Annotated in this window: 90 protein-coding genes and 1 pseudogene (1 of these 91 only partly in view); 44 read left to right on the top strand and 47 right to left on the bottom strand. The window is 60.8% G+C overall.

Annotation, left to right across the window (positions count from 1 at the left end; translation table 11 throughout):
* Positions 1-618, bottom strand: the start of a protein-coding gene (locus tag P3T25_RS10240; RefSeq protein WP_266238735.1) for a DUF1479 domain-containing protein. It extends 627 nt beyond the left edge of the window; only the first 618 of its 1,245 coding nucleotides appear in the window; the start codon lies at positions 616-618; its stop codon lies off the left edge, out of view.
* Between the two features lie 94 nt (positions 619-712).
* Between P3T25_RS10240 and P3T25_RS10245 the strand changes: the two genes are divergently transcribed.
* The 6 genes from P3T25_RS10245 (at position 713) to P3T25_RS10270 (ending at position 4,658) form a co-directional block, all read left to right on the top strand.
* Complete coding sequence (locus P3T25_RS10245; RefSeq protein ID WP_266238734.1) at positions 713-1,699, top strand: helix-turn-helix domain-containing protein; 987 nt, start codon at positions 713-715, stop codon at positions 1,697-1,699.
* Between the two features lie 243 nt (positions 1,700-1,942).
* Positions 1,943-2,206 carry a hypothetical protein gene (locus P3T25_RS10250; protein WP_429358033.1) on the top strand — a complete coding sequence of 88 codons (264 nt, stop codon included), beginning with the start codon at positions 1,943-1,945 and terminating at the stop codon, positions 2,204-2,206.
* 391 nt (positions 2,207-2,597) lie between these two features.
* The gene (locus P3T25_RS10255; protein ID WP_154560225.1) at positions 2,598-3,044 is read left to right on the top strand and encodes an Ohr family peroxiredoxin; all 447 of its coding nucleotides are present in this window, start codon (positions 2,598-2,600) and stop codon (positions 3,042-3,044) included.
* A gap of 111 nt (positions 3,045-3,155) precedes the next feature.
* Positions 3,156-3,602 (top strand): OsmC family protein, encoded by a 447-nt coding sequence (locus P3T25_RS10260; RefSeq protein WP_154560224.1) that lies wholly within the window; start codon positions 3,156-3,158, stop codon positions 3,600-3,602.
* 71 nt (positions 3,603-3,673) lie between these two features.
* Positions 3,674-3,946, top strand: a complete 273-nt coding sequence (locus P3T25_RS10265) for a hypothetical protein (RefSeq protein ID WP_266238732.1) — start codon at positions 3,674-3,676, stop codon at positions 3,944-3,946.
* Between the two features lie 250 nt (positions 3,947-4,196).
* The gene (locus P3T25_RS10270; RefSeq protein ID WP_154560222.1) at positions 4,197-4,658 is read left to right on the top strand and encodes a MarR family winged helix-turn-helix transcriptional regulator; all 462 of its coding nucleotides are present in this window, start codon (positions 4,197-4,199) and stop codon (positions 4,656-4,658) included.
* A gap of 83 nt (positions 4,659-4,741) precedes the next feature.
* On the opposite strand, the gene P3T25_RS10275 is transcribed toward P3T25_RS10270, so the two are convergent.
* Together P3T25_RS10275 and P3T25_RS10280 are read right to left on the bottom strand one after the other, a co-directional pair.
* Positions 4,742-5,437 (bottom strand): phosphatase PAP2 family protein, encoded by a 696-nt coding sequence (locus P3T25_RS10275; RefSeq protein ID WP_154560221.1) that lies wholly within the window; start codon positions 5,435-5,437, stop codon positions 4,742-4,744.
* Between the two features lie 268 nt (positions 5,438-5,705).
* Complete coding sequence (locus P3T25_RS10280) at positions 5,706-6,830, bottom strand: branched-chain amino acid ABC transporter substrate-binding protein (protein WP_266238807.1); 1,125 nt, start codon at positions 6,828-6,830, stop codon at positions 5,706-5,708.
* 306 nt (positions 6,831-7,136) lie between these two features.
* Here P3T25_RS10280 and P3T25_RS10285 point away from each other — a divergent pair, with 306 nt between their 5' ends.
* From P3T25_RS10285 to P3T25_RS10295, 3 genes are all read left to right on the top strand, one after another.
* Positions 7,137-8,216 carry a GlxA family transcriptional regulator gene (locus P3T25_RS10285; RefSeq protein WP_266238731.1) on the top strand — a complete coding sequence of 360 codons (1,080 nt, stop codon included), beginning with the start codon at positions 7,137-7,139 and terminating at the stop codon, positions 8,214-8,216.
* A 168-nt stretch (positions 8,217-8,384) separates the two neighbouring features.
* Positions 8,385-9,635 carry a D-amino acid dehydrogenase gene (locus P3T25_RS10290; protein WP_429358034.1) on the top strand — a complete coding sequence of 417 codons (1,251 nt, stop codon included), beginning with the start codon at positions 8,385-8,387 and terminating at the stop codon, positions 9,633-9,635.
* Between the two features lie 59 nt (positions 9,636-9,694).
* Positions 9,695-10,687, top strand: coding sequence for an asparaginase (locus tag P3T25_RS10295; protein ID WP_154560218.1), 993 nt, complete (start codon positions 9,695-9,697; stop codon positions 10,685-10,687).
* 217 nt (positions 10,688-10,904) lie between these two features.
* Here P3T25_RS10295 and P3T25_RS10300 read toward each other — a convergent pair whose 3' ends face one another.
* The gene (locus tag P3T25_RS10300) at positions 10,905-11,207 is read right to left on the bottom strand and encodes a hypothetical protein (protein WP_171926517.1); all 303 of its coding nucleotides are present in this window, start codon (positions 11,205-11,207) and stop codon (positions 10,905-10,907) included.
* A gap of 724 nt (positions 11,208-11,931) precedes the next feature.
* Here P3T25_RS10300 and P3T25_RS10305 point away from each other — a divergent pair.
* On the top strand, positions 11,932-12,507 hold the full coding sequence (locus P3T25_RS10305; RefSeq protein ID WP_171926518.1) for an isochorismatase family cysteine hydrolase: 576 nt from the start codon (positions 11,932-11,934) through the stop codon (positions 12,505-12,507).
* Positions 12,508-12,529: 22 nt separating this feature from the next.
* Here P3T25_RS10305 and P3T25_RS10310 read toward each other — a convergent pair whose 3' ends face one another.
* From P3T25_RS10310 to P3T25_RS10320, 3 genes are all read right to left on the bottom strand, one after another.
* The gene (locus P3T25_RS10310) at positions 12,530-13,018 is read right to left on the bottom strand and encodes an SRPBCC family protein (protein WP_154560215.1); all 489 of its coding nucleotides are present in this window, start codon (positions 13,016-13,018) and stop codon (positions 12,530-12,532) included.
* 192 nt (positions 13,019-13,210) lie between these two features.
* On the bottom strand, positions 13,211-14,332 hold the full coding sequence (locus tag P3T25_RS10315) for a sensor histidine kinase (RefSeq protein WP_171926519.1): 1,122 nt from the start codon (positions 14,330-14,332) through the stop codon (positions 13,211-13,213).
* A gap of 116 nt (positions 14,333-14,448) precedes the next feature.
* Complete coding sequence (locus tag P3T25_RS10320; protein ID WP_266238728.1) at positions 14,449-15,426, bottom strand: alpha/beta fold hydrolase; 978 nt, start codon at positions 15,424-15,426, stop codon at positions 14,449-14,451.
* Between the two features lie 209 nt (positions 15,427-15,635).
* On the opposite strand from P3T25_RS10320, the gene P3T25_RS10325 reads away from it, so the two are divergent.
* The 3 genes from P3T25_RS10325 to P3T25_RS10335 are packed head-to-tail and all read left to right on the top strand — an operon-like array spanning position 15,636 to position 19,349.
* Positions 15,636-16,007 carry a DUF805 domain-containing protein gene (locus tag P3T25_RS10325; protein ID WP_266238727.1) on the top strand — a complete coding sequence of 124 codons (372 nt, stop codon included), beginning with the start codon at positions 15,636-15,638 and terminating at the stop codon, positions 16,005-16,007.
* A 7-nt stretch (positions 16,008-16,014) separates the two neighbouring features.
* Positions 16,015-18,252, top strand: a complete 2,238-nt coding sequence (locus P3T25_RS10330) for an FAD-binding protein (RefSeq protein WP_266238726.1) — start codon at positions 16,015-16,017, stop codon at positions 18,250-18,252.
* Entirely contained in the window at positions 18,249-19,349 is a 1,101-nt protein-coding gene (locus P3T25_RS10335; RefSeq protein WP_233464839.1) for a hypothetical protein, read from the top strand. Before P3T25_RS10330 ends, P3T25_RS10335 begins: the two co-directional genes overlap by 4 nt.
* Before the next feature lie 84 nt (positions 19,350-19,433).
* On the opposite strand, the gene P3T25_RS10340 is transcribed toward P3T25_RS10335, so the two are convergent.
* Positions 19,434-19,907 carry a VOC family protein gene (locus P3T25_RS10340; RefSeq protein ID WP_429358035.1) on the bottom strand — a complete coding sequence of 158 codons (474 nt, stop codon included), beginning with the start codon at positions 19,905-19,907 and terminating at the stop codon, positions 19,434-19,436.
* 124 nt (positions 19,908-20,031) lie between these two features.
* Positions 20,032-20,916: a LysR family transcriptional regulator gene (locus tag P3T25_RS10345; RefSeq protein ID WP_171927976.1), complete on the bottom strand. Its 885-nt coding sequence runs from the start codon at positions 20,914-20,916 to the stop codon at positions 20,032-20,034.
* A gap of 78 nt (positions 20,917-20,994) precedes the next feature.
* Here P3T25_RS10345 and P3T25_RS10350 point away from each other — a divergent pair, with 78 nt between their 5' ends.
* Positions 20,995-22,296 carry an aspartate aminotransferase family protein gene (locus P3T25_RS10350; RefSeq protein WP_171927972.1) on the top strand — a complete coding sequence of 434 codons (1,302 nt, stop codon included), beginning with the start codon at positions 20,995-20,997 and terminating at the stop codon, positions 22,294-22,296.
* 58 nt (positions 22,297-22,354) lie between these two features.
* Here P3T25_RS10350 and P3T25_RS10355 read toward each other — a convergent pair whose 3' ends face one another.
* Positions 22,355-23,236 carry a LysR family transcriptional regulator gene (locus P3T25_RS10355; RefSeq protein WP_154560208.1) on the bottom strand — a complete coding sequence of 294 codons (882 nt, stop codon included), beginning with the start codon at positions 23,234-23,236 and terminating at the stop codon, positions 22,355-22,357.
* Positions 23,237-23,437: 201 nt separating this feature from the next.
* Here P3T25_RS10355 and P3T25_RS10360 point away from each other — a divergent pair, with 201 nt between their 5' ends.
* Together P3T25_RS10360 and P3T25_RS10365 are read left to right on the top strand one after the other, a co-directional pair.
* Positions 23,438-24,679 carry an MFS transporter gene (locus P3T25_RS10360; RefSeq protein WP_233464838.1) on the top strand — a complete coding sequence of 414 codons (1,242 nt, stop codon included), beginning with the start codon at positions 23,438-23,440 and terminating at the stop codon, positions 24,677-24,679.
* A 51-nt stretch (positions 24,680-24,730) separates the two neighbouring features.
* Positions 24,731-25,936, top strand: coding sequence for a M20 aminoacylase family protein (locus tag P3T25_RS10365; protein ID WP_372342697.1), 1,206 nt, complete (start codon positions 24,731-24,733; stop codon positions 25,934-25,936).
* An 812-nt stretch (positions 25,937-26,748) separates the two neighbouring features.
* Here P3T25_RS10365 and P3T25_RS10370 read toward each other — a convergent pair.
* A complete protein-coding gene (locus P3T25_RS10370) occupies positions 26,749-27,846 on the bottom strand; it encodes a lactonase family protein (RefSeq protein ID WP_154560205.1) in 1,098 nt (365 codons plus the stop codon).
* 152 nt (positions 27,847-27,998) lie between these two features.
* Positions 27,999-29,555 (bottom strand): methyl-accepting chemotaxis protein, encoded by a 1,557-nt coding sequence (locus P3T25_RS10375; protein WP_429358036.1) that lies wholly within the window; start codon positions 29,553-29,555, stop codon positions 27,999-28,001.
* 420 nt (positions 29,556-29,975) lie between these two features.
* On the opposite strand from P3T25_RS10375, the gene P3T25_RS10380 reads away from it, so the two are divergent.
* The 5 genes from P3T25_RS10380 to P3T25_RS10400 all read left to right on the top strand — a co-directional run bounded on the left by P3T25_RS10380 (position 29,976) and on the right by P3T25_RS10400 (position 35,076).
* Positions 29,976-30,584 carry a TetR/AcrR family transcriptional regulator gene (locus P3T25_RS10380; RefSeq protein ID WP_171927970.1) on the top strand — a complete coding sequence of 203 codons (609 nt, stop codon included), beginning with the start codon at positions 29,976-29,978 and terminating at the stop codon, positions 30,582-30,584.
* A 116-nt stretch (positions 30,585-30,700) separates the two neighbouring features.
* Positions 30,701-31,510 (top strand): oxidoreductase, encoded by an 810-nt coding sequence (locus P3T25_RS10385; RefSeq protein WP_171927969.1) that lies wholly within the window; start codon positions 30,701-30,703, stop codon positions 31,508-31,510.
* A gap of 94 nt (positions 31,511-31,604) precedes the next feature.
* Positions 31,605-32,606, top strand: a complete 1,002-nt coding sequence (locus P3T25_RS10390) for an NADP-dependent oxidoreductase (protein WP_171927968.1) — start codon at positions 31,605-31,607, stop codon at positions 32,604-32,606.
* A 163-nt stretch (positions 32,607-32,769) separates the two neighbouring features.
* A complete protein-coding gene (locus P3T25_RS10395) occupies positions 32,770-34,071 on the top strand; it encodes a UDP-N-acetylglucosamine 1-carboxyvinyltransferase (protein ID WP_171927967.1) in 1,302 nt (433 codons plus the stop codon).
* A 45-nt stretch (positions 34,072-34,116) separates the two neighbouring features.
* On the top strand, positions 34,117-35,076 hold the full coding sequence (locus P3T25_RS10400) for an alpha/beta fold hydrolase (RefSeq protein ID WP_233464837.1): 960 nt from the start codon (positions 34,117-34,119) through the stop codon (positions 35,074-35,076).
* Between the two features lie 71 nt (positions 35,077-35,147).
* Here P3T25_RS10400 and P3T25_RS10405 read toward each other — a convergent pair whose 3' ends face one another.
* Both P3T25_RS10405 and P3T25_RS10410 read right to left on the bottom strand, forming a co-directional pair.
* Positions 35,148-36,389, bottom strand: a complete 1,242-nt coding sequence (locus P3T25_RS10405) for an NAD(P)/FAD-dependent oxidoreductase (protein ID WP_171927965.1) — start codon at positions 36,387-36,389, stop codon at positions 35,148-35,150.
* Between the two features lie 64 nt (positions 36,390-36,453).
* Positions 36,454-37,242 (bottom strand): ABC transporter substrate-binding protein, encoded by a 789-nt coding sequence (locus tag P3T25_RS10410; protein ID WP_154560199.1) that lies wholly within the window; start codon positions 37,240-37,242, stop codon positions 36,454-36,456.
* Between the two features lie 240 nt (positions 37,243-37,482).
* On the opposite strand from P3T25_RS10410, the gene P3T25_RS10415 reads away from it, so the two are divergent.
* The 4 genes from P3T25_RS10415 (at position 37,483) to P3T25_RS10430 (ending at position 41,489) form a co-directional block, all read left to right on the top strand.
* Positions 37,483-38,454 (top strand): ornithine cyclodeaminase family protein, encoded by a 972-nt coding sequence (locus P3T25_RS10415; protein WP_171927964.1) that lies wholly within the window; start codon positions 37,483-37,485, stop codon positions 38,452-38,454.
* Positions 38,455-38,598: 144 nt separating this feature from the next.
* Positions 38,599-39,243 (top strand): helix-turn-helix transcriptional regulator, encoded by a 645-nt coding sequence (locus P3T25_RS10420; protein WP_054038287.1) that lies wholly within the window; start codon positions 38,599-38,601, stop codon positions 39,241-39,243.
* A gap of 270 nt (positions 39,244-39,513) precedes the next feature.
* Positions 39,514-40,917 (top strand): GGDEF domain-containing protein, encoded by a 1,404-nt coding sequence (locus P3T25_RS10425; protein WP_171927963.1) that lies wholly within the window; start codon positions 39,514-39,516, stop codon positions 40,915-40,917.
* 125 nt (positions 40,918-41,042) lie between these two features.
* A complete protein-coding gene (locus P3T25_RS10430) occupies positions 41,043-41,489 on the top strand; it encodes an SRPBCC family protein (protein ID WP_154560196.1) in 447 nt (148 codons plus the stop codon).
* Between the two features lie 10 nt (positions 41,490-41,499).
* Here the strand turns inward: P3T25_RS10430 and P3T25_RS10435 are convergent, their stop codons facing one another.
* From P3T25_RS10435 to P3T25_RS10475, 9 genes are all read right to left on the bottom strand, one after another.
* A complete protein-coding gene (locus P3T25_RS10435; RefSeq protein ID WP_171927962.1) occupies positions 41,500-42,120 on the bottom strand; it encodes an ANTAR domain-containing response regulator in 621 nt (206 codons plus the stop codon).
* Positions 42,117-43,292 carry a transporter substrate-binding domain-containing protein gene (locus P3T25_RS10440; RefSeq protein ID WP_171927961.1) on the bottom strand — a complete coding sequence of 392 codons (1,176 nt, stop codon included), beginning with the start codon at positions 43,290-43,292 and terminating at the stop codon, positions 42,117-42,119. Before P3T25_RS10440 ends, P3T25_RS10435 begins: the two co-directional genes overlap by 4 nt.
* A gap of 32 nt (positions 43,293-43,324) precedes the next feature.
* A complete protein-coding gene (locus tag P3T25_RS10445) occupies positions 43,325-44,626 on the bottom strand; it encodes an amidase (RefSeq protein WP_171927960.1) in 1,302 nt (433 codons plus the stop codon).
* A gap of 35 nt (positions 44,627-44,661) precedes the next feature.
* Positions 44,662-45,369, bottom strand: coding sequence for an ABC transporter ATP-binding protein (locus P3T25_RS10450; protein ID WP_154560192.1), 708 nt, complete (start codon positions 45,367-45,369; stop codon positions 44,662-44,664).
* On the bottom strand, positions 45,366-47,228 hold the full coding sequence (locus tag P3T25_RS10455) for a branched-chain amino acid ABC transporter ATP-binding protein/permease (protein WP_266238723.1): 1,863 nt from the start codon (positions 47,226-47,228) through the stop codon (positions 45,366-45,368). Before P3T25_RS10455 ends, P3T25_RS10450 begins: the two co-directional genes overlap by 4 nt.
* Positions 47,221-48,054, bottom strand: a complete 834-nt coding sequence (locus P3T25_RS10460; RefSeq protein ID WP_097394188.1) for a branched-chain amino acid ABC transporter permease — start codon at positions 48,052-48,054, stop codon at positions 47,221-47,223. The genes P3T25_RS10455 and P3T25_RS10460 overlap by 8 nt, the downstream gene beginning before the upstream one ends.
* An 86-nt stretch (positions 48,055-48,140) precedes the next feature.
* Positions 48,141-49,307 (bottom strand): substrate-binding protein, encoded by a 1,167-nt coding sequence (locus P3T25_RS10465; RefSeq protein WP_266238722.1) that lies wholly within the window; start codon positions 49,305-49,307, stop codon positions 48,141-48,143.
* Positions 49,308-49,372: 65 nt separating this feature from the next.
* Positions 49,373-50,269: a nitrilase family protein gene (locus P3T25_RS10470; RefSeq protein ID WP_154560189.1), complete on the bottom strand. Its 897-nt coding sequence runs from the start codon at positions 50,267-50,269 to the stop codon at positions 49,373-49,375.
* Positions 50,270-50,630: 361 nt separating this feature from the next.
* A complete protein-coding gene (locus tag P3T25_RS10475; protein WP_266238721.1) occupies positions 50,631-51,170 on the bottom strand; it encodes a carboxymuconolactone decarboxylase family protein in 540 nt (179 codons plus the stop codon).
* Positions 51,171-51,418: 248 nt separating this feature from the next.
* Between P3T25_RS10475 and P3T25_RS10480 the strand changes: the two genes are divergently transcribed.
* A complete protein-coding gene (locus P3T25_RS10480) occupies positions 51,419-52,378 on the top strand; it encodes an AraC family transcriptional regulator (RefSeq protein ID WP_154560187.1) in 960 nt (319 codons plus the stop codon).
* 181 nt (positions 52,379-52,559) lie between these two features.
* On the opposite strand, the gene P3T25_RS10485 is transcribed toward P3T25_RS10480, so the two are convergent.
* The 4 genes from P3T25_RS10485 to P3T25_RS10500 all read right to left on the bottom strand — a co-directional run bounded on the left by P3T25_RS10485 (position 52,560) and on the right by P3T25_RS10500 (position 56,207).
* The gene (locus P3T25_RS10485; protein WP_429358037.1) at positions 52,560-53,492 is read right to left on the bottom strand and encodes an aldo/keto reductase; all 933 of its coding nucleotides are present in this window, start codon (positions 53,490-53,492) and stop codon (positions 52,560-52,562) included.
* Between the two features lie 92 nt (positions 53,493-53,584).
* The gene (locus P3T25_RS10490; RefSeq protein ID WP_266238719.1) at positions 53,585-54,451 is read right to left on the bottom strand and encodes an NmrA family NAD(P)-binding protein; all 867 of its coding nucleotides are present in this window, start codon (positions 54,449-54,451) and stop codon (positions 53,585-53,587) included.
* A 56-nt stretch (positions 54,452-54,507) separates the two neighbouring features.
* A complete protein-coding gene (locus P3T25_RS10495) occupies positions 54,508-55,821 on the bottom strand; it encodes a serine hydrolase domain-containing protein (RefSeq protein ID WP_266238718.1) in 1,314 nt (437 codons plus the stop codon).
* Positions 55,822-55,871: 50 nt separating this feature from the next.
* Positions 55,872-56,207: a DUF4148 domain-containing protein gene (locus tag P3T25_RS10500; protein ID WP_154560183.1), complete on the bottom strand. Its 336-nt coding sequence runs from the start codon at positions 56,205-56,207 to the stop codon at positions 55,872-55,874.
* Positions 56,208-56,367: 160 nt separating this feature from the next.
* On the opposite strand from P3T25_RS10500, the gene P3T25_RS10505 reads away from it, so the two are divergent.
* Positions 56,368-57,282, top strand: a complete 915-nt coding sequence (locus tag P3T25_RS10505; protein WP_154560182.1) for a LysR family transcriptional regulator — start codon at positions 56,368-56,370, stop codon at positions 57,280-57,282.
* A gap of 33 nt (positions 57,283-57,315) precedes the next feature.
* Here P3T25_RS10505 and P3T25_RS10510 read toward each other — a convergent pair whose 3' ends face one another.
* The 8 genes from P3T25_RS10510 to P3T25_RS10545 all read right to left on the bottom strand — a co-directional run bounded on the left by P3T25_RS10510 (position 57,316) and on the right by P3T25_RS10545 (position 65,759).
* Positions 57,316-58,614 carry an L-fuconate dehydratase gene (locus tag P3T25_RS10510; protein WP_429358038.1) on the bottom strand — a complete coding sequence of 433 codons (1,299 nt, stop codon included), beginning with the start codon at positions 58,612-58,614 and terminating at the stop codon, positions 57,316-57,318.
* A gap of 166 nt (positions 58,615-58,780) precedes the next feature.
* Entirely contained in the window at positions 58,781-59,722 is a 942-nt protein-coding gene (locus tag P3T25_RS10515) for an ABC transporter substrate-binding protein (RefSeq protein WP_171927973.1), read from the bottom strand.
* Positions 59,723-59,820: 98 nt separating this feature from the next.
* The gene (locus P3T25_RS10520; protein WP_171927951.1) at positions 59,821-60,846 is read right to left on the bottom strand and encodes an ABC transporter permease; all 1,026 of its coding nucleotides are present in this window, start codon (positions 60,844-60,846) and stop codon (positions 59,821-59,823) included.
* Between the two features lie 24 nt (positions 60,847-60,870).
* Complete coding sequence (locus P3T25_RS10525) at positions 60,871-62,382, bottom strand: sugar ABC transporter ATP-binding protein (RefSeq protein WP_266238716.1); 1,512 nt, start codon at positions 62,380-62,382, stop codon at positions 60,871-60,873.
* A 266-nt stretch (positions 62,383-62,648) separates the two neighbouring features.
* The gene (locus P3T25_RS10530) at positions 62,649-63,614 is read right to left on the bottom strand and encodes a LysR family transcriptional regulator (protein ID WP_266238715.1); all 966 of its coding nucleotides are present in this window, start codon (positions 63,612-63,614) and stop codon (positions 62,649-62,651) included.
* Positions 63,615-63,850: 236 nt separating this feature from the next.
* Positions 63,851-64,492: a DsbA family oxidoreductase gene (locus tag P3T25_RS10535; protein WP_266238714.1), complete on the bottom strand. Its 642-nt coding sequence runs from the start codon at positions 64,490-64,492 to the stop codon at positions 63,851-63,853.
* A 143-nt stretch (positions 64,493-64,635) separates the two neighbouring features.
* Positions 64,636-65,118: a cupin domain-containing protein gene (locus P3T25_RS10540; RefSeq protein ID WP_154560175.1), complete on the bottom strand. Its 483-nt coding sequence runs from the start codon at positions 65,116-65,118 to the stop codon at positions 64,636-64,638.
* A gap of 131 nt (positions 65,119-65,249) precedes the next feature.
* A complete protein-coding gene (locus P3T25_RS10545; RefSeq protein ID WP_154560174.1) occupies positions 65,250-65,759 on the bottom strand; it encodes a DUF1993 domain-containing protein in 510 nt (169 codons plus the stop codon).
* 284 nt (positions 65,760-66,043) lie between these two features.
* Between P3T25_RS10545 and P3T25_RS10550 the strand changes: the two genes are divergently transcribed.
* From P3T25_RS10550 to P3T25_RS10560, 3 genes are all read left to right on the top strand, one after another.
* Positions 66,044-67,333 carry an NAD(P)/FAD-dependent oxidoreductase gene (locus tag P3T25_RS10550; RefSeq protein ID WP_171927950.1) on the top strand — a complete coding sequence of 430 codons (1,290 nt, stop codon included), beginning with the start codon at positions 66,044-66,046 and terminating at the stop codon, positions 67,331-67,333.
* 15 nt (positions 67,334-67,348) lie between these two features.
* Positions 67,349-67,906: a helix-turn-helix domain-containing protein gene (locus P3T25_RS10555; RefSeq protein WP_097394205.1), complete on the top strand. Its 558-nt coding sequence runs from the start codon at positions 67,349-67,351 to the stop codon at positions 67,904-67,906.
* 176 nt (positions 67,907-68,082) lie between these two features.
* Positions 68,083-69,429, top strand: coding sequence for a glutamine synthetase family protein (locus P3T25_RS10560; RefSeq protein WP_266238713.1), 1,347 nt, complete (start codon positions 68,083-68,085; stop codon positions 69,427-69,429).
* Positions 69,430-69,437: 8 nt separating this feature from the next.
* On the opposite strand, the gene P3T25_RS10565 is transcribed toward P3T25_RS10560, so the two are convergent.
* Both P3T25_RS10565 and P3T25_RS10570 read right to left on the bottom strand, forming a co-directional pair.
* Positions 69,438-70,298, bottom strand: coding sequence for a class I SAM-dependent methyltransferase (locus P3T25_RS10565; RefSeq protein ID WP_266238712.1), 861 nt, complete (start codon positions 70,296-70,298; stop codon positions 69,438-69,440).
* A gap of 113 nt (positions 70,299-70,411) precedes the next feature.
* Complete coding sequence (locus P3T25_RS10570; RefSeq protein ID WP_266238711.1) at positions 70,412-71,191, bottom strand: SDR family NAD(P)-dependent oxidoreductase; 780 nt, start codon at positions 71,189-71,191, stop codon at positions 70,412-70,414.
* A gap of 158 nt (positions 71,192-71,349) precedes the next feature.
* Here P3T25_RS10570 and P3T25_RS10575 point away from each other — a divergent pair, with 158 nt between their 5' ends.
* The gene (locus P3T25_RS10575) at positions 71,350-72,243 is read left to right on the top strand and encodes an AraC family transcriptional regulator (protein WP_266238710.1); all 894 of its coding nucleotides are present in this window, start codon (positions 71,350-71,352) and stop codon (positions 72,241-72,243) included.
* Between the two features lie 17 nt (positions 72,244-72,260).
* Here the strand turns inward: P3T25_RS10575 and P3T25_RS10580 are convergent, their stop codons facing one another.
* The 7 genes from P3T25_RS10580 to P3T25_RS10610 all read right to left on the bottom strand — a co-directional run bounded on the left by P3T25_RS10580 (position 72,261) and on the right by P3T25_RS10610 (position 80,091).
* Positions 72,261-73,163: a metal-dependent hydrolase gene (locus P3T25_RS10580; RefSeq protein WP_266238709.1), complete on the bottom strand. Its 903-nt coding sequence runs from the start codon at positions 73,161-73,163 to the stop codon at positions 72,261-72,263.
* Between the two features lie 28 nt (positions 73,164-73,191).
* The gene (locus tag P3T25_RS10585) at positions 73,192-74,991 is read right to left on the bottom strand and encodes an SDR family oxidoreductase (RefSeq protein WP_429358039.1); all 1,800 of its coding nucleotides are present in this window, start codon (positions 74,989-74,991) and stop codon (positions 73,192-73,194) included.
* 11 nt (positions 74,992-75,002) lie between these two features.
* Positions 75,003-75,875, bottom strand: coding sequence for a M24 family metallopeptidase (locus P3T25_RS10590; RefSeq protein ID WP_266238707.1), 873 nt, complete (start codon positions 75,873-75,875; stop codon positions 75,003-75,005).
* Positions 75,876-76,213: 338 nt separating this feature from the next.
* Complete coding sequence (locus P3T25_RS10595; RefSeq protein WP_266238706.1) at positions 76,214-78,004, bottom strand: chloride channel protein; 1,791 nt, start codon at positions 78,002-78,004, stop codon at positions 76,214-76,216.
* 6 nt (positions 78,005-78,010) lie between these two features.
* The gene (locus tag P3T25_RS10600) at positions 78,011-78,424 is read right to left on the bottom strand and encodes a MarR family winged helix-turn-helix transcriptional regulator (RefSeq protein ID WP_154560163.1); all 414 of its coding nucleotides are present in this window, start codon (positions 78,422-78,424) and stop codon (positions 78,011-78,013) included.
* A gap of 95 nt (positions 78,425-78,519) precedes the next feature.
* Positions 78,520-79,683, bottom strand: a complete 1,164-nt coding sequence (locus tag P3T25_RS10605; RefSeq protein ID WP_154560162.1) for an HPP family protein — start codon at positions 79,681-79,683, stop codon at positions 78,520-78,522.
* 198 nt (positions 79,684-79,881) lie between these two features.
* Positions 79,882-80,091 carry an SDR family NAD(P)-dependent oxidoreductase gene (locus P3T25_RS10610; RefSeq protein WP_302272789.1) on the bottom strand — a complete coding sequence of 70 codons (210 nt, stop codon included), beginning with the start codon at positions 80,089-80,091 and terminating at the stop codon, positions 79,882-79,884.
* A gap of 191 nt (positions 80,092-80,282) precedes the next feature.
* Between P3T25_RS10610 and P3T25_RS10615 the strand changes: the two genes are divergently transcribed.
* The 6 genes from P3T25_RS10615 to P3T25_RS10640 all read left to right on the top strand — a co-directional run bounded on the left by P3T25_RS10615 (position 80,283) and on the right by P3T25_RS10640 (position 85,808).
* Positions 80,283-81,137 carry a helix-turn-helix transcriptional regulator gene (locus P3T25_RS10615; RefSeq protein ID WP_266238704.1) on the top strand — a complete coding sequence of 285 codons (855 nt, stop codon included), beginning with the start codon at positions 80,283-80,285 and terminating at the stop codon, positions 81,135-81,137.
* A gap of 548 nt (positions 81,138-81,685) precedes the next feature.
* Positions 81,686-83,071 (top strand): hypothetical protein, encoded by a 1,386-nt coding sequence (locus P3T25_RS10620; RefSeq protein WP_429358040.1) that lies wholly within the window; start codon positions 81,686-81,688, stop codon positions 83,069-83,071.
* Between the two features lie 322 nt (positions 83,072-83,393).
* Complete coding sequence (locus P3T25_RS10625; protein WP_154567344.1) at positions 83,394-84,107, top strand: hypothetical protein; 714 nt, start codon at positions 83,394-83,396, stop codon at positions 84,105-84,107.
* A gap of 191 nt (positions 84,108-84,298) precedes the next feature.
* Positions 84,299-84,619 (top strand): pyrimidine/purine nucleoside phosphorylase, encoded by a 321-nt coding sequence (locus P3T25_RS10630; protein ID WP_154567343.1) that lies wholly within the window; start codon positions 84,299-84,301, stop codon positions 84,617-84,619.
* A 114-nt stretch (positions 84,620-84,733) separates the two neighbouring features.
* Complete coding sequence (locus P3T25_RS10635; RefSeq protein WP_429358041.1) at positions 84,734-85,291, top strand: sugar O-acetyltransferase; 558 nt, start codon at positions 84,734-84,736, stop codon at positions 85,289-85,291.
* A gap of 142 nt (positions 85,292-85,433) precedes the next feature.
* Complete coding sequence (locus P3T25_RS10640) at positions 85,434-85,808, top strand: VOC family protein (RefSeq protein ID WP_154567341.1); 375 nt, start codon at positions 85,434-85,436, stop codon at positions 85,806-85,808.
* Between the two features lie 158 nt (positions 85,809-85,966).
* Here the strand turns inward: P3T25_RS10640 and P3T25_RS10645 are convergent, their stop codons facing one another.
* On the bottom strand, positions 85,967-87,124 hold the full coding sequence (locus P3T25_RS10645; protein WP_429358042.1) for a pyridoxal phosphate-dependent aminotransferase: 1,158 nt from the start codon (positions 87,122-87,124) through the stop codon (positions 85,967-85,969).
* 287 nt (positions 87,125-87,411) lie between these two features.
* On the opposite strand from P3T25_RS10645, the gene P3T25_RS10650 reads away from it, so the two are divergent.
* On the top strand, positions 87,412-87,726 hold the full coding sequence (locus tag P3T25_RS10650; RefSeq protein WP_154567340.1) for a DUF3303 domain-containing protein: 315 nt from the start codon (positions 87,412-87,414) through the stop codon (positions 87,724-87,726).
* Between the two features lie 192 nt (positions 87,727-87,918).
* Positions 87,919-88,719, top strand: a complete 801-nt coding sequence (locus P3T25_RS10655; RefSeq protein ID WP_154567339.1) for a PhzF family phenazine biosynthesis protein — start codon at positions 87,919-87,921, stop codon at positions 88,717-88,719.
* Positions 88,720-88,801: 82 nt separating this feature from the next.
* On the opposite strand, the gene P3T25_RS10660 is transcribed toward P3T25_RS10655, so the two are convergent.
* Positions 88,802-89,686, bottom strand: coding sequence for a LysR family transcriptional regulator (locus P3T25_RS10660; protein WP_266238701.1), 885 nt, complete (start codon positions 89,684-89,686; stop codon positions 88,802-88,804).
* Between the two features lie 151 nt (positions 89,687-89,837).
* Between P3T25_RS10660 and P3T25_RS10665 the strand changes: the two genes are divergently transcribed.
* The 5 genes and pseudogenes from P3T25_RS10665 (at position 89,838) to P3T25_RS10685 (ending at position 92,984) form a co-directional block, all read left to right on the top strand.
* A complete protein-coding gene (locus P3T25_RS10665; RefSeq protein ID WP_166618372.1) occupies positions 89,838-90,869 on the top strand; it encodes an NAD(P)H-quinone oxidoreductase in 1,032 nt (343 codons plus the stop codon).
* 205 nt (positions 90,870-91,074) lie between these two features.
* Positions 91,075-91,644 carry a GNAT family N-acetyltransferase gene (locus tag P3T25_RS10670; protein WP_429358043.1) on the top strand — a complete coding sequence of 190 codons (570 nt, stop codon included), beginning with the start codon at positions 91,075-91,077 and terminating at the stop codon, positions 91,642-91,644.
* A gap of 104 nt (positions 91,645-91,748) precedes the next feature.
* Positions 91,749-92,009, top strand: a complete 261-nt coding sequence (locus P3T25_RS10675) for a hypothetical protein (RefSeq protein ID WP_154567336.1) — start codon at positions 91,749-91,751, stop codon at positions 92,007-92,009.
* An 84-nt stretch (positions 92,010-92,093) separates the two neighbouring features.
* Positions 92,094-92,210, top strand: a pseudogene (locus P3T25_RS10680) (IS5/IS1182 family transposase); the annotation flags it as partial.
* Between the two features lie 186 nt (positions 92,211-92,396).
* Positions 92,397-92,984, top strand: coding sequence for a GNAT family N-acetyltransferase (locus P3T25_RS10685; protein ID WP_266238698.1), 588 nt, complete (start codon positions 92,397-92,399; stop codon positions 92,982-92,984).
* Positions 92,985-93,178: 194 nt separating this feature from the next.
* On the opposite strand, the gene P3T25_RS10690 is transcribed toward P3T25_RS10685, so the two are convergent.
* On the bottom strand, positions 93,179-93,539 hold a 361-nt coding region (locus tag P3T25_RS10690), incomplete at its 5' end, for a transposase (protein ID WP_429358044.1).

Genomic DNA, 93,539 nt, shown 5'->3' on the forward strand with positions numbered 1-93,539 from the left:
GCGCTCGACCGACCCGCCGTCGCAATGCGCCGACAGGCCAAGCGACGCAGAGCCTGGCGGCCGACGACGCAGACGATCGGCATAGACAGGCACGCGCTCCGGATCGAAGTGCACCTGGCCGCCGCTCTCATTGCGCCACAGCCGGTTCAGGAACACACGTGCCTCGGTCAGCGACGCCGACTGACGGGCCAGCACTTGCGGCTTCGACCAGTACACCCCATAGATCTGCGGTTTGCTGGACGCGAGCTGGCCAAAGTATTTGTCTTCAGCGCGGTTTTCCAGGTGCTTGTCGAGATTATTGCGCTCGACATAGTTGGCAATATCCTCGTCCCAGCTCTGCACCAGCGCACGGGGGAAGACATTACGGATCACGCATGCGCCACGCGCCTTGACGACCGCGATCTGGTCCGCAGCGACGCGTTGTTCGGTGATGTCGGAAAACTGAATCTCGGGGATGACGTCTTCTCCACGATCCCGCTGTGTAGCAATTCGCTTCGCCTCGCTGCTGATCGCCTCTTCGACTTCGGCAAAGACCTGCCGGTAGTTCGGCAACGCCGCGCGCAGCTCCTTTTTCGCTTGCCGGATTGCGCTCGGCAAATCGTCGATTTTCAACGCCATGACTGTCTCCGTAGGGATTTGATATGCCCCGAGGATATGACGCGCATGCGTGGCTTGGTGATACTATTCAGGCAATCTTTTTGCGTATTCGGCCATGAAACCAGCCTATGAGCATGTCGACTTCGGTGGGGACTGTTCGGTGCGGGTTTACCATCGGCGGCTCCCGCGCATTCCGTTCGAGTGGCATCACCATCCGGAGTACGAGTTAACGCTGACGATGAACAGTCATGGCAAGCGCTACATCGGCGACTCTGTCAACGAATACGAGGCTGAGGATCTGGTCCTCGTGCCGCCGGATCTTCCGCACACCTGGGCGTCGAATCGTTCAGTCGATCCATCCTCGCCACAGGTCGCCATCGTCATCTGGTTCGACGGCGATTGGGCGCGGCGTATGGCGGATTGTTGCCCCGAATACGAGCCGCTGCGCAAGCTGTTACGCAGGGCCGCGTGTGGGCTGGCCTTCGAGCCGCCTGCCGGCAAATGGATGCGCGAGCGCCTGGAACCATTGCTATCGAGCGTGGCGCGCGACCGCCTTGGCGCCGCCCTCGACATTATGTGCACGCTTGCCGACGCGCCGGGCCAGCCGCTCGCCTCGCCGAGTGCTTTCAACGAGGCGACCACCGGCCCGTCTGGCCACGAGCCCGAACGGATCAACCGGGTCCTTTCGATGATTGACGCGCACTTTGCCGAACCGTTGCGACTGTCAGAGCTCTGCGCCGCCGCCAGCCTGTCGGAACGCTCGCTCACGCGTTATTTTGTTCAGCATATTGGTGAGAGCGTCGGCCGGTATATCACCCGGGTTCGCATTGGTCACGCGTGCCGAATGCTGGTTGACACCTCCCTGCCGGTAGCCGTCATCGCTGCTCGTTCGGGCTTCGCGAACGTCGCCAATTTCAATCGACAGTTCAGGGCCGCAAAGCAAACGACGCCGGCCGAATATCGACGGCAATTCGCGGCTGCGGGTTCTCCGGATAAGGACGCAGCCGCTCGCTTGACCGAACGGTCTCCGTCACTTCAAAAGAAGCGCAAATTAGCGGGCGAGCGAAACGACGAAGAGATTGCTGGCCAGTACCGCGCCTGATCCCGGCAGATAGCAATCTGCGCCCCGTTTCCGCCCTTCGATGTCGTTCGGCGAGCAACATCGCGAACGTTACCCCGCACCGAACACTGTGTTAACTTTTATCAAATAAGCCACTGTCTGGGGAAACTTCGTCAACGACATCGCAGTATTCCCGTTTAGGAAGGATCGGCGAATCACCCGCCGTGCATCGTCACTGCGGCGACAGGCCAAGTGCATTCATGGAATTCTATTTTGGAGTACGGTATGAAATATCCTCTCTTGGCAACGTTGATCGCGAGCTTGGGAATTGGCCTATCCGGCGTGGCCAATGCCGTCAACGTAGACGTCAATATCGGCATGCCTGCCCCTGTAGTGGTCGCCCAGGCACCGGTTGTCATTGGCTGGTATGGGGACAGATATTACGACGGTCATCGCTACTGGGAGCGCCAGGAATGGGAAGACCATCACCACCACCATGGTGATCATGACCACTGCCCTCCGGGACACGCTAAAAAGGGCGAGTGCTAACTGCATCGCATCGCAACCGAACTGCTGACGTCGCGCGAACGGCTGCAGCAGTTGTCCGCACATCTGGCTGAACAAACCACCCAAATCGTGCGCAATGTGGCCAGTCGCCTTCGGCCGGCCGCACTGAATTTCGGCCTCGCCTCCGCGCTGGAATGGCTCGCGGGGGATTTCACCCGCCACACTCACATTCCTTGTCACTTCAATGTCACGGGCAGCCGGGCGCTCCTCCGGCTGCTATCGCAGGATATTTGTTCGCCCTATTAAAACATCGTATGCGATTAAATCTTTTGCGATTGACATCCATCGGCGCTTCCCCCATCATGCATCGCATGCGATTACATCGCATGCGATTTAAAGCAGCTTGACACCCTTATCCACAAAGGAATCCATCATGACCAAGATCGACCAAGTCCTTCACTCTGGCAACAGCCACGCCACGATCAATCGAGACCCCAATGTCCAGCGCGGTGAGCTCGGCGTCCTCGACCTCAAACTGTCAGCGCCCGATGGTGAAAGCCGCGAGTTCGTCGCCACCGAGCTGCACCCGAGAGCAGAACAGTTGTTTTCGGGCGCTTGGTCGGCCTGTTACATCAGCGCGTTCGAGATTGCGGCCTCGCTGAAGAAGGTCACGCTGCCGTCCGACTATTCCGTGGACATCCAGGTCAGCATTGGGTCGGTCGGTGCCGGTCATTGCCTCGGCGCCCAGTTCACCATCCGCGCGCCGGGTCTGGCGACGGAAGTCGTCGAGACAATCGCGCACCTGGCCCATCAGATCTGCCCGTACTCGAAGGCTGTACACGGCAACATCGAGGTCGGCCTGAATGTCGTCACCGCGTGATCGGATCAGGCATACGCACCTCGCTAATCTTCGCCCATTATTAATCGCATGCGATTATATCGCATACACTTTAAATACGCATAACACCCCTTACTCACGAAGGAATGCATCATGGAAAAGATCGAAAAAGTCCTCGCCTCAGGCAACAGCCACGCCACGGTCAATCGCGACCCCAATCTCCAGCGCGGCGAGTTTGGCGTCTTCGACCTCAAGCTGACAGCGCCTGGCCTTGAAAACCTCGAGTTCATCGCCACCGAGCCGCACCCGAGAGCCGAACAGTTGTTTGCGGGTGCATGGTCGGCCTGTTACACCACCGTGTTCGGGATTGCGGCCCAGTTGAAGAAGGTCACGCTGCCGTCCGACTATTCCGTGGACATCCAGATAAACATTGGGCAAACCGGTGCCGCGTGGTTCCTCGGCGCCGAGTTCACCATTCGCGTGCCGGGTCTGGAAACGGAAGTCGTCGAGGCGATCGCGCGCCTCGCCCATCAGATCTGCCCGTACTCGAAGTCCGTGCACGGCAACATCGAGATCGGCATGAACATCGTCACGGCGTAATCCGCCCAGGCACGTGCATCTCGTTGACGCACGTGCCTTTCACCGAACATCTTTTTTAGGGAATTCCCATCATGAAGACCAAGCTCATCGTTGCACTGCTCATCGCCTTTTCGGCGTCCGCCGCCGCACCCGCGTTCGCCAGCGGCTATGGACCGGCCCCGTTCTACAAGCCCTCGGTTGGCGCACCGGCGTCGCAAAGCGGTCAGAGCGTGCGAACCGTCGCTGCCGAACGCGACGACGTCACTGGCTCGCAAGAGGCATATGGCGGAGTAGTCGCCGGACTCTCCCAGGCGGGCAGCCATGCCGCCGTGACGCCGCGCGGCAACCTGTTCGCACATCACTAGATCGTGCATTCCTCTGTCGCTGGGCCGTCGCGCATCGTCGTTGCTCCTGCGCGGCGGCCACAGCGGCAGGGAGGGCGCCGCCGCAAGACCTCTACGATGCGAAAGAGCTGGGCCCGGTGAAATTGACCACCGGCTGCACGCTGTACGGCAGCGGTCCAACTTTCACTACATTGCGATATAATCGCATGCGATATATGTCACTTCGTACGTCTTGTGAAACATCAGGCTCTACTAGCCAAAGAGGATACAGATGAAATCCACAGATCAACTGGCACCCGCAAATCCCATGCTCTCCGACTATCTGTGCTTTGCGATCTACTCCGCGAACCTGGCGTTCGGCAAGGCATACAAGCCGATACTCGAGGAGCTTGGGCTCACTTACACGCAATACATCACGATCATTGCGCTGTGGGAGACAGACAATCAGACCGTCAGCGGACTGGGCGAGAAGCTGTTTCTCGAATCCAACACGCTTACGCCGATCCTGAAGAAGCTTGAGGTGATGGGTTATCTGGAAAGGCAGCGCGACCCCGAAGACGAGCGTCAGGTGCGGATCTGCCTGACGAAAAGCGGTCGACGCTTGCGCGAAAAAGCCCTGAAAATGGACCTCGTCGAGGCGACGGGCCTCGCGCCCGACGAGTTCGCGAAGATGCAAAAGGCGATCGTGACGTTGCGGAGCAATCTTATCAAGTCAGTCCAGGACGGCGAATGAGCGCTTGGCGGTCGTAATGCCGCTATCCTATTCGGGCCTTCACGCATCGTAGGCCAGGGGGCGATAGTGTCAGTCTCGCGCAATCACAGCCATTTCAAAGCCGACTGCCCGAGAACGAGTAGTTCGTCAAACTGGGTTATCAGTTCAAAACACAAAACAAACAGCAACGCATAAGAGGGCCCGGGAAATCTGTGCATCCATCGCAGGATCGGCACTGCAAAACGTGTTCTAACGGCGTCCCGAGTCATTATCCAGGTCATGATCATTCCGATTGCCGCCCCCGCGAGTATGTCGGTCGGATAGTGCCAGCCGAGATAAACGCGCGGCAGGCATATGAAGACCGCGGTGTACAGAAGTGCGAACACGCCGACGCCGCGCCAGACGAGAAAAATCCCAGTCGCGACCGCCATCCACAGCATCGCGTGGTCACTCGGAAAGGAACTCCACGTTGGCAGCACGGCCACTCCCGGACCACCTGATGGAAAATGCAAGTGCAGCTCGGGGTTATAGATAGGCCGTATCCGGAATGGTAAATAATGGCCAAAAAGCCTGAAAATTGTGAGCGCAAGAAGGCAGCTCGCGATCGTTGCGACGACCATTTCACGCTCCCATCCACCACGCTGAGTGGGTTTGAACCATATCCACCACAATAAGGGTATGAGCACGAACCCCTTGAATGTATATAGGCCCGCGATGACTCTTATCGCGTGGTTCAAGATGGTGGAACTCAAAGCAACGTGCGTCAGGAAAGTTTGGATTGCTGTGTCGAAAACGTCCATTCGGCAACTTCTCCCGATCTTTACTTATAAGAAAATGTTTAATTAGCGGAAGCCGGCGTGGACTTCTTGGAAATCTGGAACGCGTTAAGTGTGCCACCCAATACGAAAGAGATGAAACTTCACAAAATAAAGGGCCCGGGACAATCGTAGAGGGCCGGCTAAGGATCGGCTTCATCGCGCAGTGGGCGCATTGCGCCGCGTGGCGCGGCCACCAGCTTTGCGAACGTCAGACTTTAAACGCTCGGCAAAGCACCCCCCGCAAATCCGCTTATTGCTCGACAACGCCGAGCAGCGCCTGCTTGCCTCCAACGTATTTGTAGAGCGAAATCACGCCGTGCTTCAGATCGCCCTTCGCATCGAATTGCGTTTCTCCGAGCACCCCCTGATGATCGGTCGCAGGCATTGCAGCAAGGATTTTTGCAGGCTCGGTTGATTGCGCGCGCTTCATCGCATCAATGATGACACCCACCGCGTCGTACGCAAACGGTGAGTTCAGAACCGGGGCGTAACCGAAGCGCTTCTTGTAGCGCTCGACGAACGCCGGCCCACCGGTCATCTTCAGCAGCGGCGCGCCGGCGATCGAGCAAATTACGTTGTCGGCCGCATCGCCCGCGAGTTTCGCGAGATCGTCGGCACACAAGCCATCGCCGGCCAGCACTTTCATCGTCATGCCCAACTGCTTCGCCTGTTTCGCGAACGGACCGCCCGTGCCATCGAGGCCGCCATACATGATCGCGTCCGGCTTTTCGCCCTTGATCTTTGTGAGAATCGCGCGGAAATCGACGGCCTTGTCAGTGCTCGCGTCATGCGAGAGCACCGTAATGCCGTTGGCTTTCGCCTGCTTTTCGAATTCGACAGCAAGACCCTGGCCGTATGCAGTCGAGTCGTCGACGATGGCGACTGTTTTGACTTTCAGCGTTTTCGCTGCATAGTCGGCGAGCGTCGGCCCTTGCTGGGCATCGGTCGCGACCACGCGATACGCGGTCTTGAAGCCCTGCTGCGTATAGGCGGGATTCGTCGCTGATGGTGACACCTGCGCGATGCCTGCATCGCTGTAGATCTTCGATGCCGGAATCGTCGAGCCGGACTGCATGTGGCCGACCACCGCGACGACCTTGTCATCCACCAGCTTCTGTGCGACCTGGGTGGCCTGACGCGGGTCACCCGCATCGTCCTGCGCATCGAAGACCAGCGTCACCTTCTTTCCGCCGATCACGAGGCCCGTCTGGTTGATCTCCTCGATCGCGAGCCGGGCGCCGTTCTCGGTGTCCTTGCCGAGATACGAGGCCGGCCCCGTCACGGGTGCGGCCTCGCCGATCTTCACCACCTCGTCGGCACGGGCGACGCCCACTGCAGCGGCCGCCGATGCTCCCAGAATGCAAACGGTCGCCATACCGCGACCCAAGACTGTGCTTGTGCTCATGCTTCACCCGAAAAGAAGTTGTAATGGTCGGAACGGACGGTAACGGCTGCCCGCCGATCGGAAACACGCGGCCTGTGGACGGTGTGCCTGCCTTCGCCGGATCGTTCGCACCCCAACAGTGCGGCGTCGTTCGTTAGCGGGTTTGAATTTATGCAGCCAGAAAGCCCCGGGATTGCATTGATCTGCCGGAAAATAGAAGAATTGCGGCAGGGCCGCCTCGGACTGATTCGCCGGGCGTCGCCGTATAATCTGGGCGATCCGCCCTCGAGTTCGCGCATGACGACTGCCGACAATTCCAGTCAAGTGACCAAGACTGCTCACCAACTGGTCGAACAACTGGACGCGCTACCGCGCACGCTTCAGGCGCGCCCGAGCCGTTCAGGCGCCGAGCTGAGCGTCGGCATCCTGTTGTGGCCGCGCTTTCCAATGCTTTCGCTGGGCGGTCTGTGTGATGCGCTGCGTCACGCAGCGGACCGCGGCGATCAGAGCCGTCAGCTACGCTGCCTGTGGAACATCGTCGGCGCCGAGGGCGAATCGGTTGAAGCGAGCTGCGGCATTCCGGTGCAGGCGCAGTCCTCGTTTCCAGACGTCACGCAATTCGACTATCTCGTCGTGATCGGCGGTCTGCTTCCCCATCTCGATCAAGTCGACCGGCGCTACTGGGACTATCTGAAACAGGCTGCCGACGCGGGCGTTCCGCTCATCGGCATGTGCACTGGCAGCTTCGTTCTGGCGCGCGCGGGCTTGATGGAAGACCATGTTGCCTGCGTGCACAGCTTTCACCTCGACGATTACCGGCGTATGTTCCCCGCGCTGCGCGTCGTGACCCACGCCGATTACCTGATCGACGGCACGCGCATTACCTGCGCGGGCGGCATTTCCGTAGTGGAGATGGCCGCGCGCCTGATCAGCCTGCACTGCGGACCGGACCGTGCGTCAAAAGTGATCCATCAGATGACGGTTAGCCGCCAGGGCGGCTCCTCGTTCGTCGAGCGGCGCGCGGCGCTCGGCTACCTGTCGGTGGAGGATGCAACCGTGCGCCACGCGGTGCTGCTGATGGAAGAGAACCTCGAAGCGCCGTTGAACATCGTGGTCATCGCGAAGATGATCGGCACCAGTGTGCGCAATCTCGAGCGCGCGTTTGCGACCGAGATGAACACATCGCCAAACGAGTTTTACCGGCGGATGCGACTACGCTACGCACGCTGGATGCTGGTCAATACAACACGCAAGATCACCGATATCGCCTACGAATGCGGCTTCGCGGACTCCGCGCATTTCATCCGCGTGTTTCGCGAGGCGTATGGCGTAACGCCCGGCAAGCTGCGCGCATCGCGAGGCGCGGCCGCCGCCTGATCCATCCCGCCGCCCTTCTACCCGCAAGCCTGTCGCGATTCTTCTACTTTCCGGCAGATCAATGCAATTCGGCGCATCGATAGCGCCGTACAGTTCGGTCAATGGGCTGACGACGCACCCGCGGCACACGGCCTCCCTGCAAACACACGAAAAAGCGAGTGCAGCCGTATGCAGATATTGATCCTCGGTGCGGGCGTCATTGGCTTGTCGAGCGCGTATTACCTGAGCCGCGCCGGCCACGACGTAACGGTCGCGGACCGGCATCCGGACGTAGCGAGCGAGACCAGTTCAGGCAACGGCGGCCAGCTATCGTATAGCTATGTCGCGCCGCTCGCCGGCCCCGGTGTCGTCTCGAAGCTGCCGCGCTGGCTCACGCGCGGGGATTCACCGGTGCGCTTCCGCCCGAAGCTGAGCACCGAACAGTGGCGCTGGTGCGTCGAATTCCTGTCGGCATGCACGCGCGAACGAAGCGAATTCACGACACGCAAACTGCTGTCGCTGTCGTTCCTGAGCCGGACGCTAATCCATGAACTGATCGCCGCCGAACCGGCGCTCGACTTCGACTTCGTCCGGTCGGGCAAGCTCGTGCTGCATCGTGACGCGAGCGAGACGCAGAGCGCGGTCAAGCTGCTTGAATTCCAGCGCACGCTCGGCTGCGAACAAAAGGCGCTGAGCGCCGACGCGTGCGTCGAACTCGAACCGACGCTCGCGCATCTGCGGCCCTTTCTCGCGGGCGGAATCCATACGCCGAGCGAAGACACGGCCGATTGCGAACGCTTCTGCAAGAGCCTCGAAGCGTTGCTGCGCGCTCGCGGCGTGCAGTTCCTGATGAACACATCGATCGATTGCCTGAGGCCTGGAGCAAGCGGTAGCGTCGAAGCCTGGAGCGACGGTGCGCCGCTCGCGGCAGACCATGTCGTCGTCGCGTTAGGCTCGGCTGCAGCACGACTACTGAAGCCGGTCGGCATCCGTGTGCCGATCTATCCGCTCAAAGGCTACAGCCTGACGTTCGATCTGCAACCACAGACGGCCGCGCCCCAAGTGAGCATTACCGACTTTAGCCGCAAAGTGGTTTATGCCCGGCTCGGCGAGCGGCTGCGCGTTGCGGGCATTGCCGATATCGACGGCTATTCGCTCGAACCCGATCCCACACGTCTCGCGACGCTGCGGGCGGAGGCGGCCGCAATGTACCCCGACGTCGCCAGATCTTCCGCGGGTAGTGAATGGATCGGGTTGCGTCCGGCGACGCCACGCGGCACGCCGATCGTCGGACCGACGCGCTACCGCAATCTGTGGCTCAACGTCGGGCATGGCGCGCTCGGTTTCACGCTTGCGACGGGTTCGGCGGCGCTGCTGGCGCAGTGGCTGGCAAGCAGCAACGGCCAGGAACTGCGCAGCGCATTCGCCCTTTCGCATTGACGCCGCAAGGCGATGCACTGCGTGACGCCGCTCCCCCTCCAGAACATCATCGACCTCGCATGACAGAAAAGGCCAACATCATCGTTATCGGTACAGGCGGCACCATTGCCGGCCAAGGCAAAGCCGCCATCAACACGTCCGCCTACCTGTGCTCTGTGCTCGGCATCGATGAGATTCTCCGCACGATTCCACATGCGTCTGCGCTGGCGAATTTGCGCGCGGAGCAGTTGTTGCAAACCGGCTCCGAGAATTTCAACAACGAACATCTGCTTGCAATCGGCAGGCGCGTTTCCAGATTGCTCGCGCAGGATGACGTTGATGGCGTTGTGATCACGCACGGTACCGATACGATCGAGGAAACTGCGTACTTTCTGCATCTCACGCTCAAGAGCGCAAAGCCCGTAGTCGTGGTCGGCTCGATGCGGCCGCCGTCTGCAATGAGTTCTGACGCGGCGTTGAATCTTTACGATGCAATTGCGGTGGCTGCGCATCCATCCTCGCGTGGCATCGGCACGCTGGTCGTTGCCAACGACGAGATCCACACTGCCCGGGACGTCGTAAAGAGCAACAGCGTCAAGCTCGAGGCGTTCCGTTCGCCGTACGGCGCGCTTGGCCATGTGATCGAAGGCCAGCCGCGCTACTATCGTCGCCCATGGCGTGCCCATACGCTCGACACGCCGTGGTCGATCGATACGCTCGGGGCATTGCCCAAAGTAGACATCGTCTATGCGTACGGCGCGCTCGCCCCCGACGCAGTGAACGCAATCGCCTCGCGCGCGCGAGGGCTGATCTATGTGGGCACCGGCAACGGCAACGTCGCCGAGCATCTCATCGAGCCGCTGCGCGACGCTGCCCGGCGCGGGGTTCATGTGGTGCGCGCATCGCGCACCGGCAATGGAATCGTGTTACGCAATGGCGCACAGCCCGACGACGAATACGGCTGGCTCACCGTCGAAGATCAGATCCCCCCAAAAGCCCGCATCCTTCTGACGCTGGCGCTCACACAAGCGGACGACATGCAAGCGTTGCAAGTCGCCTTCGAGCGCTACTGAAGCGCATCCTCCGATTGCGCGACAGCCGAGTAACCCAAGGAGATCGTCACCGCGGGCGCTGTCGGCATATTTTCAAATTGACGTCAACGAAGTAGCACGTTGAAAGGACGGCAATTTCCGAACGAAAACTTTCCGCGCCTTACCGATGGCCGAGATGAGACGGGAATCCACCCCTTACCAGGCATTTGGAAGTGTTGTCATCGCTTACTCTAAATGCTCAACTCGTAAGGAGGTCAAACATCATGAGCATACAAAGTGTAAGTGGTTCACAAACCAGCACGAGCCTGCTTTCTGTCGGCGCCACTCGCCGCTCGGCCGGCGGCGGCTGCGAATCGGGGTCGTCCTCGTCGTCTTCGTCGACCAGTTCGACGGACTCGAATCCGCTGTTGTCGGCACTCGAGGCGGCGTTGTCGGCCCTTGGAATTGGCAGCACGTCATCGACCACCGCTACGTCGGGTACGTCGAGTACGACGGCTTCTTCGAGTTCGGCCAGCACCGCAGCCTCTTCCACCTCTTCCACAAGCGACTCGTCGTCAACGAACTCGATTTCCGGAGCGCTGCAGGCCTTTCTCGGGGCGTTGTTTCAGGCACTGGGGTCGCTTCAGCAAACGGGCAACGGTGATGGCTCCACGTCTAATAGCACGAGCGGCTCGACGAACTCGATCGCGACTTCTTCCTATGGGGATATTGGCGGGGCGCTGAATGCGCTCGCCCAGGAACTCGGGTCCGGCAGTACGACGAGTTCAGGTACCGCGTCCAGTACCTCGGATGCAAGCAGCGATTCTTCTTCGTCTTCTTCTCAGGCGTCGACACTGCAGACGGATTTTCAGTCCCTGTTGAGCTCACTTGGCGATAGCAACTCGGGCACGTCGTTGCAGTCGTTTGTGCAGACACTCGCGGATAATCTCAAGGGACATCCGCATATGCAAACGGTTGGGAGCCTGGTGTCGACTACGGCTTAAAGTAACGAAAGTACGAGCGGTCTTTTGTCCTTCCTGATGACACGATCAGGAAGGACGAACGCCGGAGCGTCGTTTAATGAACGCTTTCGTTTCCGGTGCGAGGATGGATCCCGGAGTAGCGACATGAAGTAATATTCCCACGGCAGCAAAGCATCGTTTTGACAATGGATGCTTCGCTGCGTTCGACGGTCTCTGGTTGTGAATATGAACCGCGTGTCGAAGTAAAGGAGAAATGTAAATGGAGACAGTCGCATTGGCAGCAGCTATTGGGCGGCGTCAGTCATGAGTTCACAGATTCCGCCGATCGTGCCTGCGCAAACCGCGCTCGTCGTCATGCATTATCAGACCGACATTCTCGAGCTCTTTCCATCGGTCGCGCCGGCCTTGCTCGCCAATACGCGCAAGCTATGCGACGCAGCGCGGGCCAAAGGCGTCAGCGTCTATTTCGCCAACCTCCGGTTCAGTCCGGGCTATCCGGAAGTCAGCCCATTGAACAAGAATGGGCAGGGAATCAGGCAACTTGGCCTCTTCGTCGACGACCGGCCCTCGCCGGAGTTAGGCCAGCAGGCGAGTGAATCGGTCATCATCGCGCATCGCGCCAGCGTGTTCTTCGGCACCGATCTGCAGGCACGACTTTTCGCACAAGGTGTCGATTCGCTGATTATGGTCGGCATTGCGTCGACGGGTGTCGTGTTGTCGTCGGTGGCATATGCGAGCGACGCGGACTTCCGCCTGTACACGGTCAAGGATTGCTGTTACGACCCGGATCAGGTGGTGCATGAACATCTATTCTCCACCGCGTTCGATTCGCGCACCACGGTGCTGTCGCTCGCGGATGCGTTGCTGCTGCTCGCCTAGACGTTCGACGTCCGCGCCGGCTTCATCCGTGCTCGATGCCAAGCAGCCGCGCGTCCAGCCGACGCGCCAGCGCCGCGCCGCCTTCGCGCATCACTGCATCGTGGTTCCATTGGAAAACCGGGCGCAACACCGGCGCCAATGCATTCATCCATGCGCGAGTCGTACGCACGCACCAGTCGTAGCGGACTACGGTAAGGTTGCGTCCGTCGGTTGAAAAGCTCCACCGGCCGGCGCCTTCGACGTCGCCACTGGCCTCCCCCTCCAGCGCGACCAACGGGTCGACGCGCGTCACCCGCATATCGAACACGAGGCGATAGGGCAGCCGGCCTTTCCACGTATAGCGTTGTACGACGCCCACGCCCTGATCGGAACCGGCCTCTAGCTGGTCCACGCGCTCAACGTTATTCCACCACTCGGGCCAGCGCGCCGAATCGTGGATTGCCGCCCAAACTTCCTGCACTGGCGCGTCGATGCGCCAAATGGTGGAAAAGCGGTATTCAGCCGTCCGCAAGCTGCCTCCGTTCTTAGCATTCTTCTGGAGATTTTGTCAGATGCTCACTGCACTTGCCATCACCGGCGAAACGGCACCGCGTTACCCCACCTCGATATCTCATCGAGCCGTCCGCAACAAACCGCAGGACAGCCGAAGGCAGCCGGTCAGTGCATACGAGCCGACGGCCGATCGGCGGAACCATGACGAACGCTATTGAAGACGCGGCAGGCGCACAGCGAACGCGGTTTCTGCCTCGTCGGACCGCGCCTCGATCTCGCCGCCATGGGCCTTGGCAATCTCGCGCGCGATATACAGTCCGAGCCCCAGGTTGCCATCGGCGTTATATGAGTCTTCATGATGCAGGCCACGCTGGAGCGGGTCGAAGATCCGATGCAGCGTCGTTTGATCGATGACAGGTCCCTGGTTTCTCACCTCGAAACGAACGTTCCGCTCTTCGCCGATCACGACTACTCGCACGGGCGCGTCTGGCGCGCCGTATTTGATCGCATTCAACACCAGATTGCCGAGCAACTGCTGCAGACGGCGGCCGTCCCAAACACCCCGACAGTCCCCTTCCACCGCCAGATCGATCTGACGGTCCGGGTGCGCTGCCCGCAACTGGTCGAGTTCGTCGGCAAGCAGTTTCTCCAGGTCGGCATCAGTCGGCGCGATATTGATCCCTAAACCCAGCCGGGTTCGATTGAAATCGAGCATATCGTTCAGAAGCGCCTGCATGCGAGCGCCGCTTCTGATCAAACGGGATGCCGCTACGGATACCTGCTCCCCAGCGTTCAGTGCCGCCAGATATTGGGCCGTCATCAGGATGGTCTGGAGTGGGCTGCGCATGTCGTGCCCAAGCATGCCAAGCAAAAGATTGCGAGCCTGATCGACTTGCGCGCTGAAATACCCGACCGATTCGGCAAGCGCCTGATCGATGGCCTCGTTGAACCGGATGACATCATCCGGATGTGGCGCTTCGGGCTGACATTCGTCCATCCAGAGGCGCAGGACACTGGCGCGCAAGGCGCGGTACTCTGCAGCCAACTGGTTAATGTCGAACCCGCCTCGCGCCCGCAGAAGGGCGTGCGTCTGCGCACCGGTCTCTGGCGCCCCGATCAGTATGGGAGCCCGCCCCATCGACTTTTCGGCTTGCGCTTCCCGGGTCTGGGCCGTCGACAGATCCTTCGCGACGGCTTGCAGAATCTGTTGCGCGTGGTCTCGCAGGGCGAGCGATTTCATGTCCACGGCTGCCGGCAACAGAGTAGCGGCGAACGTCTCCCATTGCACCAGAATCGTTTCCATGTCGCGCAGGATGAAGTCAGCCAATCGCATGTTTGCCCTCAAAGAAGCAGAAAAAGACAGTATGGCGCATTCGCTGAACTTATATTGCGCACAAGTAGCTGCTTTGATTCTATCCGGTCCCTAAATTGCGTGACATAGGGGGCAACCTATAGGCGGACGAGGAAGCCCTCAAGCGCCCGATTGAACGCTGCATTGTCTTCGACATGAGGTATATGCCCAATTCCCGGCAGCACGTTCATGCGTGCGTCAGGCAACAGTCGTGACAGGCGTAATCCGTCGCTAAGGGGCGTTACGCCATCGGTCGTCCCCCAGATCACCTCGACCGGCATGCTCAGTGACGCGTAGTCCGACGAGCGACTGCTTCTGCTAAGCCCTGGATCATTGACGAATGCATCCAGCCAGTATCCGTACGCCTGCGTTGTTCCAACCACAGAAAGCGGTCGCCGATAGACGGCAATCCGGTCAGCCGTCAGCGCGTCATGACGCGAGGTGAATTTCCGCAGAAACCATCCGGTTAGCCACGGATTGGTCGCCGTTGCGGCGATCACAGGCCGCGCCACGACCGGTAGCTCAATCAGGCTGCCGAGCAACCCGCGTTCTGCAGGCGGCGGATCGATAGAGAGCGCAACGTCCACCAATACCGCCGCTTTAAATCGGCTGGGTTCGGCCATCAATGCTTCGACCGTGGCTCGCCCGCCGAACGAATGGCCAACGAGAATCACCCGCGAAAGCTTCAGCGTGTCGAGCATCCCGAGAATGCGCAAGGCTTGGTGGCCTGTGTCGTACGTGTTGTCCGCAGGCCGGCTGGAGTACCCAAAAGGCGGCAAATCCACCGCGATGCAGTGGTAGCCGGCTTGAGCGAGATAGTCCATGGTCGGAAGCCATGTCGAGCTCCAGGCGCCCACGCCTGAAATGAAGACGATCGGCTGTCCACTAGCGGGGCCGCGCTCCTGTATCAGCATGTCCACGTCCGCCGCACGGACGAAGCGCGATCCGGCCGGCGCCGCGCTGCGTGCGACGTCCCGCTCGCGGTTATGGGCGATCAGATCCGCGCCGCCTAATACGGCAACCAGCGCGATGATCGGCACAGCAACCAGTGCGACCGCGACTTTATAAAGTTTCATGGCGTTTCACGCATTCTTTTTATGCTTGATGGGTTCGGCGGCACACTTATTCTGCCCGATGATTATGTACAGTTATGCTCAGCCAATTTTCTCAAGATTGAGATCGACCGATAATATCAAGTCCGCTTAAACTTGCGCACCGAGGCTTGAAACGTTTTGATAGCTTCAGGAATCACCAATTGACTTCCGGGAATAGGCAAAAATAAAAAATGCTATTAACCACCCTCACCCCCGCTTTCTTTTTGAGCCGCGGTCGTATTACCCGCAGCGAATGGCTGACCCGGATCATCATTGCCGCATTGGTATGCGCCGCCTTCGGCAGTCTTGCCGGTTCCTGGTTTGGCGAGATCGGTGCGGCCGTCTTCGCGATCGTTTTTCTCTGGAGCGCGGTTGCGCTCTCCACCCAGCGCCTGCACGACACCGGACGGTGCGGATGGTCGTTGCTGACCGCCATCGTTCCGGTGTTCGGGCCGATCTGGGTGCTGATCCACGTGCTGCGCCGCGGCGTCGATCACGAGAACCGCTTTGGCCCCGATCCGGCAACTCGCGCGGATTACCTCAAAGTCAACATCGGGGAGTGACACAAACATGGCAACAGTCAACGACGTCACTCAGCTAAACCGGATTCCCGTATTTTCAATCGCTACGCCCACCTCCACGCAGGAAGTCGTCGAGGCGCTCACCCAGACCAATCTGCCGGTGTCGGTAGGCGGCGGCCACTTCAGCATGGGCGGACACACCGCGAGTCCTGGCACCCTGCATCTGGACATGCGCAAGATGAACCGTGTACTCCGGTTCGAACCGCACACGTCGGTGATTCGCGTGCAGGCCGGTATCCGCTGGTGCGATATCCAGCGGTTTATCGATCCGCACGGCCTGTCGGTCAAGATCATGCAGACCTACGCGAACTTTACCGTGGGCGGTGCGCTGTCGGTGAACGCCCACGGACGATACATGGGATTGGGGCCGGTCGTGCTGTCGGTACGGGCGATTACGCTCGTGCTCGCCAACGGCGAAGTAGTCAACGCCACTCCCACCGAGAACACCCCGTTGTTCAACGCGGCGATTGGCGGATATGGCGGCGTAGGCATCATCACTGAAGCGGAGCTCGACCTTGTGCCCAATACGCGGGTCAAGCGCAGCGATCGCAAGATGCGCACTGCCGATTACAAAGCATGGTTCGATACAACCGTGCGCAGCCATCAAGATGTGATCTTCCACAATTTCGACCTCTATCCGCCGCGCTACACGCGCGGCCGGGCGATTAGCTGGACGGTCACCGACGAGCCGGCCACGTCGGCGCGATTGCAGCCGCTCAGTCGCGGCTTTCTTGCTGCGAAATACTTTCTATGGGCAATCACCGAAACGCCGCTCGGCAAGTTTCGTCGCGAGTATCTGTACGACCCGCTGCTGCATTTCGGCAAGAAGGTGCACTGGCGCAATTACGAAGCCGGTTACGATGTCGCAGAACTCGAGCCGGTTGGGCGACGCCGGCGCACGTATGTGCTGCAGGAGTACTTCGTCCCCGTAGACGCCGTCACGCGATTCGCCGAGGCGTTATCGGCGATCCTCTCGCGGCATCGGGTGAACGCGGTCAACATTTCGATCCGCCATGCGCTCGCCGACAACCGCACCGTCATGGCGTGGGCGCGCGGAGAGACGTTTGCCTTCGTGCTCTACTACAAGCAGCGCACTCGCGAGAATGCCAAAGAGCGCGTTGCGGTATGGACGCGCGAACTGATCGACGCCGTGCTCGCCGTGGGTGGCACCTACTATCTGCCCTACCAGTTACACGCGACGCGCGAGCAGTTCCATCGTGCCTATCCGCGAGCGCGCGAGATGTTTGCGCTCAAGCGGGAGCTCGATCCGCAATATCGCCTGCGTGGTGCGCTGTGGGATCGCTACTATGCGCCTGAGCGAAGCGTGCTAGATGCGGCGCCTGATGTGACGGCGGCACAAGAGGACAGCAACAGCAACGGCACCCTGTTCGCCACGATCTATCGCGACGAGCGCGAAGCCGATCGTTTCTATGCGTTCCTGCAGAACATTTTCAATGTGCTGCCCGAAGACCGTCTGCATACGTTGATCAAAACTTCGACAGCCGAACACACGGGCGACGAGCGGATCTATCGCGCGATCCAGGCGGGCCTCCAATCGATCACGCCGCGCCTCGCGATGCTCACGCACGCGCTGCCGTCCCTGTCGATGCAGAAGGCTGAAATGGGCCGGCAAGCCGCCATGCTGCTGGGCGATTCGCCGTTGCAGGATTATGTCGAGATTGGCACGACAGGGCGCTACGTTCGGGCCATGAAGAAGTATCTGCGGCTCAAAGGCAAGGTAACCCTGGTTCATGACGTGCGGCCAGGAATGAGCCCGGTCGATATTGTCGAACGTGGACAGATCGGCTCGATCGGCGAGTTCCAGCCGTTGAACGACTACGCGCCCATCGCGCTGCCTGCGGCTAGCGCGGACCTGGTGAGTTGCTTTGTCGGCTTGCACCACATGGCGCCGGCGAAGCTCGCGCCGTTTCTCGACTCGATCGCGCGAATCGTCCGCCCCGGTGGCTATTTCGTGGTCCGCGATCACGACGTCACAACGCCGACAATGGACGCATTCGTTTCACTCGCCCATACGGTTTTCAACGCGGGCCTCGGCGAAACGTGGGAAACCAACCGGTCGGAGTTGCGTCATTTCGCCAGCGTGGACGACTGGATCGCGCGCGTCGAAGCGACAGGTTTTCGCCATACCGGAATGCGCCTGACCCAGCAAGGCGATCCGTCGGACAACATCCTGATGGCGTTCGTGCGCCATGGAGAGGCGGCATGAAGCGGCCGTTGCGCAAGGCGCTTCTTACCATCACCACCACCATCGCCATCGGCGTCGCGCTCACATTCGCGATGCCGGTTGCGCATGCGGCGGCGTCCTCCGCGGCGGCTGAGACACCGGGAGCCTCATTCCAAAGCCCCGTGCCGGCGGCGGATCGCCGCGGCACCGAGCAGACGCTGCTGACTTTTCCGGAGTGGTATCTCGTGCACAGCCCGGCGGAGTACGCGCGAATCGTGCAACACGAACCGTCGCACGACTTTCCGTTTCTGGATCAGATCGGCCAGCTCTGGTCGAGTTACGCGACCGTCACGCGTGAGCAGATGCACGACAACTATCCGCTCAATCCCGGTTACCACGTGATGATCTGGGTGATCGCATCGAGTACGACCGTGGAGTATGCGCTGCGCTCCCTCTACGAAAATACCGTGGGTCGCGCGAGTTGGCTGCTCGGCGGAAAAAAGCTCACCGACGAGGACCGCTATGGCGCCCAGGCGGCTCAGGAGTACGTGGACTTCATCCGTCAGGAGCCCTGGTACCTGTTCGATTTCGGCGCCCGCCTTCATCATCTCTGGAGCGATGTCCCGCTGTGGGGACCGGATCTCGTACGCAAATGGGAACGCCGCTACGCGCTGACCACCGAATACGCGATCAAGGCGGTGTACGGAAAACTGATCGAGAAGGCGACGCGGGCCACCTACACACCGGCCCTGATGACGACCGATGTGGTCGTCGACCGCCTGCCCGATGGGTGGTCGGCGCCGGCTCACGTCAGCGTGCTTGCCCGTCTGCCCGACGGTCGGGCGTTACTTGCGTTGCCGCGCTATTTCGACTTCAGACTTGCGGCGACAACGCTTGCGCAACAAGGCATTCATCTCACCGACATCGCCGGCAACACATCGGTCATTCTGGTCACGGTGTGGGCGAAAGATGACGCCCCGTTGCCCGCCGGCAGCGGCCGCATATTGTTCGAACAGCCGCTGACAATGCCGGCCCATACACGACGCGTCGCGTTGTTGATACCGGTTCATGGCCTGTCCGACTTTCTGGCGGCAGCCGGAAAAAACGGCCTGGTGACGGAGCATGTGTACGACTATTGAATCGGCAGAGGGTGTGGAGTTTCTGCTGGAAACGGACAAGCCTGACCGGCGCTCTATGGCACACACGATGTAAGGGACGTTCTGTTACTCCGCCATCCCCAAGTAAGCGGCTTTCAGCGCGGCGACCTCGAACTTCACCATTTTCATCATGGCCTGAGCGACACGCCCTGCCTTTACCGGATCGGAGTCAGCCATCATCCTGATGAGATCGCCTGGAACGATCTGCCACGAGACGCCGAAGCGGTCTTTCAACCACCCGCACGCCTCGGGCGAACCGCCACCCTCGAGAAAAGCATCCCAGTAGCGGTCAACTTCTGCCTGATCGGCACAGTCGACCATAAGGGATATCGCGTGATTAAACGGGTCGCCCCCGCCGGAGTTCATGGCAATGAAGGGTTGCCCAAACAGAACAAATTCGACCATCTTCGTGGAACCGGCGGCCGGTACCGGTGTAACCCGATTGACGCGCGAGTCCGGAAAAATACTCGCATAGAAAGCAGCGGCCTCCTCAGCTTGATCGGAATACCAAAGAAATGGCGTGATCTTTTGAATCGTCATGGCAAATCTCCTGTCAGGGTTGGCTGAATGCGGAGGCAAGCCGCATGCTGCCATTGAGACGACGAAGGAAGACTATCAAAATCGACACGCCGCGAAGAAAAATTTCACTTTCTACCGGCTTCGATCACAGCAATGGCAACGTCAGCCTGATGTGCTCCGCGAATACCGTAATCAGATGGGAGGGACGCTTCCGCTCGAACTTCAGGGTAATGCCAACGGTGGGCAGGGATGGAAGCGCCGGATCGCCATTGAGTATGCAGAGATCCGGGGGAACTGCCGTCTGTGTGATAACGGCAACGGCTTGCCCCGAGCGGACCAGGGCCGTCAGACCTGCAAGACTGCTGCTCGCATAGGCGATGCGGTAAGCCCTGCCCGCGCGTTGCAGCGCTTCGCAGGCCGCTACATGGTCGAGCGTGTCCGGATCGGAAACCGCCAGCGGCAAGGGGTCGAAGTGCGCGGAAGCCAGTCCCGGATAACCCACCCAGACCAGCGGTTCACGGCGAATGATGTCGTCATTCGCTGCGTCGTCCGGCAGCGAGATCATGGCAAGGTCCAGCGCATGCATCTCCAGTTGTTCGAGCAATCGTGGGGTCGGGGCGCACATCACCTCCACCAGGGCATGCGGGTGCTGGCTCGAGAACTGGCGCAGCAAATGCGGCAGGAAAACAGCGGCGTAGTCGTCCGGACAGCCGAAGCGGATCGTCCCCGACAGCCCTTTGCCGGACAGATCGGCCATCGCCTCGTCGTGCAGGCGCAGAATGCGTTGGGCGTGGATCAACAGGCGTTCGCCGGGATTGGTCAGCACCACCCCTCGACCCGTGCGCTGGAACAGCGGCTGATCGACGATTTCTTCGAGGCGCTTCATCTGCTGACTCAGCGCAGACTGGGTCCGGCCGATCCGGTTGGCCGCGCGACTGAGCGCCCGGACTTCGGCAATGACGATAAACGAACGCAGCAGATCAATTTCCAGGGAAAGACTCAAGGTATAAGCCCCGCTTCTATCTTCGATAAGAACTATTCGATTCTATGAAAGCAGAGAGCCATCTAGACTGCAAGTTATTCTCGCCACCCGCCAAGGAGAAGCAAGGTGTCCCTGAACAACGATGCAAATTTCTGGCGCAACGCCAAACAGCACCTCATCCGCTATGGCGGCACCTTCGAGCCGATGATCATCGAGCGCGCCCAGGGCAGCTTCGTCTATGACGCGGACGGCCGCGCGATTCTGGATTTCACCTCGGGGCAGATGAGCGCGGTGCTCGGGCACAGCCATCCGGAAATCGTCTCGGTCATCAACGAATATGCCGGCAAGCTCGACCACCTTTTCAGCGGGATGCTGTCGCGGCCGGTGGTCGATCTGGCGACCCGGTTGGCCGAGATCACGCCTGACGGGCTCGACCGGGCGCTGTTACTCAGTACGGGCGCTGAGTCGAACGAGGCCGCCATTCGCATGGCGAAGCTCGTCACCGGTAAATATGAAATCGTTGGTTTCGCGCAGTCCTGGCACGGTATGACGGGGAACGCGGCATCCGCGACTTACAGCGCCGGTCGCAAGGGTGTCGGTCCGGCAGCCGTCGGCTCCTACGCGATCCCCGCGCCGTTTCCGTATCGGCCGCGTTTTGAGCGCAATGGGGAATACGATTACCTGGCGGAACTGGACTATGCCTTCGATCTCATCGATCGTCAGTCCAGTGGCAATCTCGCCGCCTTTATCGCAGAGCCGATCCTCAGTTCCGGCGGCATCATCGAACTGCCGGTCGGCTACATGGCCGCACTGAAGCGCAAATGCGAGGAGCGCGGCATGCTGCTGATTCTCGATGAAGCGCAAACGGGTGTCGGGCGTACGGGCACGATGTTCGCCTGTCAGCACGATGGCGTCACGCCCGACATTCTCACCTTGTCGAAGACGCTGGGCGCCGGTCTGCCGCTTGCGGCCGTCGTGACTTCCGCACAGATCGAGGAGCGGGCCCATGAGTTGGGTTATCTGTTCTATACGACGCATGTGTCCGATCCGCTTCCCGCCGCCGTCGGCCTGCGAGTGCTGGATGTGGTCGAGCGGGAGGGGCTGGTCGCGCGTGCGAACCTGATGGGCGAGCGACTCAAGCGCGGCCTGCTCGATCTGATGGAACGCTTCGAGTGCATCGGCGATATTCGCGGACGCGGGTTGCTTCTGGGGATGGAGATCGTCAAAGACCGCCGCACGAAGGAGCCGGCGGATGGGCTCGGCGCGAAGATCACCCGCGAATGTATGAACCTGGGGCTCAGCATGAATATCGTGCAGTTGCCAGGTATGGGCGGTGTCTTTCGGATCGCGCCTCCGTTGACCGTTCTCGAGAGTGAGATCGACCTGGGTTTGGATCTGCTGGGGCAGGCGATTGAGCGCTCGCTGTAGTCACTTCGGTGTTCATAACAGACGGCGGGGAACGATATGTGATGCTCACACTTTCAAGTCACCCTGCCACAGCCTTGATGAATTCTTCCAGCACAGGATTGACCGTGTCGGTTCGCCAGACAAACTCGACCGGATAAGATAGGGTTAGGTCCGCATGATCCATCAGAACAACCTGATTCGGGCAACTATAAATGGATGCCTCAGGAACGATCGCGTACCCCATGCCCGCTGCCACTAGGCCGAGTATCGTCGATACGTCGCCACCGATAGGCACGATACGCGGCGAAAACCCCGCAAGCTGGCATTGATGAATCAGAAAATCGTAGTACGCCGGCGCCACTTCCCTTGCGAACCACATACATGGCTCGTCCTTTAGGTTGGCTAACCGCTCCGGCATAGCGGGCGCAGACCCGTCACTGGGGCGCGGCATCGCGAGCTTGAGACGGCAGTCGAACAGATGACACGCGGAGAAAGTCGGATCGCGCGGGTCGCGCCACGCGAGAAATCCGCCGTCGAGGCTGCCATCCGAAATCCGCGCCAACTGCTTCGCTGCCAGCCCTGGTTCAAGCATGATCGTGACATCGGGATGCGTGATCTTGAAGTCACGAACCGGCTTCAGCGTCGCGGGATGCCAGCTGTAGTTCGGCGCGAGTCCGATTCTCAACGCACCCGACTGGCCCCTCGCAATGCGCACGAACAAGTCGCGCGCCGCTTCCACATCGTTCAGTACACGTCTCGCATCGATGGCAAACTGCGCGCCCGGCGTGGTCAGTTGTACGCCCTTGGCGTTACGATGAAACAGGTCGCTGCCCAGCTCCTCTTCGAGATCGCGGATCTGCCGACTCAATGCCGGTTGAACAATGTGGAGTCGTCGCGCGGCCTCCGCTACGCTGCCGCAATCCGCTACGGCAAGAAAATATCGAAGGTGTCGGAGTTCCATGTCTTATCGGGTTGGGCATGCCTATGCTTCAAAAGTATAGCTGCCATTTTTGAAGAGTATGCGTGCCGCAGCACGCCTCGCGCTTAGTGTACCGACACGCATAACTACACGTGAGCAGACAAAATGGCGAGTGTGAAAGCGGTCGGTCATCGACCAGACAGGGTGGCTGTGCCCAGCCGACGCGCAGTTGCAGCGGCATCGGTGGGTAATCTTCTTGAGATTTACGATTTCATTGCCTATGGCATTTTCGCGGTTCCCATATCCCGGACGTTTTTCCCCGCCAGTTCCGACTTCGCCGCGCTGATTCTGACGTTCATCACTTTCGCGGTGGGCTTCCTCGTGCGGCCAGTGGGCGCGCTCGTACTCGGCCGATACGCGGACCGTGCGGGTCGCAAGAAGGCTTTGAGCCTCACGCTGCTGCTCATGGCTGCCGGTACCGTTGTGCCAGCCGTGTGCCCGTCGTTCGCGAGCATCGGCATTGCCGCGCCGATTGTTATCGTGCTTGGCAGGTTGATCCAGGGCTTTTCGGCGGGCGGCGAGATCGGCGGCACGGTAGCGATGCTGGTCGAGAACGCGCCACCGTCGCGTAAGGGGTTGTTCGGCTCCTTCCAGCAAATGTCGCAAGGCGGCGGCACGCTGATCGCCGGACTCGTCGGACTGGCGCTAACGAGCCTCTTTACCCAGGAGCAGATCTTCGGCGGCGCATGGCGTCTGGCGTTCGCCTTCGGCTTGTTGATCGGTCCGGTCGGCTGGTACATCCGACGCTCTGTCGATGAAACAGCGGTCTTCGAGCAATCTCAGCGTTTGCCGCGCCGAGCCCTGTGGACGCAATTGGTCGAATACCGGAGCCAGGTGGCAACCGGCGTGGCAATCATGGTGTTCTGGACGATCGCCACCTACGTTTCGAATTACTTCACGACCTACGCTGTTCGCGAGGTTCATCTAAGCCTCTTTGACAGTTATGTCGGACAGGTCAGCTATGGCATGGCGATGATGACGATGTGTCCCATCATCGGTCATCTGTCGGACCGGATCGGCACCCGTACCCCCATGCTGATCGGTGCCGCACTCACGGCAATCGCCGCCTATCCGCTGTTCGTGCTGCTTTCCCATTACCCCGGACTCGCTACGCTCGTGGTGGTGCAGGTCACCATCGCGATCCTGCTTGCCTGCTACGCCGCTTGTGCATCGAGCGTGCTCGGCAACGTCTTCCCGACGGAATTTCGCGCAACGGGCGTCGGTTTTGCCTATGCAATCGGCGTGACGGTGTTTGGCGGCTTTACGCCGGTCGCGGTGACTACGCTGATCGGTTTCACCGGCGATCGCCTTGTGATCGGGTATTACCTCGCGACCGCAGCATTGATCAGCTGCGTGCCGGTGCTGTTTATGACCAAAGGCAAAGGCAACCCGGAACCGGACACGGTCCAAACCCAGCTCGAGTGATTACATCGTCCAGTCGCATGCCCCAAAAACCAGATCGCACCAAAACTGAAAATGATTTACGACGAATCGATTATCGCCTTTGAACCCGAACTGATCCGTATCCGGCGACATCTCCATGCGAATCCCGAGCTTCGTTTCGAAGAACAGCGGACGTCCGACTATATCGCCAGTCTTCTTGACGACTGGGGAATACCGGTCGTTCGAGGGATCGGCGGGTATGGACTTGTCGGTGTTCTGCGTCACGGAACGAGCGAGCGTTCCATTGGTTTGCGCGCTGACATGGATGCGCTGCCGATGCACGAAGCAAACACGTTCGCGCACGCGTCGCGTTACTCGGGCAAGATGCACGCGTGTGGCCACGATGGACATACCGCCATGCTGCTCGGCGCAGCGCGCTATCTTTCCCAGCATCGACATTTCGACGGCACCGTAAACTTCATCTTTCAGCCTGCAGAGGAAGGCGGCTGCGGCGCGCGTCTGATGATCGAGGACGGCCTGTTCAATCGATGCCCAATGGACGCCGTGTTTGGAGTTCACAACTGGCCGGGCATGCCCGCGGGCAACTTCGGCATCCGTCCGGGTGCATTGATGGCGTCGAGCAACACGTTCGAAGTGCACATAAATGGACGCGGCTCGCATGCCGGGCAGCCGCATCGTAGTGCGGATCCTGTCATGGTCGCCGTCCAGATCGCGCAAGCCTGGCAGACGATCGTGTCGCGCAACGTCGATCCAAACGAGTCGGCTGTGTTGTCAGTCACGCAAATTCACGCAGGCAGCGCGGTGAACGTCATCCCTGAGCAGGCGATGCTCAACGGCACCGTACGCAGTTTCAGCGTCGATGTGCTCGACATGATAGAAAGCCGCATGCGCACAGTGGCGGAAGGTATCGCCGCTGCATTCGATATCGAGCTCACGTTCAATTTCACGCGCATCTACCCGGCGCTTGTCAATCACGCGGCCGAAGCCGCGCTCGCTGGCAACGTCATGCGCGACCTGGTAGGAGCCGCGAACGTGGACGAAAACGTGGAGCGCACCATGACGTCGGAAGACTTCGCGTTCTATATGCTGCACAAACCGGGCGCCTATGTGTTCATCGGCAACGGCGACGGCTCGGCGCGCTTGCCCGGACAAGCGGGCGGCCTGTGCCAGTTGCACAGTGCGAGCTATGACTTCAACGACGCGCTGCTGCCTCTTGGCACGTCGTACTGGGTCGCGCTTGCCCACGCCTATCTCGACCATCCGGGCGCAGAGGCATAAGCAGGCTCAGCGGAAAACGAACTGTCGGCTTGACCCAACACACATGTGTTGACACGCGTTCCAATTGCAAAGAAACTTGATGCCGTGCTGACGCTAAACCTCTTCTCTTTCGCGATTCAACGCCACATGGCAGTCCGTTCGGGCATGCCATCGGAGGCCAATGCGCGTTAGATAAGCAGGAACGCAGCTCAAAGGCCTCGCCGAAAATACGGATGAGGCCTTTTTTGTTTGTGGCGTCTCCGTGATCGGCATCACCAGCGGAGATGACCATGGACGAAAGAAGCCCAAAGTTGGCCCCATCCGGCTTACCTGCAACCGACGATTGCAGCAAAGACCGCGTGGCAAGTACTGCGATCTACCCAACCCGGGGCCCTGTGTCGGCAACGCGTTGGGACACTACCGTCGAATGGCACGATGGCGGATGCGATGCACGTATTCGCTTCGCCCGGATGTTGTACCCGTACGAGTACTGGAATCTTCCGATGCAGGAAGGCCACTTCGGCCGGCCGGTCATTTCGATGATTTCAGAGGATGACCCACCGACAACGACAGGGCCACCCCTCCCCGGCATTCTTGCGACTGTGGGCCGTTTGTGGCGGCTGGCGATCCGCAGGGCGCGGGCTACCGGGAGAGCCACATCTGCGCTCTTCGGCAAGCGGCCGCAGGATTGACTAACGGCTTGACGTTCCGCGCGACGGTGCTGCGCTGTCGCGTGGAACTTCATCCGCAAAGCTCTTGACTTGACCGTCCAACGTCACAGAGTGACAAGGCAGTTCGTGTGCAACTTGACCTGCTCACCCGTGACCCGGCTCTCAATTGCCGTTTGTCCCCTCGAACTCAACGATCTCGATCCAGTTCGCACCCTTACCCACGGGGTACTGTCCAATCAAAGCCAGTGCGCCGGAGTTGCGGTCAATACTGTAAGCGCTCAGGTTTGACGACAGTTGACCCACTGCAAGCAGATACTTGCCCGACGGATCGATATTGAATCCGCGCGGCTGCTTTTCTGTCTGATACGTGCCGATGCGCGTCAATTCACCTGATTTTGCGCTCACCCGATAGGCAGCCAGCGTGTTGGACGTGCGTTCAGTGGCGTACAGGAAACGCCCGTCTGGCGTGACGTGTACATCAGCACCCCACGGCTTGTCGCCGGAAAAATCGGGCGGCAGGATGGAGACGGTCTGGACGGGTTTGACTTTGTCACGCGTGCTATCGAACGCGAGCACATGCAGTTTGCCATCGAGCTCATCGATCAGATAGACAAAGCGATGATCCGGCGAGAACACAAAGTGGCGCGGACCCGACTTCGCAGGCAACGAATAGGCGGGCGCGGCGTCTTCGGTCAACTGACCGTTCGACGCATCGAATTTCAGACGCAACCACGCATCCGAGCCGAGCACCGATGCGAAGACATAACGATTGTCGGGCGCATTGCGTATGGCGTGAGCCATGGGGCCGGTTTTGACGGTTCGCAGGACTTCACCCGCCACGCCATTCGCGGCGATCCGGCTCACTGCCAGAAGGTTTCCGCCATACGATGCGGAAAAGAGGTAGCGGCCGCTCGCATCCGTCGAAACGTAGGCCATGCTATCCGCAAGCGGCGCCCTGCCCAGTTCGATCAGCCGACCGTCGAGCGGATTGACCGCGAAGCTCACCACGCTATACGGCTTGGAGCGTAACGCAGCATAGAGCCGGAGGTGGTCGGGCGAAAGCGCCATCGGCATGACCGTGCCCCCAACCGGCACGGTCTCGACTGCGGCGAGTGAGCCGCTCGATTTGTCGAGGCTGAAGACAGAAATGTCCTGGCTGTCCGCATTCGATACGTAGGCGTACGTAGCAGCCTGCGATACGCCCGATCCCAAAGCACCCGCAAACAGGATTGCTGCGACCAGGGTGGCCCTAACGCTCATCGTGACACTCCGTTGAAATGGTTGAATTCGTCGAATATGAACATCCAGCATCGGCCGCCTCAGTCTTTTCGAAAGAATATCCGCGGCCGGTGGCAGTACATTGCCAGCCCGGCACGTGCGCGACAGATGCTTCTACTGGATATGGATGCGGGTCAAGCCCGATTGAGGCGGAATGCCGAAACAGCATCCGTCATCGCCTGCGCCTGCTGCTCAAGTGCGCTCGCGGCGGCGGCTGCCTGCTCGACTAGCGCGGCGTTTTGCTGCGTTACCCGGTCCATCTGGCTGACGGCCTGCCCGACCTGCTCGATGCCGGAGCTCTGTTCAACTGTCGCCGAAGTAATCTCAGCCATGATGGTGGCGACGCCTTGCACCGCGCCCACAATCTCGCCCATGGTCTGCCCGGCCTGGACAACGAGTTCATTGCCGTCACGGATATCGTTGACGGATGCGGCGATCAGCGTTTTGATCTCCTGTGCCGCGGCAGCGCTGCGCTGCGCGAGCGTGCGCACCTCGCCGGCGACAACGGCAAAGCCGCGACCCTGCTCCCCTGCTCGCGCGGATTCGACCGCCGCATTCAAGGCCAGGATGTCGGTTTGAAATGCGATGCTGTTGATCATCCCCGTGATCTCGGCGATCTTGTTCGAACTCGCCGTGATTGCCGTCATCGTTTGCACTGCCTGCTGCACGACATTGCCGCCTCGCTGGGCGACGTCCGCCGCGTTAGCGGCGAGCTTGCTTGCCTGGCGGGCATGGTCGGCGTTCTGTTTGACGGTCGAAGTCAGCTCTTCCATGCTGGCCGCCGTTTCTTCAAGCGACGCAGACTGCTGCTCGGTTCTACTCGACAAATCGAGGTTGCCGGCAGCGATCTCACGCGCACCACCGTGGATGGCTTCACAGTTCACGCGCACATTCGACACCGTCTTCGCCAAGCCCGTCTGCATCTGCGACATCGCCGTAAACAACTGTCCCAACTCGCTCCTGCCCCCTTCCGGAATCGATACGGTCAGGTCGCTGCCCGCGATACGGTTGAGCAACTCAGAGGCAATCTGCAGCGGACGGACCACGATCTTCCGCAAAGCGAAATGCGCGGCGACGATCAATGCAAGGGCCAGTGCCACCCCCGCCGCCACCATCGTGACGACCCAGGTGTACTCACGATCACCTTGCGCGGCGGAATCCTTGGCAAGTGCTTCAGCGAGGTTCTGGAACTTCTCGACATTGGCCGAATAGGCGACGCCAGCCAGCGTGATGTCTTTATCGTTGATCGATACGTAAGCATTCGTATCGCCCCGCCGCAAGGCGTCGAACGCAGCATGCAGAATCGTGGCCAGAGTATTGGAAGAATCGACGAGTTTTTGCTTCAGCGCGTCGTCCTGCCCCGCAAATTTATCAGCATCACGAAACATCTGGGTTCCGCGATCCGCACGCTCCAATGTCGTGGCCGCACTTTTGAGCGCCGAGTCGCGGGTCGCTTCGTCATTGCGCTCTTTCAAAGCAGAATACGCACGCGTCAGAGCGGCGCGGGTGCGTGTGGAGTCTTTATAGGCATCGTTGACCAGCACTTCCTGGCTGGCGATATCGTGCAGACGCCGAGCGTTGTCGTTAGAACGGCCAAGTGCTAGCACCCCCACTACGCCGCCGATCAGAATCATGCCCGCGAAAAGCACGAGGACGGCAAGGAGACTGTGTCTTATTGTCAGATTACGCATGCCTACCGATCCAGTTAACCATTGTTTGACTGTTTACGACATAAACAACGCAAAACCTGAGCCGTCGATCTCGCAAGATTGCGGTACAGCCCGCGGCGTGGCGTGGTGCCGTGCAGATCCATTTCGAGATACGTCATCATACAAGACGAATTGACCCCTTGTCGAAATTCTTCGACGCGTATTTACCCGAATTTCCCCAAATCACTAAATTTCAATTTCTTTCAACGCGATACCGGCTGAGACCTTATTTATATGACGTCATATGTCTATGAAGCTGATCGTAACCGCCGATATCGCAGGCGAAGCAACGCGGGCACGCACTGCCAAGACCCCGGAGCTGGTAGCGCTGCTCAGCGCAGTCTGAGAGACATTGACCGTCATCGACATTGCCCCGCCCAGTAAATTGCGTCGAAATGTTATATGATGGTCATCATGAAAAAGCCATCAATCAATCGGAAGACTGCCAGCCGCAAAGAAATCACGCACGAGCGCATCGTCGAAGTCGCCGCGCGCGCGATCCGGCGCAGCGGATACGACGGCACAGGAGTGGCCGACATCATGAAGGAGGCCGGCCTGACGCATGGCGGCTTCTATTCCCACTTCCCGTCGCGCGAGGTGCTGCTTGCCGAAGCCGCTGACCGCGCCGGTGCTGAAGCCGTCGCGCTCTCGGAACATATCGCCGCCTCCGTACCGCCAGAGGAAGCGTTGCCGTCGATGGTGCGCGCGTATCTGTCGAAGGAACATTGCGAAGACATAGAGAATGGCTGCCCGGTCTCCGCCCTTGGCTCCGAGATGCCGCGCCAGGCGCCGGTCGTGCGGCGCGCAGCCACCCGCCGCATCAAGGAGATGATCGATGTCATTGCGCGCCAGTTGCCCGATTGGGGTCAGCCAGGCGCGCATGAGCAGGCGCTTGTCACGGCGGCCACCATGGTTGGCACCATGGTGCTGGCGCGTGCCGTCGACGACCCCAAACTGTCGGAAAATTTTCTTGAAGCCGCATTGAAAAAACTCGCGCCCACTGACGCGTAAATCCACCGGCCCGGTGCCGGTTTTTGTTGGACCGGAAATATGATGAACATCATATTTTTGCGAGATGAACACTCAAGCAAGCACCTAAAGACATCCCTCAATATCGGAAGGACATCATGGAAACTGGAATAGCGCTCGTTACGGGCGCCTCGTCAGGAATCGGCGAAGCCACGGCCAAGCGGCTCACGAAGGCCGGATACAAGGTCTACGGCACCAGCCGGCGCGGCGCACAGGCCGGCCAACGGAGGTTCGAGATGCTGCCCCTGGACGTGACTAGCGATGAATCGGTCGAAGCTGCCGTCAAGGAAGTACTGCGCCTGCACGGCCGCATCGACCTGCTGGTGAACAACGCTGGTTTCGGCGTGGCCCCTGCCGCTGCAGAAGAGAGTTCGATTGACCAGGCCCGCGCGATCTTCGATACGAACTTCTTCGGAATCGTCCGCATGACGCGTGCCGTGGTGCCCCATATGCGGCAGCAAGGCAGCGGCCGCATCATCAACATCGGCTCTGTGCTGGGTTTCTTACCCATGCCCTACATGGCGCTGTATTCCGCCACCAAGCATGCGGTCGCAGGCTATTCGGAATCGCTCGATCATGAGTTGCGTACGATGGGCATCCGGGTCTCCGTCATTGAGCCCGCCTACATCAAGACGCCCTTCGACGCGAACTTCATGGAGCCGGACGCTCCCCTCGACGACTACCTTGAGATACGCACGGCCATCGCGAGGCGTGTGAAAGAGGTCGTCGAGAGCGCTGACGGTCCCGAAGTCGTGGCCGAGACCGTACTGCACGCCGCCATCGCGGCTCGCCCGAAACTTCGCTATACAGCCGGTGGACTCGCCGCCCGTCTGCGATTGCTGCGCAGGTTTGCGCCCGCCGGCCTTGTGGATGCAGGTATTCGCAAAGACCTTCGACTTCAAACTTAACGGCATGACTGCGTTGCCATCGAGCTAGAGCGCTACATCCCCGCTACTGTCCGCGAAACAACCTGACTCAACGAGAAACGTACAAGGAAACATGATGAAGGCATTTGTTGTCGATCGATATGGCCGCAAGAATGATTTGCGAGCTGGCGAAATGCCGGTCCCGGAGCCGCGTGAGGACGACGTATTGATCCAGATCCACGCCGCGGGCGTGAATCCGCTCGATGCCAAAATCAGGGACGGCGAGTTCAAGCTCATTCTGCCCTATCGTTTGCCGCTGATTCTGGGCAACGACCTGGCAGGGGTGGTGGTCCGTGTTGGATCGCGCGTTCGGCAATTCAAGCCAGGCGATGAGGTCTATGCCCGACCGCACAAAGATCGCATTGGCACTTTCGCGGAATTCATTGCCGTCAAAGAAGACGGCGTGGCGTTGAAGCCCAAATCACTCGCCATGGAAGAAGCAGCGTCGATCCCGCTGGTAGGCTTGACCGCGTGGCAGGCGCTAATCGAAAAAGGACAACTCAAGAAAGGGCAGAAAGTGTTGATCCATGCCGGCTCGGGCGGCGTCGGCACATTCGCCATTCAACTGGCGAAACATGTGGGCGCGACCGTCGCGACGACAACGAGCGCGCGCAATGCCGAACTGGTGAAGCAACTCGGTGCGGATATCGTTATCGATTACAAGAAAGACGACTTTGCTGACATCCTCAAAGGTTACGATCTGGTGTTCGACACGCAGGGCGGCGATACGCTCAAGAAGTCGCTGCGCGTGCTCAAGCCGGGTGGCAAACTCATCGGGATCGCGGGACCGCCCGATCCCGACTTTGCCAAAGAGATGGGCGCTTCGTGGTTCCTGAAAATGGTGATGCGTCTTTTGAGCTATCGCATCCGGAAAACTGCAAAACGTCATGACGTCAGCTATTCATTTGTGTTCATGCGCGCCAGCGGGGACCAACTGAGCCGGATCGCTGCACTGATCGATGCAGGATCCATACGACCGGTGATCGATCGGATCTTCCCGTTTGCAGCAACCAATGAGGCCTTGGCTTACGTCGAGACAGGCCGTGTAAAGGGTAAGGTTGTCATCAAGATCCAATAGACAGCTTGGACCGGTCGCGAACCATTGGCCGGGAGATGCAGGATAGATTGCGGCAAGAAACGACAAGAAAAAAAACCGCCCCGGAATCCCGAAACATCCTCCGCATGCCATCCGATGGCATGATAGTGGCCTCGCTTCTCAATCCACCAGCTCTCTCCCGAACATGTCGAACCTGATCGTACATGGCGGCCTCCCGTTACGCGGCGAGATCGTGCCATCCGCCAACAAGAACGCTGTCCTGCCTATCCTTTGTGCCACGCTGCTGACCGACCAGCCACTGCGTCTCATCGGCGTACCCGAGATTACCGATGTCAAGAAGATCCTCGAGATCTTTCGCACGCTCGGCAGCAACGTGTCGATGGACTTTGCCACCGGCATTCTCGATTTGCATCACCACGCCACGTCCTTCGATCCCGTCGCGCACAGGCTGCCCGAGGAGATGCGTTCTTCGATCATGCTGGTGCCGCCGCTGTTGGCGCGTTTCGGCGTTGCACGTCTGGAGAACGACGTGAAGGGCTGCACGTTGGGCGTGCGCGAGATCGATCCGCATGTTGAGGTGTTCGAGCGCTTCGGCGCAGGCATCGAGCGCACCACCGACTCGCTGATCGTGCGCGCGGCCACTCAAATGGCGGCGAATCATCATTGGCTGGACTACGCGTCGGTCACCACCACTGAGAATTTCGTGCTTTGCGCGGCGTCGGCCAACGGTACGTCGACCTTGGTCAATGCAGCATCGGAACCGCATGTGCAGGAGTTTTGCCGTTTTTTGGCCATGCTGGGTGTCCCGATCGACGGCATTGGCACATCGCGCCTGAGCGTGGAAGGCGGCCATAGACTGGGCGGCGGCGAGTTCCGGTTCAGCGAGGACTTCCACGAAATCGCGACCTTTCTCGCGCTTGGCGCAATCACCGGGGGCGACATCAAGGTCAAAAACAGCGCGCCCGATCAGTTCCCGCTGATCGACCGAACCTTCGCGAAGTTCGGCGTGCAGGTGGAGCATCGCGATGGCTGGTCGCACGCCGTTCGCGAAGGCCCATTGCGAGTGCGCCGCCCGTTCACCCAGAATATTCTCACCAAGGTAGAAGCGGCGCCCTGGCCGTATCTGCCCGTCGATCTGCTCCCCATCTTCATCGCGCTTGGCGTGAAGGCGGAAGGCAGCGCGATGTTCTGGAACAAGGTCTATGACGGCGCGATGGGCTGGTCCGTTGAACTCTCCAAGTTCGGGGCTCACGTGTTCCTGTCGGACCCTCATCGTTTGATCACTTTCGGCGGACTTCAGTTAAGTCCCGCGAAGGTCGAGAGTCCGTACATCATTCGCGTGGCAATCGCGCTGTTCATGGTCGCCGCGAGTATCGAGGGGCGCTCGGAAATCACCAATGCGCTGCCGATCCGCCGCGCACACCCCAATTTTGTGGAAAACCTGCGCTCGGTGGGGGCGCGCGTGGAATGGACCAGCAGCGAATGATCGTCTAAGGCGATCCACCGGAACCCGAACATCATGGAGCAAACCTTGCACGAACTTCGCCTCGAGACGTTGCAGGTAGGTGCACTGCGCATGCGTGTGGCCAGCCAGGGCAGCGGCCCGCTGGTGCTGCTATGTCATGGATTTCCGGAGTCCTGGTACGCCTGGCGGCACCAGTTGGCGGCGCTGTCAGCCGCCGGGTTCCGCGCCGTCGCGCCCGACATGCGTGGCTATGGCGGCACCGATGCGCCGCCGGACGCGGAGTCGTACACGATGCTGCATCTCGTCGGCGACATGGTCGAGCTCGTCAATGTTCTCGGCGAGAGCGAGGCGGTGATCGTCGGCCACGATTGGGGCGCGCCGGTGGCCTGGAACGCGGCGATGTTGCGGCCCGATCTGTTCCGTGCCGTCGTCGGCATGAGCGTGCCGTTCCATCCGCCTGCGCGGGAGGACTTGCTCAGTGCGCTGGAGCGGCAAGGTGTCCAAACGTTCTATATGCAGCATTTCCAGACACCCGGCATCGCTGAGCGGGAGTTCGAGGCTGATCCCGAAGCCACCATTCGACGCGTCACGTTCAGCATGTCGGGCGATGGGCCTGACCACGTGGTGGCGGGCATACTCGCGCCCGGCACAGGTTTTCTCGACAACACAGTGGACCCCGAGACGCTGCCGGCCTGGCTAAGCAGTGAAGAAATCGCCTACGTGGCGGGCGAGTTCGCGCGCACTGGCTTCAGAGGCGGGCTGAACTGGTACCGCAGCATTCGGCGCTCGTCGGAACTCATGGCCGCGTGGCGGGGCTGCGTGATCCGGCAGCCTTCGCTATTCGTGGCCGGCGCGAAAGACGACGTCCTTAAGTTTCCGGGCGCGCAGGCCCGTATCGCGAATCTGGCACGCGTACTGCCCGGACTGCGTGGATGTCATATTCTCGATGGCGCGGGTCATTGGATTCAGCGCGAGCGTGCGGCAGAAGTGAGCGATCTGCTGGTTGCGTTCCTGAAGGGACTGTAGGCAGCGTGCATTCCGGCTCGCGCGATTCGTTACGCAGTTGACTTATCGATGAAGCGGGTCCGCCACGCCCTCTATCGGAATCGCTCGGGACGAAACGGATGGGGATCGGTAAAAGGCTCGCCACCCGTCATCATTTCTGCGAGCAAACGGCCTGTCACGGGACCGAGCGTCAATCCGTGATGGTTATGCCCAAACGAGAACCACAACCCTCGATGGCGAGGCGCGCGCCCAATGACAGGCCGCATGTCGGGCGTACAGGGCCGCAACCCGAGCCATGGCGCGTCATCGAGGCGGCGGCCCAGACCGAATATCGGCCGGGCAACCGCTTCCGCGCGTTCCAGTTGAACGCCAGTCGGTGGCGCATCGCGTCGGGCGATTTCCACGCCGGTGGTCAGCCGCAGGCGACCTTGCATAGGCGCGACCACATACCCTTTTTCCGTGTCGACCAGCGGTATCGAGAGCATCGATTTCGTGGCCTCGTAGTGCATGTGATATCCGCGCTTTGCCCGTAGCGGTATCCGATATCCGAGCGGCTCAAAGACCTTGTCGGACCAAGGGCCAAGCGCTACGACCACCTCTTTCGCACTGATCCTGCCTTGCGACGTCTGAACAGTCCATGCATCGGCTTCCTGACGCACCGTGACCGCCTCGCCGGTGAGCAGCGCGCCGCCGCCCTCCTCGAACAGTCGCGCGTAGCCCTTCGTCAACGCACCCGGATTGGAGATGCTCTTCGGGTCCTGCCAATGCAATGCGCCGCTAAAACCCGGCGCGATACCGGGTTCACGCGCCACCAGTGCATCGGCATCGCACGGCACCACGCGCAATCCGTATGTCCTCGCCGTGACTTCGGCGGCTGATGCCTGCCGTTCATATTCCGAGCGGGTGCGAAATGCCTCGATCCAGCCGCCGTCGTGCGCGAGACTTTGGAGGCCGGCACGCTCGATCAGCACGTCGTGCTCGGCGACGCTTCGCCGGATCAACGGCAACATATCGCGCGCGGCAGCTTCGAGCCGCTCGGGAGACGACTCCCACCAGAATCGCGCCAGCCACGTCGCGAACGACGGCAGCGCCCTGTAGTCCCAGTAAAGATCGGTCGACCGATTGCGCAGGTAGCGCAGCAGCGTACCGAGATCGCGCGGAAAGCCGTAAGGAACCACCGACGAACTTTCGATCAGGCCGGCATTGCCAAAGCTGGTCTCTTCGCCGGGGCCGCGTCGATCGACGAGCCCCACGCGGCGGCCGCGATCCTGCAGATGCAGCGCGGACGACACGCCGACAATCCCGGCTCCCAGCACGATCACATCGAAATCCATAAGCTCGCTCGAATGTTCATTTCGGATCCCGATGCGAATCGGCTCGCATCGGGTCATGAACCGGTTACTTCGCGATGATGTCGCGCTTGAAATACTTCTGCGACAGGTTGCTGAGCGTGCCGTCTTTCTTTAGTGCGGCGAGCGCAGCATCGATCTTTCCGGCCAACGCCTTGTCGCCCTTGCGCAAGCCGAAGCCCGTGCCTTCGCCAAGCGTTGCCGGATCGCTGAGCGGCTGGCCGACAATCGCATAGTCATGGCCTGACGGCTTGTTCAGGAAACCATCCTCAACAGTCTGCGCTTCCTGGACGGCGGCATCCAGGCGTCCGGCAACGAGGTCGGCGTACACCTGATCCTGGTCCTGGTACGAAACGATCGATACGCCGGCATTCGCCCAGTGGAGCTTAAGGAAATCTTCCTGCGACGATCCCTGCAGAACGCCGACGCGTTTGCCCTGCAGGCTCTTCACATCCGGCAACAAGGGGGAACCACGCTTCGCCACCATCACGATCGGCACCACGTAGATCGGCGGCGTGAAATCGATGGACTGTTTGCGCTTGTCCGTAATGTTCATCGCGGAATTGATGACATCGAATTTGCGCGCCTGCAACGCGGGAATCAAGCCGTCGAACGAATTCTCCACCCATTCGCATTTCACGCCCATCTTCGCGCAAACCGCGTTGCCGACGTCAACGTCGAATCCCTGCAATTGCCCCGTCGGCGACTTGCTTTCGAACGGCGGATACGCGGCCTCGATGCCGAAACGCAAGGTGCTTTGAGTCTCGGCGCTGACGGTGCCAACCGAACCGATTAGAGCGGCAGCGACGAAAAGTGAGAGTGGAAGCTTCAGACGCATGATGGTTCCCTATGAAATTGGGGTTCACAAAATTAGGGCACGGGGCGGTAACTGACGGCGCGACCTCGAGAAGACGCATGAGGTGCCAAAAAGGCCTGTTCTCACACTCGTTCTGGAACAACAGTCTATTCTGGACACTCACAAATGCAAGTGATTTTCACAATAAAAGTCCAGACTGGACTTTTTGACTTTAGAATTGCGCTGACGCCGCTAGCCGGCAACGATGTGGAGAGCAGGCCCATGAGCAGCACAGACACAGTATTCCCGTTGATCGTCCAGCAGGACGCGGTGCGTAAAGCACTGCCCCACCTCGATGTGCGCGGCGCGTTGGCACGCATGTTTCTCTCGCTTGCGAACGATTCCGCAGTGCAGCCGTCGCAGACCTTCACCCCGTTTCCGCAAGGGGCTGGCGATTTCATTACGTACCTCGGGGTCATGGCGGAGGCCAAGGTTTTTGGAGCAAAGATGTCGCCGTACATCGTGACAGAAGCGAAACCGGTCATTACGGCATGGACCGCACTGATGTCGATGGAAACGGGGCAGCCTTTGATGTGGTGCGATGCAGGTCTGCTCACCATCGAGCGCACCGCCGGCGCAACGGCACTTGCGGTGGAACACCTTGCGGCACCCAACGCGCGCCGGCTCGCCATCGTCGGCGCGGGTGCCGTGGGGCAGGCGCATTTGCGCCACCTTGCGCCGCTGCGAGCGTGGGATGCGATCAATGTGTTTTCACCCGAGCTTGCGAGCAACGAGGCGAAGCGCGCAGAGATCGTCGCCCTTCATGAGCGTGTGCGGATCTGCACTCAGCTTGATGATTGCGTGCGCGATGCCGACGTGGTCGCGTTGTGCACCTCCTCGGGCACGCCTGTACTGTCGGACAACCTGCTGACCAAGCCGGCACTCATCACGTCGATCAGCACGAATGTCGCCAATGCGCATGAAATTCCACCGGCGTGGATTCAGGACATGGACGTCTATTGCGACTACCGGCGCACCACGCCCGCCAGCGCAGGTGAGATGAAATTGGCGGCGCAACTCCATGACTGGTCGCCGGAAAGCGTTCTGGGCGATTTGCCCGAACTCGTATCCGGCGGGGCCAGGAAACCCTCCTGGCGGCAGCACGTTTTCTTTCGCTCAATCGGACTCGGACTGGAAGATGTCGCGATCGCCTACGCGTTGTTCAGGCACGTGAGCGGGCAACCGATCGGTTGAGCAAGACCGATGCGGCGGTGCGTAGGTTGCCGCAAACAGGCATGAACATCGCCCATGGCAAAATAGTGCATCGCACGAATATTCGTTGCACCTTGACACACGCGCCGCCAGACCCGGCCAAACCGAAAAACCTCATGCTTCCCTATGCGAAAGACTAAGACCACACCCGCGCGCCGGCTTTTGCTGGATCGCTACGGCCGTGTCGCAGACGGTATCGCGCTGCTCTTCTTTCCGTACGTCGAAATCGTCATTCATGACCTGCACAGCCAGACGATCGCGTACATTGCAAACAACCTGTCAAAGCGTGAGCTGGGCGACGAATCGGCGCTGGAAGAGATTGATCATTCAGCGCAGTCAGGCACGATCGGTCCGTACGAAAAGATCAATTGGGACGGCAGGCGGATGCGCTGTGTCAGCACGGTGCTCTTTGACGACGCAGGCGCGGCTGTCGGCGTAATGTGCGTCAATTACAACATCGCCGTCTTCGAGGACATGAAACATGTCATCGACCGCGTGGTGTCGGGCGCGGGTCTGGTGAAGCAGCCTGAGGAGCTGTTCAAGGACGACTGGCAGGAGCGCATCAACACGTTTCTCCACGCATGGCTTCAGGAACGCCAACTGGCACTCAACTCCCTGACCCGGGAACACCGTCGCGAACTGGTCGAGGCACTGTGGGAGGAAGGGGCCTTCAAAGGAAAGAGCGCGGCTAACTATGTTGCCAACGTTCTGGGCATGGGCCGTGCGACCGTCTATCAGCATATAAGGGATTTACGCGGCGCCGCAGCCTAGGCTGAATCGGATTCAGCGACTGGAAACTGCCGGCCGCTGTTTCTGTCATTTTCAGAAGACAACTGCACGATATATCAGGAGCTAATTGCACGACCGATATACCACCGATGCAAATTACAGTCCGTTATACTTTCAATTGCCTGAAGATAGTCCGCTGCGCGGTATGTTTGGCCCGGCATAACGGCATGGTGCCGTGTCCGAATCGGCCAATCCACGCGTCAATCGCTCGGCGGTGTGAAAAAACACCGTAATATTGTCGGAGACGGGCACATGAGCACGACAATTTCAATCGAAGAGCCGCCTCGCCTCATCGGGATCGTGACCAAGCTCTACTCGGGTTTGCTGGTCATTGGTTTTGCGCTCCTTCCCGCCTACCTGATTGCCTATCTGGCTTTCTTTCAAGACCCGAGCCTGAAGTTCGAAAACCACGGGTTCCACGAAATCGCGATCGCAGCAGCAACGCTCGAGGGGTTGTTTGTCACCTATGTAACCTGGCGTTGTTATCTGTCGTCGGGTGAACCGCTGTTGCGGTGGCTGACTTTAGGTTTTCTCGGCTTTGTGCTGGTCTATGCGTTGCACGGCGCGTTCACCGGCATGGCGCACCACAATATCTGGCTATTCCTGCTCTACGGACCCGCATCGCGTCTGGTGATGTCGGTGCTGCTGCTGGTTGGGCTTCTCTCGTACCATCGTGCGCCGGACGCGCTCAAGCAGCGTTCGAATCCGCGCCCGTGGCTGAGGTGGATCGCCGTGTTCGTCCTGATCGACCTGGCCGTCGGAATCATTGCGAACTCGCCCATTGCGGGCAACCTCGCCGTGCGGCTCTCCATGGAAGGCGGCGCGCTCGTCTTCTCGACGCTGAACGTCACGGTGCTGATGCTGCGTCGCATTCGCTCGCCGCTGATGGTGATCTACGGCATCTCGATCACGTTCTTCGCGCTGGCGTCTCTCGCGTTCATTCTCGGCAAGCCCTGGAACCATATGTGGTGGCTGGCACACGCGATCTTCGCCGCCGGCTTTTTCCTGCTGAGTTACGGCGTCGTTCAAGCATTTCGCACGACGCGGTCCTTTTCTACGATCTACAGCCAGGAAGAACTGATGGCTCGCCTCGCCGAAGCGATGGCACGCACGGAAAGCGCGCTGCAGGAACTCCAACGCACCAATCACAAGCTCGAACACCTCGCCGCGACCGATCCGCTGACGGGCGCCGCGAACCGGCGCGAGTTTATCCAGCAAGTGGAGACGGAAATCGCACGCGCCAGGCGAGGTGGTGCGCCGTTCTCGCTGCTGGCGCTGGATCTCGACCACTTCAAATTGATCAACGACAACTACGGCCATCAGGTGGGCGACGAGGTGTTGCAGCGATTCGTGCAGAAATGCCTTGATGCCATTCGACCCTATGACGGCGTAGCGCGGGTCGGTGGTGAAGAGTTTATGGTGCTGCTGCCTAAAGCCGCGCTGGACGCGGCACGTTCGATCGCGGAGCGCGTTCGGGGCGCTGTGGCTACCGAGGAGTTTTACACCGGAACCGGACGGGCCGTCGCCGTTACTGTCAGTGTTGGCGTCTCCGAGTTCGGCCGCGACGGTGTCACGATCGACACCCTCTTACGCGTTGCCGATGAACGCCTTTACCGGGCCAAGCACGATGGCCGCAACCGCGTGGTGGCCGGATAGAAGCGGTAACAGGTGACGCTTATTAGCGTGTACGGGTTTTTCCTGGTCTCGGCCTATGTCGATACCGGCGTAGCCAGATCGTCGTAGGAGTATGTTCAACTTCTCCAGTGAAAGGCGAGCACACCATGACTACCGGAACAATCCGTCTCCATCGTGTCCTGCACGCGACTCCCGAGCGCATCTATCGGGCCTTCCTCGAAGCCGACGCGATCGCGAAGTGGCTTCCTCCCTACGGGTTCACCTGTCAGGTCCACCACATGGATGCACGCGTGGGCGGCACTTACAAGATGTCCTTCCGTAACTTCGGCACCGGCAATGGTCACTCGTTCGGCGGCGAGTACGTCGAACTGGTGCCGTTCGAGACCATCCGCTACTCGGACCGTTTCGACGACCCGAACCTGCCCGGCCAGATGCACGCCACCATTTCATTGCGGCCGGTGTCCTGCGGAACCGAACTCACCATTGTGCAAGAGGGCGTGCCCGAGGTTATTCCAGTGGAGATGTGTTACCTCGGCTGGCAGGAGTCGCTGGTTCAGTTGGCAAAGTTGGTCGAGCCGGTGATCCCTGACTAGCGGGTGCGGCTCAAGGCCTTGGTCCCTTGGCAAGGCCGAGCTTTTCCATTGCCTCATGCGCATCGATCACCAACGTAGCGATCTCGCTCACCGTGACCCGGAGACTTGTCGCTCTTGAACGAATGTGCTCGTATGCTTCGCTCTCGCTGAGCTGGTGCGCCTCCATGAGGATGCGGATGGCCTTCTCGATGTGGCGTCGTGCCTTGATCGCCTCCTCGAGCTTGGCGACCTTGCTATGCAAGCGCTGCTGATAGCCTGAAGACGCGCGCGCGAGCACCAGGGTGCTCAGAATGCCGGTAGACCGGTAGGGCTTCGTAATGACGCCATGCGCCTGCGTATCCACCAGCATTTTTAGCGCCGTTGGATTTTCGTAGTCCGATAACGCGATCAAGGTGGCTTCGGTATCGGCCGCGCACCAGTTTCCCGCGCTGCGGGTTTCGGGGCCGACGAGAAAGAAAATCGCGTCGACATCGGTGGGCAGTTGCGACGGAAACGGCCAGAGCACGCGCACCGGACAACCAATGCGGCGCAACTGCTCTTCCAGAACAATGCGATCCTCGCCCGGCGGATGAATCACGAGGACGCGCAGTGTGCGTAGATCGTCGAACAGACGACGGGCCCCCGTGCTCATGCCGATTCTCCGTCGAGCCAGAATTCTGCGAATCCGTACGACGTCAGATAGGGATCAGGTTTGACCGGACCTCGGCCCTCCCAGACGATATCGAACGAGCCGTCCGGCCGGCACACGGCAATGCGCGGCGTCAGTATCGCGTGATTGTTCTCCGGATCGATTTTCAGCACCCCCTCTGGCGAATCGAATTCGACTTCGTGTACCGCCTCCACCAGCTTGGCCGTATCGAGACTTCCGCTGCGGGCCAGCGCCAGCGCAAACAGATGCACCTGGTTATACGCCATCTCCGACCACATGCTGGCCGGTTGATCTCCGAATCGCGCATGCCATGATTTCAGAAAGCGCTGGTTACTCGCGAGGTTCAGCGTGTTGACGTAACTCGCCGAGACGATGTGGCTGCCACACAGTTCGGAGCCGATCATCCGCGTTTCGCCCTCGGTCATTGTCAAGCTTGCGATCGGAATCTGTGCCGGGTCGATACCGTGCTCGCGATACAGCCGATAAAAGTCACGCGCGCCTCGCCCGATCAGCGTGGAGAACACGACGTCGGGCTCGATGCTCTTGATCTGCCGCACCACGTCTTCCAGCGCCGCTGGATCCGCATCGCTTGGCAGATAGAGTTCTTCCACGATTTCGCCGCCATGCTGCTCGACCATGTCACGCATGATCCGATTCGATTCTCGCGGATAGATATAGTCGGCGCCAACCAGAAAAAAACGGCGGCCATGATTGCGCAGCAGATAGGCGGCCAGTTGCATGCTGTTCTGGTTCGGTACCGCGCCGGTGTAGATCACGTTCGGCGAATACTCAAACCCTTCATAGATCGAGCAGTACCAGAGCAATGCATTGGTGCGTTCGATCACCGGCAAAACCGCCTTTCGGCTCGACGAAGTCGAACAGCCGAAAATCACGGTCACGTCGTCTTCCTGCAGCATCCGCGTGGCGAGCCGGCGATATTCGTCAAGATCGCTCTTCGGATCGTAAACAACCGGGTCGAGCAGGCGCCCACCCACGCCGCCGGCCGCGTTGACTTCCTCGATCGCGAGCACGGTGCCGAAAAAATGCTCCGACTCGGTCGCTGAGGTCACGCCCGTGCGCGAGTACAACACGCCGATGCGCCAACCATCGTCCGCGGGCGCCGGATTGGCCGACTGTCGCGAGCTCGCCGCCATTTCGTCTCCTCCTTGCATCGCTTCCTCGTTGCTCAGGTCGCGGGAAAACGTCCCACTGTTGCCGCGATCGCCTGCTCGGCAAATGCGGCAGCGTCGAGGCATCGTGCATCGTCCCAAGGACGGCAGATCACCTGCACGCCGATCGGGGCGCCGCGTGCGCCCCTCAATCCCGGCACGTTCACGCACGGGCAACCGAGCAAGGTCCAATTGCGATTGAATGCGGGGTCGCCCGTGGACGCCTGGCCGTCGGGCGCTTCGTCGGGTGCGCTCGGCGTCAGCAATCCGGTGATGCCGTCGAATAGTTCGGCAAGCCTGACCTTCGCCTGTTCCGCGAGCACACATGCCTTGATGTAGTTTGCGGTATCGATCCTCGCAGCACGATCAAGAAAACCGGCGAGCATCGGCGATAGATCGACACGATGATGATCGTACTCGAACCCCAACGACTGATACGCCTCATAGCTCTGGATCGTGTTGTGCGCGGCGACCAGGTCGGCCATCCATGGCGCGAAACGCACACGCCGCACGCGCCCTCCCGCCTGCTCGATGGCGCGCACCGCCGTGTCGAGCGCGTCACTCGCATTCGCCGACGGCGCGGTCCATGGGTAGCTGTCCGGCACGCCGAACACCGGGCCGGCCGTCACGCCGCTCAGGGCAAGTGACCGGCCCGACAGGACCTGAGCGAAGTAAGCCACGTCGCGCACACCGGCGCCGAACAGGCCGACCGTATCGAACGACCACGAGAAGCACTTCATGCCGACGGTCGGCAACATGCCGAGCGTGGGCTTGTAGCCAGCGATGCCGCAGAACGAAGCGGGCCGGATGGTCGAGCCGCCAGTCTGCGTGCCGATCGCGAAAGGCACGATGCCGGCTGCCACCGCAGCGGCCGAGCCGGATGAAGATCCGCCAGGGGTACGTGTCAGGTCGCACGGATTGCGCGTCACTGGCGGCGTCATATAGGCGAATTCGCTGGTGACGGTCTTGCCGATGACAATGCCGCCGTTACGCCGCAATAACGTGACGATCGCGGCATCGGACTTCGGTTGATGGCCTTCGTAAATTGGCGAGCCGTAGCCGGTGACCAGGTCGCTCGTGTCGAAGATATCTTTCACCGCGATCGGTATGCCGGCCAATGGACCCGTTGCACCGGCGGCCAAGGTCAACGCCGTTTCCCTGTGCGCGACGGCCGTCATCGCCCTCACCTCGGGCTCGACCTCCTCCATGCGCGCGAACGACTCGAGGACGGCGCGCTCGCGCTCGCGCGGGTCGCCGGCGGTTTGCTCTAGCAGGTCCAGTCCTGAGCGGGGTCGATAAAATGAGTTTGCGTTCGTCATATGCCGCCTATCGTGATGGTCGTCCTGAATGTTGCTTACACACGCAGGTGTTCGAAGATCGATCCTACCGCTGCTTCATCCTTCGCGTTGCCACGCTCGAGGATCTCGCCTTGCTTGAGCACCGCGTAGCGATCGGCAACCTTCAGCGCAAAGGGAACATTCTGCTCTACCAGCAGCAGCGTCGTGCCGTGCTGGCTGCGTTCCCATAGCAGTGCGTCGGCGAGACGGTCGATCACGGACGGTTGCAACCCTTCCGTAATCTCGTCGAGCAAAATGAGCGAAGGACGCATCATGAGCGCGCGCGCCACCAGCAGCATCTTCTGTTCGCCGCCGGAAAGCGTGCCGGCCAACTGCTTCAGGCGACTTGCGAATACCGGGAACACCGGCTCGATCGCGGCAAAGCGTTCGTCGAACGCCGACGCCTTCTCGAGCCCAAGACGCAGATTGTCGCGAATAGTGAGGTCCTGAAACAATGCATGTTCCTGAGGCGCGTAAGCAATGCCCTCTCGCGCGATCTGGTGAGGCGCCATGCGCGTGATATCTTGCCCGCGCGCACGGATGGCGCCGGCTTTCTTCGGCAGATAGCCCATGATTGTCTTGAGCACCGTCGTCTTGCCCATGCCGTTCTTGCCGAGCAGCGCGACGGCTTCGCCGTCGGCAACGGTCATCGAGAGCTTGCGCAGCACGACCGAAGCCTTGTATCCGCTCGTCACGTCCTGCAACTCCAGCGCAATCTGGCTCATGACGCCTCCCGTTGTCCGACGTTTTCGCCTGCCGCAGCGCTTTGCGCAGTCCCGGCATAAATCGTTCTGACCAGCTCCGAGTTGACGACTTCGTCGAAGTTGCCTTGCATCACGATGCGTCCCTGGTGCAGGACCACGATGCGCGTGGCAATCCCGGCCACGAAGTCGAGGTCGTGCTCCACCAGCAGACAACAAAGCCGATACTGGTGAGCCAACGCGGCGAGCACATCGCCGATTTGCGTGCGCTCCGTTTTGGTCAAACCTGCCGTGGGCTCGTCGAGCAGTACGATACGTGGCTCCAGTGCGAGCACCATCGCCAGTTCCAACGCCTGCTGTTGGCCATGCGAAAGATCCTTCGCTACGGCGCCCAGCCTCTGATCGAGATGGGTAGTACGAAGCACCTCCAGCGCATAGGGCGGCAGCGCAAGCGTCGTGGAGCGTCGCAGGAGCGATGGCCGCTCGATGATGGTGCCCGCGATTCTCAGGCACTCCGCAACGGTAAGCGTCTCGAAGATATTCGCGTTCTGGAACTTGCGCCCCAAGCCGAAATGCACGCATCGGTCCGGCGGCAATTGCCGGACATCGTTGCCACACAGCGCGACCGTGCCGGCGGAACGTTCCGCGCCGTCGCTCATGCAACGCATGAGCGTCGTTTTGCCGGCGCCGTTCGGGCCGATGAGGCCAACCAGTTCACCGCCATCGGCGTTCAGATCGATGCCTTGCAGCACTTTCAGGCTGCCGTAATGTTTGGCGACGCCGTTCATCTGCAGCGCTGGCACTGACAGCTCCCGTTGATGAATTGCGCCGACGTCGCGCTCAACCAGCTCGGGTTCGGCGCCGTGACCCGCCAGATGGCGTAACGGCTTGAGCAACAGCGGCACCAAACCTTGCGGCAACAGCACGATCACCGCTACGAACGCGGCGCCCAGAATCAGTTGCCACGCGAATGGCATGCTGCCGCTGAGATAGGCGGTCCCGACATTGATCAGAAGCGCGCCGATCACCGGCCCCCACAACGTTCCCCGGCCGCCGAGCGCGACCCAGATGATCAGTTGGGTGCCAAGGACAAACCCGGCCAGCTCAGGCGCGACCACGCCGCTGAACGATCCGTAGCCGAATCCGGCGAGGCCGGCGATGGCCGCGGTTGCAACCAACAAGACGATCTTGACGAGCGACGTATTAATGCCGAGATACGCGCAGCGTGATTCGTTGTCGCGAATGGCAGCCAGCACGCGGCCGCCGTCGCTACGCACGAATAGCCACGCGATCAATGCGACGGCCAGCAGCGCCGCGCCGGCGAGCCAGTACCACGCCTGCAGCGAAAGATCGAAGGTCTCATAGCCGGTGAGTCCCGAACTCGAGCCGGTCCACGCGCCGCCGGAGAGCAGCAACTGGCTGAGAACGATCGGCAATACGAGCGACATCACCGTCGCGAAGAACGGCGACGCGCCGCGATAGAACGACAGCCAGCCGAGCAATGCGGCCACGGCCGCGGTAACCGCGACAGCCGCTCCCACAGCGAGCACCACATAACCCGCTGAAAAACCGCCGTGTGTAAAGACGAGACCTGCGGCATAGGCGCCGAGACCGAAGAACGCCGATTGCCCGAACGTCAGATACCCGGTGTACCCCCACAGGATATCCACGGTCACGGCTACGATCGAGAAGAAGAAGGCCTGAATGAGGACGTTGAGCAGATACGAGCCAAAGACAAGCGGACCCGCGGCCAGCAGCACGACAGCCAGGCCGCCGACCACGAGCAGACCGCGTCCGTGAATCGTTCGCCCACTGCTTGCCCGCTCATCGTTTTGCACAGCTTGATCACCGGCTCGATGGGGCGATGCGCCGACTTTAGCCATGAGAGAACCCCTTCGGACGAATGCGCAGCGTGAGCGCCGCCAGCACGGCGATAGTCAAGCCGCCCAGCACCGGACTGACGAACGTGCTGACCAGCACCTGGCAAGCGCCGAATACGAGGCACGTCACCAGCAGACTGAGCATCGAGTGTCCTGAAACCATGACCAGCATGAACGCGCTCACCAGCCACGGCAGTCCCATGTCGGGGTCGACGCTCGACAGCGGCGTAATGAGTGTGCCGGCGAGCGAACCGAGCGCTGCGCCCAGACTGAAAGTGATAAAACGGATGCGGCCGGAATGAATGCCGAGTCCTCGCGCCAGATCCTCGTTCATGATCACCGCGCGCGTCTTGATGCCGAAGCGCGTTCCCGTGAGAAGCGCAGTCATGAGGATGCACAGGCCGAGCGCGATCGGGATCAGCAGCAAACGATAGGCAGAGTAATCGGTCCCACCAATGGTGACGGCTCCTTTGAGCGGCGTCTCCACGAATTGCGCCTCGCGGCCGAAGGCCATCACGATGAGCTGGCCAATCACGATGCCCAGACCCCAGGTAGCAAGGATCGCGTCGAGCGGACGCTTGTAGAGTGGGCGCACGATCACCTGCTCGACGAGCATGCCGACGACGGTACCCACCACGACGGCGAGCGGCAGCCCGAGCCACGGACTCAGCTTGAGCTGCGTCACGACGAAGCTCGCGTATGCGCCGATTGTCAGCAGCGCACCGTGGGCGAAGTTGACGATTTTCATCACGCCGAAAATCACCATTAACCCTGCGGTCACGATGAACAGCACCGCCGCAGTTGTGAAAATATCGAGTGCCAGAACCATTGTCTTCTCCAGTCGCATCCGCCTGCGTGTCGCCTGCTTGTCGCCTGCGAATGCGCATCAGGCGGACGCTGTATTTCCAGCTACGTCTACTTGATATTCGGGCACTGCGCGCCCGGATCCACGTTCGGGAACGTCTGCAAGATCTTGATTGAGCCGTCCGCCTGTATCTGGCCCAGGCGCATGGCGAGAGGCGTGTGGCGGCTCCTGTTCATGGCCACCGGTCCGCGCGGTCCGTCGAACGACACCTGGCCCAGCGCCTTGATCACCTTGTCGGTGTCGGTTGAGCCCGCTTTTTCGACTGCGGCCTTGTACAGGAAGAAGGCTTCGTACTGCGGCTCGGACAACTCGTTCGGGGTCTTTAGATCCTTGCCGAATTTCTTGTCCATGGCCGCAATAAATTTCTTGTTGCCCGGCGTATCGATGCCCGTCAGGTAGGAGCCCGACATATACATGCCCGTGGCGACGTCGCCCATGCTCTTCGCCGTGCCTTCGTCGATCGCCAGGTTGCCGTAAGGCAGCGTCATGCCAGAACCCTTCAACTGTTTGGCAAGCGACACGTTAGGCGCGCCGCCGGCCGTCGCACTGATTAACGCATCAGGATGAGCCGAACGGATCTTGGAAAGAATCGGTGTCCAGTCGGTGCCGTCGATCGGCAAGTACTCCTCGCCGACTACCTTGCCGCCGTGCTCCTCGATGTATTTTCTGGTGAATCCAAGCATACCGCGGCCAAAAACGTAGTCGTTGCCGACCAGATAGAAGGTCTTGGCGCCCTTGCTCTTCGCGAAGTAATCGACCACCGGCGCGACCTGCTGCTCAGGCACCCAGCCGTTGACATACATCCACGGACTGCACGAACGGCCCTCATAAAACGACGTGTACACGAACGGCTTCTTGCCGCGCGCCACGATCGGCAGCGCCGCGTTACGCGCGGCGCTCGTTTCCATGGAAATGATCGCGTCGACGTTCTTCTGGAACACGAGCGTGTCGTACGCTTTCTGCGCGCCGACTGCACCGGATGCGTCGTCGGTGATGTCGAGCTGCACCTGGCGGCCCATGATCCCGCCCGCTGCGTTGATTTCGTCGACAGCGAGTTGCGACGACTGCACGACGGCCGGCGCGACCACACTATTTGCGCCAGAGAGCCCCACCGCTACGCCGATCCTGATCGGATCGGCGGCGAGCGCACTCATGCAGGTGCAAGCCGCGACGAGCGCCGCGGCGGCGCCAAGGATTTGTCTGTTGAACGGAGTCATGGATTTTTTCCTCACAGTGGTCGAATGAAATTCTTGTGTTTCGTACGGGTGTGCTATCGGATGCCTCATGCGCGTGAGGTCGGCCAGCCGGTGCCCAGCATCGGGTCGTACACGTCCGCGCGCCGATCGCTCAGCACGTGATTGAAGGCGTTCAGCGTGCGTTCCGAACGAGTGCGCGTCAGATCGATTGCGGCGTACAGGATTTCTTCGCGATCGACACTGGCCGGACCCGCGACCGGCCATCCGTTGCCGCCCACAATCAGGCTCTGGCCGACGAACGGTTGACCACGCTCCATGCCGATGCGGTTTGCACATGCGATCACCACGCCGTTGCTATGCGCGGCCGCCATGGTGAGCGTCGTGGCCATGGCGGGACGATCGTCCGGTTGGGCCGGCATCGGCACCCAGTTGGTCGGCACGCAAACGATGTCCGCACCTTGCATCGCGGCAAGCCGGTATGTCTCGGGAAACCAGCCGTCGTAGCAGATGGCGATGGCGATTCGTCCCAGCGGCGTGTCGAACACCGGAACGCCACGATCGCCCGGTTCGAAGAAGCGATGTTCGTCATTCCAGAGATGCAGCTTGCGATAGACGCCGATGTGACCCGTCGGGCCAGTCAGGATCGCTGAGTTGTAGAGTTGCTTGCCCGCCCGCTCGGCAATACCCATCACGACATGAATGCCAAGGCGCTGCGTCGTTTCGGCAAGCAACTGCGCGGTCTCCCCTTCCGGCAACGTTTCGGCCAGCGCGAATGCCTCGTCACGATCGTTGAACACATAGCCGCTATTGGCCAGCTCCGGCAACACCACCAGAGACGCGCCGTGATGCGCCGCAGCTTCGATGTGCCGGATGCATTGCGCCACGTTGTCGTGCTTCCTGCCGACATGAGGTTCCATCTGAACGCATGCGACCACCAGGTCTGCGACCCCATGTTCCGCGGGGTTGTACTGCAACGTCATCATTTCTTCTCCCAAAAGCAAAAAGCCCCCGAACCAGCGTTGGACGCAAGTTCGGGGGCTGCATAGCCTTTCATATGTAGCACGGCATCGTTGCCGTGGAGCCGCCAGAAACAATGACGGCTCAGTCGAAGCGAATTTATGAAGCCAAATTCAGGATGTCAAGCGGTTTGACTGCGTCCAGGGTAATTCCTTGGGGACGTGTTTCAGGTCTGTTCAAATCTGATCCCGCTACCCGAGCCGGCACGTCCGACAACAACGGCCCAAGCCCTTCGGCATAAGTCAGATGCGAAATCACCGCGTCGCGAAGCGTTTGATAGGACGAGCGCGTCACCATCGTGTGGCGACACGCTCCGCGATGTTGCCGTTACTTGACCGGCGGGAAATCGACGTCGGTATCGTTGATACGGTTGAATGTATTGGTGAAGATCGTCATGGCAACGGCCAACGAAATCTCAGCGAGTTGCGTCTCGGTATAGCCGGCCGCGCGAATGGCGGCGAATTCGTTCTCGCTGATCGTGCCGCTCGTCTTCTGCAAATTCAGCACGAAGTGCACGAGCGCATCGCGCCTGGCATCGCCGGTGGCCTGTCCGGCGCGAATCTGTTTGAGCGCCTCCGTCGAGAGGCCCGTCATCTTGCCCAGCATCACGTGTGCAGCTACACAGTAGTCACAGCCGGTCTGTTCGCTGACCAGCACCTTGATAGTTTCCAGATCCTGTTTGCTCAGGCTCCCCGATGCGAGCACGCCTTCGGCAGCCAGCACGGTGGAGAGCGTCGCCGGGGCCACGTGACCAACAGCAGCGAAGAGGTTAGGTACGGTGCCGCCAGCAATCTTCTTGACCTGGGCGTAGACCTCAGCAGTGGCGCCGGTGGCGGTGGCAATAGCGGGGACAGTGATGCGGCTCATGATGGAACTCCTTCAGTGGTGGTTAGGAGCCTCCACTTTAGGTCCAGCGAATGATCTTTACGATACTAAAAATTGTCATTATTATGCTCAAAAGTATCACAACATCCGCTCAGTGCGACGGCGTCCGTCGTGCAGCGCCGGACGAAGCGACCAGCTAGAATCCGGCGTCATTGTTTGCGCCGATGCGCCACTTTGCGTGCCTTGATACCGATTCCCGAACAACGCGAAAACATGCTCCCCCGGTTCACATGGATCTGCTAAGTCGACTGCTTTCACTGATACCCGTCACGGGGCGGCTGGAGTTGCGCTGTCTTTTCGGCGCGCCGTGGAAAATCGATCAGGCTGTCTCCGGCGTGCGAGAAATTCCCTACCACGTGCTGCTGTCCGGTCATGCCGTTCTCGAAGACGTTAACGGGCCGCCCGAACGGCTGACAGCGGGCGACATCATTCTGTTTCCAGCGGGCAACGCACACCTTATTCATGACGGTAGCGGGGAGACCGCGAGGCCCGAAACAAAAAGTCGACAGGCCTCGCTGATCGTCTTTGAGAACGATGGGAAAGGCGAAAAGGCTGACTTCCTATGCGGACGGTTTCTGCTCGGCGCAGTTCCAGACAGACTATTGCGCGACCATCTGCCCGGCCGCCTGGTCGTACATAGCGCATTGCCCGAACCAGGTGGCGACGTCGAAGGTTCCGCACGATCCATTGTCCGCACTCGTCTGAGACAACTGATCGAACTGATGCATGAGGAGGCCAACGATCCCGGCCCCGGCAGCGAGATGTTCGTCAATCACCTGTCGGCGGCGCTGTTCGCACTGACGTTGCGTTTCGCCACTGAAGGTACTCAGCCGCCGCATGGTTTGCTCGCGCTCTCGAGGCGGCCTCGTTTGCAACCTGCGATATCCGCAATGTTCGAGACGCCAGGTGAGCCCTGGACCCTGGATCAGTTATCGGGGCTCTGCAATATGTCCCGAGCAACATTCATCCGTCAGTTTCAGGAAGCCATCGGTCGCTCGGCTTCCGACGTGCTGACTGAGGTTCGAATGACCATCGCGGGCCGAATGCTGTTGCATACCGCCGCGCCGATCGCCGAGATCGGCGAGGCGGTGGGCTATCAATCGACTGCCGCGTTTCAACGCGTCTTCAAGCGTCATATCGGGGTTTCACCGGCGCGTTGGCGCTCGTCCGGTGGAAATCTCGAGGCATGACGCTGAAACTCATCGCTACCAGCGCACGCCTTCGGCTCACGGTCACGTTGCAGTTGAAGATGGCGTGACGGCACGGCCGCTCCTCAAGCAATCAGCCCACCACTCGATCCTTGTCATGGAACTGCTGCATCCAGTACGGATATGGCAGGTGCGGCTGCGAAACCTGATCCAAACGTTCGGTCTACGCTGCGCTCAACGCAATGTGCTCAGCGTCGAGGTTAGCGGTCAGTTGGTCGGTCGTGCGCGCGCCTACGATGACGGAACAGACTTCACGGCGCGCCAGAATCCAGGCCAATGCCACCTGAGCGGGCGACGCGTTCAATTCCGAAGCGATGTCGCGCAATACATGCACGACAGGATCCGCCTTCGCGGGATCGATCGGCGGAAAATTCAACGCGGTTCGACGCCCGGTTTCGCCGCTGCTTCCCTGCGTGTACTTACCGCTCAGGTACCCGCCCGCGAGCGGACTCCACACCAGAAGCGCAACATCATTCGCCTTTGCCACGGGCGCGATCTCATACTCGACGTCGCGGCTCGTCAGCGCATAGTGAACCTGATTGCTCACGATGCGGGCTCCATGCGTACAGTTGGCAATTCCCTGCGCACGTTCCAGATCGCCCGCGCTGAAATTGCACACACCGATGTGCCTCACCTTCCCCTGCGTAACAAGATCATCCAGCGCGCGAAGCGTTTCTTCGAGCGGCACGAGTGCGTCACGGTCGTGCAACTGAAAAAGGTCGATATGGTCCCGGCCGATACGCCGAAGACTCGTCTCCACCGAGCGCATGATGTGCGAGCGGCCGAGTCCGACGTCGTTGTGGCCGGCTCCTGTGCGCAACCGAACCTTGGTCGCGACCAGCATGCGCGATTCGTCGAGTCCGAGGTCAGCCAGTACCTGACCGACGACCGTTTCAGAGTGCCCTTGCGAATAAGCGTCTGCCGTATCGATCAGGTTGATACCGCGCTCGACTGCCATCGCGACAAGCCGGGTGGCCTGGGCACGGTCGAGGCCGGCAATTTCGCCCCAGATTCCGGTACCGGCACCAAAGGTCATGGCGCCAAGACAAAGACGGGAAATGCGCAGGCCTGACCTGCCGAGTGTGCTGTATTCCATAGCGAACCCCTTGATATGAATGCCTTGCTGAACGATGAACGGAAAGCACCCGGCGACGCGGCATCCTGCACGCGTCACCGGGTGCGTCCGCGTTAGCCCGCCTGCGAGACGAGGCCTCGCAGAACGGTTTCCAGTTCCACCTCGCCCTTGACGATGTCGGCTTCATTGCCTTCGAAGGCGATGAAGCCTTCATTGAAGCCGTCGAGCATGCGCATGCGCGGCAACGGGTCCGTCGTACCCTGGGACCGGAACAGCTCGCCCCATGTCTCACGCAACACCACCTCCGCACGAACCGGACGACCGAGCACCTGGGCAAATGCCGCGGCCAGATCGTTCGGGCTCACACGGTGCGGCCCCTCCAGTTCGACGACACGCACGCCGAGCCAGGTTTGTTGAAGCAGTTGCGCGGCGACGCGACCCACGTCCGCGGTCGCGACCATCGGCACCGCCTTGCCGAGCGGCTGCAGAAAGCTGGGGATGACCCCTGTGTCGCGGGCAGGCGCCACGTCCCACGCGGCGTTTTCCATGAACCAGCCGGGACGCAGGAATGTCACCGGCACCGGCAAATCCTGAAGCGCCTGCTCCATCAGCGTACGTTGCGTGAGCAGATTGATCTCGGTGGCTTGCGCGCCGATCGTCGACAGGCAGACCACCTTGCCAGGCGCCGCGGACTGAAGCGCCCCGCGCACAGCGTCAATGACAGCACGTGCCTCGGGAAAGCCCGGCGACGGATCGAAATCGGACGGCGGCAGGATGAAGACGCCTTGCGCGCCCTCGAAAGCGGCGGTAAGCGATGTCTCGTCGTCCATGTCGGCAGTCACCACTTCACATCCGCGCTCGGCCCACGAACGTGCCCGAGCGGCATCGCGTACCACCGCGCGTACGGACTGGCCCGCTGCGAGCAACGTGCGCGCCACCGCACCGCCGACCTTTCCTGTTATCCCTGTGATTGCATACATTGCAGTTTCTCCTTGCATAAATAGATGTGTCCCGAGCGCCGATCACTGACCGGTGATCAGGCGTGTTGCAAGCCGTGATACAGCCCCTGCTCGAACTGTCCGTACAGATCCACCACGCGAGGGTCGTAGAACGGCAGGATCTGCGTGAACAGCGTGCCGGTCACCTTCCTGACGGGATCGACCCAGAAATAGCTGTTCAGCAGTCCCGCCCAGCTGATGCTGCCCGCGCTGCGGCCATGCGGACCCGGCTGCGTGTTGATGTCGAAGGAAAGCCCCCACTTGTGCGGCATCCCAGGGAATTGATCGAAGCTGTTCGACCACGCCGGCTGTGCCGTCTTCATTTCGGTTACCTGAAGATCTCCGATGTGATTCTGGAACATCGTCGCAACGGTGTCGGCGCGCAGGACCCGCTCGCCGCGGTACGTCCCGCCGTTCACCAGCATCTGCAGGAGCGCCATGTAATCGCGCGGCGTGCTGAATGCCCCGCCGCCGCCCATAAAGAACTCGGGCCGCTGGTTGATCTCGAACGGAGCGGGCTTGAGCGATCCATCGGGTTGGCGGTTGTGCATGGTCGCCACGCGCTGCTTCTGCGCGCCGCTGATCAGAAATCCCGAATTGCTCATGCCGAGCGGCGCGAAGATGTGCTCGCGGAAGTAGACCTCCAGCGACTGATCGGTGACTGCCTCAACCAGCTTGCCCACCCAGTCCATCCCGATGCCGTACTGCCAGCGCTCGCCGGGCTCGAACTCCAACGGCGCCTTGAACGCGCCGTTCATCGAATAGCCAATATCCGGCATGCCGGTCACCTTTTCGTACCGGCTCATGTTTTCGCTCCAGATGCTGTACGTGAAGCCGGACGTGTGAGTCAGCAGGTGACGCACGGTAATCGTGTTGCGTGCAGGACGCAGTTTCGGCTGTCCGGATGCATCGAAGCCGTCCAGCACTTGCGGCGACTTCAGTTCCGGGAGAATGTCGCCCGCGGGTTGATCGAGTGAGAGCCTGCCCTGCTCGATGAGTTGCATACAGGCGGTCGCAGTGATCGCCTTGGTCATCGATAGCAGCCAGAACACCGTGTCGGGCGTCATCGCCGTACCCGTCTGGGGATTGGCATGGCCAGATGCGCCCTCGTAGACGAGCCCGCGCTGCGTGGCGCCCATCGCCACCACGCCGGCCACGGTGCCGTTGTCGACGGCCTGCCGCAGGGAAAGGTCAATCGAGGCAAAGGCTGGGTTGCGGACCAGAACACGATGACGCTCCTGATGACCCTCCGCGGCCTCCGTTCCGATGCTGGTCAATCCGCCCACTGCGGCGACCGCCAGGAGACCGGATGCCCGCTTCAACAGGTCGCGGCGGGTGAGTTGAACGGTCATCTCCTACTCCTTGGAAAATGGAATGAACAATGATTGGTGTGACACGCCGATCAACGATGTGCGTAAAGCGAGTTGAACGGTGCATTCGCGAGGGCTGCCGCAGCGACGCGATTGCCCGAATCGGACGAACCGCTGCGCACTCCGCCCACGCCACTGGCGACGTTCGACTCGGCGCCCTTCTGCGAGGCCACTGCTGCTTCGGCTGCCTGAATGTCGGCTGGGTAATGCGGATCGTTGGCTCGGCCGGGCTGGTAGCCCACGCTTTCCAGTTGGACGAGTTCCGCGCGCACCTGTGCACGCGTGACAGTCGAGGATTCCTGAGCGTAGCCAGCGACAGGGAAGGCGATGGCGGCGGCAACGGCAAGTGCGAGATAACGGGTATTCATGGCAATGCTCCTTTGGATCGTTGCGGTCGAAACGGACCGTTGGGATGCATTGTGGGTAAACTCGATGAGAAACTAAATGATACGAATGACACTTGTGAAGTGACAGGCAGTCACTAATGAGCCATAGTGCGGTTTTTGACGCACTGTGCGGGGAGCGCCAATGAGATCGTCCAGCGAGAATCTCTCTAGCGGTATCAGCGTATTTGCGGCCGTCGTCGATGCGGGGACGTTCGCAGCCGCGTCCGAAGTGATGGGTATGTCGCCCCCCGGAGTCAGCCGGGCAATCGCCAGGCTCGAGAAGCGGCTGAAAATACGGCTCTTCAATCGCACGACTCGCGCCGTTTCCCTCACGGAAGAGGGCAAACGGTTCTACGAGCAGGTCATGCCGCACTTAAGGGGAATGGAGGAAGCGGCAGCCGCCGCGTCAGGCGGCACCGCGACAGTACGCGGGAAACTGCGAATCAATCTTGATCCCGCTTTTTTTCGAATCGTTCTGGGTCCGAAGCTCGACGAATTCATGGATGCGCATCCTGAACTTGAACTCGAGTTCATTGCGAGAGATCAGCTTGGCGACCTCATCGTGGACGGCTTCGATCTGGCCTTGCGATTTGGCGAACCTCGCTCATCCAGTCTGATTGCGCGAAAGCTTTTGGACACCGCTGTTGTCACCGTCGCAGCACCCTCGTACCTCGCGCGCCGGGGGCGGCCAGCAGAGCCTCAAGATCTGGGTCGCGGGACGCACCGGTGCCTCGAATTCCGTAACCCGGAAACCGGAAAGCCGTATCCGTGGGAGTTTCATCGCAAGCGCAAAAAGCTGGTTGTCGAAACGAATGGACGGCTTACGGTGAACGATCCGAGCGCACTCTTCAACGCTTGTCTGGCCGGCTCCGGCGTCGCGCAGATGCTTCTGCTCGGAGCGGAACCCCTGATTCGGGAGGGACGGCTCGTCAACCTGTTCCCAGACTGGCCGGATGAGCGCTTCCCTCTCTATGCGTACCATCCATCGCGGCACCACACGCCGGCCAAGACAAGGGTGTTCCTTGACTTCATCGTCGCTTTGACGAGTACGAGTTAGCCGATGGCCGCAGAGGGCCCCGCGCGTGCCGCGTCAAACCCGCCAGGCCGGCCCCTCGGGAAAGTCATACTCATCAAGCGACGCTGCATGCATTTCGATGCTGTAGCCGGCACGCTGCGGCGGCATATAACGGCCGTTTCGAATCACGACAGGATCGACAAAATGCTCATGCAAATGATCCACGTATTCGAGCACCCGGTTGTCCAGCGACGCCGACACGCAGATATAGTCGAACAGCGAAATATGCTGGACGTACTCGCACAAGCCGACGCCACCCGCATGCGGACACACGGGCACACCGAATTTCGCCGCCATCAACAGGACGATGATCACCTCGTTCAGACCGCCAAGGCGGCAGCTATCGACCTGACAGAAGTCGATTGCTTGTGCCTGCAGCAACTGCTTGAACATCACCCGGTTTTGGCAGTGCTCGCCCGTCGCGACACCGATGGGCCGAATCCGCTCGCGGATAGCCGCGTGGCCGAGAATGTCGTCGGGACTCGTGGGTTCCTCGATCCACCAGGGATCGAATTCCGCCAGGCGCCGCATGTTCGCGACCGCTTCGTCGACATCCCACACCTGGTTCGCATCCATCATCAGCTTCAGGTTTTCGCCGATTTCTTCGCGCAGGATGCGGGCCCGGCGCATATCTTCTTCAATATTACCGCCCACCTTCTGCTTGAAGTGCGTCCAGCCCTGCGCGACACCTTCACGTGCGAGCCGGCGAATCTTGTCGTCGTCGTAACCGAGCCAGCCGGCCGACGTCGTGTAGGCCGGATAGCCGTGCGCCAGCATGTCCTTTTCGCGCTTGCCTCGCGTCTTTGCATGACGGTGCAGCATGGCGATGGCTTCCTGCGGCGTGATCGCATCGGTCACATAGCGGAAATCGAGGCATCGCACGAGTTCTTCGGGACTCATGTCGACGAGCAGTTTCCACACCGGCTTGCCTTCCGCTTTGGCCCACAGGTCCCAGGCCGCGTTCACGACAGCCGCCGTCGCCAGATGAATGGCGCCCTTGTCCGGACCGATCCAGCGCAACTGGCTGTCCGACGTCAACGCGCGCCAGAAGGCGCCCATGTTCGCTGCGATATCCTCGAGCGTTTTGCCGACGACCAGCGGGGCAAGCGCCTTCACCGCACTCACGCAGATCTCGTTGCCGCGGCCGATGGTGAAGGTAAGACCGTGACCTGTGTGCCCCGTCGGCGAATCGGTTTCGAGCGTCACGTAGGCAGCGGAGTAATCCGGCGCGGCGTTCATCGCATCGGAGCCGTCGAGTGAACGCGAGGTCGGGAACCGAATGTCCCGGACGGACAGCTTGGTGATCGTGGGCATCTGAACCCCTCCTCTGCGACAGCTATCGTCTTCTGCTTATAGGCAAAGAGGCCGTGCGTGTTCGCCTGGCCTCTTTGCAGCCATCTGCACTCCAGGCGGACGGGAGGCAAGAAAAGAAAAGGGAGCGCAGCGCCCCCTCCTCTCTCTTCGCGTCAGGCGGCCCCGGTCAATCGTAGAGCACAGCGGCGATCTTGGGATCGCTCATATTGCTCTTGTCGTACCAGTAGAAGCCCGTGTCGACTTTCTTGGGCAGCTTCTCGCCCTTCAACGCCTTCACCGCAGAGTCGACGACGCATTTGCCGATGCCGACCGGGTTCTGCGTAATGGCGCCGGCCATCAAGCCCGAATTGATGTCGTCCTTCTGCTCCTTGCCGGAGTCATAGCCGATCAGCACGAGCTTTTTGCCCGATTCCTTGACGCCGATCGCAGCACCTTCCGCCGACCCTTCATTCGCCCCGAAAATGCCCTTGAGATTGGGGTTGGCCTGGATCATCGTCTTGGCGATTTCCGCCGACTTCAGGTGGTCGCCGCCGCCGTACTGGACTGAGACGATCTTGATGTTCGGGTGCTTCGCTTTCATCTCATTCAGGAAGCCATCGCGGCGATCGATGCCGGTGCGGCTGGTCTGGTCATGCACCACCAGACCCACCTCTCCGGCATTGCCGATCGCCTCGGCCATCTTGTCGGCGGCGAGTGCGGCCGCGGCAAGATTGTCGGTCGCGCACGTGGTCAACGGAATGTCGCTGTCGACGCCCGAGTCGAAGGCGATCACGGGTATTTTGGCGGCCTGCGCCCGCTTCAACAGCGGAATGGCTGCCTTGCTATCGAGCGCGGCGATGCCGAGCGCCTGGGGCTTCTTGGCGAGCGCCGCCGAGAGCATGTCGATCTGCTTATCGACCATGGCCTCGGTTTCCGGACCCTCGAAAGTGATCCTGACGTTGTGCTCCTTGGCCGACTGTTCCGCGCCGGATTTAACCGCCTGCCAGAACTGATGCTGGAAGCCCTTCGAGATCAACGGGATGTAGGTGTCTTGCGCGTACGTCACACTCGCCCCGCCAATGAGCGCGCCAACGCCGACCACGACACCGATTAGTCTTCTTTTCAACATGGGGTTTCTCCTCCTAAGTTGGCCATCCACTTTCAGCCGTTCGGGGAGCCTTGGGCGCTCCCTTTTCTTGATCTTGTTTCGCGTAGCGTCAACCTTCGTCAGCTTTTCTTGCGCCGCAAAATATCGGCATAAACCGCGAGAATGATGATGAGGCCGGTCACCACGATCTGCCATTCCTGAGCAACGGACATGATGCGCAGGCCGTTGGTCAGCACGCTCATGATGAACGCACCGATGATCGTGCCCAGAATCGTGCCCGCACCGCCGCTGAGCGAGGTCCCGCCGATGACCACGGCGGCGATCGCTTCGAGTTCGTAACCTTGGCCTAGCGCCGGCTGCGCCGAATTCAGGCGCGAGGCAATCAGCAGCCCGGCGATGCCGCAAATTGCCCCGGCCAGGCCGTAAATGGCGATCTTCCACCGGTCGACATTCACGCCGGAAAGGCGCACCGCTTCTTCGTTGCTGCCAAGCGCAAACGTGTACCGGCCGAGCGCCGTGCGATTGAGCGTGATCGAACTTACCACCGCAAGGAAAAACAGGATCAGGACCGCGTTCGGAACCGGCAGGCTCGGCAGGAAAGAGCCGATCAGCGAATCCTGAGAAATCATGTAGAAGTTTTCGGTGTCGGTGAAATAGATCGGCTTGTCGGCCGAGACGACGAGCGAAAGACCTTTCAGCAGCAGCATCATGCCTAAGGTGGCAATGAACGGCGGTATTTTCATTTTCGCCGTGAGCGTGCCCGAAATGGTCCCGCAGATTGCGCCCGTCCCGATCGCAGCCACGACGCCGGTCCACATCGGCAAATGCCAATAGGTCAGAAACACGCCGCAAATGACCGCCGTGAAAGTCATCAAGGTACCGACGGACAAATCGATACCGCCCGTGATGATGACGAACGTGCAGGCAATCGCCAGCACGCCGTTGACGGCCGTCGCCTGCAGAATCCCGAGCATGTTGTCCATCTGCATGAACGCAGGGGACGCGAAGCTGAAAAAGACCAGCAACAGGATCAGGCTCCCGAAGGCGAGCAGCTTTTGCAGAGCGGTCGGCGTGAAGACGCGGGCTCTGAGGCCGGACAACCGCCCCTCGTTAGCGAGCGTCGAAGTATCCGATGGCTGTGTCATAAACTGGATCTCTCCTCTTCGGGCTCACGCCGCTTTTAAGGTTTCGCGCTGCGTCGCCAGTTGCATGATGCGCTCCTGCGTCGCCTCCGTGGCTGAAAGTTCGCCGGTAATGCGGCCCTCGCACATCACGACGATGCGGTCGCTCATGCGCAAGATCTCCGGCAGTTCCGACGAGATCATGACGATCGCCTTGCCTTGCCCGGCGAGCGAGCGCAGGAGTTTGTAAATTTCGCTCTTGGCGCCGACGTCGATGCCGCGCGTCGGCTCGTCGAAGAAAAGCACGTCGCAGTCGCGCTCGAGCCATTTCGCAACGACGATTTTCTGCTGATTGCCGCCCGAGAGAAGCCGCACCTCCTGCGTCGCGGAGGGCGTACGAATGGCGAGCAGATTGATGAAATGGGTGGCTGTCCGGCGGATCTCAGTGCGGCGCAAGAAAAAGTTGAGCGACAGGAATTTGCGCAGGTTGGACATCACGATGTTCGATTCGACGTTCATGCCGGTCGCAAGACCGAAGCGCTTCCGGTCTTCCGAGAGATAGCCGATGCCGCGCGCCACCGCATCGCTCGGATTCCTGATCGTCGCCTTCACGCCTTTCACGATGATTTCACCCGATTCGATCGGATCGGCGCCGAACACCGCGCGGGCGACCTCGGTGCGACCGGCGCCCATCAAGCCGGCAAAGCCCAATATCTCGCCTTTGCGCAGCGCAAAGCTGACGTCTCTGACAAGCGGGCCGGCATTCAGATTGTTGACTTCGAGCGCGATCTCGCCCGTGCCGGCGACGCTCTCAGAAGGCGCGGCGTCGGTCAAGATTCGACCGACCATCATGCCGATGATCGCGTCGACGCTGGTGTCTTTCGCGGTGACGGTGGCCACATATTCCCCGTCACGCAACACGGTGACGCGGTCAGCAATCTGCTTCAGCTCGTCCATCTTGTGGGAGATATAGACGATGCCCACGCCCCGGCTCTTCAGCTCGCGGATGATGCGGAACAGCTCGGCGATCTCGGCGTCGTTGAGCGCCGAGGTCGGCTCGTCCATGATCAGCACGCGCGAATCGAAGGACAATGCCTTGGCGATCTCGATCATCTGCTGCTTTGCGACGGTGAGCGTGCTGACCACCGCGCGCGGGTCGATATTCACATGCATGCGGGCAAGAATGTCGCGCGCCTGCTCATTGAGCTTGTCTTCGTCGAGGAACAGACCGAGGCGCCCACGCGGCTCGCGGCCGATGAACATATTCTGGGCGACGGTCAGGTGATTCATCAACTGGAGTTCCTGATGAATAATGCCGATACCCATGGCCTGCGCCTCGCGCGGGCTCGAGAACTCGACCGGCTGACCGTCATAGAGAATATCGCCCGTGTCCCGGGTGTAGACGCCGGCGAGGATTTTCATCAACGTCGACTTGCCGGCACCGTTCTCGCCCATCAACGCGTGGACTTCACCGGCCATGAGCTCGAACTGGACTTCGTGAAGCGCCCTCACGCCGGGAAAGCGCTTGTTGAGCCTTTTAACGGAAATGAGCGGGGTCATGGCGCGGATTGAACGACAATTCCGCGATCGCCGCTGGCCTCAATGCGGGGAGCGGGTCGAAAAAGCGCGGGAAGCCGCTGCGCCGGGCGTTGCCGGGTATTGCGGCTGAAATCGTAACGAGAAGCCAGACACATTGCTGGGCCACCCAAACTGATGTGCCACGATTTTACGACGCTGGATGGCAGCGGCTCAAGCGTAGGCATTCCCTAGTGTCGTGCGCACAGGTATCTCGCGCCTGCTTCCCACTATTTGGTTTGTCGCTCATTTCAGGCCGGTTCGGCGGCCGCCACGCCACGCAGACTCCGGTGCACGGGTGACGGCTCATGGCTTACGTGCCGCGCCGTTTCGAACAGTTCCGCGAGCCAGTTGACGAAGGCAAGCACGCGAGGCGGAGCGCGCCGATGACGCAGATACGCGACCGATACCGGCAGCGCCGCGGGCCTGCAATGCGGCAGCACTTCACGCAGCCGCCCGGAGTCGAGATAGGGCTGGGCGAGCGCCCGCGGCGGCTGGATCAGTCCAAGTCCGCGCAGTCCGCATTCGAGATAGGCATGCTCGTCGCTCACCTGCACGAAGCCCTCAATCGCCACGTTGACCGTGTCGCCTTCGACCTGAAAATCGAAATCCGCTGCACGCCCCGTTTGCGCACACATGTAATTCACCGCGATATGACCGCTTAGCTCATCGAACCGTTGCGGCGTGCCGTACCGTGCGAGATAAAGCGGGCTCGCACAGGTCACACGCTCGAGCGCGCCCAGTCGGCGAGCGGCGAGGCCCGCATCCGGCGACTTTCCAGTCAGAATGCAGCAATCGATCGCTTCGCCGGCCCGTTCGACCTGGCGGTTGCTGACGCCGAAGGTGAGCAGGATGTGCTCGTAGCGCGCGTGAAAATCGTCGAGCGCCGGAAACACGATCGCGTTCGCGACGACCGCCGGCATCTCAACGCGCAGCCGCCCGCGCGGCCGGTCGTCGGGATGCCGCAGGCTCGCCTCGATGTCGTCGAGGTCGGCGAGAATCTGCACGCAGCGCTCGTAATAGGCGGCCCCCTCGGCAGTCAGACTGAGCCGGCGCGTGGTGCGCACGAGCAACTGGATGCCGAGCATGGCCTCGAGGTTCTGCACGAGTGTTGTCGCGCTTGCGCGTGGAATCCCAAGCGACTGCGCGGCGCGGGTAAAGCTGTTGGCGTCGACGATGCGTACGAAGGTCTGCATCGCCATGATGCGATCCATCACGGGCGTCTCTCCTATCGATGTCGAGGCGCTATGGAACACAACACCAGCCTCGTCCTTGTAGAGCACACTAATGCCGTGCATCGAACGGTGTGAGTGACAAGTGTGGCGGGATTCAGTGTGCGGGCAATGAACCCGTCTTTCGTCTGCCGGTGAGAAAGCGGACGCGGACCGAAGTGAGTCTTCGGTTGCGGCCCGTTGAATGCAACGGGCCGCCGGCGCGATTGCCGATTGCCGCCCTACGCTTCGGCGAGAATCTGCTGGATGACTTGCTCGAAGGTTTCCACGGGTTGTCCGCCGCTCACCAGATAGCGTCCGTTGAAGATGATCGCCGGCACGGACTGGATGCCCTTCGACTGGAATTCCCGTTCTTCCGCACGGACGTCGTCGGCATAGATTCCGCTGCGCAGTACCTCACTTGCTTGCGCGGCGTCGAGCCCTACAGATTGAGCCGCTTCAACCAGGACTTCGTGATTGCTCGGGTCTTTGCCCTCGGCATGATAGGCCCGCAGCAGCGCCAGTTTGAGCGGCAACTGCTTGCCTTCGATACCGGCCCAATGCAGCAGGCGGTGCGCATCGAAGGTGTTATAGACGTGCGTACGCGGGCCGAAGGCAAAACCGACGCTCGCCCCGCGCTCGCGGATCATGGCCTGGGTTTCCGCGATCTGCTCCGGAGTACGTCCGTATTTCTTGCCGAGATAATCGACAATGGCTTCGCCGTCCGGCCCCATCTCCGGATTCAGCTCAAAGGGATGCACGATGACTTGAGCGTCGACCGTATCGCTCAAGCGCGATAGTGCGAGCTGGAGTGACGACAGGCCAATCGCACACCACGGGCATGCGATATCGGAGACAAAATCGATTGTTAGCTGTTGTTTCATTGCTTTCCTGACTGGAATAACCGTGTGGCACGGCCGCTGCGGTGCGACGCAAAACGGCCCACGCGGTAGCCTAGCCTGAATCGCTAGTTCTTGCAGGACCGCGCTCCGGATATGCGCCGAGGCCGTCATCCGCGGCGTACCCTTCAGTCCGGCATCCCGTTGTGGTCCCCGATTGGCCTGGTAGGCCAGTCCACCCAGCGGTCCGCGCGGGTCCGTTCGTGCGCTTCGTTGAGCGGATAACGAATGCGGTTGTCGTCGCGCGGACGTTCGCCGATCACCATCAGCCTGACTTCGTCCTTCGTATTGTTGATGAAGGTGTGGCAGATGCCGGTGCCTGACGGAAACGCGACGGAATCGCCTTCAGCAATGGGATGAAGCACGCCGTCGATCCAGACATCGGGCTTGCCTTCGAGCACATACACAAACTCCTGCTCGGTACTTTCGGCGTGCGGATATGACGTGCGCCGGCCGGGCAAAAGCCTCACGTGATGAATGCCAATGCGCGTGATGCCGAGTGCGGCGGATAGCGGCGCGTCGAGCGCCATTTTCTCGGTATCGCCGCGATAGGAATGCGCATCCGGTTCTTCCAGCTCGGTCCAGTGTTTGATGAAATCGGGTCGGCTCATCGATTGTTCTCCTTTGGGGACTACGGTCGATGATAGCGGCTAACTCACTCATAATTCGTCGTTAGCCGGCGACGTGAAAATCCGCTGAAACTACCGCCGACCGCTGGCCCGCCCTGCCCGTGCGTCAACGATCAGTACGATCCCATGTAGTCGCGCTTGCCGATTTCAACGCCGTTGTGGCGCAGAATCGCGTAGGCCGTCGTGACGTGGAAGAAAAACTGGGGCAGACCGTAGTTCTGCAAATAGGCGCTGCCGACCAGCTTCTTCTCTTTCGGCGTGCCCGGACGCAGGACGATTTCCTTGTTCTCGCTACCCTCGAACTGGGCGGCGTCGAGCGTGCCGAGGTGAGCCAACGCTTTGGCGATCAGCGCTTGCAGGTCGGCAAACGTCACCTCAGTGTCGGGCCACGACGGCACTTCTACGCCGGCCAGGCGCGAACTGACGCCCTTGCTGAAATCCGCGGCGATCTGCACCTGGCGCACCAGGGGAAACATATCCGGAAACAGGCGTGCCTGCAGCAGCGCGTTCGGCTCGATGTTCCTTTCGGTGGCATGCGCTTCGGCTTTCTTCAGCACGTCGGACAATGCAGTCAGCATTTGCTTGAAGACGGGAACGGATGCGCTGTAGATGGAACTGGTCATGATCACTCTTTCGGTCGATGTTGGATGCCGGCGCGGAAGATGCCACGCCGGCCGGATGAATAAGCGGGGGAAGGTTACCACCGTCCTGCCGGAAGTGCGGATCCACACGCCTTAGGAGCGGAACAGCAATAGCTGTCTCGCGTTGGCCGAGCACAGCCCGATACGCGTTTCTCCTCCAGTGATTCGATGAAAAGAACGTCGGCATTTTGAGGCGCGCTTGCGCTTGTGAAAAATGAATGGTATTTTTTCATGAAATTTACCGCGATTTTTTCACGAGAGCCAACATGTTCGACCAGTCAGCCGAGCACGTCGCGAGCTACTACGCACGCACCTATCCTGCCCCGATCCCCCTGCGGCCGACGCTGGAAGAGCGCCTCGACACGGAAGTGCTCATCGTCGGCGCGGGGTTCAGCGGCCTGCACACGGCGCTGCGTCTGGCCCTCGCGGGCAAGCGTGTCACGGTGCTCGAAGCCAGCCGGGTCGCCTGGGCAGCGTCCGGGCGCAACGGCGGCCAGGCCCTGCTCGGCTGGTCCTGCGACATGCCTCCGCTAGAGGCAGCGCTAGGTCTGGAACGTGCCCGTCAACTGTGGGACAGCATGCGCTGGGCCGCCGGTGAGATACGTGAGCTGCCGGCGCGGCATGGTTTCGATGCGGACTACCGTGCAGGAAGTCTGTGGGCGGCAGTGCTGCCGCGTCGCACCGCGCTCCTCGAGCAGGCTCAACGGGAAGCCGAGGAAAAGTGGGGTTACGACAAGATGCGCTTCATCCCTCGCGAGGAAATGCCTCAATGGATTGCAAGCGACCGCTACCAGGCGGCGCTCTACGATCCCGAGGCAGGCCATCTGAATCCGCTAAAACTCGCCCAAGGCCTGGCGGCGGCAATCGAACGGGCCGGTGGACGCATCTTCGAGCAAAGCCAGGTGTTGGACTACCGCGAGACGCCCGGCGGTTATGTCGCGCGCACCGAGAAAGGCGAGGTGCGTGCGGACGTGCTGGTACTTGCCTGCAACGCCTATATCGACCGCCTCGACCGCAAACTGTCCAGACGCATGTTGCCTGTTGGCACCTACCAGGTGGCCACGTCGCCGCTGCGGCCGGAGGTGGCCCGTTCGCTGCTGCCGCGCAATAGCTGCGTGATCGACAACCAGTTCGTTCCCGACTACTTCCGCTTAAGTCCTGACAACCGCCTGCTGTTCGGCGGCGGCTGCACCTACGCGGGCGGCATTCCAAAGGATATTGCGGCGGCTACCCGGCCTTACCTGGAGCGCGCATTCCCGCAGCTGCGCGGAGTGGAACTCGAGTTTGCGTGGGGCGGGCATATCGACATCAGCATGAAGCGCACGCCGGATATCGGTCGACAAGGTGAGCGCTACTGGTTGCAAGGCTATTCGGGGCACGGCGTGCTGCCTACGCTCGCCGCCGGCCGGGCGGTCGCCGACGCCATCCTCGGCGACGACGAATTGCTGGACCTGTATCAGGCCATCGACAATCCGCCTTTTCCGGGCGGTGCGCTACTGGCCGCGCCGCTGGAGGTCATTGGCAAGACCTGGTATCGTCTGCGCGACAGAGTCTGAGAGAAGAGGCAGAAGATGAACAAGCAGGAAGAAATTGAAGGTCTCGCGATACTGATTCGGGACCTGCGCAAGCATAAGAAGGTGACGTTGGGCGCGTTGGCCGAAAAGATCGGTCGCTCGGTGGGTTTCCTTTCCCAGATCGAGCGCGGCCTCTCGCGTCCGACCGTAGGCGACCTGACCGCCATCGGCGAGGCGCTCGGTGTGCCCACCACCTATTTTTATAGCCTGAGCAAGCCCCGCGCGCTGCCTTGGGTGACCCGGCCGGATGAACGCCGCACGCTTTATTACGCCGAAGGTGTGACCGACGTGCTGGTGTCGCCGAACATGTCAGCGGGTTTTTCGATGCTGGAAAGCCACCTGGCGCCGGGCGCCAGCAGCGGCGACAAACCGTTGAATGACAGCGACGAGCAAGGTGGCTTCGTCCTGGAAGGCGAGTTGACCATCTGGCTGGACGACGAAGCGCAACCGGCGACGCTCGGCCCCAACGACGGCTTCCAGGTGCCGGCGCACGCGCGGTTCCGCTACGCCAATCTCTCCGACGAACCCACGCGGGTACTTTGGGTGTTCACCTAGGATTCAGGCAGTACGGGACGCAGCAGCGAACGCTGCTCTGAATTTCAATTCGGATGACTAATGGACGGCGTTGTGACTATCGCGTTCCGTTATGTCATCGACTTGCCTACCTTTTTCGACGGTAGCTTTTAACTGAACCTCAATCATCGCGTCTTTTGCGTGAGAAGGACAACAACATGACTTCCCCCAGCGTCGACCTGCTCAGCGAAGTACGCGCCTTCCGCGCGGCGTATCCCGAGGTGCGTTACGTCGACCTCATTTGCCTGGATATCCCCGGGCACTTCTACGGCAAGCGTTATCCCGTGGACATGCTCGAGAAAGTCGCTGCCGGCAGTCTCCTGAAACTACCGCAGAACTGCATTTTGCTCGGTGCGCAGGGTGGCGTGTTCCCGATCGGCGACTATTGCTTCAACGACGGCGACCCGGATGCGCAGCGCCGCCTGATCGCCGGCACCCTCAAGCCCGTGCGATGGGAAAGCCAGCCATTGGGACAGATGCTGATCAGCTCGGACGGCACCGAGGCGCCCATTGAGTTCGAGCCCCGCGAGGTATTGGCGCGCGTGCTGAAACGTTTCGAGCGGCGCGGCATCCGCCCGGTTGTCGCCTTCGAACTGGAGTTTTACCTATTCGACGCCAGGCTGGCGGACGGTCTTCCGCAATTCCCCCGCGACCCGTTCTGCGACGATCCGGACGACCAGTCCAATATGCACATCGAGAGATTGTCGCGCTTCTCCAGTGTGCTCAATGAGATGGTCGACGCGACGCGTGAGCAGGGCGTGGACGCTACCGTGATCACCGCCGAGCTCGGGCCCGGACAGTTCGAGATCAACTTTGGCCACAACGACGACAGTCTGCGCGCCGCCGACTGGGCTGCCCTGTTCTGCCGCAGCACGCGCGGTGTGGCGCTGAAACACGGCTACCGCGCGAGCTTCATGAGCAAGCCATACCTGCACGCGCCGGGCAGCGGCATGCACGTGCATGTAAGTCTCTACGACGAAGCGGGTAACAATCTGCTGGCCACCGACGGCCAGCGCCCACTGCGCCATGCGGTGGCCGGGTGCCTCGCCTTGCTGCCGCATTGCATGCCTGTCTTCGCCGCCAATCACAACGCGTTTCGCCGCTATGGCTGGAAGACGAATGCAGCCAGTCGTGCCAGTTGGGGTTTCGAAGACCGCGACGCCTGCATTCGCATTCCCGAATCGGATGACCGCAACCTGCGTATCGAACACCGCCTGGCGGGCGCCGATGCGAACCCTTATCTGGTACTCGCCGCTATTCTTACCGGCATGGAACACGGGCTGGATGCAGGCCGCGAACCCATCGCGCCGCTCAACGAAGACCGCCAAAGCGGCGTCGACTTTCCGCAAGACATGCTCACGGCCGTCGCCGCGATGCAGAGCCATCCGGTCGTAGGCAAAGGCTTGGGCGAAGAGTTCGTGATGGTCTACTGCGAGAACAAACGGCAGGACCATCTGGATTTCATGAACGAAGTGAATGCGCGGGAATACCGCTGGTTCCTTTAAGCGAGCAGCTAGGTATTCGCTACCAGCAGTTCCTCAGCATTCTTTGGCGGCCGCAGACCATCGGTCCTGCCCATGAAGTAGCGCTCGGTAAGATCGGCCGCCGAGACGTGCCGTGCTTCTCTAAAGCCTGCTTCGCGGGCTAGCGCCAGAATCTCCGGCGGGGTGAAGAAGCTGAGGAATGGAGTCCCGCTCGCGCGTGCGCCCTTCTCCGCCATCTCAAGCCCGGGGCGCACCTCGGGGTCCGCCATCTCCAGCGGCAGCAGGAACGTCATGGCGAGCGTCGATCCCGGGGCGAGGGACGCGACTTCGCGCAGCGTGGCGGCGTTCGCATCTTTGGTGAGATACATGCTGACGCCTGTTGAGACCACGATTGCCGGTTTGCTGTCATCGAAGCCGGCTGTCACGAGCCCGTCTCGCCAGCTTCCCCCCGCCTCGAAATCGACCGGCACGAAACGCAACCAGTCCGGAACGCCGAAGCCGAGTTCGATCAGGCGCTGACGCTTCCATGCCTGAGGACCTGCCTGGTCGACCTCGAACACCTTGAGATGGGATGCGATCTCCGGCCGCCGCTGGGCGAAGCTGTCGAGGCCGGCGCCGAGGATGACGTACTGATCAAGCCCGCGCCCGGCCTGTTCCACGACCAGGTCTTCAATGAAGCGAGCACGCGCCACGATTGAAGCGCGAAAGGGTCGCGTGAATTGAGGATCCATATCCCCGCGGCTGCGCCAGCCCTCCTCCGGGGCCAGCAGCTTAAGGCCGATTACGTCTTCCAGCACGTGCGGCGGCGGGTCGGACTGGACATGGAGAGCACGCCACAGGGCGACTCGCGCTGCTGTGCTGTCTGGCGCTGCATCTTGCTTGTCGGTCATGACTTTCGATCCTCCTGTGGGCGAATGTTGTTGACGTTAACCCATTTCATGCCGACGAGGGCAAGAGGACTTTTTTCATCGACGGTGCGGGATGGACCACGTAATTCTGTCGTTTATAGAGACATGCCGCCCGAGACTTCGATGCGCTGGCCATTGACCCAGCGGTTCTCCTCGGACAGCAGCGACGCGATCATCGGGCCGATGTCGTCGGGCAAGCCCGCACGGCCGAGCGCCGTCCCGTCCGCCACCAGCTTGTTGATCTCGGGATTGTCGCGGACCATGCCGCCGCTGAAGTCCGTGGCGACTGCGCCTGGCGCGACGGTGTTGACTGCAATTCGACGCGGACCGAGCTCCTTCGCGAGATAACGAGTCAGAACCTCGACCGCGCCTTTCATGGACGCATAGGACCCACTGCCTGGAAAGGCGACACGAGTCAGTCCCGAGGAGATATTCACGATGCGGCCACCGTCCTTGATCAACGGCAGAAGCTTTTGCGTCAGGAAAAATACGCCCTTGAAATGGACATGGTAAAGACTGTCCAGCTCTTCCTCGGTTGTCTTGTCGAACGGAGTGTGATTCGAAGTGCCGGCGTTGTTGACGAGGTAGTCGAAACGCTCGGCACCCAACTGCGCAAGCGACGCCCGAACCTGCTCCACGAACGCGTCGAACGTACTCACTTTTCCGGTATCGAGTGGCAGTGCAATGGCTCTTTGCCCCTCCTCTGCCACGAGGCGGACAACCTTGTCGGCTTCCGCCTGATTGGCTCGATAGGTGAATAGTGAACTGACGCCGCGCTTCGCAAGGTTAAGGACCGTATTGCGCCCCAGGCCGCGACTCCCGCCTGTCACGATGGCGATCTTCGAGATGATGTCTGCCGATTGTCCTGCTGTCATTTTTGCGCTCCACGTTAGATGTGTAGACGCAGCTTATTCCGGCCGCTAGCGAGGCTGAATGCCCTAACTGTCCTTCTTCTTGCCTAATCCTGCCCGGGCTCTGCAGCTCGACACGCGAGGCAGTAATATGAGCAAAAGCGGGCTCGGAGGAAGTTCATATGTCAAATGCCTTGGTCGAAGGTGTCAAACGCTACACCGACAATCAAGCCGGGAGCGAGGGCCCGTTCATGACCGCCATCGAGGGCTTGATCATCATCCGGTCGGATCATGAAAAACACCCCTCTCATCTGATCATGAAGCCGGCTCTCTGTGTCGTCGTTCAAGGTGCCAAGTGGACGACATTCGGTGACAGGCGGTACGACTACAGGGCAGGACAAGCCCTGATCGTCAACGTCGAGATGCCGGCGTTCAGCAGGATTGTGAAAGCCAGCCCAACAGAGCCATACCTCGCTATTGCCATGGAGTTCGACCTTGCCATCATGCGCGATGTCATGGCATGTCTCGATACGCCGCCTGCGCCGGAAGACGAACTCGGGCACGGCGTCTTTGTCACCGACATTGACGGCCCGCTCGCTGACTGCATGCTGCGCATGGTGCGTCTCCTCGATACGCCTCACGCTATTCCCATTCTCGCACCCATGATCAAGCGAGAAATCTGCTACTGGTTGCTAACGGGACGTCATGGCAACGAGGTCGCGCGGGTCGTGCTGGCCACCAGCCATGTGCATAAAGTTGTCGCTGCCATCCATGCGTTAAGAGGCCAATTCACCGAGACCGTACGCATCGAGGAGCTGGCCGCCGTGGCACAAATGAGTCCGTCCGCATTCCACAGGCAGTTCAAGGCGCTGACATCGATGACGCCGTTGCAATACCAGAAGCAGCTTCGCCTGCTTGAAGCACGTCACCTGATGGTGGCAGGCAATGCCAATGCCGAAGCGGCGGCCTATCAGGTGGGCTACGAAAGCGCATCGCAATTCAGTCGCGAATACTCGCGCATGTTTGGCGCGCCGCCCCGACGTGACATAGAGGCTTTGAAAACGGCAACGACCTAGTGTTTCATGCTGCCGTCTCAATTCGCATCGCGCACCCAGTTGCCTCCATGCGCCGCGGCCTGCGCAGCGGGCGAGGTGGCAAGATAAGCGAGCGCCTGCTCGGTCGAGCCTTCGTGATGCGGCGTATAACGCGGATTGAAATAGCGTAACGCTGCCGCGATCATCTTCCAGAACGACGGCAGGCAACCGCGCCGCGCCCCGGCGCGCCAGGCGAGGATAAAACCCCGGTACGCGCCGGCGTCGGGATCGCGCCGGTGCATGAAGCGCGCGCCGTGCGTGAGAAAGTACAGTAGGAGCATGACCGTCGACAGCATGTGGAAACAGCGTTCGAAGTAGGTCCCGCCCATATGCCGGAAGATGTCGAATGCTACGGTGCGATGCTCCACTTCCTCCGCACCGTGCCAGCGCAGCAGGTCGAGCATGGTTGGGTCGGCATGAGCGGCATCGAGGCCGTTGGCATTGAGCACCCAATTGCCGAGATAACCGAAAAAGTGTTCCAGCGCGGCGATGACGCCCAGTTGCTGGCGCAGCCAGAAACGCGTTTTGCCGATCTTCAGTCCGAGCGGTTGCTCGCCGAGCAGCTTGCCGAACAGCCAGTCGAGTTTCTTTGTGAAAGGCTGCGTATCGATGCCGTGAGCCTTGTAGTAGTGCGTGAGCACACCGCCGTGCGAGCGCGAATGCACCGCTTCCTGCCTGAGAAACCCCTCGGCGTCGTCGCGCAGCGCCGGGTCGGCGATCAGCGGCAGCGCCTTGTTGTACACGCGGCAGAACCATAGTTCGCCGGCGGGGAACAGCAGGTTCAGCACATTAATGATGTGCGTGCTCGACGGGTCACCGGGAATCCACTGGATCGGTGTTTGACTCCAGTCGAATTTCACATGGCGTGCCCTGATTTTGTATTGAGTGTGCTCTTGGGTCATGACGGTCTCCGGCATCCGGTGGGTGAGATCAACGCGGCACCATGCTGATGCGAGCGATCATGCGGCTGAGCCCAGGCATGTAGCGCGAGATGAAACGCATTGAATGCGCCTCGATGCCGATGGCGACCACTGGCTTGTTGCGCAATACCGCGCGGAGCGCGGCTTTCGCGACCGTCTCGGGTTGCAGGCCGCGCAACTGGTAAAGCTTGGTGGCTTTCTGGCGCATGCGGTCCTGCTCCTGAGCGTTGGCGCCGACATACTGGGTCGAGGCCATGATTCCGGTTTCGGCGAACCCCGGGCAGATTGCGCTGACGCCGATACCGTGCGCGCCGAGTTCTCCGCGCATGCACTCGCTAAGCATCAACACGGCAGCTTTGGTGGTCGCGTAGGCCGGCAGGTCGCGCGAAGGGGCGAACGCCGCGGCTGATGCGGTGTTGATGATGTGACCGCCGTTGCCGCGCTTCACCATCTGTCGGGCGAACAGGCGAGAGCCGTGAATCACGCCCCACAGGTTGACGTGAAGAATGCGTTCCCAGTCTTGTGCCGAAGTGTCGAGCACGCCGCCTGCCATGCCAATGCCGGCATTGTTGACCACGATGTCGGCGCCGCCGAGGTCACTCCCGACCCAATCCGCCAGCGCTTCCATCTGTTCGACGCTGCCGACGTCGGCCTTGCGTGCGTACGCCTGGCAGCCTGACAACCTGGCCAGGGTAGCCGTGCGCTCCGCGCTTGCAGTGTCGATATCGACCGCAACCACTGCGGCGCCCTGCTTCGCGAATTCCAGTGCAATGCATCGCCCGATGCCGCTGCCCGCGCCCGTCACGACCGCGAGCTTGCCGCTGAGCGGTTTGCGTGCGGCGTCCATACGGACGCGTTGCAGCGTGTCCGGTTCGGCGCCGCCTTCAGTGTGATCGACGAGCTCACGCACCATCCGGGCCATCTGTTCAGGGTGCGTGACCGGTAGCCAGTGCCGCGCAGTCAGCTCACGGCGCCAATACTGCGGCACCCATCGCGAAAGATCTTCGGACAAGGCCGGGCTGACGTATTTGTCCAGCGTCGGCACGATCACCTGGACCGGCGCGTGGGCGTAGCGCTTGCGCGGCGTGAACAGGCAGCGGATGAAGTTGGCTCGATACAGCGAGACGCCGCGCACGCCGTCCTGCGTTTGCGTCGGGCGCGGCGCGATCTGCGTCTTTTCCACACGACGCAATACACGCGGCCACGCGCGGCCGAGCCACACGCGCCAGGTCAAGCCTGGCAGCACCGGCAAATGGAACAGCAGCACATACCAGGAGCGCACCAGTTGACCCAATAGCTTGCCGATCGAACGCGGCGTGGGACGCAGCAAGCGTGCTCGGATCCAGTAAGCGACGTGGTCGAGGCAAGGGCCCGAGCACGACGTGTACGACGCAATGCGCCCGCGCAAGCGCTCTTCGGTGACGAACTCCCAGCCCTGGATCGAACCCCAGTCGTGCGCGACCAGATGGACGGCGCGATCGGGGCTCACGGCGTCGATGACGGCGATGAAGTCGTCGGTGAGTTTTCCCAGACGGTAAGCGGCCGTCCCTTTAGGCGCGGTGGACTGCCCTGCACCGCGAACATCGTAGGCAATCACATGGAAATCGTGTGCCAGCAATCCGGCCACAGTGTCCCAGACTTCGCTGTTGTCGGGGTAGCCATGTACTAACACCACGGTCGGCCGGGCGGGGTCACCCCATGCCCTGGCGGCAAGCGTCACGTCGCCCGAGCTCACCGTGAATTCGGTGCGGCGCGTGGCGGGTGGCGCCTCGTACAGCGTAGGCGATATCGGTTCGGTTAGAAGTTGCATGTGCGCCTCCGTCATGCCGCGGCCAACGCCCGCCCGCGCTGCGCCCAACGGCGCACATGCGGCAGGTCGTCGTCGAGCCAGTAGGCGTCGTCATCGGTGATGACCAGCAACTCTTCGAATTTGGCGCCCACACCCTGAAAGCCGAGATGCGGCTCGACGGCCCATAGACCAGGCGTCGGCGCATGATCGGAGCGGCGATCGATCGACCATAACGGCGACCAGCCCTCCTTCCTGCCCGCGCTGACCTGGTCGAGGACGAGGTTGCGCGTGGCGTTCAGGCCGAAACGCGCCACGAAACGCGGCTTGGCGGGCTGGTTCAGCTTCGCGACACGATGCGCGAGCACCTTGAACGGATAGGCCTTGTGGCGCGGCTCGACGCCCTGTTTTCTGCACAACAGGTCGACCGCGCGCGCCACATCGGCAAGCGTCTGCCGTTGCTTCACCATGCTGACGATCAACTCGCGGTGTTCGGCCAGGTCGTCTTTCAGCTGTTCGAGCGTGGGATTCGTGCCGACGCAGGTGGCGTAGCCGACATCGGCGATCACACCGTTCAACACTGGCGCCACGTCGAGAATGACCGGCATGTTTTCTTCCAGCCGACGCGAACTCGGGAAGAATGCCAGGTTAAAACCGGCCATGTGCGACAGCCCGGAAAAACCTTCAAAGGCGGTACGGTCGCCAAACCAGGCGAAGGGTTTGTGCAGCCAGTCGCGCACGCCGTGATCCTGCAGCCATTCGGTCAACAGCCGGGCGGCGTCTTTTTCCGTCATGCCAGGCTGGAGCAATTCGCCGACGCTCTCGACGCAGCGATAGGCCAACTGCTGGACTTCGCGGAACTGCGCCAGTTCTTCCACGTCGACGTGTGGAATGGACTTGTCACCCATACATGCCTCCCGAATATGCTGTCGACGGGGGTGCGGCCGCCCGTCACGATGACATTTATTATTGTTACATTGAATGATGTAACGATTGGATCGTACACCACCCTGGGCGCTCGTCCACTGGTTGTTTTCCCTGGGGGCTGGTTGGGGAATGCGGGATGGGAGGCGTGGAGGCCGTCCGATTAGCCAAAGGTGCGGATGCCTGAACTCAGTCAGGCACCGACTCCGGCATCAGCCGTGTGGCGCGGGGATGCGGTGGCAGACAAGCCGGAGCGCTGTTTGCTCTTTGGCAAACGGCGCATCTGTTCCGGTTGTTGAGCGGCTGCTGATCGGCCGTTGACTTAAGGAACCGGCGGGAAGTGCCGCTTGCCGGCGTGAATTGGCAAACGCCGGAAGCGTTCTTTCTTATGCTCTTCGTCGAAGTGGGCAAGAGACGGCTTGACCAGATCGCTGCGCGACACAATGCCGACCAGTTGCAACGTTTCGGAGTCCGTGACTACAGGCAAGCGTTCGAGACCGTGTACCGCGAGCCGCGTTGCGACGAGCCGGCAGGTTTCGCTCGGCAATGCAAATGCGGGGGAACGGTGGGGCAATACGTCAGCGAGGCGCGACTCGAGCGCATCCACTGGCTCGTCATCGCGAATTTTTTCCAGTAGCGCGCGATCGACGACGCCCACCAGCACGCCATGCCGCACGACCGGATAAGCACGATGTGTCTGCGTCGTGCCGAAGAACATTGCTAGCGCTTCGCCCACGGACATATCGCCATCGATTGTCTCGACAGTACGCGACATCACCTCGTCGACGTGGTGACGCTCAAGCGGATCGACGCCGTATTCCCGGTAAATGTGATAACCGCGCCGGGCAATCTTCTCGGTCATGATGGAGCGCTTCATGACGACCGTTGCAAACCCGTGCGCGATCAGCGTCGCGGCGAGCAGCGGCAGCAATGCGTTGCTGTCGTGCGTGAGGCCGAACGCGAACACGATTGCGGTCAACGGCGCGCCCAGCGTGGCGCCGAGCGTGGCCGCCATGCAGACGAGCGGCCACAGGGCAGGTTCGCCGCCCGGCAACACGTGACCGAGCACGACACCGAGCCCCGCACCCAGCATGAGCAACGGCGCCAGGACGCCGCCTGAGGTGCCCGAGCCCAACGCCACGACCCAGATGATCGCCTTCACGATCAGGATCGCCAGCGCGAGCTGGATTGCAATGTGCTGACGCAACAGGTCGCCGATCACGTCGTAGCCGACGCCCAGCGCGCGAGGTTCGAGAAAGCCGCCGATGCCGACGACGAGACCGCCGAGCGCGGGCCACCACATCCAATGGATGGGCAGCTTGCCGAACAGGTCTTCGGTCTTGTACAACGCGGCTGACAGACCCGACGCGAGCGCACCGGACAGCAGGCCTGCAATGACGCACGAAACCAACGACAGCGCGCCGGGAGGCGCAGTCTCAAGCGGAAACAGCGGCCCCGTGCCGAAGAACACCGCGCGCGCAAAACCCGCGACTGCACACGCAAGGGCGACCGGCAGAAAACTGCGCGGACGCCATTCGAACAGCAGCAGTTCGACCGCCAGCAGCACGGCCGCCACCGGTGTGCCGAAGACCGCCGTCATGCCCGCCGCTGCGCCGGCAACCAGCAGCGTCTTGCGTTCCGCGGACGTGACCTTCACGCACTGCGCGATCAGCGACCCCAACGCGCCGCCTGTCATGATGATTGGGCCTTCCGCACCGAACGGCCCGCCACTGCCGATCACAATGCCGGACGACAGCGGTTTGAGAATCGCCACTTTCGGCGACATGCGGCTCTTGCCGAACAGGATGGCTTCGATCGCTTCGGGAATGCCATGCCCACGGATCTTTTCCGAACCGTAACGGGCCATGAAACCGACGATGAGACCGCCGATCACCGGGATGATCACCACCCAGATACCCAGCGTGTTGAGGGCCGGGGGGCGGTCCGCAAACGAAAATTCCTGAAAGAAAAACAGATTGGTGAACAGATGAATCAGGCTCAGCAGCACGAACGCTGCAAGCGTGCTGAGCGCACCAATTCCCGCGGCGAGCGCGGAAACGCCGGGAAGCCGCGCGTTGGTGGAAAAGTCACGCTTATGGGTATCGAGGCTCATGCTGACTCAAACATCGATCTGGGGAACATTGAACGTGCCTTTGAGCGACTTCAGTTCGGCACGGTGCATCTCGGCGAGACGGGCCAGCACCTGCTCGCCCGCTTTCAACAAATGAACCTCGACCTGGCGACGGTCCGTCTCACTGACCTTTCTGCGAACCAGTTCGAGCGCCTCACAGCGCGACACGAGCGCGACCACGCCGTGATGCTGCGCCTGAAGCCGTTCCGCAAGCTCGCCGACGGTCGCCCAGTCACGCTCCGGATAACCCTTGATATGCAGGAGCAACAGATATTGCAACGGTGTGATGCCTTCACCCTGGGCGGCCTGCTCAGAAAAACGCTCGAAGCGGCGCATCTGGTAGCGAAACTCGGACAGTTGCTCGAAGTTCGCCTTGGTCAAGCCGCGAGTGAGTGTTTTCATCGGAGTGCCGTCGAGAAATAGGTGAAGCGCGAATTATATCATGTCGTGATATTTATGCATGTACTCATGCGCAAGTGCCTGCGATAGTGCTATTGCTATGCCGCGTGCCGCTGCCTGGCGTAAGCCTGGCGATAGAGTCCCGCGATGAGGTCGGCCTGCGTGATCATTCCCGCAAGCCGCTGATTCGAGTCCAGAACCGGGATGTGGTGGTGCCCATAGTTCGCGAACACCGGCACCAGTTCGACGATCGGTGTCGCCGCGTCGACTGTGTGAACGTCAACGTTCATCAACGCACCGACGAGCGGCGCCGGGGTGATGCTGCGCCGGAACCAGCGTTGCATGGGGGACGACAAACCGATCCCTTTGCTGACCGCCCGTTTGTCGACAAGGTCGGCACGGGTCACGATGCCGATTACGTGCTGCCTCTCGTCAGTGACCGGAAGTGCTTTGATATGGCGCTGTTTCAGCAGACTCCATGCGGCCGACGCTCTCGTGTTCGCCGACACGGCGACCAGCGAACGCGACATGATGTCCTCGCAGGTCAGCTCATTGAACGTGCGGGCGTAGGCCTGCAACTGAACGTCGCGCAGGAGGGATTCCAGATCGTCCGTATCGATGTCGAGCAATTCCCCGCGGCGGTTCAGCACCGCCTCGAGGTCCGCGCGCGTGAAACCTTCGTTCGCAGCCGCAGCCGATGCGGCCGCACCTTTGCCGGAACTCTGCGCGACGTGCGGGTATCGATGCCCGGTTGCAGCGTGGTAGACGATAGCCGCGCACAGCAGCATCACCGTCTGGATCGCAATCGGTTCTGCCACAAAGCGGTAGCCCAGCGCATGCACGGCCGGACCACCGAGGACCGCGGTCAAGGCGACCGCGCCCGACGGGGGATGAACACACCGCAACGCAAACATCGCACAGATCGCCAGCGAGACGGCCAAGGCGGCGGCGCCGACCGGATCGGTGATCCAGCTTGCGCAGGCAACGCCGACCGTCGCGGAGACGATATTGCCGCCGATGATGGACCACGGTTGCGCAAGCGGACTGGCGGGCACCGCGAACAGCAGCACGGCCGAAGCGCCCATTGGCGCAACCAGGAGTGGAATGTTTGCTGCCGGTCCGAGAAGAACGTGCATTGTCCCGCCGGTGAACGCAATCCCCAGCAATGCGCCGAGACACGATCTCAGGCGTTCCGGCCACCGGACGGCGATGGGATGGGGAGCGAAGCTGGAAAGCCAGCGGATGAGAGCGTAGCGGGACAAGGTTTAGATGGGAAAGTTGGCGAGTATCACGTGGGACGGAACTGCACCTCAAGGTGCAAATCCTCACGAAATGAAAGAACGTATCGCCAGCATTATATCTTGTTGTGATATAAAAATCCGTTGCGAGTCGCCGCGACCCGATGGAACCGGCCTGGCCACGCGGATGCCGCGCCCCGCTCCGATGCGCGGGATCCGGATTTACCGCGCGGAGCAGGCTTCGCCGCCCGGGGCGCAGAGCGCGTCTGCCTCTGCGGTCGCGTCTGTTACGTCGGCAAGCACCACCTTCGCTCCCTCGGCCACGAACCTTTCCGCTATTGCATATCCGATGCCCCGTTGGGCACCCGTAATCAAGGCGACGCGGTCTTTCAGTCTCATGTCGTTCTCTCGCTTGAACAGGGCGAGCGTCATGGTATCAGCCGAGGTCGCCCTGATTCTCCGAGGCAGTTGAGGCCGTCCCCCACGTAAGCCGAGACGCCCTTCTCGCGCGCGATGCCGATGTGAAACTCCCCCAAATCCGATTGATTGCGAGCAACGTACGAGGCAAAATCATCCTGTTAAATTGGTGACACTATCCGGGTATACGTCTTAACAGATTAAGCATGGCCCAAGTGAACGACGACGAAAGCAGCAACCGGCTCGGCAACTATCTGAAGAACCGGCGGACCAAGCTCGATCCCGCGTCCTTCGGCATTTCCGGTGGCCGGCGGCGCACGGCCGGACTACGCCGCGAAGAGGTGGCGCAGCGCGCCAATATCAGCGCGGCCTGGTACACGTGGCTGGAACAGGGGCGCGGCGGCAATCCGTCAGCGGATGTGCTGGACCGCATTGCGAAGGCACTCATGCTGACCGAAGTCGAGCGCGAACACGTGTTCCTGCTCGGCCTCGGCCATCCGCCCGAAGTCCGTTATCGCGGCGGTGACGCGATAACGCCACGACTGCAGCGCCTGCTCGATGCACTGCCCTACAGTCCGGCAATCGTCAGGACTGCGACGTGGGATGTGGTTGCCTGGAACCGCGCCGCCGCGACCGTGCTCACCGACTACGGCTCCCTGCCCCCCGAACAACGCAACGTCCTGCGCATGATCTTCTGCGATCCCCGCGTCCGTGCCGCTCAGTTCGATTGGACAAGCGTGGCCCGCTTCGTGGTGGGCGCCTTCCGGATCGATGCCGCGCGCGCAGGCGCCGACGCCGAGGTGGCGCCGCTCGTCGACGAACTGTGCCGCTCGAGTCCCGAGTTCGCCGCCATGTGGCGGGACAATGAAGTGCGGACCCACGGCGAGGGGGTCAAGCGCCTGCGCCACCCCGTGCTGGGGCCGATCTCGCTGGAGTACTCATCCTTCGCAGTCGACGGGCGGCCGGATCTTCAGATGATCGTCTATAACCCGGCGACACCGGTCGATCAGGAGCGGATCAGATCCCTGATCGAAGACAAGCAGGCAGTCGCAGCGAAGTGAGCCCGAGGCACCCTCGAAGCACGCGGCATGGAAGTCTTTGCGCCGGCACGGATCTAAACGCGCGTTTCCAACGCGCGCCTCAATATATCGGACTCCATATGATGACAACGCCGCCTTTTGTCTGAACTATTTGCGCAGCACGACGTGTAACGGCGAGGTTACGTTCGATGTGATGGGAACACGTAACACCTGGGACGTAACACGCGCCACACGATGCCGTCACTGCACTCTCCATCTCACCCGATCTGCCCCGTCCAGCAAGACCTTCGTCGCCGCACGCCACTCAATTTCAGCACCGCCCGTGCGCGGAACGTGCCGCGCTCCGTAACCGCAGCATTGGCTCAGAACTTGCGGCGACCAATTGCCCGAGGAAGCCAAATCCGAGCATGGCGCTACCGCACCGGCTCCAGAATTAAACGAAGGCGACGCGCACAAACGCGGTCTCGGGCTAGAAAAGCAACCGTTTCTGCAAGACCGATCAGCGGTTTTCCGGGGGCACTGATTACACCTTCCAATCAGGACGCGATTTCATCGCGAAAGGACTAATCATGGCTCCCTTCAAACACACTCTTGTTGCATCGGCGAGCGCACTCCTATGGTGGTCGCTAGCCACTTCGTGTCAGGCCGGAGACGTCACGACCACACCGCCTCCCTCGTTTGCGCAAGGCAGCGGATGGACGACAACCGGGCAACCAGGATCGGGATTCGCGTGGGCAGGAGGCGGTAACACATCTGGCGCATGGGCCGGCAGCGGTGCGGGTAGTGGCTCGGTTTGGGCCGGCGGCTCGGCCTGGGGCGGCGGTCCGGTTTCCGGCTCGGGCGGCGGGTACGGCGGTGGCTCTGGAGACGGCGGTTATGGCGGCTCGGGAGGCTCCGGCGATTCGGGTGACGGGAACGGCGGTGGCTCTGGAGACGGTGGCCACGGCGGTTCGGGTGGTGGCTACGGTGGAGGTTCCGGCGACGGTGGCCAAGGTGGCTCGGGTGGTGGGAACGGCGGCGGCTCTGGAGACGGTGGCCACGGCGGCTCAGGTGGCGGGTACGGCGGCGGTTCCGGAGACGGCGGCCATGGTGGCTCAGGTGGCGGGTACGGTGGCGGTTCCGGAGACGGCGGCCATGGTGGCTCAGGTGGCGGGTACGGTGGCGGTTCCGGAGACGGCGGCCATGGTGGCTCGGGTGGCGGTTACGGCGGTGGCTCGGGTGGCGGTTACGGCGGTGGCTCCGGTGGCTCCGGTGGCTCCGGTGGCTCCGGTGGCTCCGGTGGCTCCGGTGGCTCCGGTGGCTCCGGTGGCTCCGGCGGTGGGAACGGCGGCGGCTCTGGAGACGGTGGCCACGGCGGCTCGGGCGGCGGATACGGCGGCGGCTCCGGAAACGGTGGTCACGGCGGCTCCAACACTGGCGTTGGCTCCAGCAGCGGCAGCCAGACCACCGGCGGCCTGCTTGATCCGATCGTGAACCTGGTCGTCAGCGTCGGCGCGATCAGCGTGCCTATCGTGCCGATCACCGTGGGCAACAACAGCGGTAGCGGCAACGGCAACGGCGTGGCCAACGGCACAACCGGCGGTTCACATGGCGTTACAGGCGGATCGAGCGGACATGGCACCGGTGGCCTGCTGGCACCTGTGACGGCGTTGCTCGGCGGACTGTCGGTGGCCTCGGTGAACGGCGGCTCGCAAGGCAGCAGCGGCCCCCTCGCACCGGTTACCACCTTGCTCGGCGGACTAACCGGAGGCCAGGGCGGCGGCACCTCGCACGGATCGTCGACGAACTCGGCGTCCAATCCGGTCGCACCGTTGACCAACCTGGTCGGCACACTGACCGGCGTACTCGGCGGCGCAAGCGGCGGCTCGTCTCCGCTCGCCCCGTTGACGAACCTGCTCGGCGGCCTCACAGGTGGACTCGGCGGCGGCGGCACGCCGTCCACACCCAAGCATTAGCCCGCAATGCGAGGTGCCCCGGGGGGCACCTCCCGCGCGACCTCGCGGGTGCAACAGAAAGGACGGCCGGACCTGACTGGCATCACGGCTTCACAACGTCAGGCCCGGCACACGCACACGAGCCTACACGCACGATACGTCACACGCTGCATCTGCCGGCAGCCGGCAGCCGGCGGCCGGCTACGCGAGACAATCTCCATGAAGTCGGGCCCGGTCAGCCCCGCACAGCTTCGCGAACGCCACAGCACGTGACCGGCTCGCGCCGAAGCGGTCCCGTGGAATCGTTACAATGCCCGCATGAATCCCCCCTCAACTGAATCGAATGCGAGACATGCTGACCTCCTATTACTGGAGTGACGACGCCATCCGCAGCCGAAGCGTGAGCGACATCGTGTTATCAGGCACGGTCGACGTCCCTATGCCTCCTGCACGTCTGCTTGCGGATTGGGAAAGAGAGATATCGTCGCATATGGTTCTGGAACCTGGAGACGTCGAGCCAATGCCTTTGCCGAGAGCGCGGGCGCGCTGGCCGGATTACACGCGCTGCGTGCAGGCCGTGTCCGATTGGACGCGTACGCTTGGACTGCCTGAGGTGCTTGCCGCCAGTGACGTAGCCCTCATGGCCTGCCGCGGCGCGAGGTACCACCACGACGGTGCGCAATATGGCGATGCGGCTTTTTGCAATCTGTTCATGAGCGAGGACCGAGGTCTGGACTTGCATTTCCCCGCTTTGGGCCGGCGTATTCCGCTGAGCCGGGGAACGGTTGTGATATTCGATACTGGCCAGCCTCATGGCGTCATCCAGCGCGGCAGCAGTGGTTTTGATGCGGCCGATTTCGCGCCGGATCAGGATTGCATCCAGATCTTCCTGACCTGGGAGCTTTCCATCGAAAATGCCCACGTTGGACACGCGCTGAAGGTGGTCTTCGACGTTACGCCTTCGACCTCGTCGCAACCGGATACCGAGCAAGTCCAGCTAAACGGCGAACAGGTGATTGTGTGCCCGGATTCGGGTCGTTGGTCACGGGCTGACTAGCCGTCAGGATCACACCGCGGCGTTGCCCTGACAGGCACGAGGGTTACCGGCTGGCGCCGCCGCCCGCCTGTATGATGGCGGGCTTGCGTCCGACGAAAGCCCGCGCTAGCGGTCCGCGCAGATCGCGCACCGCCCGCTGCCGCCACGTGGCGCTAATGCATCCATTCACGATGACCCAAAGGAAGACCGCCATGACGGCCACAACGCAATTCGATCAGGTTTCCGTTATCAAACGCGCCAACGTCTACTTCGACGGCAAGTGTGTCTCGCACACCGTTCTCTTCGCCGACGGCACGCGCAAGACGCTCGGCGTGATCCTGCCCGGCGCGCTCAACTTCGGCACCGACGCGCCGGAACTCATGGAAGTGCAGGCCGGCCAATGCCGCATCCGCCTCGAAGGGAGCGCGGAGTGGAAGACGTATGGCGCGGGCGAGTCGTTCTCGGTGCCTGGCAAGAGTCGCTTCGATATCGATGTGATCGAAACGCTCGACTACATCTGCAGCTACCTGTAGAGACGGACGGGCGCCGGGTCATTGCCCCGGCACCCTCCCCCCTTTCTTCACCGCCCGCGCACTCCGGCTCACGCGCCGAGCGCTCGCTCGATCGCAACCGGAGGAGACCGACGAATGGCGAATGACGATCGCACCAAGATAATTCCCAGGAGAACGCCGGAATCAGCGGCCATGTCAGAGAACATCAAACGCGCGATGGCGATCACTGCCACGCTCAACCGGTTGACGTTCAACGATGCGGACGAAGTCCGGGCCTTGTTCAGCGAACTTATCAGCAAGAAGGTGGACGACAGCTTTCTATTGATACCACCGTTCTACACAACCGGCGGGGTCGATATCAGTGTCGGGCGCAATGTCTTCATCAATCAGAATTGCACTTTCTACGACCTTGGCGGACTCGACATTGCCGACGATGTGATGATCGGGCCGAACGTCAGCATCATCACGTCTGGCCATCCCATTGAACCTTCTCAGCGGCGCGCCTTCGTAATCGCAAAGCCCATCGTGATTAAGAGAAACGTCTGGATTGCGGCTGGTGCGACCATCATCGGTGGCGTCACGGTAGGCGAGAATTCGGTTGTCGCGGCAGGGTCGGTCGTCACCAGGGACGTTCCCCCGAATACGCTCGTCGGTGGAAATCCGGCGAGGATCATTCGTTCGATTGCTGACTAAGAGAACGTCCGCAAGGATGATTCCGGTGCTAAAAAAGGTTCAGACTGCCACCGGTGGCTACTTGTGGCCACGTGTGACAACATCGCGGTGATCTCTAAATCACGTTGGGCCTCGCGCAGGCCCACACACTTCAGGAGAGTTCATGTTCGACCACGTCAAATTCGGAGTCAGCAACTATGCAGCGAGCAAAGCGTTCTTCCTCGAGGCACTCGCACCGCTCGGCGTAGCTGTTGTCTCGGAGGGGCCGCCGGCGTACGGTGTCGAGCTTAGCCCACAGGGTAAGGCTTCATTGTGCCTGTACCAAACCGAGGAGAAGCCGGCGCATCTTCACCTGGCGTTCACGGCCGAGAATCGCCAGCAAGTCGAAGCTTTCTATCGCGCGGCGCTGGAGGCGGGTGGCAAAGACAATGGTGCGCCTGGTCTGCGCCCGCACTACCACGCGAACTACTATGCAGCTTTTGTCATTGGTCCGGACGGGCACAACATCGAAGTGGTTTGCCACCAACCCGAGGCCTAACCCTTCCATCGAGCGGACTCGCGAGGCCAGGCCGCCTCTCATGTCAAACGTTGAGCGTCCGTTATTCGGCGGTCTGCTGGGCGTGTCGAGCGCCCGCCAGGAGTCGGGACAGACGCTTCGAAGCGGGACGGTCGACTGACATCGAATTTTTCGTTGCGTCATATCTGCCATGACCGGCGTATGCGCTCGCGAATGTCATGCAGACGCGAAACGGATTCGTCGGAGAAAACGAAACGCAGATAGCGGTCGGCGCCGGGTCCCCAGTTCGTCATCGGCGTAGCCGCGACCTTGCCGCGTTCGAGCAGCAGCTTCGACGCCTCGGGTGGCTCCAGACCCAGCTCACGGGTATCGATGAGCATCGACCAGCCGCCATGCGGACGGATCACCGGCAGGTCAGCAAGCGCGCTTATCAGGAAGTCGCGACGGCGCTCCCATTCGGCGACCGCAGCAGCCACGCCGTCGTCGGTTGCCGTCAGCGCGGCAGTGGCGCCGGGCATCGCGATTCCAACCTGACACACCACGTTCGACAGGCTCACGAGACGTACGTCGTTCATGATCGATGCGGGCCCGACGATCCAGCCGACGCGCCATCCGATCATCCGATACTCCTTCGAAACCGCGCCGATGGTGATGGTGCGTTCGCGCATGTCCGGCAAACCGGCGGGATGAATGACGTCGCGCCCGTCGAACAGGATGCGCTCCATCGCCGCGTCATAGACCAGCCAGATGCCATGGCGCGGGCAATGTCCCGCAATCGCAAGCCATTCGTCCCGCGATGCGACGTAGCCGCTTGGCATCGAAGGCGACATGATCAGCAGCGCTTTCGTTCGCGGCCCGATCGCCGCGGCAAGACTGTCGAGATCGAGCCGCCAGCCGTCGGCACCCGGCTGCAGCCGCGCGAACCTCGGCACGCCTGCGGCCAGATGCACGCGGTTGATCAGCCCAGCGTAGGTGGGATCCGTCAGCACGACTTCGTCGCCCGGCTCAAGGATCGACAACAGCACGTTGAGAATCCCCGCAAGACCGCCGGCCGACACGATGCATTCGCTCGCGGCGTCGTAAGCGACGCCCGCGGCGCGGCCGACCCGCTCGGCAGCCGCCTCGCGCAACGCACGCTGGCCGGTAAAAGGCAGGTAGCTATTTGCCGCGTCGTCGTCGATGGCCTCGTGCGTGCGAGCCAGCGCCTGCGCCGGCGGTCGCAGGTCAGTATCGAGATTTTCAAGCCTTAGAATGTCCGCGTCGCGCAGAGAATCCGCGGCGTCGCCGATTCGGTCGACTCCAATGCCAGGAATATTTCTTAGGCGAGATACTGTCACATGGGCCTCCGCTATCGTTTTAATATAGTTGAGTTGATGGCGACCGGACCACCGCCGTCGTTGTTTTAAGCACGGTTTCGGGGCCGCCGTCGCTGGTCATCGTCGTGCGTTGGCGTCCGGTTCTGAACACGTAAAACGACCCCCATTGCCCGCTTTGAAGCGGTGCATAAGAAGGGCCAAAAGCAATGGGCATTCGTCGCCGCTGCTCCAGTTGTAGCTTGCTGATTCGCTAGCCCGTCCAAACGGCAAGCGTTCTGGCGACATCAATGTTTAAAAGGAGGACGGCGATGAAGTACATGATTAGCTGGTTCGAACGCACACAAGGTTCGCCTGTCGAGTACGAGAATGCCCAGAAGCGAATCCTTGAAGTGTTTAGTCAGTGGAAGGCGCCAGACAACTTCAAGATCGAGTTTTTCGTGGTGCGTGTGGGAGATTGGGGTGGGCACATGTTGGTTGACTGCGATGATCCGTTGGCGGTTCACAAAGTCTGCTCGACATTCCCTGCATTTGAATTTCGGGCGCACCCCGTAGTTGCCGTCGAGGACGCGGTCCGGGTCGAACTCGAAGCGATCGCCTGGCGAGACGGACTGAAAAGTACGTGACATCCGGGAGGATCATGTCGCCTTCACGGCGAGTGAACCCGCGACACGGTCCTCCTTTTTGAGGTGAACGGTCGCTTTTTGTACTGAGCATCGCAATCTGTACATGTTCGCCAGCTTAGCGGGCTGATATCGTTGTCTGCGAATAACACTGCAAATCGCTGACTAACTTCCCGCTTTGAACAGGCACATCTCATGAAACTGCCGATCTATCAGATTGACGCATTTACGGATAAGGTATTTAAGGGCAACTACGCTGCGGTAGTGCCACTCGAACGCTGGTTACCCGATAGTTTGATGCAGGCAATCGCCGCTGAGAACAACCTGTCCGAAACAGCATTCTTCGTGAAAAATGCCGACGGCGCGTTCGACATCCGCTGGTTCTCTCCACTTACAGAAATCGCTTTTTGTGGGCATGCCACACTGGCAAGCGCATATGTGATCTTCAAGCGATGTGATGATTTGGAAGTCATCGAATTTGTTGCGAAAGCGGTCGGTCGGCTTGCCGTTTGCCATACGCATGACGGTCTGATCGAAATGAGCTTCCCGCAGCGCCGGCCTGAGAAACTGAACGAAATACCCGCAAACCTGATCCAGGGGCTTTCGATACGGCCTCAAGAAGTGCTGATAAACCAGCAAGCCTATGTTGCCATCTACGGAACAGAACACGAGGTACGATCCGTCGTACCCGAACTCGATCTGCTGTCGGCACTTGGTCCGCTCGATGTCGTCGTGACAGCGCGCGGAGATAAGCATGATTTTGTGTCCCGCTACTTTTGGCCTGCCAATGGCGGAGATGAAGATCCGGTGACCGGATCTATTCACGCGGCGCTTGCGCCATTATGGTCTGACCGTTTGGGCAAGGCAGAACTCGTGGCCATGCAGGTGTCACGCCGGAGCGGCCTACTTCATTGTCGCGTACAAGACGACAGGGTGTATATCTCTGGTCAGGCTGTTCAATATCTTGAAGGGACAATCGAAATCCCGGAAGCGTAGGTGCGAGCGTTGTACCTTCGAAGCGGCCGTTGAAGCCCAGATGTCGCGGAAACCATAGGGGCAACAACCAAGTCGTGCGTGATTATTTTGTGGGGGCTGCGTGATCTTCGAACGCGGAGACGATGCCGTCAATCATGGCTGCGATGCGCGCGGTATGCCGAAGGTCTTGATGCGTGACGAGCCAGATTTCGTAGACCGCCCCACGTGCGGGTTCCGGCCATATCTGCACGAGGCCGTCATGTTCAGCCAGATGTATCGGAAGCTCACCGATGCCGATACCGGCCTTTACCGCGGTACGCAGCATGAGGCTGGAATTGAAGGTCGATACGATGCGCCCCGCGTGTACCGGTTCGCCAGAGAGAGTGAGTGATCGACTCCCGGTCCAGCTTCCCTGATAGACGACTAGATCGTGGCCCGCGAACGCGGAGCCAGCGGCGAGCTTGCCGTGCTGCTCGAGATAAGCATTCGATGCAAAGAGCGCCATGGGCCAGCGAGCCAGGCGCCGCGCGACAAGATCGGGATTATCCGGCCTGACTGAGCGGACCGCGATATCCGCTTCACGCTTTGCCAGATTCAGCATGCGCGTCGACGTGTCCAGCAGGACGCGCACTTCGGGATGCGCAGCATGCAGGCGTTCGATGGCGGGAAGCAGGAAGTCGAGCGCGATCGAGTCGGTGCTGGTGACTCTTACGTCCCCCGCAAGCCGTGTATCCGTGCCTTGAGTTCGTCTGACGAGTTCGTGCGCGGAGTGTTCCATTTTCTCCGCCGATCTCAGCGCGGCCTCCCCTGCCGCCGTCAACGCGTAACCCTCCGAGGTGCGCAGGAAGAGCGTTGCCCGCAGGGCGTGCTCCAGCGCCGCAATCCGCCTGCCGACCGTCGCCTGATCGAGATTGAGCGTCCTCGCCGCCCCACGGAGCGTTTTTTCGCGCTCCACCGCGAGAAACACACGCGCGTCGTCCCAGTTCATCGTGCCACCCTCCTGATGCAAATTTGCATCCCACCGCATGAATAATGCTGCGTTTATTCATCAATGTCGATGCCTATACTGAACGCAAGAGTTCCTCGCCAAGTGATCCGACCGGATCAATCGAGCCTCATCAATCGAAGGAGTGGTATCCATGTCTGCTTCAACTTATCGCGTGCCGTCGTCCATGACGGCCATTGAGATCAAACAGCCCGGCGGTCCTGAGGTTCTGGTGCCGACTACGCGCCCTGTACCGACGCCGGCCGCCGATCAGGTTCTGATCCGCATCCACGCGGCCGCGGTGAACGGCCCAGACGTTTTCCAGCGCAAAGGGCTGTATGATCCGCCCCCCGGCGCTTCGGACATTCCGGGGCTGGAAGTGGCAGGTCAAGTGGTTGCCGTCGGTGCGGACGTGTCCCAATTCCGGATCGGCGAACTGGTGTGCGCATTGATTCCCGGCGGTGGCTACGCGGAATATGCCGTCGCGCACGCCTGCAACACGATGCATATCCCCAAAGGCCTGACGTTGGTCGAAGCTGGGGCTATGCCCGAAACGTTTATGACGGTATGGCTGAACCTGTTCCAGCGCGGCAAGCTGGTTGCCGGCGAATCGGTGTTGATCCACGGCGGCGCGTCAGGTATCGGTACCACGGCGACCATGCTGGCGAAGGCATTCGGCGCTGCGAAAATCATCACGACAGTGGGCTCGCAGGCGCATCGGGAGGCCAGCCTGGCGCTAGGCGCAGACCTCGCGATCGATTACCGCGAGGAAGATTTCGTGGCCGAAACGAAGCGGTCTACCGATGGAAAAGGCGTCGACGTGATCCTCGACATCATTGCCGGCGACTACGTGGCTAGAAACTATGAGGCCGCAGCCATGGACGGACGGATCCTCCAGGTGGGCGTGATCAAGGGGCCGGCGAAGGATCTTAACCTCGTGCCGATGCTGACGAAACGTCTGACGCATATGGGTTCAACATTGCGATCGCGCACATCCGCGGACAAGGCGACCATCGTCAATGAACTCGAGCAGCATGTCTGGCCGCACATCGAGAGCGGCAAGATCAAACCGGTTGTCTACAAGACCTTTGCGCTTGCCGACGCTCGCGGCGCTCACGAGCTGATCGATTCCGGCACACACTTTGGGAAGATTGTCCTTACGACCGGTGCCGGTCTCATTGGCTGAAGCCTGGCTTGCCGGCTTCGCGCCGGATGAATGTCGGCTTCCGGCGATCTCAACTGTTCGCAGTGGGCCACATGCTGCCGAAGCAATTTACGAAGTTCAGATTGCGTATGCCGTTTGTGTGGGACGGCGCGCGGCCATTTTGAAACATTCGACGGCATCGTTTAAACCTTCGACAATCATTGCTCTCTGACAGGTATCGATTCAAATGAGCAAAATTGAACTGCTGAAGCCAACGACCGCATTGCTGCCGAGCTACGTTGCGGCCCTGAAGGCCGGATGGTCGCCTGACAACGTTCGCAAGGAGGTAGCTGCGCGCGAACAATTACACGCTATCGAAATGAACGCGGATGCGTTTGTCGACGGCCTGGATGATCCGACCGCGTCGGGTGGACCGATTCCTTTACCCGATGGCTCGACCGTCGCCCGCCTACCTGGCATCGTTCGATGGATTTGGGACGGCGACATTAGTGGCGCGATCGGATTTCGCTGGCAAGCTGGAACGGCCGAATTGCCGCCATATGTGCTCGGCCATATCGGCTTCTCAATCGTGCCGTGGAAGAGAGGCAACGGCTACGCCAGACAGGCGCTCGATTTAATGCTGGGCGAAGCGAGACGACAAGGCTTGGCCTACGTCGAGCTAACCGTTGATCCTGACAACATAGCCTCGCAGAAGGTCGTCGCAGCTTGCAACGGTGTCCTGGTCGAGCGTTTCAGAAAGACGGCGGCGTATGGATCCGCTGAGACCCTGCGATATCGTATTGAGCTGGAAGGCTGAGGTGCGCGTTGGACCCTGTCCGACCAGTTTCGGTCGTTCGACATCGCATCCCAAATCGTCATCGGCCAGAGTGTCAAAGCCACGTTGCTGGAGTTCACGCCATCATGAGACCCTTTTGCTTCGCAGCGGCCCTCGTCGTGCTGACCGCCGGCTGCGCCTCGACATGGTCGCCCGCGAATAATCAGACCGCCCGGCCAAGTCCGGCCGACACGGATACCTACATTCTGCATACTACCGACGGTGCGACGCCTGGCGGCTCCACGTCAAAGCCACCGAGGCTCAGCGTCGGTGTCAGCTATCCCGATACGCAACTGATTCTGCCTTGGTTCCTCAATGACATCATCAACTTTATTAACTATCGCTAGTCTGACAGCGACTTGCTGCGGTGTGACCGGGAGCGGCTTCTGACGATCTTGTCTGGGGCCGGCAACGCGGATCGGAGAATGTGTCAGTGCGGCTATACGAAGACACGATACCGGGGATTGATGAAGAATACTGTGCAGATCACGACGCTGTTCGCGCTGGGTAACCTGTGGATGGCGCGTAAGGCACTGCGTAAGGCGTGAAACATGCGGGCGTAGTTGCCCTGAGGCGGGACGAACGTCAGTCGCCACGATTCGAATAAAACTGCGATCGAGGTCATGAAAGCGTCCAGCGAATTTCCGCTGCCAAAGTGCGCAAAGGTCCCTTCCCGGCCGAACTGAGCCTGTCAGTGTTCGGCCTAGAACGGTCAACCAGAAAGGCGAAGCGAATTGGCGACAATTTTGATTCGAAGTACTCTTGCGGATTGTCTCTATATCGCCCTGATCCCTGTTATGTTGCCGTCCATCGACGAACTCTTCGCGCTTGACGCGCTGACCTTACGCGAACACACAGAGCAGGCTGGTGATGCCTTCGATGTTGACGAGCACCGAGTACAGTTGCGAAAGTCCCTGGAGGTCAGCGAGGTGTGCTCAGTGCGACGGGAAGGCAAACTCGTTGCGTATGCAATGCTTCGACCGCATTCAGGAGCTTGCTGGTTCGTCGGCGCATTTGGTACGCATCCTTTGTATCGAACGTATGCCGTTATAACTGAGCTACTCGCAAAGATGGCGACGCTGGCGAGCGAACAAGGGATCGGTGAGCTAAGAAGTCATGTCTACAAGACCAACCGATTGTCTATCGCTTTCCATCGCAAGCTTGGATTCCAAGTAACGCGTGAGAACGACAAAGGCTTCGAGTTCTTCATTGCAATATGTGAACTAACCACGAAGCCTGCGGTTCAACGCGCCACTGCCAGAGCAACATGCCGCCCCGAGTCCGGCGCACCAGACGCACCGGCAACCCTCCGAAAAGTGTGACGCCGGTACGTTGATTGTTCGTCGAGTCACAGCGGGAACATTAGGGAAGGTCTGCACAACCCGTTTCCTGCACGTCGCGCGGTTTGCTGCCCGCGTTGTAGTGGCGGCGAAGATGCTGGGACCTCGATCACAGTTTTATTCGAACCGCGGCAACGTGCGTTTGCCGAAACTCATGGCGTCTGCGCCCGCATGTTTCACGCTTTGCGCAGTGCCTTACGCGTCATCCACAGATTGCCCAGCGCAAACAGCGTCGTGATCTGGGCAGTGTTCTTCATCAGGCCCCGGTATCGGGTCTTCGTATAGCCGAACTGTCGCTTGATGATCCGGAATGGATGCTCCACCTTGGCGCGGACGCCGGCCTTCAGGCGTTCGATCTGATCGTATATCGCGTCCAGACGATCACTCAGGTCCAGTTTTCTGCGCTTGCCTGGTCCCATTGCGACATGCCAGCGCACTGAACCGTCCACGCATCGCTTCTGAATGCCCTGATATCCGGCATCAGCGTACACATCCGCCTCTTCGCCGTGTAGCAACGCTTCGGCTGTATTGATGTCC

The organism is Paraburkholderia sp. GAS32, assembly GCF_050434225.1.
In the GTDB taxonomy this organism is placed as follows: domain Bacteria; phylum Pseudomonadota; class Gammaproteobacteria; order Burkholderiales; family Burkholderiaceae; genus Paraburkholderia; species Paraburkholderia madseniana.

Coding starts and splice junctions, on each gene's coding strand:
- P3T25_RS10245 (WP_266238734.1), top strand. CDS start 713: ATGAAACCAGCCTATGAGCATGTCGACTTCGGTGGGGACTGTTCGGTG.
- P3T25_RS10250 (WP_429358033.1), top strand. CDS start 1,943: ATGAAATATCCTCTCTTGGCAACGTTGATCGCGAGCTTGGGAATTGGC.
- P3T25_RS10255 (WP_154560225.1), top strand. CDS start 2,598: ATGACCAAGATCGACCAAGTCCTTCACTCTGGCAACAGCCACGCCACG.
- P3T25_RS10260 (WP_154560224.1), top strand. CDS start 3,156: ATGGAAAAGATCGAAAAAGTCCTCGCCTCAGGCAACAGCCACGCCACG.
- P3T25_RS10265 (WP_266238732.1), top strand. CDS start 3,674: ATGAAGACCAAGCTCATCGTTGCACTGCTCATCGCCTTTTCGGCGTCC.
- P3T25_RS10270 (WP_154560222.1), top strand. CDS start 4,197: ATGAAATCCACAGATCAACTGGCACCCGCAAATCCCATGCTCTCCGAC.
- P3T25_RS10275 (WP_154560221.1), bottom strand. CDS start 5,437: ATGGACGTTTTCGACACAGCAATCCAAACTTTCCTGACGCACGTTGCT.
- P3T25_RS10280 (WP_266238807.1), bottom strand. CDS start 6,830: ATGGCGACCGTTTGCATTCTGGGAGCATCGGCGGCCGCTGCAGTGGGC.
- P3T25_RS10285 (WP_266238731.1), top strand. CDS start 7,137: ATGACGACTGCCGACAATTCCAGTCAAGTGACCAAGACTGCTCACCAA.
- P3T25_RS10290 (WP_429358034.1), top strand. CDS start 8,385: ATGCAGATATTGATCCTCGGTGCGGGCGTCATTGGCTTGTCGAGCGCG.
- P3T25_RS10295 (WP_154560218.1), top strand. CDS start 9,695: ATGACAGAAAAGGCCAACATCATCGTTATCGGTACAGGCGGCACCATT.
- P3T25_RS10305 (WP_171926518.1), top strand. CDS start 11,932: ATGAGTTCACAGATTCCGCCGATCGTGCCTGCGCAAACCGCGCTCGTC.
- P3T25_RS10315 (WP_171926519.1), bottom strand. CDS start 14,332: ATGCGATTGGCTGACTTCATCCTGCGCGACATGGAAACGATTCTGGTG.
- P3T25_RS10320 (WP_266238728.1), bottom strand. CDS start 15,426: ATGAAACTTTATAAAGTCGCGGTCGCACTGGTTGCTGTGCCGATCATC.
- P3T25_RS10325 (WP_266238727.1), top strand. CDS start 15,636: ATGCTATTAACCACCCTCACCCCCGCTTTCTTTTTGAGCCGCGGTCGT.
- P3T25_RS10330 (WP_266238726.1), top strand. CDS start 16,015: ATGGCAACAGTCAACGACGTCACTCAGCTAAACCGGATTCCCGTATTT.
- P3T25_RS10335 (WP_233464839.1), top strand. CDS start 18,249: ATGAAGCGGCCGTTGCGCAAGGCGCTTCTTACCATCACCACCACCATC.
- P3T25_RS10340 (WP_429358035.1), bottom strand. CDS start 19,907: ATGACGATTCAAAAGATCACGCCATTTCTTTGGTATTCCGATCAAGCT.
- P3T25_RS10355 (WP_154560208.1), bottom strand. CDS start 23,236: ATGGAACTCCGACACCTTCGATATTTTCTTGCCGTAGCGGATTGCGGC.
- P3T25_RS10365 (WP_372342697.1), top strand. CDS start 24,731: ATGATTTACGACGAATCGATTATCGCCTTTGAACCCGAACTGATCCGT.
- P3T25_RS10370 (WP_154560205.1), bottom strand. CDS start 27,846: ATGAGCGTTAGGGCCACCCTGGTCGCAGCAATCCTGTTTGCGGGTGCT.
- P3T25_RS10375 (WP_429358036.1), bottom strand. CDS start 29,555: ATGCGTAATCTGACAATAAGACACAGTCTCCTTGCCGTCCTCGTGCTT.
- P3T25_RS10380 (WP_171927970.1), top strand. CDS start 29,976: ATGATGGTCATCATGAAAAAGCCATCAATCAATCGGAAGACTGCCAGC.
- P3T25_RS10385 (WP_171927969.1), top strand. CDS start 30,701: ATGGAAACTGGAATAGCGCTCGTTACGGGCGCCTCGTCAGGAATCGGC.
- P3T25_RS10390 (WP_171927968.1), top strand. CDS start 31,605: ATGAAGGCATTTGTTGTCGATCGATATGGCCGCAAGAATGATTTGCGA.
- P3T25_RS10395 (WP_171927967.1), top strand. CDS start 32,770: ATGTCGAACCTGATCGTACATGGCGGCCTCCCGTTACGCGGCGAGATC.
- P3T25_RS10405 (WP_171927965.1), bottom strand. CDS start 36,389: ATGGATTTCGATGTGATCGTGCTGGGAGCCGGGATTGTCGGCGTGTCG.
- P3T25_RS10410 (WP_154560199.1), bottom strand. CDS start 37,242: ATGCGTCTGAAGCTTCCACTCTCACTTTTCGTCGCTGCCGCTCTAATC.
- P3T25_RS10415 (WP_171927964.1), top strand. CDS start 37,483: ATGAGCAGCACAGACACAGTATTCCCGTTGATCGTCCAGCAGGACGCG.
- P3T25_RS10420 (WP_054038287.1), top strand. CDS start 38,599: ATGCGAAAGACTAAGACCACACCCGCGCGCCGGCTTTTGCTGGATCGC.
- P3T25_RS10425 (WP_171927963.1), top strand. CDS start 39,514: ATGAGCACGACAATTTCAATCGAAGAGCCGCCTCGCCTCATCGGGATC.
- P3T25_RS10430 (WP_154560196.1), top strand. CDS start 41,043: ATGACTACCGGAACAATCCGTCTCCATCGTGTCCTGCACGCGACTCCC.
- P3T25_RS10435 (WP_171927962.1), bottom strand. CDS start 42,120: ATGAGCACGGGGGCCCGTCGTCTGTTCGACGATCTACGCACACTGCGC.
- P3T25_RS10440 (WP_171927961.1), bottom strand. CDS start 43,292: ATGGCGGCGAGCTCGCGACAGTCGGCCAATCCGGCGCCCGCGGACGAT.
- P3T25_RS10445 (WP_171927960.1), bottom strand. CDS start 44,626: ATGACGAACGCAAACTCATTTTATCGACCCCGCTCAGGACTGGACCTG.
- P3T25_RS10450 (WP_154560192.1), bottom strand. CDS start 45,369: ATGAGCCAGATTGCGCTGGAGTTGCAGGACGTGACGAGCGGATACAAG.
- P3T25_RS10455 (WP_266238723.1), bottom strand. CDS start 47,228: ATGGCTAAAGTCGGCGCATCGCCCCATCGAGCCGGTGATCAAGCTGTG.
- P3T25_RS10460 (WP_097394188.1), bottom strand. CDS start 48,054: ATGGTTCTGGCACTCGATATTTTCACAACTGCGGCGGTGCTGTTCATC.
- P3T25_RS10465 (WP_266238722.1), bottom strand. CDS start 49,307: ATGACTCCGTTCAACAGACAAATCCTTGGCGCCGCCGCGGCGCTCGTC.
- P3T25_RS10470 (WP_154560189.1), bottom strand. CDS start 50,269: ATGATGACGTTGCAGTACAACCCCGCGGAACATGGGGTCGCAGACCTG.
- P3T25_RS10475 (WP_266238721.1), bottom strand. CDS start 51,170: ATGAGCCGCATCACTGTCCCCGCTATTGCCACCGCCACCGGCGCCACT.
- P3T25_RS10480 (WP_154560187.1), top strand. CDS start 51,419: ATGGATCTGCTAAGTCGACTGCTTTCACTGATACCCGTCACGGGGCGG.
- P3T25_RS10485 (WP_429358037.1), bottom strand. CDS start 53,492: ATGGAATACAGCACACTCGGCAGGTCAGGCCTGCGCATTTCCCGTCTT.
- P3T25_RS10490 (WP_266238719.1), bottom strand. CDS start 54,451: ATGTATGCAATCACAGGGATAACAGGAAAGGTCGGCGGTGCGGTGGCG.
- P3T25_RS10495 (WP_266238718.1), bottom strand. CDS start 55,821: ATGACCGTTCAACTCACCCGCCGCGACCTGTTGAAGCGGGCATCCGGT.
- P3T25_RS10500 (WP_154560183.1), bottom strand. CDS start 56,207: ATGAATACCCGTTATCTCGCACTTGCCGTTGCCGCCGCCATCGCCTTC.
- P3T25_RS10505 (WP_154560182.1), top strand. CDS start 56,368: ATGAGATCGTCCAGCGAGAATCTCTCTAGCGGTATCAGCGTATTTGCG.
- P3T25_RS10510 (WP_429358038.1), bottom strand. CDS start 58,614: ATGCCCACGATCACCAAGCTGTCCGTCCGGGACATTCGGTTCCCGACC.
- P3T25_RS10515 (WP_171927973.1), bottom strand. CDS start 59,722: ATGTTGAAAAGAAGACTAATCGGTGTCGTGGTCGGCGTTGGCGCGCTC.
- P3T25_RS10520 (WP_171927951.1), bottom strand. CDS start 60,846: ATGACACAGCCATCGGATACTTCGACGCTCGCTAACGAGGGGCGGTTG.
- P3T25_RS10525 (WP_266238716.1), bottom strand. CDS start 62,382: ATGACCCCGCTCATTTCCGTTAAAAGGCTCAACAAGCGCTTTCCCGGC.
- P3T25_RS10535 (WP_266238714.1), bottom strand. CDS start 64,492: ATGAAACAACAGCTAACAATCGATTTTGTCTCCGATATCGCATGCCCG.
- P3T25_RS10540 (WP_154560175.1), bottom strand. CDS start 65,118: ATGAGCCGACCCGATTTCATCAAACACTGGACCGAGCTGGAAGAACCG.
- P3T25_RS10545 (WP_154560174.1), bottom strand. CDS start 65,759: ATGACCAGTTCCATCTACAGCGCATCCGTTCCCGTCTTCAAGCAAATG.
- P3T25_RS10550 (WP_171927950.1), top strand. CDS start 66,044: ATGTTCGACCAGTCAGCCGAGCACGTCGCGAGCTACTACGCACGCACC.
- P3T25_RS10555 (WP_097394205.1), top strand. CDS start 67,349: ATGAACAAGCAGGAAGAAATTGAAGGTCTCGCGATACTGATTCGGGAC.
- P3T25_RS10560 (WP_266238713.1), top strand. CDS start 68,083: ATGACTTCCCCCAGCGTCGACCTGCTCAGCGAAGTACGCGCCTTCCGC.
- P3T25_RS10565 (WP_266238712.1), bottom strand. CDS start 70,298: ATGACCGACAAGCAAGATGCAGCGCCAGACAGCACAGCAGCGCGAGTC.
- P3T25_RS10570 (WP_266238711.1), bottom strand. CDS start 71,191: ATGACAGCAGGACAATCGGCAGACATCATCTCGAAGATCGCCATCGTG.
- P3T25_RS10575 (WP_266238710.1), top strand. CDS start 71,350: ATGTCAAATGCCTTGGTCGAAGGTGTCAAACGCTACACCGACAATCAA.
- P3T25_RS10580 (WP_266238709.1), bottom strand. CDS start 73,163: ATGACCCAAGAGCACACTCAATACAAAATCAGGGCACGCCATGTGAAA.
- P3T25_RS10585 (WP_429358039.1), bottom strand. CDS start 74,991: ATGCAACTTCTAACCGAACCGATATCGCCTACGCTGTACGAGGCGCCA.
- P3T25_RS10590 (WP_266238707.1), bottom strand. CDS start 75,875: ATGGGTGACAAGTCCATTCCACACGTCGACGTGGAAGAACTGGCGCAG.
- P3T25_RS10595 (WP_266238706.1), bottom strand. CDS start 78,004: ATGAGCCTCGATACCCATAAGCGTGACTTTTCCACCAACGCGCGGCTT.
- P3T25_RS10600 (WP_154560163.1), bottom strand. CDS start 78,424: ATGAAAACACTCACTCGCGGCTTGACCAAGGCGAACTTCGAGCAACTG.
- P3T25_RS10610 (WP_302272789.1), bottom strand. CDS start 80,091: ATGACGCTCGCCCTGTTCAAGCGAGAGAACGACATGAGACTGAAAGAC.
- P3T25_RS10615 (WP_266238704.1), top strand. CDS start 80,283: ATGGCCCAAGTGAACGACGACGAAAGCAGCAACCGGCTCGGCAACTAT.
- P3T25_RS10620 (WP_429358040.1), top strand. CDS start 81,686: ATGGCTCCCTTCAAACACACTCTTGTTGCATCGGCGAGCGCACTCCTA.
- P3T25_RS10625 (WP_154567344.1), top strand. CDS start 83,394: ATGCGAGACATGCTGACCTCCTATTACTGGAGTGACGACGCCATCCGC.
- P3T25_RS10630 (WP_154567343.1), top strand. CDS start 84,299: ATGACGGCCACAACGCAATTCGATCAGGTTTCCGTTATCAAACGCGCC.
- P3T25_RS10635 (WP_429358041.1), top strand. CDS start 84,734: ATGGCGAATGACGATCGCACCAAGATAATTCCCAGGAGAACGCCGGAA.
- P3T25_RS10640 (WP_154567341.1), top strand. CDS start 85,434: ATGTTCGACCACGTCAAATTCGGAGTCAGCAACTATGCAGCGAGCAAA.
- P3T25_RS10650 (WP_154567340.1), top strand. CDS start 87,412: ATGAAGTACATGATTAGCTGGTTCGAACGCACACAAGGTTCGCCTGTC.
- P3T25_RS10655 (WP_154567339.1), top strand. CDS start 87,919: ATGAAACTGCCGATCTATCAGATTGACGCATTTACGGATAAGGTATTT.
- P3T25_RS10660 (WP_266238701.1), bottom strand. CDS start 89,686: ATGAACTGGGACGACGCGCGTGTGTTTCTCGCGGTGGAGCGCGAAAAA.
- P3T25_RS10665 (WP_166618372.1), top strand. CDS start 89,838: ATGTCTGCTTCAACTTATCGCGTGCCGTCGTCCATGACGGCCATTGAG.
- P3T25_RS10670 (WP_429358043.1), top strand. CDS start 91,075: ATGAGCAAAATTGAACTGCTGAAGCCAACGACCGCATTGCTGCCGAGC.
- P3T25_RS10675 (WP_154567336.1), top strand. CDS start 91,749: ATGAGACCCTTTTGCTTCGCAGCGGCCCTCGTCGTGCTGACCGCCGGC.